This window comes from Streptomyces sp. RB17 (assembly GCF_009604455.1).
Classification (GTDB): domain Bacteria; phylum Actinomycetota; class Actinomycetes; order Streptomycetales; family Streptomycetaceae; genus Streptomyces.
Map to the genome: position 1 here is coordinate 114,208 of NZ_WEGL01000009.1, position 113,320 is coordinate 227,527.

Genomic DNA, 113,320 nt, shown 5'->3' on the forward strand with positions numbered 1-113,320 from the left:
CCCGCCCGACATCGACAGCCCCACGGTCACCGCACCCGCGAACGACACGGCCATCCCGGCCAGCAGTCGCGGCGGCATCGGATCGCCGAGCAGACGGGCGCCGAGCAGGGCGATCAGCAGCGGGCCGACGTTCACGACGAGCGCGGCGGTACCGGCGTCCACCTGCTGCTCGCCCCAGTTCAGAGCCACCATGTAGAACCCGAACCACAGCAGCCCGGACAGCAGGATCCCGCGCCAGGCGGCCCTGGGCGGCAGCCCTTCCCGGCGTACGGCCCAGACGACCCCCAGGGCGAGGGCCCCCGACGCCAGCCGCCCCAGGGCCAGCGCGCCCGGCGAGTACTCCTGCCCCGCACTCCGGATCGCCACGAAGGCGGACGCCCAGAGGACGACGGTGACGACGGCTGCGCCGGCGGGCAGCAGGCGATGGCGTGGGACGGCGTTCATCATGCTCCCGAGGTTAGGTAGGGGACTGTGTCTTGGCCGGCGGCTGTCGGACAGGGCGCCCGGGGGCTGGGCGGGGCCTGGGTCGCTTACCGGCGCCGGCAAAGGTGCCTCGAAGGTGCCGGGCACTGCAGCCCCCCGAGGGGCGCGGGGAACTGTGCGAGCAACCACGAACGACCCGCACCCGGCAGACGACAGAACCCACCGCCCCGGTAGTCGCACTCAGCGCAGGGCACCGGAAGGAATACCGAGCAAGGCCGACAACCGCCGCTCCCCCGCGGGGGTCACTTTCACGGCCCGCGCGGAGCCGATCCGCACACACCACCCCACCTCCAGCGCATGCCGGCACAGCGCGGCCCCCGCCGCCCCCGCGAGATGGGGCCGCCGCTCGGTCCAGTCCAGGCACGCCCGGGCCAGCGGCCGCCGGCCGGAAACCTCGAGCGGAATCCCCGCCGAAGCGAACCACTCCAGCCCCGCGTCCGTCAGCGCGAACCCCGTGTCCTGCCGCAACAACCCTTGGAGGGTCAGCGCATCCGTGACCGCGATCCCCAGCCGCCCCGCGAGATGGTCGTAACAGGTACGGCCCCGGGCCATGGCCGACCCGGCACTCGACTCCCGCAGGGTGCGAGGAGAACGCCGCACAGCCGCCGGAGGCACGTGCGCGGCCAGGTCCTCGACCAGCTGCGCCACGTGTGCGTCGGCCAGCCGCACATACCGGTGCCGCCCCTGCCGTTCCTCCGCGAGCAGGCCCGCGGCCACCAGCTTGCCCAGGTGCTCGCTGAGCGTCGACGCGGCGACCCCGGCGTGCCGGGCCAGCTCACCGGCCGTCCAGGCCCGACCGTCGAGCAGCGCCAGCAGACACGCGGCACGGGTCTCGTCGGCGATCAGGGAGGCGAGCGCGGCGAGACCGGCCGCCTGTGGATCCTTCGCGGTCATACCGCCCAGCATGCGGTACGGACACTTCGGCCCCCACCGAATTATCGCTGCATGCCCGGCTGCACCTGCTGCCGTACCTGCTCGTACTGCTGCGCCAGCCCGTCCAGCAGCGCCGTGAGCCCGGTCTCGAAGGCACGCTCGTCGATCTTCTCCTGCTGCTCGGCGAGCAGATGGGCCTGGCCGAGGTGGGGATAGTCGGCGGGGTCGTACGCGCTCGCGTCGTCCACGAAGCCCCCGGCGAACGAACCGAGCGCGGAACCCATGATGAAGTACCGCATGAGCGCGCCGATGGAGGTCGCCTGGGCCGGTGGCCAGCCGGCGTCGACCATCGCGCCGTAGACCGCGTCGGCCAGTCGCAGGGCGGCCGGACGGCGTCCAGGGCCCCTGGCCAGCACCGGGACGATGTTCGGGTGCTCGCGCAGGGCGGCGCGGTAGGAGACGGCCCAGTCGTGCAGCGCGGTGCGCCAGTCCCGGCCGTCCTCGAACATCGACAGGTCCACCAGAGCGCTCACCGAGTCGGCGACCGCCTCCAGGATCTCGTCCTTGGTGCGGAAGTGGTTGTAGAGCGAGGGCCCGCTCACCCCCAGCTCGGCGGCGAGCCGGCGGGTGGAGACGGTCGCCAGGCCCTCCCGGTCCACGAGTTCCCGGGCCGTCTCGACGATCCGTTCGGTGCTGAGGAGGGGCTTGCGCGGTCGGGCCATGGCGCACATAGTAGGGCTGCGGACGTAAACTAGCAGTGCTAATTTAAATGTACGGCTTTCAAGATCCGTTCGATGGATCCTTTCTGTATGGGGTGATCGCGTGGTGAACCTGGAGCTGAGCGAGGAGCAGGCCGCCGTACGGCAGCTCGCCCGGGACTTCGTGGAGCGCGAGATCGCCCCGCACGTCGTGGCGTGGGACCGGGCCGAGGAGGTCGACCGGGGCATCGTGAAGAAGCTCGGCGAGGTCGGCTTCCTGGGGCTGACCGTCGACGAGGAGTACGGCGGCTGTGGCGGCGACCATCTCGCGTACTGCCTGGTCACCGAGGAGCTGGGGCGCGGCGACTCCTCCGTGCGCGGGATCGTCTCCGTGTCCCTCGGGCTCGTCGCCAAGACGATCGCCGCCTGGGGTGACGAGGGGCAGAAGCGGCGCTGGCTGCCGGGACTGACCGCGGGCGAGTACGTCGGCTGCTTCGGCCTCACCGAGCCCGGCACCGGCTCCGACGCGGGCAACCTCACCACCCGCGCCGTACGAGACGGCGACGACTACGTCATCAACGGCGCCAAGACGTTCATCACCAACGGGACGTGGGCGGACGTCGTCCTGCTCTTCGCCCGCTCCACCGACGCCCCCGGCCACAAGGGCGTCTCCGCCTTCCTCGTGCCCACCGACACCCCCGGCCTGACCCGCCGCACCATCCACGGCAAGCTCGGCCTGCGCGGCCAGGCCACCGCCGAGCTGGTCCTCGAGGACGTGCGGGTGCCCGCCTCGGCGATGCTCGGCGAGGCGGGCAAGGGCTTCTCCGTGGCCATGTCCGCCCTGGCCAAGGGGCGGATGTCGGTGGCCGCGGGCTGCGTCGGCATCGCCCAGGCCGCGCTGGACGCGGCGGTGCGGTACGCCGGCGAGCGCGAGCAGTTCGGCAAGCCGATCGCCCACCACCAACTGGTGCAGGAGCTGATCAGCGACATCGCCGTCGACGTGGACGCCGCCCGGCTGCTCACCTGGCGCGTCGCCGATCTGATCGACCGCGGGCAGCCGTTCGCCGTCGAGTCCTCCAAGGCCAAGCTGTTCGCCTCCGAGGCCGCCGTCCGCGCCGCCAACAACGCCCTCCAGGTCTTCGGGGGTTACGGCTACATCGACGAGTACCCGGCCGGCAAACTCCTGCGCGACGCCCGCGTGATGACCCTCTACGAGGGCACCAGCCAGATCCAGAAGCTGCTCATCGGCCGTTCCCTGACCGGGGTTTCGGCGTTCTGAGCATCTGAGTACGCGCCTGAGTACTTCGGCGGATGTGGCGAGGGCCACGTCCGCCGATGCTCTTCTCCATGAGTGACACACCGGTCAAGCACCAGAGCACGGTCGCGTTCTACGGGCAGGCCGTCGCCTCCTTCTCCATCGCCATGGCGGCCACGGCCGTCGGTATCTACCAGCTGGACACCAATGCCTGGGTCCGGGCCTTCCTGGCCATCGCCGTCCTCTACCTCGTCACCTCCGCCTTCACCCTCGCCAAGGTGATCAGGGACCGGCAGGAGGCCGGGCAGCTCATCAGCCGCGTCGACCAGGCGCGCCTGGAGAAGCTCCTCGCCGAGCACGACCCCTTCGAGAAGATCTGAGCAGGCACACTAAGCGCTCGCTCACCGTCGGCGGTATGGTGGTGCTCCTGTCACCGAGAGGGGCGAGCGAGCGATGAGTACGGCGGAGGAGACGACCGGCGGCGAAGTGGAGCCGTGGGAAGAGGTCACCCCGGACGCGGCGCGGCGGCTGCTCGTCGCCGCCGTGGAGGCCTTCGCCGAGCGCGGCTACCACGCGACGACCACCCGCGACATCGCGGGCCGCGCCGGCATGAGTCCGGCCGCCCTCTACATCCACTACAAGACCAAGGAAGAGCTGCTCCACCGGATCAGCCGGATCGGCCACGACAAGGCCCTCGACATCCTGCGCACGGCGGCGCGGCGCGAGGGGACGGCGAAGGAGCGGCTGGCCGACGCGGTCGGCTCCTTCGTCCGCTGGCACGCGGGGCGGCGCACCACCGCCCGGGTCGTGCAGTACGAACTCGACGCCCTCGGCCCCGAGGCCCGCGCCGAGATCGTCGCGCTGCGCCGCCAGGTCGACGCCGAGGTGCGCGGGATCATCGAGGACGGCGTGGCCTCGGGCGAGTTCGACGTGCTGGACGTGCAGGGCACCACGCTCGCCGTGCTGTCGCTGTGCATCGACGTGGCCCGCTGGTTCAACGTGGACGGCCCGTTCACCCCCGAGGAGGTCGGCGCGCTCTACGCCGACCTCGTGCTCCGGATGGTGGGGGCGAAGTAGGCCGTCGGTACGGCCTACAGGTAGTACCGGGACACCGACTCCGCGACGCACACCGGCTTGTCGCCGCCCTCGCGCTCCACGGTGAAGGCGACGGTCACCTGTACACCGCCCGGGACGTCCTCGACGCCGCTGATCTTCGCGGTGGCACGCAGCCGGGACCCGACGGGGACGGGGGAGGGGAAGCGGACCTTGTTGGTGCCGTAGTTCACGCCCATCTTCACGCCCTCGACCCGGATCAGCTGCGGGCCGAAGAGCGGGAGCAGGGAGAGCGTGAGATAGCCGTGGGCGATGGTCGTCCCGAAGGGGCCCGCGGCGGCCTTCTCCGGGTCCACGTGGATCCACTGGTGGTCGCCGGTGGCCTCGGCGAACAGGTCGATGCGCTTCTGGTCCACCTCCAGCCAGTCGGTGTGCCCCAGCTGCTCGCCGACGGCTGCCTTCAGCTCGTCGGGGGAGGTGAAGGTCCTCGGTTCTGCCATGTTCCCGGCCTCTCGCTCGCGTCTCGGTCGCGTATCGCCCGCGCCTCTAAGCAACTGCTTAGCATGGTCGGGTGAGGGGCGCCTGTCAACGGATCGCGACGGGCACCGGGCGACTACGCTCTGAGGAGTGCCCCAGATCCCCGAGAAGATCCACGAGCTGACCGTCGGCCAGTTGTCCGCGCGCAGTGGCGCCGCCGTCTCCGCCCTGCACTTCTACGAGTCCAAGGGCCTGATCAGCAGCCGCCGCACGCCCGGCAACCAGCGCCGGTACAGCCGCGACACCCTGCGCCGGGTCGCCTTCGTCCGCGCCGCTCAACGGGTCGGCATCCCGCTGGCCACGATCCGGGACGCCCTGGCCGAGCTCCCCGAGGAACGCACGCCGACGCGGGACGACTGGGCGCGGCTGTCGGAGAAGTGGCGGTCGGAGCTGGACGAACGCATCAAGCAGCTGAACCGGTTGCGGGATCACCTCACCGACTGCATCGGGTGCGGGTGTCTTTCGCTGGAGAACTGTGTGCTGTCCAACCCGGATGATGTGTTCGGTGAGCGGCTGATCGGGTCTCGGCTGTTCGCAGAGGGGCGGTCGGGCTCGGCCACTGGGGAGGGGTGATCTGTCGTCCGCCGGGCGCGGGTCGGATGTGGCTGGCCGCGCGGTTCCCCGCGCCCCTGGGGAACCGCACTGCCGTTGGCTACCGCCCCGCCCCAGCCGACGGCACGTCACTCGTACTCGGTGCCGCCCTTACGTGTCAGGTACGCCGGGCTGACCGCCTTCGCGATGGCCCGGCCCCCCGTCACCGTGCTGTACCGCTCCACCGCCGTCCGTATCACCACGCCCTCCCGCAGATGCGGCCCTCGCCCGGACACCGTCTCGCAGCGTGGACATGGACTCCCCGTGTTCATGGGCTCGGTTTCATCGGCTCCGCTGTCCGGACGGGAATCGGGTGGAGCCGGCGGATTCGGGGCTGGTGACGTCGGCCCCTTCGGCCGGCCGCGCCGCCGCGCACGGAGTCCCGAACGGGGGCCGAACTCCTAAGTCCACACAGGCACTTGGGGCCGCGCTCGCGGACATCGACACCGTGTTCAACGGGTTCGCCTGCCCCAGCGAGACCGGCTGCGAGCGCTGTTTCGCCCCGGAGGAGACGGCGTATCTGCGCACGCCGTGCACCCGTCTCCCGCCCGACCTGCTGAACCGGTTCGTCCGCAAGGTGCCGGACCACTTCGAGGACCACGCCACCGTGATGCGGCGCCTGCTGCCCCAGTGCGCGCACGCGATGGCGGACGGCACCCTGGACGACGTCGGCTGGGCGCCGCACGGGATGGGCCGGGCGGACTGGCGGTCCTGGCCGGCCGAGCAGGCCTCGGCCGTCGAGGCGTTCGTGCTCGCCTGGTGGCAGGACGTGCTCGCCTCGCCCGCGCCGCCGTACAGCGCCGAGCGCGTCTTCGAGACCTGTGCCTCGATCCTGCGCACGACGACCCCGCTGCTCGACCGGTGGGGGCCCGGCCCGTCGGCCGACGCCCACCTCGTCGGCTGCGCCCGCTCCTGGCAGTACGACCTGGTCAACGACGACTGGCCGTTCACCTGGTGGAGCCGGAGGACCGGGCCGCCGGTGTCGCCGAACTCCGGTCCTGGCTCGCCCGGCACGCCCCGGAGCGGCTGCGGGCCCAGGGCGAGGCGGATCTGGCGGTCCGTGCCCGGCTGATCGGCCTGCCCTACGACGAGCGCCGGAACGACCCGTACTGGACCAGCCCCTCCGCCACCAACTGAGCGTTTCCTTCCGCCCGTCGGCCGTCCGGCAGGACCAGGGTGTCCTCCAGCCCGATCCGGGTGGCCAGGCCCAGGCGTCCCGCCAGCCGCAGGACCGGCCAGGTTCCGCCCTCCTCGCCGTGCAGGAGCACCGGGCGGCCGTGGGCGGAGCCCAGCTCGGTGAGCAGCGTCCGCGCCGAGGCCTCGGCGGTCGCCGGGTCCGGGTCGGTCACTTCCGCCAGTACGCGCAGTACCCTGGGCCCGAGAGCAGAGGCCGCGAACCGGGCCGCGCCGTCGGTGCCGGACCAGATGCCCGCCTCGACGCCCACGCCCCGCGCGATGAGCTGCTCGGCGACCGCTTCGGCGCCCGGCTCATGCCAGTTGACCGAGGCGAGGTCGGGCAGCACGGACCAGCTGCGCACCCGGGCGAGCCGCGCTGCCGGATCGGGCTCCGCCCAGGCGCCGGTCGTCACCCCGACCGGCACCGCGACCCGCGCCCGGATCGCCTCCAGCGTCGGCGCGAGCACGCGCGGGGAGAGGCTGTCGTGCCCGCACGGTGTCTTGGGGTGGACATGGATCTCCGTGGCGCCCGCGGCGACTGCCTTCGCCGCGGAGTGGGCGATGTCCTCGGGCGACATCGGCACGTTTGCGCTGTCCGCTGGGGATCGGCGGCCGTTCAGGCAGACTTGGACCATGTCCCGATGGTGCCAGGCGCTCCGTGGGCAAGCCGCAGCAGAGTGGTGCCGCTCCGTGCCGTCCGGCGTCCGCGGCGTCGTCGTGGTTGCTCGCGCCCACGCGGCGGAGCCGCATGTCGATACAGCCCCGCGCCCCTAGGGGTGCAGCCGGCCGCGCTGCACAGCGCGCGAGCCCCCCGCAGGGGTGCGGCATCCCCCAACGCACCCCCCGGACAAGCCCCCCGTTGGAAAAGCACAGCGGCACCGCTCAGGCCGACATCAGCAGTGCGCCCCGGCGGGCGAACTCCAGTGCCTGTGGGGTGAGAACGGGACGCGGCACCAGGATGCCGCAGTCCGTGCAGACCGGGCCGGACGACGGCTCGTGGTCCAGGCCGTACCGCCAGACCAGGCGGTGCCCGCCGCACACCGGGCAGGTCCAGCCCGGTTCCCGGTTCAGTGCGGTGATCAGCCGGCGCAGCACCTCGGCCAGCGGCTCGTCGGGGTGGATCCGCGGGTTGTCGCACCAGGCGACCCCGAAGCCGCCCCAGGTCAGCCGGTGCCAGTCGTCCACGCTGCCCGGCCGGCGCAGCCCGTCGTGCTTCTCCTTCCTGCGCCGCTCGGTGAAGTCGGTCTCATAGGCGAGCCAGACGGAGCGCGCCTCCTCCAGTTCCTCCAGTGCGGCCACGAGCCGCGCCGGGTCGGGGGAGCGGTCCTCGGGGCCGAAGCCCGCCCGGGAGCACAGATGCTCCCAGGTCGCCCGATGCCCGTAAGGGGCGAACTTCTCAAGGCACTTGCGCAGTGAGTAGCGCCGCAGTGCCAGATCGCAGTCCGGGTCGCGTACCTGTCTCGCCAGACTCCGAAAACCGGCCATCGCCCTGCACCTCCGTCACACCTGCACCTGTACTTCGGTCACTTCGGCGTCGTCGCACGGACGTCGCCGAATAGACGTATCGACAGGCGATTCGGCTCCATCTCTTCGCGTGCTGCTTTCTGCGCTCTGCTTGCGGACTGCAGAAAGTGACGCATGTTCATCTTTAAAGCTGGGGATACCGGCGGTAACGTTCGGCCACCCCTGTCGCTAGGAGCTGCCATGCCACGGCGAACCCCACGGACCACCCTTGACAGACTGAGAACGTCCCGCCGCTTCTCCGGGTTCCTGAAGACGGCGTCGATATGCGTTCTCGTCGCCGGACTTCTCTCCCCCCTCACCCAGGCCGCGGCTGCCACGGATGCCGCCGCCTCGAACGACTACTGCGGCGGCCAGTGCTCGGACATCCTGCCGCCCGGCGAGAACGGCAACGCCACGCTCGCCCAGATCCTGCTCAACCAGGCCTTCGGCACCCAGCCCGCGCACGCCGAGGACCAGCTCGGCCCGTACGCCAACCTGGCCGGCGGCTACAAGGGCCTGACGGACGCCACGATCAACACCTTCTTCAACGACGCCTCCTTCGGCGTCCCGTCCGACCAGGTCGCCTCCAGCGAGAAGCCGGGCGGGCGCAGTGACGTGACGATCGTCCGGGACAAGAAGACCGGTGTGCCGCACATCACCGGCACCACCCGCTTCGGCACCGAGTACGGCGCCGGCTACGCGGCGGCCGAGGACCGGCTGTGGCTGATGGACGTCTTCCGGCACGTCGGCCGCGGCCAGCTGACCTCCTTCGCCGGCGGCGCGGCCGCCAACCAGGGCCTGGAGCAGGAGTTCTACCGCAACGCGCCCTACACCGAGGCCGACCTGCAGGCGCAGATCGACAACGCGGTCGCGAAGAACGGCGCCCGCGGCCAGCAGGCCCTCGCCGACGTCAAGGCCTACCTCGACGGCGTCAACGCCTACATCGACGCCTCCGACAGCGGCCGTTACTTCCCCGGCGAGTACGACCTGACCGGCCACAAGGACCCGGTCACCAACGCCGGCACCATCGAGCACTTCAAGGTCACCGACCTCGTGGCCCTGGCGTCCGTGATCGGCTCCCTGTTCGGCGCCGGCGGTGGCGGCGAGGTCAACAACGCCCTGTCGCTGCTCGCCGCCCAGTCCAAGTACGGCGTCGAGGAGGGAACCAAGGTCTGGGAGTCCTTCCGTGAGCGCAACGACCCCGAGGCCGTCCTGACCGTCCACGACGGCGAGAGCTTCCCCTACGGCGGCAAGCCCGCCGACCCCAAGGGCGAGGCGCTGCCCGACGCCGGCTCGGTCACCCAGGAACCGCTGGTCTACGACCGTACGGGCAACGCGACCACCGCGGCCGCCAGGAGCACGTCCGCCACCGCCGCCAAGGCCACACTCGGCTCGGCCAGGCGCGGCATGTCCAACGCCCTCGTCGTGAGCGGCAAGTACACCGCGAGCGGCCACCCGATCGCCGTCTTCGGACCGCAGACCGGCTACTTCGCCCCGCAGCTGCTCATGCTCCAGGAGATCCAGGGCCCGGGCATCAGCGCCCGCGGTGCCTCCTTCGCGGGCCTGAGCATGTACGTCGAACTCGGCCGCGGCCAGGACTACTCCTGGAGCGCGACCACCTCCGGCCAGGACATCATCGACACCTACGCCGTCGAGCTGTGCCAGGACGACTACCACTACCTGTACCACGGCACCTGTACGGCCATGGACAAGGTCGAGCAGAAGAACTCCTGGTCACCGACCACGGCCGACAGTACGCCGGCGGGGTCGTACACCATGCGGGTGTGGCGGACGAGGTACGGCCCGGTGGAGTACCGCGCGACCGTCGGCGGCAAGAAGGTCGCCTACACCACGCTGCGGTCGTCGTATCTGCACGAGGCCGACTCGATCATCGGCTTCCAGATGCTGAACGACCCCGACTACGTCAAGGGGCCCAAGGACTTCCAGAGCGCGGCCCAGCACATCAACTACACCTTCAACTGGTTCTACGCCGACTCCCAGCACACCGCCTACTACAACAGCGGCGACAACCCGGTCCGTGCGTCCGGCGTCGACGCCGAGTTCCCGGTCTGGGCGCAGCCGGCGTACGAGTGGCAGAACTGGGACCCGGCCACCAACACGGCCGACTACACCCCGGCCTCCGCCCACCCCAACTCCATCGACCAGGACTACTACGTCTCCTGGAACAACAAGCAGGCCGAGGACTACTCGGCCGCCGGCTGGGGCGACGGTTCCGTGCACCGCGGCAACCTGCTGGACGACCGGGTGAAGAAGCTGGTCGCGGCCGGCGGGGTGACCCGCACCAAGCTGGTGCAGGCCATGGCGGACGCGGCCCTCGCCGACCTGCGGGCCGAGGACGTGCTGCCGAAGCTGCTCAAGGTGATCAACTCCTCGACGGTGACCGACTCCACGGCCGCCGCGGCGTTGAGCAAGCTGCAGGCGTGGGTGAGCGCCGGCGCCAGGCGCACGGAGACGTCGGCCGGTTCGAAGACCTACGCCGACGCCGACGCGATCCGCATCCTGGACGCCTGGTGGCCGCTGCTGGTCAAGGCGGAGTTCGAACCGGGCCTCGGCAGCGATCTGTACAGCGCGATCACCAACGACATCCCCGTGGACGAGGCCCCGTCCGCCGGCCACGGCCCGACCGGCTCACACGCCGGAAGCTCCTTCCAGTACGGCTGGTGGAGTTATGTCGACAAGGACATACGGGCGGTGCTCGGGGAGAACGTGCGGGGCGGGCTCGCCGAGAAGTACTGCGGCGGCGGCAGCCTCGGTGCCTGCCGGGACGCCCTGATCAGCACCCTCGACCAGGCGGCCGGGATGACCGCCGCCCAGGTCTACCCGGGCGACGACCAGTGCTCGGCCGGCGACCAGTGGTGCGCCGACTCGATCGTCCAGCGCACCCTGGGCGGCATCAGGCACGGCAAGATCAGCTGGCAGAACCGGCCGACGTTCCAGCAGGTGGTGGAGTACACGTCACACCGGTGAACCGATCGGGATGACGTGGGCGGCGGGTCACGTGATGCGGCCCGCCGCCAGCACCAGCCGGGCCAGTTCGGGGTGGACGATGTCGCTGTGCGCCCCGGCCGGCGGGCCGCCGTGGCAGACGACCGCGGCCGCGTCGACGTTCACGCACCCCGACGCGGGCAGCGGTCCGGCGAGGGCCGTAGCGAGGTCCAGCCGGGCGGTGCCCGGCACCGCCTGCACCCCGTCGTGCCCCATCGCGCCCCACTCCGGCCCCAGCACGGCGGCGATCTCGCTGCCCGCACACGAGCGGTCGTCCCCGGACAGCCGGGAGGCCAGCGGATAGAACGTGCCGAGCGCCGCGTCGAAGTGCGAGTGACAGCACACCAGCGGGCCGTCGATCCGTCGCTGCCGGCCCTTGAGCGCCCCTGCCCTGCCCGGGTCCTGCGGCAGCCGGTCCGCGAACGCGTAGTGCGAGAAGGCACCTTGGAGGAGGGTCACGGACTTCACCGTGCCCACCCCGTCCGGCAGCCCGCGCAGCGCGAACGACACCAGCCGCCCGCCGAAGCTGTGCCCGACCAGATGCACCCGCACCCCGGCCGCGGCCCGCGCCAACTGCCCGATCACCGGCCCGAGCCCGTGCTCGCCGACCGTCCCGGCCCGCCGCTTCATCGTGTAGTACGTCGCCTGCCGCAGCAGCTCCTTCGCCCCCTCCCAGGGGTTCGGGATGCTGAACCCGGCCGGTGCGCCGGGCGACCGTACGGCGGCCAGCGCCTCGGCGAACTCGTCGCAGGCGGTCGCCGGTTGCTCGGTGAACACCGTGGGCTCGCCTTCCTCGTCGGTGTCGGCCGCGCCCAGCCGCCGCCCGTCGTCCACCAGCAGCCGCACCAGCCGCCCGAACTCGGCCAGTCCCCGGTCCCCGCCGGGCCGTTCGTCCAGCATCCGGGCCAGCTGGTCGATCACGGATGCCCGCCCCGGAAAGGTCTCCAGCAGGGCACGCCGGGTGTCCTTGTCCAGCGCCGGCCCCGGTGCCGTCTGACCCGCCACGGCCGCCACCGACTTCGGGAAGTCCGGGATCGGCTCGTCGCTGAACCGCATCGACGGCCAGATCACGCCCACGTACCCGAGCCGGGCCCGTGGCGCGAGCGCCGGGACCGGTGCGAAGAAGCTCCGGTACAGCGCGGTCGCGCCCGAGCGGTCGTTGTTCCAGCCGTGCGCGAAGACGAGCAGGTCACGGACGCCGCGCTCCGTGACCTGCGCCATCAGGTGGTCGCGTTCGGGGCCGTCCACGTCCCCGTCCGCGTCGAAGGTCAGCTCCCAGTAGGGAGACACGCTCATCCCGGGATCCGCCATGCCAGGCTCCCTCGTCCCGCCTGCAACGATGCGTCACGATGTGCTGCGCACGCATCGTCCTGCTCCGGGGCGAGGTTGGCCATACACGGCGCCTCACCGGTAGAGGAGATATTCCTGGCGCACCCGCCGGAACGCGGCCAGCTCCTCCTGCCAGGCGCCGACCACCTCGTCCGTGCCGGCTCCGGCGTCGATCATCGTGCGTACCCGGGTGGAGCCGGTGAGCTTGTCGATCCAGTCGTCCGACCGCCACGCGAAGCCGTCCCAGACCTTCCTGACGGTCACCAGCAGCGCGATCCCGGTGCGGACCGGGTCGTAGGCGGCCCGGTCGTGCACATGGATCTGCACCCCGCCGACGGTCTTGCCCTGGAACTTGGAGAAGGTGGGCGCGAAGTACGCCTCCCTGAACCGCACGCCGGGCAGCGCCAGTTCGTTCACGGCCGCGGCCCAGCGGCCGTCGACGCCCTCGGCGCCGAGCAGCTCGAACGGCCTGGTCGTGCCCCGCCCCTCCGAGACGTTGGTGCCCTCGAACATGCAGGTGCCGGAGTAGACGAGAGCGGTGTCCGGGGTCGGCATGTTCGGGCTCGGCGGCACCCAGGGCAGCCCCGAGGCGTCGTAGAACCGGGTCCGCTTCCAGCCGGTCATCAGCACGGTGTCCAGCGCGACCGGCCTGCTCAGGAACTCCCCGTTGAACAGCCGTGCCAGCTCCGCGACGGTCATGCCGTGCGCCTGCGCGACCGGCTGCCGGCCGACGAACGTGGCGAACTCCTTGTGCAGGACCGGCCCCTGGGCCTCCCGGCCGGTCACCGGGTTGGGCCGGTCGAGGACGACGAACCGCTTGCCCGCGAGCTGGGCCGCCTCCATACAGTCGTACAGCGTCCAGATGTACGTGTAGAAGCGGGCGCCGACGTCCTGGATGTCGAAGACGACCGTGTCGACGCCGGCGGCGGTGAAGATGTCGGCGAGCGGCTGTCCGCTCTTCAGGTACGTGTCGTACACGGGCAGCCCGGTCGCCGGGTCGTCGTAGCGGCCCTCGGAGCCGCCGGCCTGTGCGGTGCCCCGGAAGCCGTGCTCCGGGCCGAAGACGGCCGTCAGGTTCACCCGGGGGTCGGCGTGCATGACGTCGACGATGTGCTGGACGTCGCGGGTGACGCCGGTCGGATTGGTGACGATGCCGACGCGCCGGCCCTTCAGCAGGGCGTAGCCGTCGGCCGCGAGTCTCTCGAAGCCGGTGCGCAGCTCTTCGCGGTGTGCGGGGGCGGCCGGCAGGGCCGCCATCGAGGCCGATGCGAGCAAGTTCCGTCGAGACAGATGCATGACCAGAGGTTGGTGCAGTGGCCCTTCCTTCACACATACCGACCGGTTAGTCTGTCTCGGCCAGAGCCGATGCGCGCCGCGCTGAGTCGTGTCGAAGGAGACCGATGGTGGAAGCCGTGCAGGATGCGGGAGTGGTCGTCACCGGGGCCGGCGGGGGGATCGGGGCCGCGCTGGCCCGGCGGTTCGCCGCCGAGGGGGCCCGGGTCGTCGTGAACGACCTGGACGGCGCGCGGGCCAAGGCGGTGGCCGACGAGATCGGCGGGATCGCCGTGCCGGGCGACGCCTCCGCGATCGTCGGCGACGCCCGCGACGCGCTCGGCGGCACCGTCGACGTCTACTGCGCGAACGCCGGTGTCGCCTTCGAGGACGGCGGCGCGGGCGGGCCGCTCGACGAGCGGTCCTGGGCGGCCGCCTGGGACGTCAATGTGATGGCGCACGTCCGCGCCGCCCACGAGCTGCTGCCGTCCTGGCTGGAGCGGGGCGCCGGGCGGTTCGTGTCCACCGTGTCGGCCGCCGGGCTGCTCACCATGATCGGCGCGCCCTCCTACAGCGTCACCAAGCACGGCGCCTACGCCTTCGCCGAGTGGCTGTCGCTGACGTACCGCCACCGGGGCCTGAAGGTGCACGCGATCTGTCCGCAGGGCGTGCGCACGGACATGCTGGCCGCGACCGGCAGCGCCGGGGACCTGGTGCTGCAGCCGACCGCGATCGAACCGGAGGCCGTCGCCGACGCCCTGTTCCGGGGCATCGCCGAGGACCGCTTCCTGATCCTGCCGCACCCCGAGGTCGCCGAGTACTACCAGGCGCGGGCCGGCGATCCGGACCGCTGGCTGAGCGGCATGAACCACCTCCAGCGCAGGTGGGAGGAGGCCCGGTGAGCACCTCGCGGTACGCGGCCCGCCCCTGGCTGGCGCTGCTCGACGAAGCGCAGCGCGGCCCGATCGATCCCGCCGACTCGCTGGTGCACGCCCTGCGGGCGGCCGTGGCCGAGGCGCCGGAGCGGACCTTCCTCGCCTACTTCGACGCCCGGCTGAGCTACCGCGAGGTGGACGAGCTGAGCGACTCCGTCGCCGCCCACCTCGCCGCGCGCGGCCTGGAGCGCGGCGACCGGGTGGCGGTGCTGCTGCAGAACTCCCCGCACTTCGTGGTCGCCGTCCTCGGCGCCTGGAAGGCCGGCGCGACCGTCGTCCCGGTGAATCCGATGTACAAGTCGGCCGAGATGGGCCACATCCTGCGGGACGGCGAGGTGACCGCGCTGGTCTGCTCCGACCGGGCGTGGGCGGCGTACCTCAGGGAGACCGCCGCCGACTCGCCGGTGCGGGTCGTGCTCACCGCGAGCGAGCTGGACTTCCAGACCCGCAACGACGCGCGCGTGCTCGGGTTCGAGCGGCTGCCCCAGGCGCCGGACGCCGACGACCTCGTGGCCGTCGCCCGGCAGGGCGGCACAGCGCCCGAGGGCCGTGCGCCGCGCCCGGACGACATCGCGCTGATCAGCTACACCTCCGGCACCAGCGGCACCCCCAAGGGCGCCACCAACACCCACGGCAACATCATGCACAACGCCGAGCGGCAGCGGACCGGGCTCGCGCTGCCCGAGGCGCCCGTCTACTACGCGCTCGCGCCGCTGTTCCACATCACGGGCATGGTCTGCCAGTTCGGCGCCTGCCTGAACAGCGCCGGCACCCTGGTGCTCGCCTACCGCTTCGATCCCGGACTCGTCCTGGAGGCCTTCATCGAGCACCACCCGCACTACACGGTCGGCCCGTCCACCGCCTACATGGCGCTCGCCGCCCACCCGGACGCCACACCGGAGCACTTCGCCTCCTTCGTGAACCTGTCCTCCGGCGGCGCGCCCGTGCCCCCGGCCCTGGTGGAGAAGTTCCGCGAGCGCTTCGGGCCGTACATACGCGTCGGCTACGGACTCACCGAGTGCACCGCCCCCTGCGCCTCGGTGCCGCCCGGCCTGGAGGCGCCCGTGGACCCCGTCTCCGGGACGCTGTCGGTGGGCCTGCCCGGCGCCGACACGGTCGTCAGGATCGTGGACGAGCGGGGCGAGGAGGTGCCCTTCGGGGACCAGGGCGAGATCGTCGTCCGCGGGCCCCAGGTGGTCCCCGGCTACTGGCGGCGTCCGGACGCCACCGCCGAGTCCTTCCCGGACGGCGAGCTGCGCACCGGCGACATCGGCTTCATGGACGCCCAGGGCTGGCTCTATGTCGTCGACCGCAAGAAGGACATGATCAACGCGTCCGGCTTCAAGGTGTGGCCCCGCGAGGTCGAGGACGTGCTGTACACCCACCCGGCGGTGCGCGAGGCGGCCGTCGTCGGCGTCCCCGACGGCTACCGTGGCGAGACCGTGAAGGCGTACATCAGCCTGCGTCCGGGCGCGGAGACGGACCCGGATGAACTCGCGGTGTACTGCAAGGAGAGACTGGCCGCCTACAAATACCCGCGTCAGGTGGAGATCCTGCCGGACTTGCCCAAGACGGCGAGTGGGAAGATCCTCCGGCGGGAACTGCGTTCCCGCGCGCACGACGACAGCAGCGCCGGTCAGTAGGCGACGAGAGAGGCAGGTGGCGGCAGTGCCCAGGACGACGGACGGAGACGGGACGCCCGTTCCGCAGCGGCTGCTGGCCGCCGCCACCCGGCTCTTCGCCGAGCAGGGTTACGACCGCACGTCCGTGCAGGAGATCGTGGAGGCGGCCGGCGTCACCAAGGGGGCGCTGTACCACTACTTCGGCTCCAAGGACGACCTCCTGCACGAGGTGTACGCGCGCGTGCTGCGCATCCAGCAGGAGCGGCTGGACCACTTCGCGGGAATGGACGCGCCGGTGGAGGAACGGCTCAGAGCCGCGGCGGCGGACGTGGTCGTCACCACGATCGACAACCTCGACGACGCGATGATCTTCTTCCGGTCCATGCACCACCTCAGCCCGGAGAAGAACAAGCAGGTACGGGCCGAGCGCCGGCGCTACCACGAACGGTTCCGCGCGCTGATCGAGGAGGGCCAGAAGGCGGGCGTGTTCTCCACGGCGACCCCGGCCGACCTGGTCGTGGACTACCACTTCGGCTCCGTCCACCACCTGTCCACCTGGTACCGCCCGGACGGCCCCCTCACCCCTCAGCAGGTCGCCGACCACCTCGCCGACCTGCTGCTGCGGGCGCTGCGTCCTTGAGGCGACCGTCCATGAAGCGATCGTCCGCGAGGCGATCGTCCGCCAGGTGACGGACGAGGGCGGCGGCCGCCGGATTCCGGGGCCGCTCGCCGCGTCCCGCGAGGACGATCCTGCGGCCGGGCTCCGGCTGCCGTATCCGCACGCACGGCAGCCCGGCCCGCTCGCCGATGGCCCGGGGCACGAACGCCACCCCGATCCCCGCCCGGACCAGGTCCACGAGCAGCCCGATCTGGGTGACGTCACAGGTGATACGGCGGTCCAGCCCACAGTGGGCGGCCAGACGCCGCACGGCCGTCTCCAGCCCGGTGCCCGCGCGGAAGTCGACGAAGGCCTCCTCGGCGAGGTCCCTGATGAGTGTGCGGCCCGCCTCGGCCAGCGGATGCCCCGGCGCGGTGATCAGCACCAGCTCCTCGTGCCACGTGGCGTACACATGCAGGCCCTCGGGCAGGTCCCGGGCGTCCGGGGCGAGATAGGCGAGGTCCAGTTCGCCCGCGCGCAGCGCCTCGGTCAGCTCGGCGACCGTCGCGTCCCGCACGGACACCTGGACACCGGGGAACTCGCGGTGGAAGGCGGCCAGTTCGGCGGGCAGGTCGACGCAGGTCAGCGTCTGGATCGTGCCCACGGACACCCGGCCGACGGCCAGTGCCGCCACGGCCGCGACCGCGTCCCGGGCCGCCTCGGCGCCGGCGAGCAGGGCGCGGGCCTGGGGGAGGAGGGCGCGGCCGGCCTCGGTGAGCACCACCCGGCGGCCCGTACGGTCGAACAGGTCGGCGCCCAGCTCCCGTTCGAGATTCTTGATCGAGGTGCTCAGCGCCGACTGCACGATGAGCTCGGCGCGTGCGGCGGCCGTGAAGCCGCCCTCGTTCACCACCGCCATGAAGTGGCGCAGCTGACGCATCTCCATCCATCTATGATAGAGATGCCGCCCAGCGAAACCATCTGTTGGACCGGTGGGCGGCCTGCGGGCCAGGCTGGACCCATGACCCGCAGACCGACTCTCCTGCACCGGTTCCTCGCGTTCCTCCGGGCACTCGCCCGCGAGGACCACCACTACTCGGGCGGCTACTAGAAGCACCTCAGAGGTACTTCTTCAACTCCCGCCGTGCCAGCGACCGCTGGTGCACCTCGTCCGGGCCGTCGGCCAGCATCAGGGTGCGGGCGCTCGCGTACAGCTCGGCCAGCGGGAAGTCCTGGCTCACCCCGCCCGCGCCGTGCAGCTGGATCGCGCGGTCCAGGATGCCGACCACCGCGCGCGGCGTGGCGATCTTGATGGCCTGGATCTCGGTGTGGGCGCCCTTGTTGCCCACGGTGTCCATCAGCCAGGCCGTCTTCAGCACCAGCAGCCGCAGCTGCTCCACCGTCACCCGGGCGTCGGCGATCCAGTTCTGGACCACACCCTGCTGGGCCAGCGCCTTGCCGAACGCCGTACGGGACACGGCCCGCCGGCACATCAGCTCGATGGCCCGCTCGGCCATGCCGATCAGCCGCATGCAGTGGTGGATCCGGCCGGGGCCGAGCCGCGCCTGGGCGATGGCGAAGCCGCCGCCCTCCTCGCCGATGAGGTTCGTGACCGGCACGCGCGCGTGGTCGAAGATCACCTCGGCGTGGCCGCCGTGCGAGTGGTCCTCGTAGCCGAAGACCTGCATCGCGCGCTTGACGGTCACGCCCGGGGTGTCGCGCGGGACCAGGACCATGGACTGCTGGCGGCGGATGTCGGCGCCGTCCGGGTCCGTCTTGCCCATCACGATGAAGATCGTGCAGTCCGGGTTCATCGCGCCGGAGATGTACCACTTGCGTCCGGTGATGACGTACTCGTCGCCGTCCCGCTGGATGTGCGTGGTGATGTTGGTGGCGTCCGAGGAGGCCACCTCCGGCTCGGTCATCGCGAACGCCGAGCGGATCTCACCGGCCAGCAGCGGCTCCAGCCACTGCTTCTTCTGCCGCTCGTCGCCGAACTGCGCCAGCACCTCCATGTTCCCGGTGTCGGGCGCGGCGCAGTTGGTCGCGGTGGGCGCCAGATGCGGGGAGCGGCCGGTGATCTCGGCGAGCGGCGCGTACTGGAGGTTGGTGAGTCCCGCGCCGTACTCGGCGTCGGGCAGGAAGAGGTTCCACAGGCCCTGCCTGCGGGCCTCGGCCTTCAGCTCCTCGACCACGGCCGGGGTGTCCCACGGCGAGGCGAGCGCGGCCCGCTGCTCCTCGGCGACCGCCTCGGCGGGGTACACGTACTCGTCCATGAAGGCGAGGAGCCTGGCGCGCAGTTCCTCGGTGCGCGCGTCGAACGCGAAGTCCATGTCCGGGTCAGCCTTCCTGGAGAGTGGTCAGTCCGTGGTCGATGAAGACGGGCACGAGGTCGCCGATTCGGTCGAAGCCGCGCCCGACCGTCTGGCCCAGCGTGTACCGGTAGTGGATGCCCTCCAGGATCACGGCGAGCTTGAACCAGGCGAACGCCGTGTACCAGGAGACGCCGGAGACGTCGCGTCCCGAGCGCTCGGCGTACCGCTCGATCAGCTCCCGCGGGGAGGGGTGTCCCGGCGCCTCGGCCGTGGTGGAGACCGGGGACTCGGCCATGCCCAGCGGTTGGCTGTACATCACCAGCAGGCCCAGGTCGGTGAGCGGGTCGCCGAGCGTGGACATCTCCCAGTCGAGGATCGCCATGATCGTGTCGTCGTCGCCGATCAGGACGTTGTCGAGCCGGTAGTCGCCGTGGACGACGGCCGGGGCGGAGGAGGCGGGCAGGGAGCGGCCGAGGGCGGCGTGCAGTTCGTCGATGCCGGCCAGTTCGCGGTTGCGGGAGGCGTCCAGCTGCTTGCCCCAGCGGCGCAGCTGCCGGTCCAGGAAGCCCTCGGGGCGCCCGAAGTCCGCAAGGCCCACCTCGGCCGGGTCGACCGCGTGCAGTTCGACCAGCGTGTCCACCAGGGACAGCACCGCGTTCCGGGTGCGCTCAGCACCCAGAGGGGCCAGCTGCTGGGCCGTGCGGTAGGGGGTGCCCTCGACGAACTCCATGACGTAGAACGGCGCCCCGAGCACCTCGTCGTCCTCGCACAGCAGCACCGGGCGCGGAACCGGCACCCGGGTCGGGTGCAGGGCGCTGATCACGCGGTGCTCGCGCTTCATGTCGTGCGCGGTGGCCAGGACATGGCCGAGCGGGGGCCGGCGTACGACCCACTTCGAGGTGCCGTCGGAGAGCGCGTAGGTGAGGTTCGACCGTCCGCCCTCGATCAGCCGGCCGGTGAGGGGGCCGGTCACCAGTCCGGGGCGCTCGCGGTCGAGGTGGGCGCGCAGCCGGTCCAGGTCGAGTCCGGGCGGGTGGTCGGCGCTCATTCATCACTCCTACGAACGGGTGAACAGGACCCGACTCATGATGCCGACCGGTCGGTATGTAGTCCAGTGGGCGGAGCGATCAGGAGGTCGAACGTGACCGGAGCCACGATATGCCGACGGCCCCCCGGCGCGCTGCCCGGGGAGCCGTCGGCCCTGTCGCGGCCCGCCGTCAGTGGTCGTCCCAGTGGCCGTCGTGCTCGGCGTGCCGGTGGCCGTCGTGCAGATAGTCGATGTGATCGCCGTGCGGCACCTGGGCGTGTCCGCACTCGTCGTAGTGCACGTGCTCATGGCGCTCGTGGACGGTGTGCCCGGCCGGTTCGCACTCGTCCCAGTGACCCTGGTGCTCGCGGTGCAGATGCCCGTCGTGCGCGTAGTCCAGGTGGTCGCCGTGCGGCACCGCGTTGTGCCCGCAGCCCGGACCGTGGCGGTGCGTGCCGTGTTCGGTGTGTTCCTGGTGAAGGGTGGTCATGGTGCTCACCTTCGGGGATACGGGTGCCGGTGACGGACAGGCTATGCGTGAAGCGGCGCATATCGGCGCATACGGCTTGCGTGGCGGACGAGTACCCCGGAGGGTCGAGGGCATGAAGGCCATCAGCTACCGCCGGTACGGCGGACCCGAGGTGCTGGAGTACGGCGAGGTGCGCGACCCGAAGGTCGGCCCGGACCAGGTGCTGGTCGAGGTCCGGGCCGCGGCCGTCAATCCGGTCGACTGGAAGTGCCGCGAGGGTTATCTCGACGCGCTGCTGGACGCCGTCTTCCCGGTGATCCCGGGCTGGGACGTCAGCGGCGTGGTCGTCCGGCCCGGCGCCGCGGTCACGGAGTTCGCGGTGGGCGACGAGGTCATCGGCTACTGCCGCGAGGACTTCCTCTCCCGTGGCACCTTCGCCGAGTACGTCGCCGCACCCGTGCGCACCCTGGCGCGCAAGCCGCGCAACCTGTCCTTCGAGGAGGCCGCCGGACTGCCGCTGGCCGGGCTCACCGCCTACCAGGTGCTGGTCAAGGCGCTGGAGATCCAGCGCGGGGAGAGCGTGCTGGTGCACGCGGCGGCCGGCGGGGTCGGCTCCTTCGCCGTACAGATCGCGGCCCACCTGGGCGCTCGGGTCATCGGTACGGCGAGCGAGCGCAACCACGACCATGTGCGCGGCCTCGGCGGCGAGCCGGTGACCTACGGCGAGGGCCTGGCCGCACGGGTGCGCGCGCTCGTCCCGGACGGCGTGGACGCGGTCTTCGACACCGTCGGCGGCGACACCCTGAAGACCTCGGCCAACCTGCTCGCCCCGGAGGGGCGGCTGGCGTCGATCGCCGACCCGGAGGTGACGGGCTACGGCGGCCGCTACTGCTTCGTCCGCCCGGACGCCGAGGATCTGGCCACGCTCTCCCGGCTGGCCGAGCAGGGCGTCGTCTCGGTCCACGTCCAGGAGACGTTCCCGCTGGAGCGGGCGGCGGACGCGCAGCGGGCGAACCAGGAGGGCCGCACCCGCGGGAAGATCGTGGTCACGGTGGGCCGGCGGGAGGAGGAGGGCGCCGTCTGGACCAGGGGCGAGGAGGGCACCCTGTACAGCACCAGCCAGGAAGGCACCCTCTAGACCACACCAGCCAGGAAGGCAGCCTCTAGACCACCAGCGCGGTCGCGCACACCGCCAGCGCCACCGCGCACAGGGCGGCCGTCGTCGCGTGCCGGGGAGCGAGCGCCCGCGGGCGGGGACCGGTCGCGAGGGCCCGGATCCGGCGGTGGGCCACTGCCAGAAAGCCCAGGAAGAGCCCACAGCACAGGGCGCAGACGGTCACTCCGGTGGCCGAGGTGCCGCCGTGCAGGGCGGTCTTGACGGCGAGCACGGCGGCCACGGCGGCCGAGAGGGTCGTACGACGCCAGGCCAGCCGGGTGCGCTCCGGTTGCAGCCCCGGATCGCGCCCGGCCTCGCTCACCCCGCCCATCCGGCCAGCACCACCACGACCATCGCCACGGCCACCACCGCGACGACCAGGCTCAGCAGCGCCGGAAACCGGGACGCGGGCAGATCCTCACCGCGCCGCATCGCCCGCTCGCAGCGCACCCAGTGGTTCACCGCGCGCAGGGAGCACAGCACGCCGGCGCCGAGCAGGGCGAGCGCGAGGCCGACCCGCCACGCCCAGCGCAGGTCCGGCAGGAACTGGTCCACCGCGAATCCGCCGCCGATCAGCGCGAGCGCCGTGCGCAGCCAGGCGAGAAAGGTGCGCTCGTTGGCCAGCGAGAACCGGTAGTCGGGCGTGCCGCCCTCGTCCCGCACCAGCTCCGGCGCGAACCACAGCCGGATGTTCGTCACGAATTCGCTCACGCGGCCGACCCTACCGGGCGGTCACCGGCCCGCCCGGAACGCCTCCAGCCTCTCGTACGCCGCCAGCCCGTCCGGCACCCACTCCCAGTCGCCGAGCCGCCGGCCGACCTCCTCCTCCGGCAGGAAGTCGTGCCACTGGACCTCCTCCGCCTGCGGCCGCACGGGCAGCTCGCAGCGCACCTCGTACACCGCCGACCACCAGCTGTGCCCCGCCCCGTCGTCGTACAAGAATTTGAACAGATACTCCGGCCGGGGCAGCCCCGTCACCCCCAGCTCCTCCTCGGCCTCCCGCAGCGCGGCCTCGTCGTAGGACTCGCCCGCTCCGACGACGCCGCCGACGAACATGTCGTACAGCGCGGGGAAGACCAGCTTGGTGGCCGTGCGCCGGTGGACGAAGAGCCGGCCGGCCGCGTCCCGGGCCTGGACGAACACGCACCGGTGGCGCAGTCCGCGGGCGTACGCCTCGCCGCGCGGGGCCCGGGCGATGACCCGGTCGTGCTCGTCGACGATGTCGAGGATCTCGTCAGCAGGGTTCATGCCCTCATCCAAGCAGGCGGTGTCAGCGCCGCTGGAGGTCCCGGGCCGAGGCTTCTGTCTCGGCCGCGCCGCACGGCATCGCCGGGTGCAGCCCCAGCAGCACGATGCCCGCGACGACCGCGGCGAGCCCGGCCGCCTCCCAGGCCAGCGCCCCGGTGTCGGTGCGCAGCCGGTCACCGAGGAAGCCGACCCCGCACAGGATCCCGGCGAGCGGCTCGGCCGCGGTCAGCGCGGGCAGCGACATGCGCAGCGGGGCCGTCTCGAAGGCGCTCTGCACCAGCACGAGTCCGGTGACCCCGCACACCAGCACACCGTACGGCTGCCAGCCGGTGAACAGCTCGGGGAAGCCGCCCTCGGAGAAGCGGGTGCCGCTCACCCGGGTCAGTGCGTCCTGGACGCCGTACAGCAGCCCGGCGGCGGTGGCCAGCAGCACCGGGCCCCAGCTCAGCCGGGAGCGCTTGCCGTACGTCGTGAGCACCAGGGCCGCGCCGACCATCGCGCCGATGATCAGCCAGTGCCGCAGCGGATCGGAGACGGCGCTGCCCGCCCGCGGCTCGCCCGCCATGATGAACGCGCTCACCCCGCCCGCGAGCAGCAGCAGCCCCGCCCAGCCCTGGCGGCCCAGGGACTGCCTGGTCTGGTAGCGGGAGAGGGCGAGCGCGAACAGCAGGTTCGTCGCGAGCAGCGGTTCGACCAGGGAGATCTCGCCCTTGCCGAGCGCGATCGCGCCGAGCACCATGCCGGCCACCATCAGAGCGAGCCCGCCCAGCCAGCGCGGCACCCGCATCAGGTCGAGCAGCAGCCGGAAGGACAGGAAGTCGCTCAGTGGTGCCTTCTGCGCCGCGTTCTGCTGGAGCACGAATCCGAAGCCCAGACAGCAGGCAGCACTCACGGCGAGAAGGAGAACCAGAACGGACACGCTGCGTACCTCGATCATCCGGCCGGACCACGGGTGCGTAGTGGCCGACTGTAGCGTCCCCGGGACGGCATTGACCCGGAAGTGCGCGGAACAGGGCAGTTGACCCGCCATGGTCCGGGGCCGGCCGGTCCGGCGCCATGGCGTACGCCACAACGGGCCGTCGGGTACCTCCGCCCGGGCCCCGGCCCACCTGCGCGAAGTTCCCCAACTTTCCTCTGAGTCACGGTGGTTGAACCCGTAACAGGCTCGTTCCGCTTGACGCAAACCGTGGCTGAGGGTTTGCTGTGAGTGATCGGTCGATGGCGGCCCGAGAAACAGGAAGTCCCGCCGTGCCCTCTCTCCCACCCCTGCTCGGCGCTCGCCGGGCCCCCACGGACCAGTCCGGCGACACCGCCCCGGACGACTCCGGTGACTTCGACGCCGCCCTCGACGACGCAGAACTGCGCACCGCGCGTGCCGCGTTCACCCAGGGCCGGCGGCAGGCGGCCCGCTCCCTGCTCCGGCACACCGGCGACGACTGGGACCGCCGCGGCCACCGCCTCACCGTGCTCGCCCGGGAGCCGTACGCCGTCGCCCGGGCCCGCGACTGGCTGCACGCCGAACCCGGCTCCGCCGACGCCGCGACGCTGTACGCCCTCGCCCAGGTCCGGCGCGCCCTGCGCGGCAAGGAGGACCCCGACCGGGCCCGCGAGGCCTGCGCCACCGCCGCCGCGCTCGCCCCGGCCGACCCCACCCCCTGGCTCGGCCTGCTCCGGCTGGCCCGCACCCTCGGCCCGGAGCGCGAGGTGCTCGGCACCTTCGCCGAGCTGCGCCGCCGCCACCCCGAGCACCACCACGCCCACCACCTGGTGCTCGCCCGCATGGCCGAACGGCCCGCCGGCGGCCGGGCGGCCGAGGACCACGAGGTGTACGACCTCGCCGAACGGGCCGCCGCCGAGGCCCCGGCCGACTCCCCGCTCGCCGTCCTGCCGGTCGTCGCCTACGCCGAGCGCCACCGCGTCCTCGCCCCGGCCGACCCCGCCGACTCCCGGCACTGGTCCGGCCCCCGGGCCCGCCGCATCCTGGGCGCCTGCTTCGACTGGTGGCTGGAGTGGGAGCACGACGAACACCCCCGCCGCCACATCGACCTCAACCACCTCGCCTTCGCGCTGTCCTGCGCCGGCCGCCCGGCGGAGGCCGCGGCCCTGTTCCGGCGCATCGGCCGGCACGCCACCCGGGCGCCCTGGTCCTACGCCCACCGCGACCCCCGGGAGGCCTTCCGGACGGCCCGGGCCCGCGCACTCGGCCACTGAACGGCACGCCTCTCGCAGACGTACGTAACAAGTGATTACAGAACCCTGACCAGTGGCCCGATTCCCTGGCCCCCCGGGGCCCCGAGTGCTCGAATGAATGCGTGAACTCTGAACAGTCCGAGGAGCGGGACGGCGCACCCATAGGCCGCCGCGTCTTCCTCGGCACCCTCGGCCTGGGCGCGCTCGGCCTCGTCGCCGCGCCCACGCTGCAACGCGGCCTGGAGGGCGCCCTCGGCGCCGTCGCCGGCAAGGACCCCACGGGCCTGACCGGCCTGCTGCCCAACGGCGGCGGATTCCGCTACTACTCCGTCGCCGCGTCGGTGCCGCACCTGAACGCCGGCGACTACCACCTGAAGATCGGCGGCCTGGTCGACCGCCCGCACACCTACTCCCTGGCCGATCTGCGCGCCCTGCCGCAGACCCGGCTGGTCAAGGACGTCCAGTGCGTCACCGGCTGGCGGGTCCCCGGCACCCCCTTCGAGGGCGTACGCCTCTCCGACCTCCTCGACACGGCCGGGGTCCGCCCCGGTGCGAAGGCGATCCACTTCACCTGCTTCGACGGCGCCTACACCGAGAGCCTCACCCTCGACCAGGCCCGCCGCCCGGACGTCCTGGTGGCCCTGCGCATGCAGGACAAGGACATCTCCCACGACCACGGCGGCCCGGTCCGCCTCTATGTCGCCCCCATGTACTTCTACAAGTCGGCCAAGTGGCTCGCCGGGATCACGGTCACCGACCGGGTCGAGCCGGGCTACTGGGAGAACCTCGGCTACGACGTCGACGCCTGGGTCGGCCGGTCGAACGGACGGACCGATGAGCCTACGAGCTGACACCCCGGCCCCGCCCGGCGCCCGCATCCGCCGCTTCGGCCCGGTCCAACGCTGGGTCCACCGCACGACGGCCGCGCTGATGGGGATCTGCGTGGTCACGGCCGCCATCCTCTACATCCCCCAGCTGGCGGTGGCGGTCGGCCGCCGGGAACTGGTCGTCCGCGTCCATGAGTGCGCCGGGCTCGCTCTTCCCGTCCCGGTCCTGCTGGGGCTCGCCTCCCGCGCCTTCCGCACCGACCTGCGCTTCCTCAACCGCTTCGGCCCGCACGACCGCACCTGGCTGCGCGCGGCGCTCGCGCGCGACAAACGCCACTCCTCGCGCCCGGCGGGCAAGTTCAACGCCGGCCAGAAGGTCTACGCCGCCTGGATCGCCGGCGCCACCCTGGTCATGCTCGGCACCGGCCTGCTGATGTGGTTCACCCACCTCGCCCCGCTGGTGTGGCGCACCTCTGCGACCTTCGTCCACGACTGGCTCGCCCTGACCATCGGCGTGGTCCTGGCCGGCCACATCGGCATGGCCCTGGGTGATCCGGAGGCGAGAAGGGGCCTGCGCACGGGGACGGTGAGCAGGGAGTGGGCGAAACGGGAACACCCCTTGTGGCGCGGTTAGTTCTCGAAGTCCAGCAACACCTTGCAGGACCGGCTCCGGTCAGCAGCCAGGACGAACGCGTCCTCGGCCTCCCGCACCGGAACCACCGCACCGACCAGCCCGTCGAACTCCCCCCGCCCGGCCAGCAGGTTCAGCGCGTCGTCGAACCCGGCGCCGAACCGGAACGCCCCACGCAGCTCGATCTCCCGGCTCACCAGCAGGTTCCCGGCGAACGGCGACCGACCCGGCGGGAGCATCCCGAGCTCGACGACCACGCCCCCGCGCCGTACGCGCCGCAGGCATGTGTCGAGCCCGGCCGCGACCCCCGACGCCTCGACGGCCACGTCGACCTCCTGCGGCCACCCGGCATCACCCGGATCGTCGGCCCGTACCAGCGTGTCCGCTCCGGCCACGGCCGCGTACCCGAGTGCCTCCGGCACCGGATCCGTCACCGTCACCCGTGCCGCACCGGCCGCCTTCGCCGCCGCGACCACCAGGCACCCGATCGGCCCGGCCCCGGTCACCAGCACATGCCGCCCGGACACGTCCCCGGCCCGCCGCACCGCGTGCAGTGCCACCGACAGCGGCTCGGCGAGCGCGGCCCGCCGCAGCCCGAGCCCGTCCGGCAGCGCCCGCACCTGCCCGGCCGGTACGGCGATCCGCTCGGCGAAGCCGCCCTGGACATGCGGAAAACGGGCCGCGCTGCCCAGATACCGGGTGTCCCGGCACACGTTCGCCCGCCCGTCGGCGCACTCCGGGCAGCGCCCGCACGGCGTGGCGGGGTGCACGGCGACGGCCGTACCCGGCGCGGGACCCGTGGCCCCGGCGCCGTAGGACACCACCGTGCCCACCACCTCGTGCCCGAGCACCATCGGCTCCCGGAGCCGGAAGTCCCCGACCCCGCCGTGCCGCCAGTAGTGCAGATCGGAGCCGCACACCCCGCCGTAACGCACCGCCACCACGGCCTCGCCGGGACCGGGCCTCGGCACGGGCAGCTCCCGCACCCGCAGCTCACCCGCGCCGTGGATCACACATCCCAGCATCGCCGCAGCCCCTTTCAGAGCACGCTCGTCATGCCGCCGTCGATGTACAGCATCTGGCCGTTGACGAAGTCCGAGGCGGGCGAGGCCAGGAAGAGCAGGCCGCCCACCAGATCCTCGGTACGGCCCCAGCGGGCCGCCGGGGTGCGCCTGCGGACCCAGGCGCTGAACTCCTCGTCCTCCACCAGCGGCCGGGTCAGCTCCGTCTCGATGTAGCCGGGGCCGAGGCCGTTGACCTGGACGCCGTACGGCCCCCAGTCGGCGCACATGCCCTTGGTGAGCATTTTCAGCGCGCCCTTGGTCGCCGCGTACGGCGCGATGCCGGGCCGTACCACCTCGCTCTGCAGCGAGCAGATGTTGATGACCTTGCCGTGGCCGCGTTCCGTCATCCGCCGGGCGGCCTCGCGGCCGACGAGGAACGCGCTGGTGAGGTTGGTGTCCAGGATCCGGTGCCAGTCGGCGTCGGTGAACTGGAGCAGCGGGGCGCGCAGTTGCATGCCCGCGTTGTTGACGAGGATGTCGAGCGGGCCCACCCGCTCCTCGACCTCCGCGATCCCGGCGGCCACGGCCGGTCCGTCGGTCACGTCGAACACCGCCGTGTGGATCCGGTCCCCGGGCAGTCCGGAGGCCGCCTCGGCCAGCCGGTCCCGGTCGCGTCCGTTGAGGACCACCGTGCAGCCGGCCTCGGCCAGGCCCCGGGCCAGCGCGAGGCCGATGCCCCGGCTGGACCCGGTGACCAGGGCCGTACGGCCGCTGATGTCGAAGAGCGGGTGACTCACGCCCGTACCCCTACACGATCAGTGAGAGCAGCAGGACCAGTCCGCCGGCGACCACCGAGAGGATCGTCTCCATGAGCGACCAGGTCTTCACGGTCTGCCCGACGCTCAGCCCGAAGTACTCCTTCACCAGCCAGAAGCCGGCGTCGTTGACGAAGCTGAAGAACAGCGAGCCGGCGCCGATGGCGAGGACGAGGAGGGCGGTGTGGGTGGTCGACGTGCTGGCCGCGAGCGGCGCGATCAGACCGGCCGCGGAGACCGTCGCCACCGTCGCCGAACCGGTCGCCAGCCGGATCACCACCGCGATCAGCCAGGCCAGCAGCACCGCCGGGATCGACCAGCTCTTGGAGATGTCCAGGATCATCTGGCCGACACCGCTGTCGATCAGGGTCTGCTTGAAGCCGCCGCCCGCGCCGACGATCAGCAGGATGCCCGCGATGGGCATCAGGCCCTTCTCGACGGTCTGCTGCAGTCGCTCCTTGCTGAACCCGGCGGGCCGGCCCAGCGTGAAGAAGCCGACGATCACCGCGGCGAGCAGCGCGATCATCGGGGAGCCGATGATGTCGAAGACCCGCTGGTTCACGTTCGTGGGGTCGTCGACGACGATGTCCACCAGCGCCTTGGCCAGCATCAGCACCACCGGCAGCAGCACGGTGGAGAGCGTCGCCCCGAAGCCCGGACGGCGCTCCAGCTCCTCCGACGGACGCTGCGGCAGCATCCGGTCGGGGGCCGGCACGTCCACCCAGCGGGCCGCGACCTTCGAGAACAGCGGACCCGCGACGATCACCGACGGTATGGCGACCAGGATGCCGAGTGCCAGGGTCACACCCAGGTTGGCGTGCAGCGCGTCGATCGCGACCAGCGGGCCGGGGTGCGGCGGGATCAGGCCGTGCATCACGGACAGACCGGCGAGCGCCGGGATGCCGATGCGCATCAGGGAGTAGTTGCCGCGCTTGGCGACCATGAGCACGACCGGGATCAGCAGCACGATCCCGACCTCGAAGAACAGCGGCAGACCGATCACGGAGGCGATCAGCACCATCGCCCAGGGCATCGCGCGCCCGCCGGCCTTGGCGAGGATCGTGTCGACGATCTGGTCGGCGCCGCCGGAGTCGGCGAGGAGCTTGCCCAGGATCGCCCCGAGCGCGATCAGGACGCCCACGCCGGCCACCGTGGTGCCGAGCCCGGTGGTGAAGCTGGTGATGGCCTTGTCGAGCGGCGCTCCCGCGACCGCCCCGAGCGCCAGTGACCCGATGGTCAGCGCCAGGAAGGCATGGAGCTTGAACTTGGTGATGAGCAGGACGATCACGGCGATGCCCACCAGGACGGCGATGCCCAGCTGGGCGTGTCCGGCGGAGGTGATCGGCGGAGGCGCGTCCGCTGCCAGCATCTCGACGCTGAGTCTGGTCACGGGTTTCCCTTGCGTTACGGGGGGACGGGGGTGGGTGCTACGCGGTGGTGTCGGGAAGCGCCTCGAGTGCCTTCGCGGCACGCTCGGCGATGTCCTGGGGGCTGCCGGTGACGTCCACGGCGACTCCCGCCTCGTCCGGCTCCAGGGGCTGCAGCGTGGCGAACTGGGAGTCCAGCAGCGCGGTCGGCATGAAGTGCCCCTGCCGCTGCCTCATCCGGTCCTCGATCAGCTTCCGGTCGCCGGTGAGGTGCACGAACACCACTCCGGGAGCGGCGGCCCTGAGCCGGTCGCGGTACGACCGCTTCAGCGCCGAGCTGCTGACCACCCCGCCCAGTCCGGCCCGCCCGTGCGCCCAGTGGCCGATGGCGTCCAGCCAGGGCCACCGGTCGTTGTCGTCGAGCGGGACACCGGCCGTCATCTTGTCGATGTTGGCCTGCGGGTGGAAGTCGTCGCCCTCGGCGTACGGGACGCCCAGCCGCGCGGCGAGCAAGGGACCGATCGTGGTCTTGCCCGTCCCCGCGACGCCCATCACGACGACGACCTGGGGGGTTCGCATCACTGCCTCGCTGTCTTCCTCGACATCCGACGCCACAGCGGCGTCGCCACACTGAAACCTATTAGGTACGACGAATTCAAGAGTGTGTGATGTATAAGTCTGACTTTTTTCGTCGGTGATCCACGCCGTACGCTGAGTGCATGACCACTCCGGGCCGGGGGCTGCACGGCCATGTACTGGACACCCTCGGCCCCGCGATCACTGCGGGCGAGTACCCGCCGGGCAGCGTGCTGCGCACCGACGAGCTGGCACAGCGGTTCGACGTGTCGCGTTCCGTGATGCGGGAAGCGGTCCGCGTGCTCGAATCCATGCACCTGGTCGAGTCCCGCCGCAGAGTGGGTGTGACGGTCCGCCCCAAGTCCGAGTGGAACGTCTACGACCCGCAGGTCATCCGCTGGCGCCTCGCGGGCGCCGACCGCCCGTACCAGCTGCGCTCGCTGACCGTGCTGCGCTCCGCGATCGAACCGGTCGCGGCCGGTCTCGCCGCCCGGCACGCCACGGCGCAGCAGTGCGCCGAACTCACCGAGTGCGCGCTCGGCATGGTGGCCAACTCACGCGGCCACAAGCTGGAGGAGTACCTGGTCCACGACATCGCCTTCCACCGGGTCGTCCTGAACGCCTCGGGCAACGAGATGTTCGCCCGGCTCGGCGACGTCGTCGCGGAGGTCCTGGCCGGCCGCACCCATCACGAGGTCATGTTCGAGGATCCCGACCCGGCGGCGGTCACCCTGCACGTGCAGCTGGCCGAGGCGGTCCGCGAGGGCGACGCGACCCGCGCCGAGGAGCTGACCAGGGAGATCACCGTGGGCGCCCTGCAGGAACTGGACATCCTGGCGCCCTAGTCCGGGTCGGTTCCGCAAGCCTCGGTCCAGGAAGTCTCAGTCCAGGAAGTCTCAGTCCAGGAAGTCCCCGTCCACGTACACCCACGCCCCGTCGACCCGCTCGAACCGGCTCCGCTCGTGCAGCGAGCCGCCGCGGTAGGAGGCGCGGAAGGTCACCGTGCCCGTGCTGTGGAAGGCCGACCCGTCGGTGGTGTCCAGGATCTCCAGCCCCGTCCACCTCATCCGCGGATCGAGGTCCAGCCGTTCGGGCCGGGTCCGCGGATGCCAGGTGCGCAGCAGATACCCCGCGTCCCCCGTCACGAACGCGCTGTACCGCGACCGCATCAGCAGCTCGGCGGTCGGCGCGGCGGCCGGCCCCGCGTGGAAACGGCCGCAGCAGGCGTCGTAGGGCTGGGGGAGTCCGCAGGGGCAGGCGCGCGAGGTCATGGCCGACATTGTGCCCGGGCCGGGGGAGGCGCCCGTCTGGGGCCGGATGCAAAGTGGAAGAGCTGGACCACGCGCCCCTTGGGGCGCGGGGACCTGCGCGACCAGCCACGACGGCGCCGCACACGACGGACGGCCCATCGCGGCACGACCCGCGGAGCGAGGTGGCGGACCATGACCCGACCCAGGACCAGCCGTCCTCCGGCCGTCAAGGAGTGGCGGCTGAACCTGTACCTCTCCGAGCACGACCCGGACACCACCGCCCGGATCGTCCTGGACACCGGCGACAACGTCCTGGAGAGCCACGCGGAGGCCCGCCGGAACCCCTACGACCCCGATGTACCGGAGATAGGCGACGAACTCGCCGCCGGACGTGCGCTCATCGCCATGGGCCGCAGGCTGTTGCGCGCCGCGGACGGGGACATCAAGGCGGTCGGAGCGGACGATACCGAGGAGGACCTGTCACCCCTGTGGCTGGACCGCGAGTGACGCCCCCTCACCTCCCCTTCCGCAGGAAGCGGCGCAGCCGGGCCAGCGTCCAGGTGTTGATGACGTCGTCCTTGGTCAGCCAGCCCCGCTGCGCCGTACCGACGCCGTAGCGCAGCTGCGCGAGGTGCGGGACGGAGTGCGCGTCGGTGTTCACGGCGAACCGCACGCCGTGCTCCCTGGCCCGCAGGATGTCCTCGTCGCACAGGTCGAGACGGTCCGGCTGGGCGTTGACCTCCAGCGCGGTGCCGGTGCGCGCGCAGGCCGCGAACACCTCGTCCCAGTCGGCGTCGACGCCCGGCCGCTTGCCGATCAGCCGGGTCGTCGGGTGCCCGATGATGTTGACGTACGGGTGCTCGCAGGCCCGCACCAGCCGCCGGGTCATCGCCCTGCGGCCCAGGTCGAAGTGCGAGTGCAGCGAGGCCACGCACAGGTCGAAGCCCGCCAGGAACTCCTCCGGCCAGTCCACCCCGCCGTCCGGGTCGATGTTGAGCTCCGTGCCGTGCAGCAGCCGCATCCTGTGGTGGGTGCCGTCCAGCTCCCGCACCCGCTCCCGCTGGGCGAGGATCTTCTCGTCGGTCATGCGCTGCATGTACAGGTTGGGCGCGTGGTCCGTGACGGCGTAGTACTTGTAGCCGCGCTCGGCGGCCACCGCCGCCATCTCCTCCAGCGGCGCCAGACCGTCGGTGAGGTCGGTGTGGGTGTGCAGATCGCCCCGGATGTCCTTCTCGGTCACCACCTCCGGCAGCTCGCCGTGCAGGGCTGCCTCGATCTCCCCGCGGTCCTCCCGCAGCGTCGGTGTGATCCACGGCAGCCCGAGCCGGGCGTACACCTCCTCCTCGGTGCGGGAGGCCAGCGAGTCCCCGCTCCCGGCGTCGAACAGGCCGTACTCGGACAGCTTCAGCCCCTGGTGCACGGCGATGGTGCGGGTACGGATGTTGTGCGCCTTCGAACCGGTGAAGTACTGCATCCCGGCACCCCAGGACTCCGGCGGCAGCACCCGCAGATCGACCTGGAGCCCCTTGCCCGTGCGGACCGACGTCTTCTTCGAGCCCCGCGCGATGACCTCCGCGGTGGCCGGCAGCTCGCACAGCGCCGCCATGAACGGCTCCGACTTCTTCGCCGCGACGATGACGTCCAGATCCCCGACCGTCTCCCGCATCCGGCGCAGCGAGCCGGCGTACGCACACCGCTTGCACCCGGTCACCTCGGACAGCTCCGCGACGATCTCCTCCGCGGTGTCCAGGGCCAGTGACAGCGGCACCCGGGCGCCCGCCCGCTGCAGCAGCTCGATGCCGTGCCGGATGTTGTCCTGCGTCTTCTCGCCGAAGCCCTTCAGATCGGCCAGCGCGTCCGCCTCGATCGCCGCGGCCAGCTCGCTGACCGAGGAGATGTGCAGGTCCTCGTACAGCCGTAGCGCCTTCTTCGGGCCCAGGGTGGGGATCGTGATCAGCTCCCGCACCCCGGCGGGGATCTTCGCCCGGCGCTCCTCGACCACCGCCATCTTCCCCGTGCGCAGATACTCGGCCACCTTGTCGGCGATCGACTTCCCCACGTTCGGGATCTCCTTCAGCCCGTCCGCGTCGAGCTTGGAGACGTCGGCCGGATACCCGCCGATGGCACGCGCCGCCTTCTCGTAGGCGCGCGCCTTGAAGGCGTCGCCTCCCGTGATCGCGATGAGGTCCGCGTACTCCCGCAGGAGCGCCTCGACCTCGTCATTGGGCCGGGCCACCCCTCCAGTCTAGGAAACCTCCCCGAGCACCGGCAGCGGCGGCAGCCGCGCCCCGTACACCCACTCCTGGAACAGCACGGCCGGCGGCTCCTGCGCGAACCGGGCCACGTGCTCGGTGAACGCCGCCGTCGTCACCGTCCCGTTCCGGTGCAGCCACACCCAGGCGCGCAGCATGCGGAAGAACGCGTCGTCGCCGAGCGCGCAGCGCACCGCGTGCAGGGTCAGACCGCCCCGCTCGTAGAGCCGGTCGTCGAACATCGCCTTGCGGCCCGGATCGGCCAGCTTCAGGTCCTGCGGCAGCGCGGCCAGCAACCGGTGGGCGGCGGCGGCCAGTTGCTGGGCGGTGCGGCCGCCCGAGCGCTCGGACCACAGCCATTCCGCGTACTTGGCGAAGCCCTCGTTCAGCCAGATGTGCCGCCAGTCGGCGATGGTGACGCAGTTGCCGAACCACTGGTGCGCCAGCTCGTGCGCCACCAGCCGTTCCGAACCCCGGGCTCCGTCCACGTGGTTGGCGCCGAACAGCGACAACCCCTGTGCCTCGACCGGCACATCGAGCTCCTCCTCGGTCACCGCGACCGCGTACTCCTCGAACGGGTACGGCCCGAACAGCTCCTGGAACAGCTCCATCATCGCCGGCTGCCGCGCGAAGTCCCGGGAGAACTCCGGCAGCAGACGCGCCGGGATGTGCCCGTGCTGCGGCACGCCCCCCGGGCCTGGGTCGCCCAGCAGCACCGTCTGGAACCTGCCGATGGCCAGACCGACGAGATAGCTGGACGTGGGCGCGGACTGCTCGTACACCCAGGTCGTCGTCGAGGCCTTCGTGGTGCGGGTCAGCAGACGCCCGCCCGTGACCACCGCGTACGCGGACGGTGTGGTCACCGAGATCAGGTACGACGCCTTGTCGGCGGGCCGGTCGTTGCACGGGTACCAGGACGGCGCCCCGACCGGCTGGCTCGCCACCAGCGCCCCGTCCGCCAGCTCCTCCCAGCCGAGCCCGCCCCACGGGCTGGCCACCGGCCTGGGGTTGCCGGACCACTGGACCTCCACGGTGAACGCGGCGCCGGCCCGCACGGGCTTGGCCGGGCGGATCCGCAGCCGTCCGCCGCGGTGCGTGAAGTGCGGCTGCCGGCCGTCCACCCGCACCCGGCCGATCCTGAAGTCGGCCAGATTGAGCTGGAACTCCGTGAGCGGCGCGCGGCCCGCTATGGCGTAGATCCGGGCCGTGCCGGACAGCCGGTTCGGGCCGGGGCGGTAGTCCAGCGTGAGTTCATAGCGGTGCACCCGGTAGCGGGGATCACCGTTGTCCGGGAAGTACGGGTCCCGTCCGGCCGACTGCTGAACTGCCACTGCTGTGTCCGCTCCCTGCGCTGTGCCACCACTGGGTGCCGGGGCCGCACCCGGATGGCCCGCGCTCAGGGACGCCATGCCTCGATCGGATTGCCGAGCCAGCGGGTGTCGTCCGGGACGGACTCCGCGGCCATGACGAGCGACGCGGGCCCCAATGTCGTACGGGCCCCGACCGTGCTGCCGGGCAGCACGATCCCGCCAGGGCCCAGCGTGGCGCCCTCACGGAGGACCACAGTATCCGTCCGCAAGATCCGGTCGTGGAAGAGGTGTGTCTGCAGCACACAGCCACGATTGACGGTCGCCGCGTCCTGGAGGGTCACCAGGTCGGTCTCCGGCAGCCAGTAGCTCTCCACCCACACGCCCCGGCCGATGTGCGCGCCCAGCCCGCGCAGCCACGCCGTCATCACCGGCGTCCCCGGCACGGCCCCGGCCAGCCACGGCACCGCCAGCACCTCGACGAACGTGTCCGCCAGCTCGTTGCGCCACACGAACGAACTCCACAGCGGATGCTCCCCGGCCCGGTGCCGCCCCACGAGCAGCCACTTCGCGAGGACGGAGACGACCGCCGCGACCATGCCCGCCCCGAGCAGCACCGGCCCCGACAGGGCCCACGCCCACGGACCCAGCGCACACAGCGCCGCCACCGTCACCGCGGCCAGCGCCGCCGAACACAGCACCGGCACGATCCGGCACAGCTCCACGAGACCGCGCGCCCACAGCAGCCGGGCCGGCGGCTCGTAGGTACGGCTCTGATCCCCGCCGCCCGCACTGCGCGGCAGCTTCACCGGCGGCAGCCCCAGATACGAGGTGCCCTTCTTCGCCTTCTTCGGCGTCGCCGACAGCACGCCGACCAGGCCGCCGTCCGGCACGCTCCGGCCCGGCCCGGTCATCCCGGAGTTCCCCAGGAAGGCCCGCCGCCCGATCTCCGCACGCCCGATCCGCACCCAGCCGCCACCCAGCTCGTACGGCGCCGTCAGCGTGTCGTCCGCCAGGAACGCCCCGTCGCCGACCGTGGTCAGGCTCGGCAGCGCGAGCACCGTCGACACCTCGGCGCGGCGCCCGATGCGCATCCCGAGCAGCCGCAGCCACACCGGCGTGACCAGCCCCGCGTACAACGGGAACAGCGTCTGCCGGGACCGGTCCATCAGCTGCGTCACGGTCCACGCCTGCCAGCCGACCCGGCTGTGCGTCGGATGCGTGCCCTCGCGCAGACCCAGGCCGAGCACGCGCACGGCGACCAGGATCAGCAGCGCGTACGCCAGCCCGTAGGCGAGCGTGGCCGGGACCAGCCCGAGCGCGGCTGCGCGCAGCGCCCGGGGGAGCGAGCTTCCGGGCGCCACGAACACACGGGCGACCAGCAGCGCGGCCACACCCGCGAGCAGCGGCAGGGAACTCAGCGCGAGGCCGGTGATGCCGTACATCACCCGCCAGTACGTGCCCCGCTGCGGCCGCTCCTTCGGCCAGTTGCGCTTGGCCTTGCCGAGCTTGACCGCGGGCGCGCCCGCCCAGCGCTGGCCGGTCGGGATCTGCCCGCCGACCGCCGAACCGGGAGCCACCTCGGCCCGCTTGCCGATGCGGGCGCCCGGGAAGAGGATGCTGCGGGTGCCGACGGTGGCGTGCGCACCGACCTTGACCGGGCCGATCACCAGACGGTCGCCGTCCAGCCAGTGCCCGGACAGGTCCACCTCGGACTCGACGGCCGCGCCCCGGCCCAGCCTGAGCATGCCGGTGACCGGCGGCAGCGAGTGCAGGTCCACCTCGGGCCCGACCTTCGCGCCCAGCGCCCGCGCGTACCGCTCCAGCCAGGATCCGGTCAGCGAGGTGGCCCCGCTGAACTCGGCCAGCCGCTCGGCCGTCCACAGCCGCAGATGCACGCTTCCGCCGCGCGGATACCGGCCGGGCTCGACGCCCCGCAGCAGCAGCCGCGCCCCGCCCGCCGCGAGCGCGATCCGGCCGGGCGGGGTGAACAACAGCAGCGCCCCGGCCGCCGGCAGCCACCAGGGGGCGGTCGGCAGCCAGGAGTAGCCGGGCAGCAGGTTCCCGACGGCGGCCAGGACCACCGTCCAGCGCAGCCCGAGCAGGGTGACCAGCGGAAGCAGCAGCAGAAGCTGGACGGCCTGGGCGCGCACCGGGACCGGCGCGATGGTGCGGGCCCTGCCGTCGTCCTGCGCCGAGGCCTCCAGCCGCCGGGCCAGCTTGCGCAGGACGGGCTGCTGGTAGATGTCGAGGACGGCCGCGCTCGGGTAGCGGGTGCGCAGCCGGGTGGTGAGCTGGGCGGCGGCCAGCGAGCCGCCGCCGATCGCGAAGAAGTCGTCGGACGCGCTGGTCACCGGGACGTCCAGCACCTGGGCCCACTGCTCGGCGAGCCAGGCCTCGGTGCCGTACAGCTCGGCCTTGGGGGTCTTGACGCCCTCCAGGGGCCAGGGCAGCGCGCCCCGGTCCACCTTGCCGGACGTCCGGGTCGGCAGCTCCGCGACGGGCGCGAGCAGCGGCACCAGTGCGGCGGGCAGCTCGGCGCGCAGCTTCTCGACGGCCGCCGCCTGGTCCCAGCCGTCCTGGGTGACCACGTAACCGACGAGGAGCTGATTCCCGCCGCGGGCGGTGCGTACGGCGGCCGCGGCCCCGGCGACGCCGGGCAGGGCCTGCAGTGCGGCATCCACCTCACCGAGTTCGATCCGCCGCCCGCCGAGCTTGATCTGCTCGTCGGCCCGGCCCAGGAAGACCAGCCCCTCGGGCTCGGCCCTGACCAGGTCACCACTGCGATAGGCCCGCTCCCAGCCCAGCGAGTGCAGCGGCGCGTACTTCTCGGCGTCCTTCTCGGGATCGAGATACCGGGCGAGCCCGACCCCGCCGATCACGAGCTGCCCGCAGCCGCCCATGGGCACGGGCTCCTCGCTGTCGTCGACGACGGCCAGCTCCCACCCGTCGAGGGGAAGCCCGATCCGGATGGGCTCCTCACCGGTCATCGGCGCCGCGCAGGCCACGACGGTCGCCTCGGTCGGCCCGTAGGTGTTCCACACCTCGCGCCCCTCGGTGACCAGCCGCTGCGCCAGCTCGGGCGGGCAGGCCTCGCCGCCGAAGATCAGCAGCCGTACGTCGTTCAGCGTCTCCGGCTCCCACAGCGCGGCCAGCGTGGGCACGGTCGAGACGACGGTGATCTCCTGCTCGACCAGCCAGGGCCCGAGATCGGCACCGCTCCTGACCTGCGACCGGGGCACGGGCACCAGACAGGCGCCGTACCGCCAGGCCAGCCACATCTCCTCGCAGGAGGCGTCGAAGGCGACGGAGAGCCCCGCCATGACCCGGTCGCCGGGCCCGATCGGCTCCTCCGCGAGGAACAGGGCGGCCTCGGCGTCCACGAACGCGGCGGCGCTGCGATGCGTGACGGCGACGCCCTTGGGCTTCCCGGTGGACCCGGAGGTGAAGATGATCCAGGCGTCGTGCTCGACGCCGGGCCGCGCGGCGGCGGTGCCGGAGGTGTCCGTGCCGGTGCCGGAGCCGCCCTGGACCGCGATGCCGTGTCCGGCGCCGACGACGGCCCGTACCTCCGCCTCCCCGAACACCAGCTCCGCCCGCTCGTCGGGGTCCTCGGCGTCGACCGGGACATACGCGGCACCGGCGGCGAGGACGGCGAGGATCGCGACGTACAGCTCGTTGGTCCCCGACGGAACCCGCACCCCCACCCGGTCCCCGAGCCCGACCCCCGCACCGGCGAGCCGCTGCCGCAGCCGCTCCACCTCGCCGGCCAGCGCACGGTAGGTGAGGCACGTCGTACCGTCGTCCAGCGCCGGCTCGTCCGGATGGGACCGCACGGTCGCGTCGAAGACGTCGACCAGCGTGCGCGGCGACGCCGCGGACCTGGCGGAGAAGCGCGCCCGGTCGCCGAACTGCGTGCGGATCTCTTCGTCGAGCAGGCCGAGAGCGCTGCTCTCGTCTATGGCTGCCATCGGGTCCTCACGTCGGTCCGGCTCAGTGACAAGCCGGAAATATTAGTACGACGTTAGTCTCCATCCCCTTCGCCCGGTCGCCCGAGAGGGCCGTTCGGGTGAGGGCCGTACCGCGGCTGTGGGCCTCTGACCTGCCGACCTTCACGCCGGGCGAGACATGCCTCACACACCGTCAAGGAGGGGGCGTTCCGGGGGTAGTTGGGCTTCGCTCGCGGGGAAACTCACGAGGAAAAGCGAAGGGCCCCTGGTGAACAGGGGCCCGCACTGGTGTCCGAGGGGGGACTTGAACCCCCACGCCCGATAAAGGGCACTAGCACCTCAAGCTAGCGCGTCTGCCATTCCGCCACCCGGACAAGGTGTCTGTCGTCCTCGGGAAGGCCTTTCGGCGTGGTTTCCCTCGCGGCGACGAAGGAAACATTACCAGGCTTCCGGGGGTGGCTGATCACCCCCCGCCGCCGGAGCCCGTCGCGCGTGAACGGTGTGTGACGGGCCGGGACCGGTCTTGGGCCGCGGCCGGGTCAGAGGGAGGATGAGGGGGACCATCAGCAGCGACAGCGCGGGAGGAAGCACGTGAGCCAGACGGACACGGCCAGGAGCGTCACCGGCGAGGACGAGGTCGTGGACCTCTGCCGCGAGCTGATCCGGTTCGACACCAGCAACTACGGCGACCACTCGGGTCCGGGCGAGCGCAAGGCGGCGGAGTGGGTCGCCGAGAAGCTCGCCGAGGTCGGTCTCGAGCCGAGGATCTTCGAGTCGCACCCGGGCCGCGCCTCGACGGTGGCCCGCATCGAGGGGGAGGACCCGTCCCGGCCCGCGCTGCTGATCCACGGCCACCTGGACGTCGTACCGGCCAACGCCGCCGACTGGACCCACGACCCGTTCTCCGGCGAGATCGCCGACGGGTGCGTGTGGGGGCGCGGGGCCGTCGACATGAAGGACATGGACGCCATGACCCTCGCGGTCGTGCGCGACCGGCTCCGGAGCGGGCGGCGGCCCCCGCGGGACATCGTGGTCGCCTTCCTCGCCGACGAGGAGGCGGGCGGCACGTACGGCGCCCGCCACCTGGTCGACCACCACCCCGAGCTGTTCGAGGGCGTCACCGAGGCGATCAGCGAGGTCGGCGGCTTCTCGTTCACCGTGAACGAGCAGCGCCGGCTCTATCTGATCCAGACGGCCGAGAAGGGCATGCACTGGATGAAGCTGACCGTGGCCGGCACCGCCGGGCACGGCTCGATGATCCACCGCGACAACGCCATCACCGAGCTGTCCGAGGCCGTGGCCCGGGTCGGCCGGCACAGGTTCCCGGTGCGGGTCACCAAGACCACCCGGGCGTTCCTCGACGAACTGGGCGACGCGCTCGGCACCGAGCTGGACCCGGAGGACATGGAGTCCACGCTCGTCCGGCTCGGCGGCATCGCCAAGTTCATCGGTGCCACCCTCAGCAACACCGCCAACCCCACCCAGCTCAACGCCGGCTACAAGGTGAACGTCATCCCGGGCGAGGCCACCGCGCACATCGACGGCCGCTTCCTGCCGGGATACGAGGAGGAGTTCCTCGGCGACCTCGACCGGCTGCTCGGACCGCACGTCCGCCGCGAGGACGTGCACACGGACAAGGCGGTCGAGACCGGCTTCGACGGGGCGCTGGTGGAGGCCATGCAGTCCGCGCTGGTCGCCGAGGACCCCACCGCCAAGGCGATCCCCTACATGCTCTCCGGCGGCACCGACGCCAAGTCCTTCGACGACCTCGGCATCCGCGGCTTCGGCTTCGCCCCGCTGAAGCTGCCGCCGGAGCTGGACTTCGCCGGCATGTTCCACGGCGTGGACGAGCGGGTGCCGGTCGACGGCCTGCGGTTCGGCGTGCGGGTGCTGGACCGGTTCATCGACGCGTCGTGACGTCCTGGGCCGAGACGGCCGACATATTCGGGCGCCCGTACGGGATCGACTGGAACGGGTGAATGCGACGATCGGTTCGTAGCTTCATTAGTTCCTCCTCGTTACAGGTGATGTGACTCCGCACCTTGGGGTCGCTTTGCCAACAAGGAGGAACTAATGATCAAGAAGGTCGTCGCTGCTGCGGCTGCCACCGGTGGGCTGGTTCTCGCGGGCGCGGGCCTCGCCGTCGCAGACTCCGGAGCCCAGGGTGCTGCCGTGCACTCCCCGGGCATCGTCTCCGGCAACGTCATTCAGGTCCCCGTGCACGTCCCGGTGAACGTCTGCGGCAACACGGTCAACGTGATCGGGCTCCTGAACCCCGCCTTCGGCAACACCTGCGTCAACAAGTGACGACGACCTCCTGAGGGGGGCGTCTTTTCCAAGCCGTCGGCCCCGGAGCGCGCGCCACGCGCTCCGGGGCCGACTGGCCTTTCCGCGAGGCACAGCAGGATCGAAGGCAGGGGAAGATCAGAATGCGACAGGGCACCCGTAAGGGCCTGATGACCATGGCGGCGGCCACGGGTGTGATCGCCGCCGCGAGCGGCTACGCCCACGCCGACGCCGGCGCGTCCGGCGCCGCCACCGGCTCGCCCGGCGTACTGTCCGGCAACCTGGTGCAGGCGCCGGTGCACGTTCCGGTGAACGTGTGCGGCAACACCGTGAACGTCGTCGGGCTGCTCAACCCGGCGGTGGGCAACAGCTGCACCAACCACGGCGGCACGTCCGGCGGCCACGGCGGCTCCCACGCGGGCGGGCACACCGCCGGCTCGCCCGGCGTCGGCTCCGGCAACACCGTCCAGGTGCCGATCGACGTCCCGGTGAACGTCTGCGGCAACAGCGTGAACGTCATCGGGGCGGGCAACGCCGCCAAGGACAACGACTGCGCCAACGGAGGCGGCGATCACCACGGCCGGCCGCCGGGGGGCGGGCACGGCAACCCGCCCGGAAACCCGGGACAGCCGGGCCGGCCTGGACACCCCGGGCACCCGGGCCATCCCGGCCACCCCGGTCAGCCGGGGCACCCGGGCAGTCCGACGACCCCGCCCGGTAAGGGCGGTCACACGCCCCAGGGCCCGCACGGGTCGACTCAGGTCACGCAGCACGGCGGCCGCTCCGACCAGCCCTTGACCAACGCGCAGCTCGCGCACACCGGCAGCGACCTGCCGGTGGGCCTCGCGCTGCCGGTCGGCGCGGGCGCGCTGCTCGCGGGCGCGGTGCTCTACCGCAAGGCACGGGCCGCGGCGTAGCGGGCAGCGTCGAGTACGCCGAGTACGGAACCGGCCGTGCGGCGCGGTGAGCCGTGCGGCGCGGGAAGCGGAGCGGGCCCTGCCAGGTCGGTGGGGCCCGCTCCGTTCAGGCGGCCGGCCTCACCACGTGGCACGCACCTGGCGGATGATCCGTCGGCGCAACCGCACCCTGCGGCTGCCGTCGCGCAGCAGGCTCAGGCGGTCCAACTCCCAGTGTCCGTACTCGGCATGGTCCGTCAGTAGACGTGTGGCCTCCTTGCGGGACACCCCGCGAGGCACGTACACGTCGACAAATTCGTATTCCGGCATCGCATCTATTGTGCGGGCTGGGGCTCGGTACGGATAGCGTCTGCACTATGTCTGATGCTGCGCAGCCCACCGCTGCCGAGGTACGCGCCGCCGCCGAGGCGATCAAGACCGCGCTCGACCGTCATCTGGCCGCGGTCGAACGCAGGTCGGGTGAGGACGACCCGGCCGTCTTGGAGGCGTTCAACCAGCTGGCCGCGGCCGCCGAGGCGTACGACGAGCTGCTCTACGACCGCTACGACGAGGTCACGCCCTTCGAGATCCCCAGCGCGGAGGAGTCCCTGCCGCCGTACGCGGGCCCCGAGGAACCGAACGCGATCAGCGTGCTGATCCGCCGCGACTACGCCGTGGTGGAACCCCAGCGGCTGCTGGCGCAGGCCCAGCGGGTCGAGGCGGCGGAGTACGAGGCCGCGGGCGGCCTGGCCGAGGACGCCGAGGGTACGGTTCCGGGCGCGCTGGGCATCCTCTTCGGCGAGTTCGAACCGGACGAGATCGCCTCGCGGCACAAGGAGTTCGGTCTGGAGGAGGGCGACTCCACGCTCTGGGTCACCGCGGCGGACGAGACCCCCGAGGCGGGGGAGTGGCTGGACGCGCCGTTCGAGCACATCGACGCGCAAGGGGTCGTGTGCCGGTTCGATGTGAGCGCGGTGTTCGACGACGAGGACGACGAGGAAACGGACGAGGACGAAGACCTTGAGTTCGTCGAGGACGAGGTCCAGGGCGTCGAGAGATGACGGTGGCCGGCGGTGCCGTGGGGCCTGAGGCCGGTACGGCACCGCCGGACTCCGCCGCTGTGGCTGTTCGCCGGCGGCGGACAGACATCCAGAAGATCTGGCGGACAGACATCCAGTAGATCTATGCGGGCACCTGCGTGCGCAGCAGCGTCTGCAGGCGGGTCGTGCGAGGCTTGGCCGGGGTCTCCGCCACCGCTTTCGGCAGCGCCTGTTCCACGCCGTGGACCACGGACAGATGCCGCTCCGCCCGGCCGAAGGCCGTGTACACCCAGGGCCTGCTGAGCGCCTGCGCGGCGTCGCCGGGCAGCACGACGACCGCCGCCGGCCAGCGCGCGCCCACCGCCTGGTGTGCGGTCAGCGCCCAGCCGTGCCGTACGGCGCCCTCCACCCGCTCGCGCGGTACGACCACCGGGGCGCCCGCGCACGACAGGTGCAGTCCGTCCGCGTCGGCCTTCACCACCACGCCCGGCACCGAACGGCCCGGGGCGGGGGAGTAGACGATCCGGTCGCCGGGGTCGAAGCCGCCGAACCGGCCCGGGCCGGGGTTGAGGCGCTCCTTCAGCGCGGAGTTGAGGGCGCGGGTCCCCGCGGCGCCGCCGTGCCCGGGGGTGATCACCACGGTCTGGTCGGCCGGGACGCCGATGGCCCGCGGCACCGAGTCGGCGACCAGCTGGACGGTCCGGTGCACGGCCTCGCCCGCGTCCCGCACCGGGACGATGACGATCTCCTTGCCCGGAGCGGCCACCTGGTTCAGCTCGCCGATGCCGATGCCGGAGACCAGCTCGCCGATCGGACCGGCGTCGGGCCGACGGGAGGAGAGCTGCGGGCAGACGCGGGCGGCGAGCAGGTCGGCGAAGACCCGCCCCGGTCCGGCCGACCACAGCACAGCCGGGTCGCCGCTGAGCACCAGCCGGGCCCCGTCGGGCAGCGACTCCACCAGCATCGCGGCGCTCTCCACGTCGAGCTGCGGCGCGTCCAGCACGATCAGCAGATCGAGTTCCAGTGCCCCGTCCGCGTCCCGGCCCGGCCCCTCGGCGCCGGAGAGCAGACCGGCGACCGTGCCCACGCCGTGCTCCGCCGGGCCCGGGCCCGGCAGGGCGGCGAGGCGGTGGCGTCCGTCGGGAGTGTGGCAGACGGCGAAGGCGCGCAGGCCCGCGGCGCGGGCGGCACCGAGCAGCGCGGCCGGTTCGGCACGGGCCGCCTCCCCGCCGGTGTGCAGCACCAGGCCGTGCCCGGCGACCGCGCGGGCCAGCTCGGCCGAACCGCCGGAGGCGGCGTCGACCGCCGCCTGCCAGGCCTGTTCGGTGTCCTTGGACAGCGAGTTGACCAGCCGCGCCAGGCCGTCGGCGAGGCTCTCCTCGGCCAGTGCGTACCGCTCCAGGCCGACGAGCACCCGGACCGGCCGCTCCTCCTCGTCCTCGCCCTCCGCCGCCACCTCGGGCGCGGCGGCGCCCGGTTCCTCCGGGGCGTCCTGGAACGCCAGGACCTCGCCCTCCGTGAGCGTGCTCTGCACCGCCGCGTCCGGGTCCGGCACGCCCTGCTTGCCCAGCGCCGCGGTGAGCGTGGGCAGTTCCAGCGCGGTGTGCCCCGCCAGGGCCGCCTGCTCCAGCAGCCAGGCGGTGATCGCGCGAGCCCGCCGCTCGTCGCCCGGGCCGCAGGCGGCGCCGAGCAGGCCGCGCGCGAAGCCGTCGGCCTGTTCGGGCCGTACGCCGCCGGTCCGCAGCAGCTGCCAGGGGTCCTCGCGGAGCGCCGCGTCGGCGCCCTCGCCGAGCGCCGCGGCCACCTGGGGAGCCAGGGCCTCGGGCGCGCCGCCCTCGGTCAGCACCCGGCGCACGCCCTCCACCGCCTCCGGTGCCGGGGTGCTGGGTGTGACAGCGGCCGGGGCGGGCGCGGGCTGGGACCGGCGTACGGGCTCCGGGGCCGGGCGGCGCGGGGCCGGCGCGGGCTCGGCGAACACCGGACCCACCGGCTTCTCGCCGCTCTCCACCGCCCGCACCGCCGCGAGCAGATCGGCCGCCCTGCCGCTGAGCTTGGTGCCGCTCTCGATCGGGCCCCTCTTCTCCGCCTTGCGCCGCTCGATCCGCTCCCGCTCCACCTGCTGCGCAGCCAACTCGGCCTCGGCCTCGGACAACTGCGCCGCGTCACCGGCACCCCCGTCGCCGGTGCCGCCGTCTGCTCCGCCGTCGCCGTCCGTGGCCGCGCCGGTGCCGCCGTCGGCTCCACCCGTGCCGGTTCCGGCTTCGCCTGCGCCCCTGCCTTCGTCTGCGCCGCCCGCGCCTTCGGCTCCGCCGTCGCCGTCCGTTGCCGCGCCGGTCTCGCTCGCCGGCTCGCCGCTCGCCGGCCCGCCCGCGCCGGTGCCGCTTTCGGCTCCGCCCGCGCCGGTGCCGCCGTCGGCTCCACCCGTGCCGGTTCCGGCTTCGCCTGCGCCCCTGCCTTCGTCTGCGCCGCCCGCGCCTTCGGGTCCGTCCCCGCCGTCCACGCGCGCCTCCCCCGTGCCGGCCTCGCCTCGCGCCCCGCTCGCGTCGCCCTCGGCGCCGTTCGACTCGGTGCCGTGCGCAGGGCGGGGCGCCGCAGAGGCGGATTCCCCGCCCTGGGTCTCGGATGTGTCCGGCGTCCCCGGCCCGGTTTCCTCCGTGGTCTCCGGCTCCGTGCTCACAGCGTGCTCCAGTCGTGATCGGGATAGCGGTGCACGGGCGCCGACACATCGTCCAGCGCCCGGCAGATCTCGTCAGGAAGACTAAGGGCCTCCACTGACAATGCCGCCGTGAGCTGCTGCGCGTTGCGTGCGCCGACGATCGGCGCGGCCACGCCGGGCCGGTCCCGGACCCAGGCGAGGGCCACCTGGAGCGGGGTGACGGCGAGCCCGTCGGCGGCCGTCGTCACCGCGTCCACGATGCGCGTCGCCGTGTCGTCCAGGTACGGCTCGACGAACGGCGCCAGATGCTCGGAGGCGCCGCGCGAGTCCGCGGGAGTGGAGTGACGGTACTTGCCGGTCAGCACGCCCCGGCCGAGTGGGGAGGAGGGCAGCAGACCGACGCCGAGATCCAGCGCGGCGGGCAGCACCTCCCGCTCCACGCCCCGCTGCAGCAGTGAGTACTCCATCTGCGTGCTGGCCAGTCGCGTGCGGATGCCCGGCGCCGCGAGCTGCCAGGTGGCGGCCTTGGCGAGCTGCCAGCCGCAGAAGTTGGAGACGCCCGCGTACCGCGCGCGGCCGCTGCTGACCGCTATGTCCAGGGCCTGGAGGGTCTCCTCCAGCGGGGTGCCGGGGTCGTAGGCGTGGACGTGCCACACGTCGACGTAGTCCGTGCCCAGGCGGGCCAGGGAGGCGTCGAGGGCGGCGAGCAGATGGCCCCGCGAGCCGTCGAAGCGGCGGTCGGGGTCGGGAACGCTGCCCGCCTTGGTGGAGATCACCAGGTCCCGGCGCGGCACCAGGCCGTCCATCAGCTGCCCGAGCAGATACTCCGCCTCGCCGTTGCCGTACACGTCCGCGGTGTCGACGAGGGTTCCGCCGGCTTCCCAGAACGCCTTCAGCATGTCCGCGGCGTCATGCTCGTCGGTGTCCCGGCCCCAGGTGAGGGTGCCGAGTCCGATCCGGGACACACGCAGGCCGGTACGGCCGAGATGCCTCTGCTCCATGCGGGCGAGATTACTGGCCGGAACCGGTGCGGTGGGTTGCCTGTGGACAACCGGGTTGAGCCATGGGCCGATGTTTTCGGGTGCCCTGTGCCTCCTCCGACCCCCACCCCCGCGCTAAGGTCGCCCCACAGGCACGTTACTCATGGGTAAGGGGATTCGGCCATGCAACTCGGGATCAACCTCGGCTACTGGGGTGCCGGAATGGACGGGGACAATCTGGCCGTGGCCCAGGAGGCCGACCGGCTGGGCTTCTCCGTGTGCTGGGCCGCCGAGGCCTACGGCTCCGACGCGGCGACGGTGCTGTCCTGGGTCGCCGCCCAGACCGAACGCATCGACGTCGGCTCGGCCATCTTCCAGATCCCGGCCCGCCAGCCCGCGATGACCGCGATGACGGCCGCGACGCTCGACTCGCTGTCCGGCGGCCGCTTCCGGCTGGGGCTCGGCGTGTCCGGCCCGCAGGTCTCCGAGGGCTGGTACGGCGTCAAGTTCGACAAGCCGCTCGCCCGCACCCGCGAGTACGTCGAGATCGTACGCAAGGCGATGACCCGGGAGCGGCTGACGTACGAGGGCGAGCACTGGACGCTGCCGCTGCCCGGCGGCCCGGGCAAGCCGATCAAGCTGACCGTGCACCCGCAGCGCGAGCACATCCCGCTGTACATCGCCGCGATCGGCCCGAAGAACCTGGAGCAGACCGGTGAGATCGCCGACGGCGCGCTGCTGATCTTCCCCGCCGCCGAGCACCTGGAGGAGACCACCCTGACGTATCTGCGCGCGGGGCGTGAGAAGGCGGGCAGGACCCTCGACGGGTTCGACGTGTGCCCGACGCTGCCGATCGCGGTCGGCGAGGACAAGGACGTCGCCCGGCTCGCCGACACCTTCCGGCCGTACACCGCGCTGTACGTCGGCGGCATGGGCAGCGCCAAGCAGAACTTCTACAACCAGCTCGCCCGGCGCATGGGATACGAGAAGGAAGCCGCCGAGATCCAGCAGAAGTACCTGTCCGGCGACAAGCAGGGCGCCGCGGCCGCGGTCCCGCAGGACCTCATCGACAAGACGACTCTGCTGGGTTCCGTCGACCGCATCGCCGACCGGATGAAGGCCTACGCCGCCGCCGGCGTCACCACGCTCAGCCTGTCGCCTGCCGGATTCACCCTGGAGGAGCGGATCGCCTCCCTGCGGGCCGGCCGCGAGGCCCTGGAGCGCGCCGGGCTGGCCTAGGCCCTGTCGTCAAACTCCCTCCTGCCCCGCGACGCCATGCACGCACTCTCGCCGCACCGGACCCAGGCCCAAGTACATCCAGTACGAGGGCCAGGGTCCGGCACGCCGAGAGCACGCACCTGACGCCGCAGGGCCCGCCCTTCGGGCGGACGGCTGGAGTTTGACGACAGGGCCTAGGGAGATTTCAGCGGCCGTGGTGGGGGCTCGGGGGTCTTCCCCGCCACGGCCGTCACCGGGAACAACGCGCCGGGCGCCGCGCGGTTACGACCCCGGCGTTCCTTCTTTCGGCCGAGTCGCCCGACACCCGTGTTGCGGCTCCCCTCCGCCCGCATTTGACTCGTTCTTTGCGGAAACCTGCGGAATTGCCCACAAGGTGCCGCGGAGTCTTCGCGGAGAGGTGGCGTCCATGCTGTCGGCCAAGAGTCTGTTCCAGGAGATCCTCGACAACGACGAGTCGTTCCGGCTCTTCTGCTCCGTCGCCGCCAGCGGGGAGTCCCAGGGCGGCTGGGAGAACGGGCGCATCGCCGCGCTGGTCCCGCCCGGCGAACGCGCCCTGGCCCCGAAGATCGCCCGGCACGGCGCCGACGAGGACAAACACGGGCGCATCTTCACCGCCCTGATGAAGAAGCGCGGGCTCACCCCCGTCGCCGTACCGCCCGACACCGACTACACCAAGCTGCTGGAGCGGCACGGCATCGGCCTCGCCCACGACAAGCTCCGGCGCGACGAGCCGCTCACCGAGCGGGACGTCATCGTCTACCTCGCCCACAGCCGCGTCACCGAACAGCGCGCCGCCGAGCAGATGGACCTGCTGCTCAGGCACTTCGCCGACCATCCCGAGGTGGGCAGGGCCGTCCGCATGATCTGCGCCGACGAGGACAACCACCTCGCCTACACCCATGAGGAACTGCTGCGGTTCGCCGCCGCCGGGCACGGCCGGCTGATCCAGCGCACCCTGCGCGCGTGCGCCCTCGCCGAGATCCGCGTCCACCGGGACGTCAGCCTCGCCGTGATGGCCCGCATGGGCCGCATCCTGGGCTGGTCCCGGACCAGGTACGCCCTGCTCGCCGCCTGCATCCACGCGGTCTACGCCTACGAGCGGCTCGCCGGCTGGCGCCGCATGGTCACCCTCCGCATGCCCGAGCGCCGCGACCCCCTCGGCGGCCCCGCCGCCCCCGCCCACGAGTTCGCCTGAGCCGCGGACATCAGCGGCTCCCGAGCATCACAGCCAGCCGCGATGCTTGAACAGGCGGTACAGCAGCACCTCCAGGGCGGCCATCGCGAGGATCACCGCCGGATACGACCACAGCCAGTGCAGCTCCGGCATGTGGTCGAAGTTCATGCCGTAGATCCCCGCGATCATCGTGGGGACCGCGGCCATTGCCGCCCACGCGGAGATCTTCCGCATGTCGTCGTTCTGCCGCACGCTCATCTGCGCCAGATGCGCCGACAGGACGTCCGACACCAGCCGGTCCAGGGCCTCCACGGACTCGTTCACGCGTGTCAGGTGGTCGCATACGTCCCGGAAGAACGGGCGCGCCTTGTCGTGCACGAACGGCACCGAGCCGCCGAGCGGTCCGGTGCCGGCCAGCCGGGTCAGCGGCAGCGCGAGCGGGCCGGTGGCCCGGCGGAACTCCAGGATCTGCCGTTTGAAGCCGTAGATCCGGGACGCGGTGCCCCGCGAGCCGCCGCCCTCCGGCAGGAACACCTCCGTCTCCAGTTCCTCCAGATCCGTCTGCAGCTCCGTCGCCACATCCAGATAGTGGTCGACGACGGCGTCGGAGATCGCGTACAGCACGGCGGTAGGGCCCTTGTCGAGCATGTCCGGCTCCTCCTCCAGGCGGCGCCGTACGGCGGCCAGCGGCGAGCCCTCGCCATGACGGACGGTGACCACGAAGCAGTTGCCGACGAAGACCATGATCTCGCCCGCCGAGACGGTGTCGCTCTCCGTCTCGTACACGACCGGTTTCAGCACCATGAACAGCGAGTCGTCGTACACCTCCAGCTTGGGCCGCTGATGCGCGTTCAGGGCGTCCTCGACGGCCAGCGGATGCAGCCCGAACTCCTGGGTGACCAGGTCGAACTCCCGCTCCGACGGCTCGTACAGGCCGATCCACACGAACCCGCCCTCGGCCCGCGCCTCGGAGAGCGCGTCGGACAGGTCCTCCGGCCCCTCGGTGCGGTGTCCGTGCCGGTAGATGGCGCAGTCGACGATCACGGAGCGCATTCTCCCTTCGCCCGGTCACCGGTGCATGTGCTGATACGCCTACCCTGGGCCGCATGCCCACGCTGATCCTCGTCAGGCACGGACGCTCCACCGCCAACACCTCCGGCGTGCTCGCCGGCTGGACGCCAGGCGTCGCCCTGGACGAGCGCGGCGCCGCCCAGGCCGCCGCGCTGCCCGCCCGGCTCGCCGCGCTGCCGATCGCCGAGGTCGTCACCAGCCCCCTGCAGCGCTGCCAGGAGACCGTACGGCCGCTGCTCGAGGCGCGCCCCGGCCTGCGCGTCCACACCGACGAGCGGATCGGGGAATGCCACTACGGCGACTGGTCCGGCCGCAAGCTCGCCGAGCTCAAGGACGAGCCGCTGATGGAGGTCGTCCAGGCCCACCCGTCGGCCGCCGCCTTCCCCGGCGGCGAGTCCATGCGCGCCATGCAGACGCGCGCCGCCGAGGCCGTACGCGAGTGGAACGCGCGCGTGGAGCGCGAGCACGGCGCCGACGCCGTCTACCTCATGTGCTCCCACGGTGACATCATCAAATCCCTGGTCGCCGACGCCCTCGGACTCCACCTCGACCTCTTCCAGCGGATCTCCGTGGAGCCGTGTTCCGTCACCGCGATCCGCTACACCCGGCTGCGGCCGTTCCTCGTTCGCCTCGGCGACACCGGGGATTTCGCCTCGCTCGCCCCGCGCGAGGAACCTGGTGACGGCGACGCACCGGTCGGGGGTGGTGCGGGCGCACCGTGATCGTCGGCCGCAGTAGGGTGAAGCGATCCACACAGTCGCGTATCCGCGGGCGGCCCGCACCGCGGAAACTCCCGAACCCACTCTCCGCACTCACTCTCAATGGAGACAGGACGTGTCCCGTCAGGTGTTCCTCTACGACCCGCCGGACCGCTTCGTGGCCGGCACGGTCGGACTGCCCGGACGCCGTACGTTCTTCCTCCAGGCCATCGCAGGCTCCCGGGTGACCAGCGTGGCTCTGGAGAAGACGCAGGTGGCCGCACTTGCCGAGCGGATGGACGAACTGCTCGACGAGGTCGTACGGCGCAGCGGCGGCAGCGCCGCCGTCCCCGCCATGGCGCCCACCGAGATCACCGACACCGCCCCGCTGGAGACCCCCATCGAGGAGGAGTTCCGCGTCGGCACCATGGCACTGGCCTGGGACGGCGAGGAACAGCGCATGATCGTCGAGGCGCAGGCCCTGGTGGAGCTGGAGGCCGACACCGAGGAGGACCTCGCCGAGGCCGAGGAGCGGCTGCTCCAGGACGAGGAGAACGGGCCCCCGATGCTGCGGGTCCGGCTGACCGGCGCGCAGGCCCGGGCCTTCGCCAAGCGCGCCCTCGACGTCGTCAACGCCGGGCGGCCGCCGTGCCCGCTGTGCAGCCTCCCGCTCGATCCGGAAGGACACGTATGTCCGCGCCAGAACGGATACCGCCGCGGAGCGTGACGCCCGTCGACGCCGCGGCCGATCCGGCCGCCGCCGAGCTGCTCGCGCGGGGTGAGCTGACCGTGCGCGGCCGGATCCGCGAGGCGTCCAACGCCGCGTTGTTCTGCACCATCGCCCTGGACGGCCGGGAAGCCTCCTGCATCTACAAGCCGGTGGCCGGGGAGCGTCCGCTGTGGGACTTCCCGGACGGCACGCTGGCCGGCCGCGAGGTGGCCGCCTACGAGGTCTCCGAGGCCACCGGCTGGGGGCTGGTCCCGCCGACCGTCCTGCGCGACGGGCCGTACGGCGAGGGCATGTGCCAGCTGTGGATCGACGTCCAGGCCGAGGCGGAGCTGCTCGCCCTGGTCGACGCCGAGGAACCGGAGCCGGGCTGGAAGGCGATCGGCCTGGCCGAGGTCGGCGAGGGCCGCACCGCGCTCCTCGTGCACGCCGACGACGAGCGCCTGCGCCGGCTCGCCGTCCTCGACGCGGTGATCAACAACGCCGACCGCAAAGGCGGCCATCTGCTGCCCACCACCGACGGCCGGCTCTACGGCATCGACCACGGCGTCACCTTCAACGTCGAGGACAAGCTGCGCACGCTGCTGTGGGGCTGGGCCGGGGAGCCGCTGACCACCGAGGCCGTCGACGCCCTCCAGGGACTGCGGCAGGCCCTGGGCGGGCCGCTGGGGGAACGGCTGACCGGACTGATCACCGCGGCCGAGATCGACGCCACACGCGCGCGTGTCGAGGCGCTGCTCAGCACGGGGGTGCACCCGGAGCCGAACGGCGAGTGGCCCGCCATCCCCTGGCCGCCGGTGTGAGCACGATCAGCACATCGGGCGGCGATGCACAAGACCACACATCCGGCCATCGGGCGCGATCCCGTTCGTATACGCGGCGGGCAGCCGGTTAGGCTCATGTACATGCATGCCTGGCCCGCTTCCGAGGTCCCCGCCCTGCCTGGTCAGGGCCGCGACCTGAGGATCCACGACACCGCGACCGGCGGCCTCGTCACCCTCGACCCCGGTCCCGTCGCCCGTATCTACGTCTGCGGCATCACCCCGTACGACGCCACCCACCTGGGGCACGCGGCGACGTACAACGCGTTCGACCTCGTGCAGCGCGTGTGGCTCGACACCAAGCGGCAGGTCCACTACGTCCAGAACGTCACCGACGTCGACGATCCGCTGCTGGAGCGCGCGGAGCGGGACGGCGTCGACTGGGTCGCCCTCGCCGAGAAGGAGACGGCCCTCTTCCGCGAGGACATGACCGCCCTCAGGATGCTCCCGCCGCAGCACTACATAGGTGCCGTGGAGGCGATACCCGGCATCGTCCCGCTCGTGGAGCGGCTGCGCGAACTCGGGGCGGCCTACGAGCTGGAGGGCGACATCTACTTCTCCGTCGAGTCCGACCCGAACTTCGGCAAGGTCTCGAACCTCGACGCGGCCGCCATGCGGCTGCTGTCCGCCGAGCGCGGCGGCGACCCGGACCGTCCGGGCAAGAAGAACCCGCTGGACCCGATGCTGTGGATGGCGGCCCGCGAGGGCGAGCCCAGCTGGGACGGCGGCTCCCTCGGCCGGGGCCGGCCCGGCTGGCACATCGAGTGCGTGGCCATCGCCCTCGACCACCTCGGCATGGGCTTCGACGTCCAGGGCGGCGGCTCCGACCTCGCCTTCCCGCACCACGAGATGGGCGCCTCGCACGCCCAGGTGCTCACCGGCGCGTTCCCCATGGCCAAGGCCTACGTCCACGCCGGCATGGTCGCCCTGCACGGCGAGAAGATGTCCAAGTCCAAGGGCAACCTGGTCTTCGTCTCCCAGCTCCGCCGGGACGGCGTCGACCCCGCCGCCATCCGCCTGGCCCTCCTCTCCCACCACTACCGCGCCGACTGGGAGTGGACCGACCAGGTCCTCCAGGACGCCGTCACCCGCCTCGCCCAGTGGCGCGCGGCCGTCTCCCGCCCCGACGGCCCGTCCGCCGACACCCTGGTCGAGGAGATCCGCGCGGCCCTGTCCAACGACCTGGACGCCCCGGCCGCCCTGGCCGCGGTGGACCGCTGGGCGGCGCGGCAGGAGCAGGAGGGCGGCTCGGACACGGGCGCCCCGGGCGTCGTCACCCGTGCGGTGGACGCGCTGCTGGGAGTAGCCCTCTAAGCGCCGTGAGCGGGGCGGCCCGTCAGGGGCGCGGGGAACCGCGCGACAAGCCACGACCGGCCCAGGGACGCCGGACGGCATGTCGCGGCACCCCAGAGCACATCGGCGACAAAAGAAGGGGCGCTTCCCGACACGGGAACCGCCCCTTCGTCGTACCTCAGCTTCCGAACCTTCAGTCCTCCGAGTCGTCCTCGTCGTCCTTGCCCCCACCGCCACCGGCCGGAGGCCTCTGCTTACCGCCCGGAGGGCCCCCGTCCCGGCGCCGCAGATACCGCTCGAACTCGCGGGCGATCGCCTCACCCGACGCCTCCGGCAGCTCCGCGGTGTCCCGGGCCTCCTCCAGCGTCTGGACGTACTCGGCGACCTCGCTGTCCTCGGCGGCCAGCTGGTCCACGCCCACCTGCCAGGCGCGCGCGTCCTCGGGCAGCTCACCCTGCGGGATGCGCAGGTCCAGCAGGTCCTCCAGCCGGTTGAGCAGCGCCAGCGTGGCCTTCGGGTTGGGCGGCTGGGAGACGTAGTGCGGTACGGCCGCCCACAGCGACACCGCCGGGACGCCGGCGTGCGTGCACGCCTCCTGCAGGACGCCGACGATGCCCGTCGGGCCCTCGTACTTGGTCTCCTCCAGGTCCATCCGCTGGGCCAGCTCCGCGTCGGACGTCACCCCGCTGACCGGCACGGGACGCGTGTGCGGGGTGTCACCGAGCAGGGCGCCCAGGATGACCACCAGCTCCACGCCCAGCTCGTGTGCGAAGCCGAGCAGCTCGTTGCAGAACGAGCGCCAGCGCATGGACGGTTCGATGCCGCGGACCAGCACCAGGTCGCGCGGCTTCTCGCCGCCGACCCGCACCACCGACAACCTGGTCGTCGGCCAGGTGATCTTGCGCACACCGGCGTCCATGAACACCGTGGGGCGGTTCACCTGGAAGTCGTAGTAGTCCTCGGCGTCGAGCGCCGCGAAGACCTCGCCCTTCCACTCGCGTTCCAGATGCGCGACCGCCGTGGAGGCGGCGTCGCCGGCATCGTTCCAGCCCTCGAACGCGGCCACCATGACTGGGTCGATCAGCTCGGGAACCCCCTCCAGCTCGATCACCCAGTGCCTCCTTCCGACGTGCCCTCGCTTGACTCACCAACCTTACGGCGTCCGGCGGGGGCGCCCGCAGCCCCCTTGCGTGGGCCAGTGACCGGATCACTGCCCCGTTCGCCACCGCGGAACACCCCCCGTCAACCCGGAGCCCGGACGGATCCGCCCAGGTGTTCCCCCGCTTTTCGAGGGTGCTACGCAGCGGTTTCACAGGGTGCTGCGAAGCCACTGCTCCACGCTCGCGATGTGCACGGTCGCCCAGGAGCGGGCCGCCTCCGCGTCCCGGTCGCGCAGCGCGGCCAGGATCGCCCGGTGCTCGCGCAGGGTGCGGCCGACGGCGTCCTCCTGGGTGAGGCCCCGCCAGATCCGGGCCCGTGTGGTCGGGCCGGACAGGCCGTCCAGCAGCGAGCACAGCACCGAGTTGCCGGCGCCGCGCACGATGCCGCGATGGAACTCCAGGTCGGCGGCGACCAGTTCCTCCACCGACGGTTCGGCGCCGAGGGCGTCCAACTGGGCGGACAGCGCGTCCAGTTGCTGTTCGCCGATCCGGAAGGCCGCCATCGCGGTCGCGGCCGGCTCCAGGATCCGGCGCACCGCGAGGAACTCCAGGACGGTGTCGTCGCGGTGGAAGTCCACGACGAAGCTCAGCGCCTCCAGCAGCAGTTGCGGGTCGAGGCTGGTGACGTACGTGCCGTCGCCCTGTCGCACGTCCAGGATCCGGATCAGCGACAGCGCCCGCACCGCCTCCCGCAGGGAGTTCCGCGACAGCCCCAGCTCGGCGGCCAGCTCGCTCTCCTTGGGCAACCGGTCCCCGGGCCGCAGGGCACCTGAGACGATCATGCCCTTGATCTTCTCGATCGCCTCGTCGGTGACTGCCATCCCCGGCCTCCTGTCGCCCGCCCCAACACCTCAGACATCGGATGTCTCAGGCACATTATGCGGGCGGTGCGTCGAACCACTCCCTGCCGTCCGCCCAGTGCCGCACCCAGCCTGCGAAGCCGGGCTCCGCCGTGGTGTGCCCGAACTCCGTGCCGAACGGGGCCGCGCCCTCACCGGTGATCAGCCATATGTGACCGCGGTGCGGGCCGCTCACGATCAGGTGCCAGTCCATCCCGCATCCGTCCGTGCCCAGCACGATCGAGCCGTCCCGGACGACGCGCTCGATGACAGCTTCCGGATTCTCGTACCCCCCGTCGTCGCCGCCCTCCCACAGCCACATCCGGGTGAGGGGGAACGGCTCGCTCAGGCGCTGCCTGCCGCCGCCCTCGGCCAGTCCCACGAGTCCGTACTCGGGAGGCCCCTGGTACGACCCGTCCGTCACCTCCGCCACGAACGTCCGGTACGGCTCCGGCAGCACCACCTGGTGCTCCGCCTCGAAGGCGCGCACCGCCTCCCAGCCCAGCGCCGACTCACCGTCGTCGACGCCGAAGGCCTGGCGCAGGGCGGCGACCACCCCCGGCTCGGCAAGATCGTTGTTCATGCCCCCATGGATACCAGTCGGCACTGACAACGCCCCCGGCCAGGCGAGAGGGGCGGCCCCATCGGCGTGGGGCCGCCCCTCTCGGTCGTCCGGACCCGGTGCGGCGGTCCGGCGCTGCGGTGGCGGCCGGTCCCGGTCAGGGGAGCGGACCGGCCGCCACCGAGGCCTACTTCTTGTCGAGCAGGGTCTGGACCCTGGCCCGGACGTCGTCCGTGGCGAGGCCCCGGATCGTCAGGGTCGTACGGCGGCGCAGCACGTCGTCCGCCGTCTCGGCCCACTCGTGGTCGCGGGCCCAGACGACCTGCGCCCAGATCTCGGGCGCGTCGGGGTGGACGCGCTCGGCCAGCTCCGGGTTCTCGTTCGCCAGGCGGGCGATGTCGAAGGCCAGGGAGCCGTAGTGGGTGGCCAGGTGCCTGGCGGTGTCGGCGGCCATGCGCGGACCCGGGGCCGGGCGGTCCACCAGCAGGCGGTGGGCGACGGCGCGCGGGTTGGCGACACCGGGCAGCGGAAGCTTCTTCGGCAGCGAGGAGATCGGTTCGAAGTCGTCGCCGAGCGGGTGCCCCGGCAGCGCCTCCAGCTTCTTCATCACCGTACGGCCGATGTGCCGGAAGGTCGTCCACTTGCCGCCGGCCACGGACAGCATGCCGCCCTTGCCCTCGGTGACCACGGTCTCCCGCTTGGCCTTCGCGGTGTCGCCGGGACCGCCCGGCAGCACGCGCAGGCCCGCGAAGGCGTAGGTGATCAGATCCCGCTGCAGCTGCTGGTCCCGGACAGAGAACGCGGCCTCGTCCAGGATCTGCGCTATGTCCTTGTCGTTGACGGACACGTCCGCCGGGTCGCCCTCGTACTCCTCGTCGGTGGTGCCGAGCAGCAGCATGTCCTCCCACGGGAGGGCGAAGGTGATGCGGTACTTGTCGATCGGGGTGGCGAGCGCGGCCTTCCAGGGGGAGGTGCGCTTGAGGACCAGGTGCGCGCCCTTGGACAGGCGGATGGACGGCGCCGCGTTCGGGTCCTCCATCCGGCGCAGGTGGTCGACCCAGGGGCCGGTCGCGTTCAGCACCAGGCGGGCAGTGACGCCGAACTCATCGCCGGACGTACGGTCCTTGAGGTCGGCGCCGGTGACCCGGCCGTTCGTGAAGCGCAGGCCGGTGACCTCGGCGTGGTTGAGGACGACCGCGCCCGACTCGACGGCCGCGCGGACCGTCATCAGCGCCATGCGCGCGTCGTTCATCTGGTCGTCGCCGTACACGGCGACGGCCTTGAGGTTCTCGGTGCGCAGCTCGGGCACGTCCTGCGCCGCCTTGGCGGGGGAGAGCAGGTGGCCGACACCGTCGCCGAACGCGGAGAGCGCGGAGTAGGCGAAGACGCCCGCGCCGAGCTTCGCCGCGCCGTGCGGCCCGCCCTTGTACACGGGGAGGTAGAAGGTGAGCGGGTTCGCCAGGTGGGGGGCCACCTGGCGGGAGACCGCACGGCGCTCGAAGTGGTTCTCCGCCACCAGCTTCACCGCGCCGGTCTGCAGGTAGCGCAGACCGCCGTGGAGCAGCTTGGAGGAGGCGGAGGAGGTGGCGCCGGCGAAGTCGCCGGCGTCGACCAGAGCCACCCTCAGGCCGGACTGCGCAGCGTGCCAGGCGGTGGAGATGCCCAGGATGCCGCCGCCGATCACCAGAAGGTCGTACGACGCCTTGGAGAGCTGCTCCCTGGTCTCGGCCCGGCTCGGGTTGGAGCCGGAGGCCGGGTGCGTCCCCAGGGCAGGCACGGAACTCAGGGTGGACTGACTGGTCATGTGCGGTACTTACTCCTCGTCAGAGATGTCTGAGCCTGTCTTGGGCGCTCAGCTCTCGTCCTCGATCCAGCCCATGGTCCGGTCGACGGCCTTGAGCCAGTTCTTGTACTCACGGTCGCGGGTGTCCGCGTCCATCTGGGGGGTCCACTCGGCGGCCCGGCGCCAGTTGGCGCGCAGTTCGTCCGTGCTGGACCAGAAGCCGACGGCCAGGCCGGCGGCGTAGGCGGCGCCGAGGCAGGTGGTCTCGGCGACCATCGGGCGCACCACCGGTGCGTCCAGGACGTCGGCGAGGGTCTGCATCAGCAGGTTGTTGGAGGTCATGCCGCCGTCGACCTTGAGGGTCACCAGCTCGTCGCCGGAGTCCTTGACCATGGCGTCGGCGATCTCGCGGGTCTGCCAGGCGGTCGCCTCCAGGACCGCGCGGGCGAGGTGCGCCTTGGTGACGTACCGGGTCAGGCCGGCGATCACACCGCGGGCGTCGGAGCGCCAGTGCGGGGCGAACAGGCCGGAGAAGGCCGGCACGAAGTAGGCGCCGCCGTTGTCCTCGACCGAGAGCGCGAGGGTCTCGATCTCGGCCGCGGTGGAGATCAGGCCCATCTGGTCGCGCATCCACTGCACCAGCGAGCCGGTGACAGCGATGGAGCCCTCGAGGGCGTAGACCGTCGGCTGGTCGCCGATCTTGTAACCGACGGTGGTCAGCAGACCGGCATAGGAGTTGATGATCTTGTCACCGGTGTTCATCACCATGAAGGTGCCGGTGCCGTAGGTGGACTTGGTCTCGCCCTCGGAGAAGCAGGTCTGGCCGAACAGGGCCGCCTGCTGGTCGCCGAGCGCGGAGGCGACCGCGATGCCGCCGAGCAGGTCGCCCAGCTTGCCGCCCGTGACCTCGCCGTAGACCTCGGCGGAGGAGCGGATCTCCGGCAGGATCTGCAGCGGCACGCCGATGGACTCGGCGATCTTCTCGTCCCACTGCATGGTGTGCAGGTTCATCAGCATGGTGCGGGAGGCGTTGGTGACGTCGGTGACGTGCTTGCCGCCGTTGACACCGCCGGTCAGGTTCCAGATGACCCAGGTGTCCATGGTGCCGAAGAGGATGTCACCGGCCTCGGCGCGCTCCTTCAGGCCGTCGACGTTGTCGAGCAGCCAGCGGGCCTTGGGCCCGGAGAAGTACGAGGCCAGCGGCAGGCCGGTCTCGCGGCGGAAGCGGTCCTGGCCGACGTTGCGGCCGAGCTCCTTGCACAGGGCGTCGGTGCGGGTGTCCTGCCAGACAAGGGCGTTGTGGACGGGCTCACCGGTGTTCTTGTCCCACAGCACGGTGGTCTCGCGCTGGTTGGTGATGCCGATGGCCTTGATGTCGTCACGGGTGATGCCGGCCTTGGCGATGGCCCCGGCGACGACTTCCTGGACGTTGGTCCAGATCTCGTTGGCGTTGTGCTCGACCCAGCCCGGCTTCGGGAAGATCTGCTCGTGCTCCTTCTGGTCGACGGAGACGATACGGCCGTCCCGGTCGAAGACGATGCAGCGGCTGGAGGTCGTGCCCTGGTCGATCGCGGCGATGAACGGGCCGGCGGTGTGGGCGTCGGTCACTGTGTGCTCCAAAAGATCCGTCGTGATGAGGCGGTGCGTACGGCGCTGTGCTTCGAGGTGATGTCTAAGCGAAGGCGACGTTGTATATGCCTGCGGCGATCGCGCCGCCGATCAGCGGACCGACCACGGGGATCCAGGCGTACGCCCAGTCGGAACCGCCCTTGTTGGGCAGCGGCAGCAGGGCGTGCACGATGCGCGGGCCCAGGTCACGGGCCGGGTTGATCGCGTAGCCCGTCGGGCCGCCGAGGGAGAGACCGATCGACACCACCACGAACGCGGTGATCAGACCGCCGAGGACGCCGAGGCCGTTGCCCTTGTCGTTCAGCCCCTGGGTGAGGACCGCGAGGATCAGCACGACCGTGCCGATGATCTCCGTGGCGAGGTTCTGCGCCGCGTTCCGGATCTCCGGACCGGTGGAGAAGATGCCGAGGACCGGGCCGGCGCCCTTCTCCTGGGCCTCGACCGCCTTGGCCGCGGTGGCCTGTGCGCCCGGGCCGCCGACGATCTCCTTGTCGGTCAGGTGGGCGTGGAACTGGCCGTAGTAGGCGACCCACACGAGCGTCGCGCCGATCATCGCGCCGAGCAGCTGGCCGGCGAAGTAGACCGGGACGTTGCTCCAGTCGCTGTTCTTGATGGCGAGAGCCACCGTGACGGCGGGGTTGAGGTGAGCACCGGACAGCGGTCCGGAGATGTACACGGCCGTCATGACGGCGAAGCCCCACCCGAAGGCGATGGCGAGCCAACCGGCGTTACGGGCCTTGGAGGCCTTCAGCGTGACGGCCGCGCAGACGCCGCCGCCGAGCAGGATGAGTATGGCGGTACCGATGGTCTCGCCGATGAAGATGTCGGAGCTGGACACCCGCGACTCCTTTGTCCTTCGTCCAGGGTGAGCCGAACCCCGGGTCCCGCCGGGGTTCTGGCGCCCTCGGGGGTGAGAGCGATGCCGGCCCTTGGCGTTGTCACACTCTAGCGCGTATTGCCGGTAGGTGTTCGACAATGCCGACCGATGGACGGGAGTCTTGCTTCGGCCTCACGCATGCGTCAAGGGTTCTGTTGTCGAAAACAGGATCGTTATTGATCGTCGCCGGTTATCACTCTTCGCACGCTGACGTGGACATTAGCCCTTTATGTCGGTTTTAGGGTAGGGCGAGAACCGGAACGCCGCCCGGCGTTCCGGTCGCTCCCCGGGGCCTCCCGGGCCTGCCCTTGAGAGAGCGCGACGCGCTCAGAACCGTCCCGCGCCCAGATCCCTGGACACCGCGCGGGCGCAGTCGCGCACCGCCGCGATCAGCTCGGAACGCAGCTCCCCGTCCCGGCGCAGCCGTTCCACGGCCCCGGTGATGCCGACCGCGCCCACGGGCATGCGGCGCCGGTCGTGGATGGGCGCGGCGACCGACGCCACGCCTTCCCAGGTCTCCTCGACGTCGGCGGCGTACCCACGCGCGCGTGTCATGTCGAGAAGGTGCTCGAAGTCCTCCATGTCGCACACCGTGCGGTCGGTGAAGGGCTTCCGGTCGGCCTCCAGCGCCTCGCTGTGCGCCACCGGGTCGTAGGCGGAGAGCACCTTGCCGAGCGCCGTGGAGTGCAGCGGCTGCATGGCGCCGATCTCCAGCACCTGCCGGCTGTCGTCCGGCCGGAAGACGTGGTGCACGATCAGCACGCCCTGCTGGTGCAGGACCCCCAGATACACGCTCTCCCCGCTGGAACGGGCCAGGTCGTCGGTCCACACCAGGGCCCTGGCCCGCAACTCGTGCACGTCCAGGTAGGTGGTGCCCAGGCGCAGCAGCTCCGCGCCCAGCTGGTAGCGCCCGGAGGCGTCGTCCTGCTCCACGAAGCCCTCCTGCTGGAGGGTGCGCAGAATGCCGTGGGCGGTGCCCTTGGCGAGGCCCAGCGACGAGGCGATGTCCGACAGGCCGAGCCGCCGCTCGCCACCCGCGAGCAAGCGCAGCATCGCGGCCGCCCGTTCGAGCGACTGGATGTTCCGTGCCATCGCCGTCCTGCCTCCGTCCCCTTCGACTGCCGCCTGGTATTCAACACCGTTCGGCAATGTCGAACACTACCGGTCCACGACGACCTCCCGCTAACGGTCGGTCGGCACTTGTTACATCACACGTGACCTGCGCGTGGCGCACCCGCCACCCGGCGTCCGCGTCGTGGACGCCGGTGCCCATCCAAGCCGACTCCCGGTTACTCTGGCGCCGTGCGGCAGCCCCGCCTCCCATGGGACACCGCATAGCCGACAGCCGTCGCACCTAGGGAGCCCCTTCATGGCCTCGTTGCCACCGTCCCCTTCCGCCGACAGCCGGACCCGTGCGTCCGCGCTCCGAGAGGCGCTCGCCACGCGCGTGGTGGTCGCCGACGGAGCCATGGGCACCATGCTCCAGGCCCAGGACCCCACGCTCGACGACTTCCAGCAGCTCGAGGGCTGCAACGAGATCCTCAACCTCACCCGCCCCGACATCGTCCGCTCCGTCCACGAGGCGTACTTCGCCGTGGGCGTCGACTGCGTCGAGACCAACACCTTCGGGGCCAACCACTCCGCCCTCGGCGAGTACGACATCGCAGAGCGCGTCCACGAGCTGTCCGAGGCCGGCGCCCGGGTGGCCCGCGAGGTCGCCGACGAGTTCACCGCCGAGGACGGCCGCCCACGCTGGGTCCTCGGCTCCATGGGCCCCGGCACCAAGCTGCCCACCCTCGGTCACGCCCCGTACACCACGCTGCGCGACGCCTACCAGCGCAACGCCGAGGGCCTGGTCACCGGCGGCGCCGACGCGCTGCTCGTCGAGACCACCCAGGACCTGCTGCAGACCAAGGCCGCCGTCCTCGGCGCCCGCCGGGGCCTGGACGCCCTCGGCCTGGACCTGCCGGTGATCGTGTCGGTGACCGTCGAGACCACCGGCACCATGCTGCTGGGCTCCGAGATCGGCGCCGCGCTCACCGCGCTGGAGCCGCTCGGCATCGACATGATCGGCCTGAACTGCGCCACCGGCCCGGCCGAGATGAGCGAGCACCTGCGCTACCTCGCGCGCAACGCCCGCATCCCGCTGTCCTGCATGCCCAACGCGGGCCTGCCCGTCCTCGGCAAGGACGGCGCCCACTACCCGCTGACGGCGCCCGAGCTGGCCGACGCCCAGGAGACCTTCGTCCGCGAGTACGGCCTCTCCCTCGTCGGCGGCTGCTGCGGCACCACCCCCGAGCACCTGCGCCAGGTCGTCGAGCGTGTCCAGGGCCTCACCCCGCCCGCCCGCGACCCGCGCCCGGAGCCCGGCGCCGCCTCCCTCTACCAGTCGGTCCCCTTCCGGCAGGACACCTCCTACCTGGCCATCGGCGAGCGCACCAACGCCAACGGCTCCAAGAAGTTCCGCGAGGCCATGCTGGAAGGCCGCTGGGACGACTGCGTGGAGATGGCCCGGGAGCAGATCCGCGAGGGCGCGCACCTGCTCGACCTGTGCGTGGACTACGTCGGCCGCGACGGCGTCGCCGACATGGAGGAACTCGCCGGCCGCTTCGCCACCGCCTCCACCCTGCCGATCGTGCTGGACTCCACCGAGGTCGACGTCATCCGGGCCGGCCTGGAGAAGCTCGGCGGCCGCGCGGTGATCAACTCCGTGAACTACGAGGACGGCGCAGGCCCGGACTCCCGGTTCGCCAAGGTCACCAGGCTCGCCCAGGAGCACGGCGCCGCACTGATCGCGCTCACCATCGACGAGGAGGGCCAGGCCCGCACTCCCGAGAAGAAGGTCGAGATCGCCGAACGGCTCATCGACGACCTCACCGGGAACTGGGGCATCCGTGAGGAGGACATCCTCATCGACACCCTGACCTTCACCATCTGCACCGGTCAGGAGGAGTCCCGGGGTGACGGCCTCGCCACCATCGAGGCGATCCGCGAGCTGAAGAAGCGCCACCCGGCCGTCCAGACCACCCTCGGCCTGTCGAACATCTCCTTCGGCCTGAACCCGGCCGCCCGCATCCTGCTGAACTCCGTCTTCCTGGACGAGTGCGTGAAGGCGGGCCTGGACTCGGCGATCGTGCACGCCTCGAAGATCCTGCCGATCGCCCGGTTCAGCGAGGAAGAGGTCACCACCGCGCTCGACCTCATCCACGACCGTCGCAGCGAGGGCTACGACCCCCTGCAGAAGCTGATGCAGCTCTTCGAGGGCGCCACCGCCAAGTCCCTGAAGGCCGGCAAGGCCGAGGAACTGGCCGCTCTCCCGCTGGAGGAGCGTCTCAAGCGGCGCATCATCGACGGCGAACGCAACGGGCTGGAAGCGGACCTGGAGCTCGCGTTGGCCGAGCGGCCGGCCCTGGACATCGTCAACGAGACCCTGCTGGACGGCATGAAGGTCGTCGGCGAGCTGTTCGGCTCCGGCCAGATGCAGCTGCCGTTCGTCCTGCAGTCCGCCGAGGTCATGAAGGCCGCCGTCGCCTACCTCGAACCGCACATGGAGAAGTCCGACGCCGAGGGCAAGGGCACCATCGTGCTGGCCACCGTGCGCGGCGACGTCCACGACATCGGCAAGAACCTCGTCGACATCATCCTGTCCAACAACGGCTACAACGTCGTCAACCTCGGCATCAAGCAGCCGGTCTCCGCGATCCTGGAGGCCGCCGAGGAGCACCGGGCCGACGTCATCGGCATGTCCGGGCTGCTGGTGAAGTCCACGGTGATCATGAAGGAGAACCTGGAGGAGCTCAACCAGCGCGGCCTCGCCGCCCGCTTCCCGGTCATCCTCGGCGGCGCCGCCCTCACCCGCGCCTACGTCGAACAGGACCTGCACGAGATCTACGAGGGCGAGGTCCGCTACGCCCGCGACGCCTTCGAGGGCCTGCGCCTGATGGACGCCCTCATCGGCGTCAAGCGCGGGGTGCCGGGCGCCAAGCTGCCCGAACTGCGCCAGCGCCGGGTCCGGGCCACCGCCTCCGCCGAGGTCGAGGAACGCCCCGAGGAGGGGCACGTCCGCTCCGACGTCGCCACCGACAACCCCGTGCCCACCCCGCCGTTCTGGGACACCCGGATCGTCAAGGGCATCCAGCTCAAGGAGTACGCGAGCTGGCTCGACGAGGGCGCCCTGTTCAAGGGCCAGTGGGGCCTGAAGCAGGCCCGCACCGGCGAGGGGCCGTCGTACGAGGAACTCGTGGAGAGCGAGGGCCGCCCCCGGTTGCGCGGCCTGCTGGACCGGCTGCAGACGGAGAACCTGCTGGAAGCGGCCGTCGTCTACGGCTACTTCCCCTGCGTCTCCAAGGACGACGACCTGATCATCCTGGACGAGCAGGGCAACGAACGCACCCGGTTCACCTTCCCGCGCCAGCGCCGCGGCCGCCGGCTGTGCCTGGCCGACTTCTTCCGCCCGGAGGAGTCCGGCGAGACCGACGTCGTCGGCTTCCAGGTCGTCACCGTCGGCTCGCGCATCGGCGAGGAGACCGCGAAGCTCTTCGAGGCCAACTCCTACCGCGACTACCTCGAACTGCACGGCCTGTCCGTCCAGTTGGCGGAGGCGCTCGCCGAGTACTGGCACGCACGCGTGCGCGCCGAGCTCGGCTTCGGGGGCGAGGACCCGGCCGACATCGAGGACATGTTCGCCCTGAAGTACCGGGGCGCCCGCTTCTCCCTGGGCTACGGCGCCTGCCCCGACCTGGAGGACCGCGCCAAGATCGCGGACCTGCTCCGGCCGGAGCGGATCGGCGTCCACCTGTCCGAGGAGTTCCAGCTGCACCCCGAGCAGTCCACGGACGCGATCGTGATCCACCATCCGGAGGCGAAGTACTTCAACGCCCGCTGAGCCCTCCGGGGGTTCGGCCGACGTCGCCATCCGAGGTGCCGGGGCAGGTCGTGCGCGAGCGCGGGTGCGTGGGGGCGGGTCGCGCCCACGCGGCGGAGCCGCACATCGATCCAGTCCCGCGCCCCTTCGGGGCGCTGCCCACAGCGGCACCCCCGGGCGCTGCGAGCGGCCCCTCGCAGCGGCACAGCAACGGCCCTCTGGCCTGCGCCGAGGGTGATTTTCGGCATACCCCCGGGCACGAGTGATAAACGAGGCGTTTCCGCTGCCGGAGACGTACACTGGTCGGTCCACCAGGCCGGTTCCCTGTCCGGGAACCGGCCTGATCGTCCCTCAAGGAGGTGCGCCCGGATGACCAGCACGGTCCCCGCGCTCGGAACCCTTACGGCCGAAGGCTCCGCCCTGCAGGCGGTGCTCCTCGACATGGACGGCACCCTGGTGGACACCGAGGGATTCTGGTGGGACGTCGAGGTCGAGGTCTTCGCCGCCCTCGGCCACCCCCTGGACGAGTCCTGGCGGCACGTCGTGGTCGGCGGACCCATGACCCGCAGCGCCGGCTTCCTCATCGAGGCCACCGGCGCCGACATCACCCTGGCCGAACTCACCCTGCTGCTCAACGAGGGGTTCGAGGACCGTATCGACCGGACCCTGCCGCTGATGCCGGGCGCCGCCCGCCTGCTCGCCGAACTCCACGAGCACGGCATCCCCACCGCCCTGGTCTCCGCCTCCCACCGGCGCATCATCGACCGCGTGCTGAGCGTCCTCGGCACCCACCACTTCGCCCTGTCCGTCGCCGGCGACGAGGTCACGCGCACCAAGCCCTTCCCCGACCCCTACCTGCTCGCCGCCGCGGGCCTCGACGCCCGGCCGGACAGATGCGCGGTGGTCGAGGACACCGCCACCGGTGTCGCCGCCGCCGAGGCCGCCGGCTGCCGCGTCGTCGCCGTACCCTCCGTCGCCCCCATCAGTCCGGCCGCCGGACGCACCGTGGTGACCTCTCTGGAAGAGGTCGACCTGGCATTTCTGCGCGGGCTGATGACGGACATGTTCTAACTGTTCACCCAGCGTGAAATGTCCATTGGCCCGGCTGGACAAATTTCCGGGGAAGTACACCCGAGTGGAATTCACAGCCGGCCGCGCGGCCGAATTCCCACTGACTCCCGGCACAGTTGGAAGTGTGACGTTCCCCACCCTGCCCGCCCTCGACAACACGGGCCGAGTGTGCTGAACGACCCTGTGCGGCCCGGAATCCCGGGTCCTTGTGTCCCGATTGATGGGATGCTGCACTAATCCTGCCGCTGTCGGGTTTTCGGTGTGTCCGCACCTGGTTCCACTGCGTGATGGGGGGTCAACTCACGGGGCCGTGAACCCTCCTGCGGGCGCGGACTAATCTCGTCGCGAGAACATCGCCGCAACCCCCGTGATCCGCCGCACCACCCATGCATGCCGGATACACGGACCCGAACAGTTCTGGAGAAACTCCCGCATGAACCGCAAGACTTTGGTGCTGCCGGCAGTGGCCGGCCTGCTCACCCCGGTTCTCGCCGCGTGCGGCGGATCCGGCAGCGGGAGCAAGAGCGGCGACGCCATCGTCGTCGGCACCACGGACCGGTTCACCACCACCAGCGACGCCCCGGCGCCCCTGGACCCCGCCTACGCCTACGACGTCGGCACCTGGAACATCCTGCGCCAGACCGTGCAGACCCTGATGGCCCAGCCCAAGGGAGAGGGCAACCCCGTCCCGGACGCCGCCGAGAGCTGCTCCTTCACCGACAGCGGCAGCGAGCGCTACGCCTGCAAGCTGCGCGACGGCCTGAAGTTCGCCAGCGGCGACAAGGTGACCGCCCAGGACGTCAAGTACTCCATCGAGCGCGCCCTGCGCATCAAGTCCAGCAGCGGTGTCGCCTCCCTGCTGAACACCATCGACACCATCGAGACGCAGGGCGACCACGAGGTCATCTTCCACCTCAAGACCGCCGACGCCACCTTCCCGTTCAAGCTGTCCACTCCGGTCGCGGGCATCATCAACCCGAAGGACTACCAGAAGGACAAGCTGCGCGACGGCTTCGAGGTCGACGGCTCGGGCCCCTACACGGTCCAGGCCGACGTCAGCGGCAACGCGATGACCTCCGCCACCTTCACCAAGAACCCCAACTACAAGGGCTCCGTGAAGGTGAACAACGACAAGGTCGAACTGCGCTCCTTCAGTGACGCCGCCGCGATGGGCGCCGCCATCGACAAGGGTGACATCGACGTCATGACCCGCACCATGTCGCCCGAACAGATCCAGAAGCTGGACGCCGGCGGCGACGCCAAGGCCGACCTCGTCGACATGCCGGGCCTCGAGATCCGCTACCTCGCCTTCGACACCAACGCGCCCAGCGTCAAGTCCAAGGCCGTACGCCAGGCCATGGCCCAGCTCATCGACCGCGCGGAACTGGTCTCCAAGGTCTACGGCACCCAGGCCGAGCCGCTGTACTCGCTCGTCCCGGCCACGGTCACCGGCCACTCCAACTCGTTCTTCAACAAGTACGGCAACCCCAGCGTCGCCAAGGCCAAGGACCTGCTGACCAAGGCCGGCATCACCGCCCCGGTCAAGCTGACCCTGCACTACACCACCGACCACTACGGCTCCGCCACGAAGAAGGAGTTCCAGGTCCTGCAGAAGCAGCTCAACGACAGCGGCCTGTTCGACGTGTCCATCCAGGGCCACTCCTGGGACGTCTTCCGGCCCGCCGAGCAGAAGGGCCAGTACGACGTCTACGGCATGGGCTGGTTCCCCGACTTTCCGGACGCCGACAACTTCCTCGCGCCCTTCCTCGACAAGGACAACTTCCTCGGCTCGCCGTACTCCAACAGCACCATCCAGCGCACCCTGATCCCGGAGTCCCGCCGCGAGGCCGACCGGCTCAACGCCGCCAAGAGCCTGACGGCCATCCAGGACATCGTCGCCGAGGACGTCCCGGTCCTGCCGCTGTGGCAGGGCAAGCAGTACGTCTCCGCACGGGACGACATCACGGGCGTCGCCTACGCCCTCAACTCCTCCTCGACGCTCCAGCTGTGGGAGCTCGGCCGCGGTGTGAGCGGCTGACGGCTCTCGCGTCCGGGGCCGGCGACGGCTGCCCCGGACACCCCGGGGCCAGGACGGCGGCCCCGGGAGTGACGAACCGACGACAAGGCACATTTCAAGTGAACATGCGCAACCAGTGGCCAGTCCTGCCCGTCGTGGCGGGGCTGGCCTCCGGCCTGTTGACCGGCTGCGGCTCGGGGTCCGGTGATTCCGGGGGTACCGGCGCCTCCGTGGTGATGGGGATGTCCGACGACGTCCTCGCCACGGACCCGGCCTCCGGCTACGACCCCGGCTCCTGGCTGTTGTTCGACAACGTCTTCCAGTCGCTGCTCAGCTTCCCCAAGGGCCAGACCGAACCCCAGCCGGAACTCGCGAAGGAATGCACCTTCACCGACTCCCGCGCCACGGTCTACCGGTGCACGCTCAAGAACGGCCTGAAGTTCAGCAACGGTGACCCGCTCACCTCGAAGGACGTGAAGTTCTCGTTCGACCGCACGCTGAAGATCAACGACCCCGCGGGGCCCGCGGTCATGTTCCCGATGCTCGGCAGCATCGACACCCCGGACGCGAAGACGGTCGTCTTCCACCTGAAGTCCTCCGACGCCACCTTCCCCAGCAAGATCGCCTCCGGCGCAGGCTCCATCGTGGACCACGCCCAGTACGACGCGAACGGCCTGCGCAGCGACCACAAGGCCGTCGGCTCCGGCCCCTACAAGCTGGACTCCTTCGACAAGGACCAGGCGGTCTTCTCCGTCAACGCCAACTACAAGGGCACCGCCGAGGTCAAGAACTCCGGCGTCACCCTGAAGTTCTTCCACGGCGACCGCGCCGCCCTGAAGAAGGCGCTCCTCGACGGCAACGTCGACATCGCCTACCGAGGACTGTCCGCCTCCGACATCGCCGGCCTCGACCAGCAGGACGGCAACAAGGGCGTCGAGGTCATCGAAGGCAGCAGCGCCGAAGTCCAGCACCTGGTCTTCAACATGAACGACCCGGTCGCCGGAAAGCTCGGCGTCCGCAAGGCCATGGCCTACCTCGTCGACCGCGACGCCCTCATCCAGAACGTCTACCAGGGCACCGCCACCCCGCTGTACTCGATCATCCCGGCGGGCATCGTCGGCCACAACACGGCCTTCTTCGACACCTACGGCGCCCGCCCCTCCCGGGCCAAGGCCGCTGCCGCACTGCGCGCCGACGGCATCACCGGCAAGGTCAAGCTCACCCTGTGGTCCACGCCGTCGCGATACGGCCCCGCCACCGACGAAGAGCTGAAGGCCATCGCCGGACAGCTCAACGCCAGCGGACTGTTCGACGCCGACGTCAAGTCGGTCGCCTTCGACCAGTACGAGAAGGACATCGCGGCCGGCAAGTACGGCATCTACGTCAAGGGCTGGGTCCCGGACTACCCGGACGCCGACAACTTCACCGCACCCTTCTTCGGCAAGGGCAACGTGCTGGACAACAACTACAGCAACCGCACCATCACGGGCACCCTCATCCCCGACACCGCCGCGCAGAGCGACCGGGCCGCCACCGACAAGGACTTCGGCCGGCTGCAGACCATCGTCGCCACCGAACTGCCCGTCCTGCCCGTGTGGCAGGCCAAGCAGTACGCGGTCGTCCGCGACGGCGTCTACGGCCTGGAGTACTGCCTGGACGCCTCCACCGTGTTCCGGTTCTGGGAACTCAGCAAGAGCTGAGGCCTGTTGACACCGAGGGCGCCCATCTCCACGGGGGAGGGGCGCCCTTCGGTGTCGCAGCGGACGTACGCGCGCTCGACGTAAGCGCGCTCACTGCGCGCCGGGACGCACCAGCCCGCTCTCGTACGCGTACACCGCCGCCTGCACCCGGTCTCTGAGACCCAGCTTGGTCAGCACATGCCCCACATGCGTCTTCACGGTGGTCTCGCTGACGAACAGGTCGGCGGCGATCTCCGCATTGGACAGACCGCGCGCCACCAGCTTCAGCACCTCCACCTCACGGTCGGTGAGGGTGTTCAGCGTGTCCGGCACCGGCTCCTCACCGGAGGGAAGATGCGTGGCGTACTTGTCCAGCAGCCGGCGCGTGATGCTCGGCGCCAGCATCGCCTCGCCCGCCGCCACCACACGGATCGCCTGCACCAGTTCGTTGGCGGGCGCGTCCTTCAGCAGAAAACCGCTCGCCCCGGCACGCAGCGCCTCCACCACGTACTCGTCCAGATCGAACGTGGTCAGCACCAGCACCTTCGCCGGACCGGACCGGTCGGGACCGGTGATCTGCCGGGTCGCCTCCACCCCGTCCATCCGCGGCATACGGATGTCCATCAGCACCACGTCCGGCTGCAGGGCCCGCACCTGATCGAGGGCCTGCAGGCCGTCACCGGCCTCGCCCACGACCGCGATGTCCTGCTCGGCCTCCAGGATCATCCGGAAACCCGTACGCAGCAGGGGCTGGTCGTCGACCAGTAGGACACGGATGGCCACGAGACACTCCTTCGCTAGTCCGGGCCCATTCTGCCCTGCGACACACTCCCGGACTCGCGCGCCCTCACCGGCAGCGGATACGGCGGGGGAGTGCCGCCGAACTCCGGACAGTGCGCCTGGTGGTCGCACCAACCGCACAGCTTCGTCGGACGCGGCCGCCACTCCCCGGTCTCCGTGGCCTGCCTGATGGCCTCCCACAGCGCGTGCAGCTTGCGCTCCACCCGCTCCAGATCGGCGAGGTCCGGGTCGTACGTCAGCACATCCCCGCTGCCCAGATACACCAGCTGCAGCCGGCGCGGGACCACCCGCTTCAACCGCCACACCACCAGGGCGTAGAACTTCATCTGGAACAGCGCGCCCTCGGAGTACTCCGGCCGCGGCGCCTTCCCCGTCTTGTAGTCGACGATCCGCACCTCACCGGTCGGCGCCACATCCACCCGGTCGATGATCCCGCGCAGCCGCAGCCCCGACTCCAGCTCGGCCTCCACGAACAGCTCCCGCTCGGCCGGCTCCAGCCGCGTCGGATCCTCCAGCGTGAACCACCGCTCGACGAGTTGCTCCGCCTCCTGCAGCCATCCGGCCAGCCGCTCCCCGTCCGGATCGTCGGCGAACAGCTCCGAGACCTCCGGCCTGCTCTCCCGCAGCCGCTCCCACTGCCCCGGGACCAGCGCCTTCGCCCTCGGTGCGGTCCGCTCCGCCGCGGGCGCGTCGAACAGCCGCTCCAGCACCGCGTGCACCAGCGTGCCCCGGGTCGCCGCCGCGCTCGGCTTCTCCGGCAGCCGGTCGATCACCCGGAACCGGTACAGCAGCGGGCACTGCATGAAATCGCCTGCCCGGGACGGGGACAGCGAGGTGGGCGGTATGGCGACCCGCTCGGCACCGGTCCCGGGCACGGCCGGCAGGGCCGGGTCCTGCTCCGGGACCTCCACGGCCGCCGAGGGCCCCGGCACCGGAGCCGTCATCGGCGTCGGCCGCGGCGTCTCGGCCGGATCCGTCTGCTCGGCGCTGCCCGACAAGGCTCCCGCGTCCTCGATGCTGCTGTCCATGTCCACAGACCTTACGGCCCACCACTGACAGTCACCCATCCGCCGACCGCGTTCGGCCGCCCGACCACGGGGCAAACACAAGGGGTGCCGGGGCGAAACACGTCACCACGGCCGCATACCATCGACAACAGACCTTCCGTCCGGCAGGTACGGAAGACGCTTCGAACGAGGGGACACCGTGGACGTGAGCGGCGGGAGCGGGCAGCCGCGGTCCGGCAACGACAAGCCGGCCGAGCACCCCGCAGGTCCAACGGCCCCGACGACCGACCGCACCGACCATGCGGCCCCGGACCCGCAGCCCCGCACGCCCACCACGGACCACGCCCGGCCCGAGGCCGACGACAAGGGGGACGCGCCCGCTCGCCCGGCCGCCCCACGACCTGCCCGGAACCCCACGGACCCGAACGACACCGGCACCACCACGCCCCCGGACGGCACGAGCAGCGCCGCGGACGCCTCGGACGCCTCCGCGCTTCCGCAGGGCACGGACAACGCCGCCGACGGCTCGGACGCCTCCGCGCTTGCGGAGGGCACCGACACCACCACCGACGGGGCTACGGACGCCACCGCGCCTCCGGCCGGAACGCACTCCGCCGACGGCTCGGGCACAGAGGGGACCGGCGGCGGCCCGATCGACACCGACGGGACCGGCAGCAGCGGCTCGGAGACCCCCTCTCGCGACACGACCGCGCCGCCCCCCGCCCCCCACGCCTCCGCCGGACCCGAAAACGCCCCCGCCCCCAGCCCCGACACCCCCGTCCGGCCCGAAGACGCCCCCGCCGGCACCCCCGGCACGCGGCGCGACGAGCGCCCCGAGCACCGGTCCCTCGCCCACTCCGGAATCGCCAAGGGCGAGCCGCCCCAGCCACGGCCCAAAGAGCCCGGGGGCGGCATCCTCATGGGCCGGCCGTTCGGCGTGCCGGTGTACGTCGCGCCGAGCTGGTTCCTCGTCGCCGCGCTGATCACCTGGGTCTTCGGCGGCCAGCTCGACCGCGTGCTGCCCGAGCTGGGCGCCGCCCGCTACCTGGTCTCCCTGTTCTTCGCCGTCGCCTTCTACGCCTCCGTGCTCGTCCACGAACTGGCCCACACGGTCGCCGCGATCCGCTTCAAGCTCCCGGTCCGCCGCATCCAGCTGCAGTTCTTCGGCGGCGTCTCCGAGATCGAGAAGGAGGCCGAGACCCCGGGCCGGGAATTCGTCCTGGCCTTCGTCGGCCCCCTGCTCTCCCTCGTCCTCGCCGGCCTGTTCTACCTCGCCATGAAACCCGTCGAGCCCGGCACCGTACCCGGTGTCCTGCTCGCCGGCCTGATGATCTCCAACCTCATCGTGGCGATCTTCAACCTCCTCCCCGGCCTGCCCCTCGACGGCGGCCGCATGCTCCGCGCCGTCGTCTGGGCCATCACCGGCAAACCCATGACCGGCACCGTCGCCGCCGCCTGGGTCGGCCGCGCCCTCGCCGTCGCCGTCCTCATCGGCCTGCCGCTGCTCAACCAGTCCGGCGCCCTCGGCGGCAACAGCGCGGACACGGGCGGCATGGACACCGTCACCGACGCCCTGCTCGCCGCCATCCTCGCCGCGATCATCTGGACCGGCGCCGGCAACAGCCTGCGTATGGCCCGCCTGCGCGAACACCTCCCCGAACTGCGCGCCCGCACCCTCACCCGGCGCGCCGTACCCGTCGAGACCGACACCCCGCTCTCCGAAGCCCTGCGGCGCGCCAACGCCGCCGGCGCCCGCGCCCTCGTCGTCGTCGACGCCCACGGCAACCCGCTCTCCCTGGTCCGCGAGTCCGCCATCGTCGGCGTACCCGAACACCGTCGCCCCTGGGTCGCCGTCAGCGGCCTCGCCCAGGAGCTCACCGACGGCATGCGCGTCTCCGCCGAGCTCGCCGGAGAAGAACTCCTGGACGTCCTGCGCGCCACCCCCGCCACCGAATACCTGGTCGTCGAGGAGACCGGCGAGATCTACGGCGTCCTGTCGGCAGCAGACGTGGAGCGGGCCTTCGTCAAAGCGATGGCACGGCCGGCCGCATAACGCCCTGTGCCGGAGCGCGCCCCCCTACCGCCGGCCCCCACCCCCCTCGTCGGCCAAACCCCCGGACGGGACCCGGTAGGCTGGTCACATGTCCGAACCGACCGGTGCCGCCCGCAGGCGCGGGCCCTTCAAGGTCGGGGACCAGGTACAGCTGACCGACCCCAAGGGCCGCCACTACACGTTCACGCTCGAAGCCGGGAAGAATTTCCACACCCACAAGGGCTCCTTCCCGCACGACGAACTGATCGGCGCTCCCGAGGGCAGCGTTGTCCGCACCACCGGCAACGTCGCCTACCTCGCGCTGCGCCCCCTGCTCCCCGACTACGTCCTGTCCATGCCCCGCGGGGCAGCCGTCGTCTACCCGAAGGACGCGGGGCAGATCCTCGCCTTCGCCGACATCTTCCCCGGCGCACGCGTCGTCGAGGCGGGGGTCGGCTCCGGCTCGCTCAGCAGCTTCCTGCTGCGCGCCATCGGTGACCAGGGCATGCTGCACTCCTACGAGCGCCGTGAGGACTTCGCCGAGATCGCGCGAGCGAACGTGGAACGCTACTTCGGCGGCCCCCACCCCGCCTGGCAGCTCACCGTCGGCGACCTCCAGGACAACCTGTCCGACACCGACGTCGACCGCGTCATCCTCGACATGCTCGCCCCCTGGGAATGCCTGGAGGCCGTCTCCAAGGCACTCGTCCCCGGCGGCATCCTCTGCTGCTACGTGGCCACCACCACCCAGCTCGCCCGGACCGTGGAGTCCATCCGCGAGATCGGCTGCTTCAACGAGCCGACCGCCTGGGAGACCATGATCCGCAACTGGCACATCGAGGGCCTCGCCGTCCGCCCCGACCACCGCATGATCGGCCACACCGGCTTCCTGCTCACCGCCCGCCGCCTCGCCGACGGCGTCGAGCCGCCCATGCGCCGCCGCCGCCCCGCCAAGGGCGCCTACGGCGAGGACTACGCCGGCCCCAACGCCGACGGCGGCCCCGGCCGCTGACCCGCCCCGCACACACAGCACAACGCAACGGCGCCGTGCCGCAGTTCCCGCACACCGACGGGAACTCCGGCACGGCGCCCGCGCGTTGACGGGGAACCAGGGTTCCCCAGCCTCCACGGCTCGCCTGCCCGCCACCCGCGCAGCCCCCCCTGCGGGAATCCCCGACCCCGCCGTTCCCCCGCACTGTGACGTGTGGCACCATGCTGGCCACCCCCACCGGCACAGCCCTCACAGGAGACACTCCTCGTGCAGCAATCCGCCGTTCCGGAGCTCGCCCACACCCAGACCCGGCCCATCCACTGGGTCGCGACCGCCACCGCCGTCGCCGGCGTCGTGGCCCTCTCCTCCGTCGTACAGCCCGGATCGGCCACGGCCGCCCAGTCCGCCACCGGCACACCCGCCAAGTCCGCCCCCGCGGCCGCCGCACCGCCCAGCACCACCGGCGTGGACTTCCCCCTGCAGTGCGGACCCGTCAAAGCCGTGGTCGCCAAAAAAGTCACCGGAGACCTCGACGGCGACGGCAGACCGGAAACCGTCGCCGTGGTGCACTGCGACTCCGCCATGGGCACACCACCCGACGCCGTCTACGTCCTCACCCGCTCCACCGACAGCGACCGGCCCCGCGTGGTCGCCACCCTCGTCGACCCCAAGGACCGGCTCACCGTCACCGACTTCTCGATACACGCGGGAACCGTCGGCGCCACCCTCCTCGGCTACTCCTCCGACGCCGTCCCCAACTGCTGCCCCGACCTGAAAACCCCGGCCAAGTGGCACTGGAACGGCAACGCGTTCGTCCGCACCACCCCCGCCGACGCCCACAGCGTCTGACCCACATTGCCCGGCCCGGACCCACTCACACCGCGCCGGGCCCGTGCACCTCGACCCCGTCCGAAACCCGGCGCACATGGATGCACTCGCCGGGACACTCCCTGGCCGAGTCCACCACATCCGTCAGCAACGGCAGCGGCACCGGCACACTCGCCCCAGGAACCTGGAGCAGCTCGTCGTCCGCCCCCTTCACATAGGCCAGCCCGTCGATGTCCAGCTCGAACACCTCAGGGGCGTACTGGGCGCAGATCCCGTCACCGGTACACAGATCCTGGTCGATCCAGACCTCCAGCGCTTCCCCGCCCGGGGCCTCCTGCTGCACGGTCACCTCTCCTGCCGTCGAATGCGCCGGGCGGAGCCGGCACCTCCAGGGCCAGCCGGGTCCGCACCAGCGGCTGTTGAACACCCCCGACCCTACCTCCGCCCGCATTCCGGCCACGTTCCACCGGCACCGGGTTTCCACCCCCGCCCGCTCGGGTAGCAGCGCCGACCAGGACAGGGACATCACCCGCCACGGCACCCACCACTTCAAGCCGGGCCGACCGTGACACCCTCCGCCCGAACCGTCGCTCTGCGTGATGACCGCGCGAGCGCTCCGCGGGCTGCCCACCAGCGGGCCCACCCACCCGGACCGGACAACTCCGGCCACTCCTGAAGGGTTTTGACCACGCGATGCCCGGAACAAGCTGCTTCCCTATCACGTTGAGTGGGTATCCCCTCCGTGCGAGGGAGAGCGCAACGGGTGACCGACGACACACCTTGACAGTCACTGTGATCTAGGGGTTTCAATCGACACCCACCCAGGTAGGGTCTGGAAGCGTCCAGCTCCCCTTGGAGGAGGTGAGGACCGTGGCAGCCCACGACGACGACATGAACCGCGGCATCCGCCCGGGACGAGGGTCCGACGACCCCGCCGGGCAGATCGCCTACCTTGAGCAGGAGATCGCCGTCCTGCGACGCAAGCTCGCCGACTCTCCGCGACACACGAGGATTCTCGAAGAGCGGATCGTCGAGCTGCAGACCAACCTGGCCGGCGTGTCCGCCCAGAACGAACGGCTGGCCAACACCCTCCGCGAGGCCCGCGACCAGATCGTGGCCCTCAAGGAAGAGGTCGACCGGCTCGCCCAGCCGCCCGCCGGCTTCGGCGTCTTCCTGCAGGCCAACGAGGACGGCACCGCCGACATCTTCACCGGCGGCCGCAAACTCCGGGTGAACGTCAGCCCCAGCGTCGACCTCGACGACCTCCGGCGCGGCCAGGAAGTCATGCTCAACGAAGCGCTCAACGTGGTCGAAGCCATGGAGTACGAGCGCGTCGGCGACATCGTCACCCTCAAGGAAATCCTCGAGGACGGCGAGCGCGCCCTCGTACTGGGCCACACCGACGAGGAACGGGTGGTACGGCTCGCCGAGCCGCTGCTGGACGTCACCATCCGCGCCGGCGACGCCCTCCTGCTCGAACCCCGCTCCGGCTACGTCTACGAGGTCGTCCCCAAGAGCGAGGTCGAAGAACTCGTCCTCGAAGAGGTCCCCGACATCGGCTACGAGCAGATCGGCGGACTCGGCAACCAGATCGAGGCCATCCGCGACGCGGTCGAGCTGCCGTACCTCTACCCGGACCTGTTCAAGGAGCACGAGCTGCGCCCGCCCAAGGGCGTCCTGCTCTACGGCCCCCCCGGCTGCGGCAAGACACTGATCGCCAAGGCCGTCGCGAACTCGCTCGCCAAAAAGGTCGCCGAGGTCACCGGCCAGGCCGCCGGCAAGAGCTTCTTCCTCAACATCAAGGGCCCCGAGCTGCTCAACAAGTACGTCGGCGAGACCGAGCGGCAGATCCGCCTCGTCTTCCAGCGTGCCCGCGAGAAGGCCAGCGAGGGCACCCCCGTCATCGTCTTCTTCGACGAGATGGAATCCCTCTTCCGCACCCGCGGCTCCGGCGTCAGCTCCGACGTGGAAAACACCATCGTCCCCCAGCTGCTCGCCGAGATCGACGGCGTGGAAGGCCTGGAGAACGTGGTCGTCATCGGCGCCTCCAACCGCGAGGACATGATCGACCCCGCCATCCTCCGCCCCGGCCGACTCGACGTGAAGATCAAGATCGAGCGCCCCGACGCCGAGGCAGCCAAGGACATCTTCGGCAAGTACCTCACCGAACGCCTCCCGCTGCACGCCGACGACCTCGGCGAGCACGGCGGCAGCAAGGAGACCACCGTCCAGAGCATGATCCAGACGGCGGTCGAGCAGATGTACGCCGAATCCGAGGAGAACCGCTTCCTGGAAGTCACCTACGCCAACGGAGACAAGGAAGTCCTCTACTTCAAGGACTTCAACTCCGGCGCCATGATCGAGAACATCGTCGGACGCGCCAAGAAAATGGCGATCAAGGACTTCCTCGAAAAGAACCAGAAGGGCCTCCGCGTCTCCCACCTCCTCCAGGCCTGCGTGGACGAGTTCAAGGAGAACGAGGACCTCCCCAACACCACCAACCCCGACGACTGGGCCCGCATCTCCGGAAAGAAGGGCGAACGGATCGTCTACATCCGTACCCTCATCACCGGAAAGCAGGGCGCAGACACCGGACGCTCCATCGACACGGTGGCGAACACCGGTCAGTACCTGTAAACAGCAGGGCGGCTGCGGGTGCCCTCACCGGGTACCCGCAGCCCTCGCGTTTTTCAGGCCACGACCGGAGCAGCCAATGACGCAAATGATCTCCCCACCAGCGCAAAGGCGTTCTAGGCTCGTTCCTACCGCCGAGTCGCGAAGTGCGGGGACGGGCACCGCACACGCACCGGAGCGCCAGCGGTACGTGAGCGGCGCCCACGACCGAGGGTGCCGCCGGGCAAGGAGGGCCGCATGACCGTACGGCGAGTAATGGGCATCGAGACGGAGTACGGAATCTCCGTCCCCGGCCACCCCAACGCCAATGCCATGCTCACCTCGTCCCAGATCGTCAACGCCTACGCGGCGGCGATGCACCGGGCCCGCCGGGCCCGCTGGGACTTCGAGGAAGAGAACCCGCTACGGGACGCACGAGGCTTCGACCTCGCCCGAGAAGCCGCCGACGCCAGCCAGCTCACCGACGAGGACATCGGCCTCGCCAACGTCATCCTCACCAACGGAGCGCGCCTCTACGTCGACCACGCCCACCCCGAATACAGCGCCCCCGAGGTCACCAACCCCCGCGACGCCGTCCTCTGGGACAAGGCCGGCGAACGCATCATGGCCGAAGCCGCCGAACGAGCCGCCCAGCTCCCCGGCGCCCAGCCCATCCACCTCTACAAGAACAACACCGACAACAAGGGCGCCAGCTACGGCACGCACGAGAACTACCTGATGAAGCGGGAAACCCCCTTCTCCGACATCGTGCGCCACCTGACCCCCTTCTTCGTCTCCCGCCAGGTCTTCGCCGGCGCCGGCCGCGTCGGCATCGGCCAGGACGGCCATGAACACGGCTTCCAGATCAGCCAGCGCGCCGACTACTTCGAAGTCGAGGTCGGCCTCGAGACGACGCTGAAGCGGCCCATCATCAACACGCGCGACGAACCCCACGCGGACGCGGAGAAATACCGCCGCCTCCACGTGATCATCGGCGACGCGAACCTCTCCGAGATCTCCACCTACCTCAAGCTGGGCACGACCTCCCTGGTCCTCTCCATGATCGAGGACGGCTTCATCGCCGTCGACCTGGCCGTCGACCAGCCCGTCCGCACCCTGCACCAGGTCTCCCACGACCCCTCACTGAAGCGCCTGGTCACCCTGCGCAGCGGCCGCACCCTGACCGCCGTCCAGCTCCAGATGGAGTACTACGAGCTGTCCCGCAAATACGTGGAGGAGCGCTACGGCGCCGACGCCGACGAACAGACGAAGGACGTCCTCACCCGCTGGGAGGACACCCTCACACGCCTGGAGAACGACCCCATGAGCCTCGCCGGCGAACTCGACTGGGTCGCCAAACGCGAACTCATGGAGGGCTACCGCCGCCGCGACAACCTCGACTGGGACGCTGCACGCCTCCACCTCGTCGACCTCCAGTACGCCGACGTACGCGCCGAGAAAGGCCTCTACAACCGCCTCGCCGCCCGCGGCCGCATGAAGCGGCTCCTGGACGAGACGGACGTCGAGCAGGCCATGAGGAAGCCACCGGAGGACACCCGGGCGTACTTCCGCGGACGCTGCCTGGAGCAGTACGCCGACGACGTCGCGGCGGCGAGCTGGGACTCGGTCATCTTCGACCTCCCCGGCCGGGACTCCCTCCAGCGCGTCCCAACCCTGGAACCGCTACGCGGAACGCGAAATCACGTCAAGGAACTGCTGGACCGCTGTCGCACCGCAGAAGACCTGGTCAGGGTCCTGTCCGGCGGCTGAGCGGGCCAGGGGGTACTCGGTGCGGCCCGGGCGGACAGGGTGGAAACCCCGCCGCCCGGGAATCATCGAGACGGCCCCCGTACGTTGGAGAAACTGCGGGGCCGATGTCGGACCCGGCTTGTAGGGTCTGATCATCACCGATCGGCAGGCGAACTGAGCGGGGTGAGGGTTATGGCAACCAAGGACACCGGCGGCGGCCAGCAGAAGGCCACGCGAGCGACCGAAGAGGTCGAGGAGCAGGCGCAGGACGCGCAGGCTTCGGAGGACCTCAAGGAGCGGCACGAGAAGCTGTCCGACGATGTGGACTCCGTGCTGGACGAAATCGATGACGTACTCGAGGAAAACGCCGAGGACTTCGTGCGCTCCTTCGTGCAAAAAGGCGGGGAGTAAAGGGGAATCGGCCGCTTTGCCTTCGAAGTGAAGGTTGCGGGGGGAATTGGTGGCTGAGGAACCGAACACGAAGCAATGCACGAAGTGCGGGCGGGAGCTGCCTCCTGCAGCGTTCGCACGGGACAGGAACCGGCGTGATGGCCTCCAGGCGTACTGCCGGGAGTGCGTGGCGGAATACAGCGCCGCGCACTACCGGCGACGTCAGGAGGCCATCGGGAAATCCGTCCGGGAGAAGGCGGATGTCCCGGACGGGCACAAGCTCTGCCGGATGTGCGGTGAAGTCAAGCCGCACAGCGAGTGGCATCGCAATGCGACCGCATCCGACGGCCTGTCGACGCGCTGCAAGGCGTGCCGATCAGTCGAAGGGCGAGCGCATCACCTGAAGCGCAACTACGGCCTCACCGAGGCCGAGCGTGACGCGATGATCGCCGCGCAGCGTGGGCTCTGTGCTATCTGCCTGGCCGCCCCACCCGCGCATGTGGATCACTGCCACAAGACGGGTAGGGTCCGTGGCGTACTGTGCTTCAACTGCAACTCGGCCATCGGTAAGTTGCGGGACGATCCCGAGGCCGCACGCCGAGCCGCCGCTTATCTGGAAGGAAACGCGTGGAAGCCAACACTCGTAGCACCGGGCGTCTACCAGCTGCCTTCCTGACGCCGGGGTCCTCCTCCTTCATGGACTTCCTGTCCGAGCACCAGCCCGAGATGCTGCCCGGCAACCGGCAGCTGCCGCCCACGCAGGGCGTGATCGAGGCGCCGCACGGCACCACCATCGTCGCCGCGACCTTCCCGGGGGGCGTGGTGCTGGCCGGTGACCGTCGGGCCACCATGGGCAACATCATCGCGCAGCGGGACATCGAGAAGGTGTTCCCGGCGGACGAGTACTCGGCGGTGGGTATCGCCGGCACCGCCGGTCTCGCCGTGGAGATGGTGAAGCTCTTCCAGCTGGAGCTGGAGCACTTCGAGAAGGTCGAGGGCGCGCAGCTGTCGCTGGAGGGCAAGGCGAACCGGCTGTCGACCATGATCCGGTCGAATCTGGGCATGGCCATGCAGGGGCTGGCCGTCGTGCCGCTGTTCGCGGGGTACGACCTGGACCGGGAGAGGGGCCGTATCTTCTCCTACGACGTCACGGGTGGCCGGAGCGAGGAGCACAACTTCGCGGCCACCGGCTCGGGCTCGATCTTCGCGCGTGGTGCGATGAAGAAGCTGTTCCGTGACGACCTGTCCGAGGAGCAGGCGACCACGCTGGTGGTGCAGGCCCTCTATGACGCGGCGGACGACGACTCGGCGACCGGTGGTCCCGATGTCGCGCGCCGGATCTACCCGATCATCACCGTGATCACCGAGGACGGCTTCCGCCGGGTGACGGGGGAGGAGTCCTCCGAGATCGCTCGTGCGGTGCTGCAGAAGCGCCTGGAGGAGCCGGACGGCCCGAAGGCCGCCTTGCTCTGAGTGTGGGCCCGGTTCTTGTCAAGGTGATCCAGTGACCATCACAGAAAGGGACGGATAACCGGTGTCGACGCCGTTCTATGTCTCACCCCAGCAGGCCATGGCCGACCGGGCGGAGTACGCCCGGAAGGGCATCGCCCGTGGCCGCAGCCTGGTGGTCATGCAGTTCGCCGACGGCATTGTGTTCGTCGGTGAGAACCCGTCCCGTGCGCTGCACAAGTTCAGCGAGATCTATGACCGGATCGGTTTTGCGGCCGCCGGTAAGTACAACGAGTACGAGAATCTGCGCATCGGTGGTGTCCGTTATGCCGACCTGCGTGGTTACACCTATGACCGTGATGATGTGACCGCCCGTGGTCTGGCGAACGTCTATGCCCAGACGCTCGGCACGATCTTCTCCTCGGCCGCCGAGAAGCCGTACGAGGTGGAGCTGGTCGTGGCGGAGGTGGGGGAGACCCCGGAGGGTGACCAGATCTATCGGTTGCCGCATGACGGGTCGATCGTGGACGAGCACGGCTCGGTCGCGGTGGGCGGCAACGCGGAGCAGATCAGCAGCTTCCTGGACCAGCGTCACCGGGACGGCATGACGCTGGCGGAGGCCCTGAAGCTGGCCGTGCAGGCCCTGTCCCGTGACACCAACGGCAGTGAGCGGGAGATTCCCGCGGAGCGCCTCGAGGTGGCGGTGCTGGACCGTACGCGTCCGCAGAAGCGGAAGTTCAGGCGCATCGTCGGGCGTCAGCTGTCGCGTCTGCTGGCGGCGGCCGGCGCGGCCGGCGAGGCGGAGAGTTCCGAGGAGGAGAGCTCCGAGGAGGAGTGACCCCGCGCCCCGACCCCGATCGCGTGCTTCCGTGTGCCCCGGCCGTGTCTCTGGTCGGGGCACACGGCGTTCCCGCGGCTGTGGGGTCTAGGCGGCGCGTGGCGGGGCCGTGGAGCCTCGTACGACCAGTTGGACGGGGATGTCCCCGTCCTCCGGTTCTCGGCCTTGCAGGACGGCGAGCAGGGCTTGCATGCCGCGTTCGCCGAAGAGTTCGGCGTCCAGTCGTACGGTGGTCAGTTCGGGGTCGATGGCGGTGGCGAGGCCGAGGTCGTCGACGCCGGTGACGGAGACGTCGTCGGGGACGCGCAGGCCGAGGCGGCGCAGGGCTTTGTAGGCGCCGGCGGCGAGTTTGTCGTCGTCGCAGACGATGGCGGTGGGCCGGGCTCCGGGTGCGGTGAGTGCGGTCTCGGTGGCGGCCAGGGCTCCTTCGATGGAGATCGGCGCCCGGGCTGTGCGTACTTCCGTGCCCCGTACGGCTGTCATGCGTGCGGCGAGTTCACGCGCGCGTACCTCGAAGGTCCAGGAGGGCACGTCGGCGGCGAGGTGCAGGATGCGGCGGTGGCCGAGGTCCAGGAGGTGTTCGGTGACCTGGCGGATGCCGTCGGTGATGTCGAGGTTGACGGTGGCGGCGCCGAGGCTGCCGCGGGGGTCGCTGTCGAGCATGACGAGGGGCAGTTGGTCGCCGCGGATGGCGGTGAGGGCGTCGGCGGCCATGGAGGAGGCGATGACGCCGTCGAGGGCGGCCTGTGCGGAGGCGAAGGGGTCGCGGGCGGGGCCGATGCCTTCGGGGGAGGGGTAGAGGACGACTCCGAAGCCGTTCTCGGCGGCGACGCGTGCGGCTCCTGTGTAGACGCCGGCGAAGAATTCCGTGGTCAGGGCGGGTACGACGAGCAGGACGGTGCGGGTGCGGCCGAGGCGGAGGTTGCGGGCGGCGAGGTTGGGGCGGTAGCCGAGTTCGCGGGCGGCGTGGCGGACTCGTTCGGCGGTGGCCTGTGAGACGCGGCCGCGCCATTTGTCGCCCAGGACGAGGGAGACGGCGGCCTGGGAGACTCCGGCTGCCTGGGCGACGTCCCGGCTGGTCGGGCGCGTGCTGCTGCGTGCCACTGTGGGCTGCCCCTCTTCTTCTGGTCGTTCGCCTCCGGGCGCGGCGGCCTTCGGGCGCAGTGCGGTCGTCTGGACGTCCGAACTGGGCACATGGTACGTATGAGGAGGGACGTTATACGTAAAACTTGAGGCTGGAGGCGGCACATGGCCGCGGGTTATCTGGAGATACTCCGGGCGAGGCATGCGCTGCGGCTGCTCACCGGGACCCTGGTGGGCCGGCTGCCGAACGCGACGGCCGCGATCGCCCTGGTGCTGTTCGTCCGCGCCGAGGGCGGCACCTACAGCCTCGCCGGTGCCCTCGCCGCCGTCTACGGCGTCGCCAACGCCGTGGGTCAGCCGGTGCTGGGCCGGCTCGTGGATCTGCACGGCCAGCCGCGTGTCCAGTTGCCGGCGGCGGTCCTGGCGGCCCTGTCCATGACGGTCTTCGCGTTCTGCGGCACCGATCCGCTGCCGCTGGCGTACCTGGCGGTGGCGGCGGCAGGCCTGTTCACGCCGCCGCTGGAGGGGGGCCTGCGTGCGCTGTGGCCGTCGGTGCTGCGCCGCGAGGAGCAGGTGCACACGGCGTACGCCATGGACGCGATCGCGCAGGAGATCATGTTCACGGTGGGGCCGCTGCTGGTGACGTTGTGCGTGTCCCTGTGGGACGAGCGTGCCGCGCTGCTCGTGCTGAACCTGCTGGGTGTGCTGGGCGCACTCTCCGTGGTGGTGTCGCCGCCCTCGCGCGCGTGGCGGTCGGCGCCGCGTGAGGCGCACTGGCTCGGTGCGCTGCGTTCGCCGGGGTTGCTGGCCCTGCTGGGTTCGTTCCTGTTCGTGGGGATCGCGCTGGGCTCGATCACGGTCGCGTCGGTGTCGTACGCCGACGGTCACGGCGGTGACGCGGTGTACGGCTGGATGATGGCGGGGCTGGGTCTGGGTGCGCTGGCCGGTGGCACGGTGTACGGGGCCCGGCGCTGGGGTGGCTCGCCCGAGCGGCGACTGAGGGTGCTCGTGGCCCTTCTGGCGGTGTGTTACCTGCCGTTGATGCTGGCGCCGGGTGCGCCGGCCATGGTGGGGCTCACGGTGGTCTCCGGGGTGTTTCTCGCGCCGTGTATCGCCTGTGCGTTCATCATCGTGGACCGGCATGCGCCGAGGGGGACGGTCACCGAGGCGTTCTCGTGGCTTGTCACGACGTTCACCGTGGGTGCCTCGGTGGGCACGGGGGTGGCGGGGCCGGTGGTCCAGGCCGGTGGCACGGTGTGGGGGTTCGCGGTTCCGGGGGCGGCGGGGGCGGTGTCGTTGCTGGTGCTGCTCGCCACGGGGCGGGTCCTCGCAGCTCCCGCGCGGGGCGGGGTCGTTGCGTCTTCATCGGAAAATGATCCAAATCGTGCTGTCGAACCCCGTTTCAGCTCGGGGGATCGGGCGTAATGTTCAGTCATGGACCGCCGCATTTTCGGGCTGGAGAACGAGTACGGCGTCACGTGCACGTTCAGGGGACAGCGCCGCCTGTCTCCTGACGAGGTGGCGCGGTACCTCTTCCGCCGTGTCGTGTCATGGGGCCGCAGCAGCAATGTCTTTCTGCGAAACGGCGCCCGGCTCTATCTCGACGTGGGCTCACATCCGGAATACGCGACCCCCGAATGTGACAACGTGATCGAACTGGTCACCCACGACAAGGCCGGCGAGCGCATTCTCGAAGGACTCCTGGTGGACGCGGAACGACGCCTGCACGAGGAGGGAATCGCGGGCGACGTCTACCTGTTCAAGAACAACACCGACTCGGCGGGCAACTCCTACGGTTGCCACGAGAACTATCTGGTGGCGCGGCACGGGGAGTTCTCGCGGCTCGCGGACATCCTGATCCCGTTCCTGGTGACCCGGCAGCTGCTGTGCGGCGCGGGCAAGGTGCTGCAGACGCCGCGGGGTGCCGTGTACTGCGTGAGTCAGCGTGCGGAGCACATCTGGGAGGGTGTGTCCTCGGCGACGACCCGGTCGAGGCCCATCATCAACACCCGTGACGAGCCGCACGCGGACGCGGAGCGTTACCGCCGGCTGCATGTCATCGTCGGTGACTCGAACATGTCCGAGACGACGATGCTGCTGAAGGTCGGTGCCACTGACCTGGTGCTGCGCATGATCGAGGCGGGCACGGTGATGCGTGACCTGACGCTGGAGAACCCGATCCGGGCGATCCGTGAGGTCAGCCATGACATCACGGGCCGGCGCAAGGTGCGTCTGGCCAGCGGCCGGGAGGCCTCCGCGCTGGAGGTGCAGCGGGAGTACTTCGACAAGGCCGTGGACTTCTGCGACCGCCGGGGGATCCGTACCGGCACGGTCGCCCAGGTCCTGGAGCTGTGGGGCCGTGCGCTGGACGCGATCGAGGCCGAGGAACTGGACCGGATCGGCACCGAGATCGACTGGGTGATGAAGTACAAGCTCATCGAGCGGTACCGGGCCAAGAACAACATGACCATGTCGCATCCGCGGGTCGCGCAGATAGACCTCGCCTACCACGACATCCATCGTCGTCGTGGCCTGTACTACCTGCTGGAGAAGAAGGGTCAGGCGGCCCGGGTCTGCAACGACTTGAAGATCTTCGAGGGCAAGTCGGTTCCGCCGCAGACGACTCGGGCGCGGCTGCGCGGCGACTTCATCCGGCGGGCACAGGAACAGCGCAGGGACTTCACGGTCGACTGGGTGCATCTGAAGCTCAATGACCAGGCGCAGCGCACCGTGTTGTGCAAGGACCCGTTCCGTTCGGTGGACGACCGGGTGGAGAAGCTGATCGCCGGAATGTAGCGGAAAAGCGGGTGAGTCAAGCGTTTCGGGCGCGAAATGCCGGAACGCCACACGGGCGTCGTACGTTTCTCGTGCGGCGCCCTTCTCACGCCGTAGAGTTGCGCGCACGCCATCCGCAAGATCGACCGATTACGAGGCTGTTCCGTGCGCCGACGTTCACTTCTCCTCGCCGCCGTTCCCGCAGGGCTGGTCACACTGGCCGGGTGTGGTGACGGCAAGTCCTCCTCCGGCAAGGTCAGTGCCTCGCCGTCGCCGTCGCCGTCGGTGTCCACGGTGCCTCCGCCGAAACTCGTGGAGGGGCCGTTGCCGGCGATCACGGCGGGCACGAAGTTCGGTGAGAAGCCGACCGTGGCGAAGGGTCCGGGTGAGCCGTCGAAGAACCTGGCGGTGAAGACGGTGATCGCGGGCAGTGGTCGTACGATCGCGGAGAACGACTTCATCCAGGCGAACTACCTGGGTCAGATCTGGGACACGGCCAAGGTCTTCGACAACTCCTACGACCGCAAGCGTCCGCTGGTGATGCAGCTGGCCCAGGGCAGCATCATCGACGGCTGGCGGTATGGGCTGGCGGGCCGGAAGACAGGCAGCCGGGTGTTGATGGCGGTGCCGCCGACCTGGGGTTATGGCACCTCGGGCAATGCTCAGGCGGGTATCAAGGGCACGGACACGCTGGTGTTCGTGATCGACCTGATCGATTCGTTCAACTCCAAGAGCTCGGCCAAGGGCCGGGCCGTCCCGCAGAGCGACGCCGCGCTGCCGAAGGTGGCCACGAACACCGACGGCGATGTCCCGAAGGTCACCGTCCCGAAGGCGGACCCGCCGAAGAAGCTCGTGTCGACGTATGTCCTGGAGGGTGACGGTCCCGAGCTGAAGGCCGACCAGACGGTGCTGTGCCAGTTCCAGGGGCTGGTCTGGGACAGCGGAAAAACCTTCCAGCGGACGTACGGCTCGGGCCGGCTGAGCCAGTTCGGGCTGCAGCAGATGCAACAGGCGGTCAAGGGTCTGGCGCAGGGTCTGACCGGCAAGAAGGTGGGCAGCCGGGTGCTGATCGTCGTGCCGCCGGAGCTGGGTTACGGCAACACTCCGCCGAGCGGCGGTGTCATCAAGAAGGGGTCGACGCTGGTGTTCACGGTGGACATCCTCGCGGCGATGTAACCGACGTCGCCCGAGGCGGGCCGGTGTCCATGGCGGGCCGCGGGGTGCGGAGATGAAAGACTGTCCGCGTTTCGTGTCGTACACAAGCAGGAGCTTTTGACGTGAGCATCGAGAAGCCCGAGATCGACTTTCCTGATGGCCCGCCCCCGGCGGACCTCGAGATCAAGGACATCTGGGAGGGCGACGGGCCGGTCGCGCAGGCGGGGCAGAACGTCACCGTGCACTACGTGGGCGTCGCCTTCAGCACCGGCGAGGAGTTCGACGCCAGCTGGAACCGTGGCACTCCGTTCCGCTTCCCGCTGGGTGCCGGTCGTGTCATCAAGGGCTGGGACCAGGGTGTGCAGGGCATGAAGGTCGGTGGCCGTCGCCGGCTGACCATCCCCGCCCACCTCGCCTACGGCAACCAGAGCCCGACCCCGGCGATCAAGCCGGGCGAGACGCTGATCTTCGTGGTGGACCTGCTGGGTGTCTGACCGCCGCGCGGTCCCCTGCTGATCCACACATGATCCACACCTGATCGACCGGCCGTATCCGACCGGTTCCGATCACCTGGGGCCCATGCCTGCTCGGGCATGGGCCCTCGGCTTTTGCCTCCGCACCCGGGAGCGGTACGGTCATCGGTCGGAAGCACCATAGGAAAGGCGAAGGGCGTCGATGGCCATTGCCAAGGCCGAGCGGCTGATGAACCTCGCGCTGTGTCTGCTCGGCACACGGCGGCCTCTCAGCAAGCGCGAGCTGAGGGAGTCCATCGAGGCCTACCTCGAAGCGGGCAGCGACGACTCCTTCAACCGGATGTTCGAGCGGGACAAGGACGATCTGCGCGAGCTGGGCCTGGTCATCGCGACCGTGGAGAACCTCGACGGCGAGGTCGGTTACCTCGCCCGCCGGGACAGCAACCGGCTGCCGCCCATCACCCTGGACGCCGAGGAGGCCGCGGCGCTCGGTCTCGCGGCGAAGGTGTGGCAGCAGGCCCGCCTCGCCGGAGCGGCCAGCGGTGCCCTGCAGAAGCTGCGGGCCGCAGGGCTTCCCGAGGACGTCGACCCGTACGAGGCGCACGGCGCCCTGGAGCCCCGTATCCCGGTGCACGAGGCCGCGTTCGAGCCGCTGATGCTGGCCTGCCGGGACCGCCGCCCGGTCGTCTTCGACTACCGCAAGGCCTCCGCCGCCCGTCCCGAGCCCCGGCATGTGGAGCCGTGGGCGCTGGAGTGCTGGCGCGGGCACTGGTACCTGGCCGGCTTCGACCGGGACCGCGGTGCCGAGCGCGTCTTCCGGCTCTCGCGGATCACCGGCCGGGTCCGCTCGCGGGGTACGGGCTTCACCGCTCCCGTGCCCGACGTCGTCACCGTGCGCGAGACCGTGGCGAGCTGGGCGGGCGAGATCGCCGACCGTACGGCGCTGATCCGGCTGCGCTCCGGGGCCGGTTACCCCCTTCGGGCGAAGGCCACCGAGGTGCGGGAACTCGGCGGCGGATGGGACGAGTTGGAGATTCCGTACGGGCACGGCCTGGACGCCTGGCTGGTGGAGTTCGGGCCGGACGTGGTGGTCCTGGAGCCGGCCGAGCTGCGCGCGGACGTGGTGGACCGGCTGCGTGCCGTGGCCAAGGGCTGAGGGGGAGCAGGACTGTGGCAGGCAAACCGGTCAGGCCCGTGAACGCCATCGACCAGACCCGGCGGATGCTCTCCCTGGTGACGTATCTCAGGGAGCGGCCCGGCGCCCGGATCGCGGATGTCGCGCGTGCCTTCGGCATCACCGAGGACGAGCTGGTCGCCGACCTCGATCTGCTGCCGATGTGCGGCACCAGCTTCCGTGGCGGCGATCTGCTGGACATCGACACCGACGGCGAGCGGATCTGGTGGCACAACCCGGCCGCGCTCGGCGAGGAGGCGGCCGAGCCGCTGCGGCTGGCCGCGGACGAGGCCACCGCGCTGCTGGTGGCCGCCCGTGCGGTCTCGACCCTGCCGGGCCTGCGCGAGGGCGACCGGCAGGCCCTGCTGCGGGCCACCGCGAAGGTGGAGGCGGCCGCCGGTGAGGCCGCCGGCGCCAGCGCCCGGCTGTCGGTGACCTTCGAGTCCGAGGGGGGCGTCTTCGCCGATGTCGACCGGGCGATCTCCGAGCGCCGCCGGCTGTGGATCCGCTACTACTCCCCGGCCCGAGACGAGGTCACCGAGCGCGAGATCGACCCGATCCGCCTGGTCAGTGTCGGCCACACCTATGTGGAGGCGTGGTGCCGCCGCTCCGAGGCCCGGCGCACCTTCCGGCTCGACCGGGTCGCGGAGATCCGGATCCTGGACGAGCCGTCGGCGCCGCCCGAGATAGAGCTCCGCGACCTCTCCGAGGCCCTGGTGCAGCCGGCCGCCGAGGACCCCGAGGTCGTGGTCGAGGTGGGCCCGGGCGGCCGCTGGGTGGCCGAGTACTACCCGCACGACAGCGCCGATGAGCTTCCCGACGGAGGGCTGCGTATCACTCTGCGGACCCCCGAGCCGGCCTCTCTGCGGCGGCTGGCCCTGCGGCTCGGCCGCGACGGCCGGATCGTGTCCCCGCCCGAGCTGGCCGAGAGCGCCCGGAGCGCAGCCGCGGAGGCACTGGCGGCGTACGACACAGCGCCGTCGCAGTGAGCCGTCGGGGGCGCCGGGCGGCGCCCCGAAGGGTCGCGGAGAACTGCGTGACCAGCCATGGCGCGGGCGCGGACGACAACCGCGCATCGACGGCCGGCGAACGACCACGACAAGGAGCGAAGCCTGTGAGCGAGCCTGCGGGTGAGATGACGGTGGCGGCCGCCTTCGCCGGGATGAAGAGAGTGGTCCCGGTCGTGTTCAAGGCGGGCTGCCCGGACTGCCGGCGCCGCTTCGAGCTCGCCGCGAGCGCGCTGCGCCTCGCCATCGGGGCCACCAGCCGGACGACGTTCTACTCCTTCACCTGCCCCGAGTGCGGGGCCGCCGTCCGCAAGCCCGCCGGAGAGCGCATCGTCGAGCTGCTCACCGGCGGCGGGGTGCGCACGCTGCGGCTGCACAGCACCGTCTAGTCTCGACGTCATGTTCTGGCCGATGTGCGCGGTAGCGCTGGGTTTCCTGGGTCTCGCGGTGCTGGGGGTGCTCGCCGTTCGGGTCTTCCTGGAGGCGCGGCGTCTGGGGCAGCAGGTGACGGACTCCGCGCGGCGGATCAACAGGGCGGCCGAGGACCTGGAGCGGGCGGCGGCCGGTGCGGCCCGCGCCGTGGATGCGCTGTGAGCCCGCCCGGGCGATGCCGGTGAGACCTGCGGGGCAAGCGCTTTGCGTCACTTCGCCCTGTCATGCTGCCCATCGGGACAGGTACGCTGCTTGTCACGGTGCGGAGAACGAGGCCTGCGCCGTGGACCGGGCGTACGCACGGGGATTGCCTCACGTTTACCCCTGAGCGTTACGATCGCTGCCAGCACGACCTTCGGACACATGTCCGACCGGTCGGACAGCACCCACCCCCAGCCGCCTCGGTGAGAAGGTAAAACTTATGTTCGGAAGGCTCGGAGCCCCCGAGATCATTCTCATCCTCGTCGTCATCGTCCTGCTGTTCGGCGCGAAGAAGCTTCCGGACATGGCCCGCTCGCTCGGCAAGTCCGCGCGCATCCTCAAGAGCGAGGCCAAGGCGATGAAGGAGGAGTCCAGCACCTCCGCCCAGGCGCCGGCCTCCGACGAGCAGCCTTCGGCCCAGCGCACCATCCAGGCGGCCCCCGGCGACGTGGCCAGCTCCCGGCCGGTCAACGAGCCGACGGACACCACCCAGCGCTGACGCAGGGCCGGAAATCCCCGGCCTCCCGCACGAGATGAGGACGTGGGTTGGTCAAGTCTGCCCGCAAGAAGGAGAAGGATCCCGAGGGGCGGATGCCCCTTGCGGATCATCTTCGTGAGCTCCGCAACCGGCTCGCGAAGGCGCTGCTGGCCATCGTCATCGTGACGATCGTCGCCGCCTTCTTCTACAACGACATCATCAACTTCCTGACCAAGCCGATCCTCGACTCGGTCGGTTGCGCAGAGACCTTCGAACAGCTGGCGAAGACCAAGAACAATCACCAGTGTGCGGAGATCACCATCAACGGGCTGCTCGCCCCGTTCACGCTGGCCCTCCAGGTCTCGCTGATGGCGGGCGTCGTGGCGGCGTCGCCGATCTGGCTCTACCAGTTGTGGGCGTTCGTCGCGCCGGGCCTGCACCGGCACGAGAAGAAGTACGCCTACGCCTTCGTCTTCACCGGTGCCCCGCTGTTCTTCGCCGGTGCCTTCTTCGCGTACAAGGTGCTGCCCACCACCGCGAAGGTGCTGATCGACTTCACGCCGAACGGCAACATCAAGAACCTGCTGCCGCTGGACGACCTGCTCCAGCTGGTCACGCGCATGGTGATCGTCTTCGGTCTCTCCTTCGAGCTGCCGCTGCTGCTGATCATGCTCAATCTCACCGGGATACTGACCGGCCAGCGCATGCTCGGCTGGTGGCGCGGCATGATCCTCGGCATCACGGTCTTCGCCGCCGTGGCCACGCCCAGCACCGACCCGCTCTCCATGCTGGCCCTCGCCGGACCGATCTGGGTGCTGTACTTCGGCGCGGTGCTGTTCTCACTGGCGAACGACAAGCGCAAGCGCCGCCGCGAGGCGGAGGGTCCCGCCGACGACGAGGCCTCGGATCTGGACCTCACCCCCGAGGACATCGGTGCGATCGAGCCCGTCGCCGCCAGCCGTGCCCTGCCCGAGCAGACCGGCCCGGACCGGGTCAACGGCTACGACGACGTGACCTGAGCGGCGCCTCGCCGAGCGGCGCACGACACCGAGCAGCGCGCGATGCCCCCGTCCCGCGGACGGGGGCATCCGCCGTTGTCGCTCGGACCACGTTCCGCATAAAGATCGTCCTGTTGTCAGTGGGGCCCGGTACGCTCGAAAGCACGATGACAGAGGACCTCTCTCCGGCCGAGCGGTACGCGGCAGCCCGCAGGCGGGCAGCCGAGCAGGCCACCGCGCTCGCGTCCTTCCGCGAGATGTACGACTTCGGCCTCGACCCCTTCCAGATCGAGGCCTGCCAGGCACTCGAGGCGGGGAAGGGCGTGCTGGTGGCCGCGCCCACCGGCTCGGGCAAGACGATCGTGGGCGAGTTCGCCGTCCACCTCGCCCTCCAGCAGGGCAAGAAGTGCTTCTACACGACACCCATCAAGGCGCTGTCGAACCAGAAGTACGCCGACCTGTGCCGCCGTTACGGCACCGGCAAGGTCGGCCTCCTCACCGGCGACAACAGCGTGAACTCCGAGGCGCCGGTGGTCGTGATGACCACCGAGGTCCTGCGGAACATGCTCTACGCCGGCTCCCAGACCCTCCTCGGCCTCGGCCATGTGGTCATGGACGAGGTCCACTACCTCTCCGACCGCTTCCGCGGCGCCGTCTGGGAAGAGGTGATCATCCACCTGCCCGAGTCGGTGACCCTGGTGTCACTGTCCGCGACCGTGTCCAACGCCGAGGAGTTCGGTGACTGGCTGGACACAGTCCGTGGCGACACCGAGGTGATCGTCTCCGAGCACCGGCCGGTGCCGCTGTTCCAGCACGTCCTGGCCGGGCGGAGGATGTACGACCTGTTCGAGGAGGGGGAGGGCCACAAGAAGGCCGTCAACCCCGACCTCACCCGCCTCGCCCGCATGGAGGCGACCAGGCCGTCGTACCAGGACCGCAGACGCGGCCGCGCGATGCGCGAGGCCGACCGGGAGCGGGAGCGCAGACAGCGCTCGCGCGTGTGGACACCGGGCCGGCCCGAGGTCATCGAGCGCCTCGACTCCGAGGGCCTGCTCCCGGCCATCACGTTCATCTTCAGCCGCGCCGCCTGCGAGGCAGCCGTCCAGCAGTGCCTGTACGCGGGCCTGAGGCTGAACGACGAGGAAGCACGGGACCGGGTCCGCGCCCTGGTCGAGGAGCGCACCGCGCACATCGCGCCGGAGGATCTGCATGTCCTCGGCTACTACGAGTGGCTGGAGGGCCTGGAGCGCGGCATCGCCGCCCACCACGCGGGCATGCTGCCGACCTTCAAGGAGGTCGTCGAGGAACTGTTCGTGCGCGGCCTGGTCAAGGCGGTGTTCGCGACCGAGACCCTCGCGCTCGGCATCAACATGCCCGCCCGCTCGGTGGTGCTGGAGAAGCTCGTCAAGTGGAACGGCGAGCAGCACGCCGACATCACCCCGGGCGAGTACACGCAGCTGACCGGCCGCGCCGGCCGCCGGGGCATCGACATCGAGGGCCACGCGGTCGTGCTGTGGCAGCGCGGCATGAGCCCCGAGCACCTGGCCGGTCTCGCGGGCACGCGCACGTATCCGCTGCGCTCCAGCTTCAAGCCGTCGTACAACATGGCGGTCAACCTGGTCGACCAGTTCGGCCGGCACCGCTCGCGCGAGCTGCTGGAGACCTCCTTCGCACAGTTCCAGGCCGACAAGTCGGTCGTCGGGATCTCCCGCCAGGTGCAGCGCAACGAGGAGGGCCTGGCCGGCTACAGGGCCTCCATGACCTGCCACCTCGGCGACTTCGAGGAGTACGCGCGGCTGCGCCGCGAGCTGAAGGACCGGGAGACCGAGCTGGCCCGGCAGGGCGCCGACCAGCGGCGCGCCGAGGCCGCCGGCTCCCTGGAGCGGCTCAGGCCGGGCGACGTCATCGACGTCCCCACGGGCAAGTACGCCGGCCTGGCCCTGGTGCTGGACCCCGGCCTGCCCGCGGGCCGCTCCAACGGCCACCGCGGCTTCGACCACCACGACGGTCCGCGCCCGCTGGTGCTGACCGCCGAACGGCAGGTCAAGCGGCTGGCGTCGATGGACTTCCCGGTGCCGGTCGAGCCGCTGGACCGGATGCGGATCCCGAAGTCCTTCAACCCGCGCTCCCCGCAGTCCCGCAGGGACCTCGCCTCCGCGCTGCGCACCAAGGCCGGGCACATCCCGCCGGAGCGGGCCCGCAAGAAGCGCTCACAGGCCGCCGACGACCGCGAGATCGCCCGACTGCGCACCGCGATCCGCGCGCATCCCTGCCACGGGTGCAACGACCGCGAGGACCACGCCCGTTGGGCCGAGCGCTACCACCGGCTGCTGCGCGACACCTCGCAGTTGGAGCGCCGCATCGAGGGGCGTACGAACACCATCGCCCGGACCTTCGACCGGATCGTGGCCCTGCTGACCGAGCTGGACTACCTGCGTGGCGACGAGGTCACCGAGCACGGCAAGCGCCTGGCCCGGCTGTACGGCGAACTGGACCTGCTGGCCAGTGAATGCCTGCGCGAGCGGGTCTGGGAGGGGCTCAGCCCGGCCGAACTCGCCGCCTGCGTCTCGGCGCTGGTGTACGAGGCACGGGTCGGCGACGACGCGCTGGCGCCCAAGCTGCCCTCGGGCAAGGCGAAGGCCGCGCTCGGTGAGATGGTCCGGATCTGGGGCCGGCTGGACGCTCTGGAGGAGGACTTCCGGATCAACCAGACCGAGGGCGTCGGACAGCGTGAGCCGGACCTCGGCTTCGCCTGGGCCGCGTACATGTGGGCCTCGGGCAAGGGGCTCGACGAGGTGCTGCTCGAGGCGGACATGCCGGCGGGCGACTTCGTGCGGTGGTGCAAGCAGGTGATCGACGTCCTGGGGCAGCTCTCGGCGGCGGCTCCCGCGGAGGGCTCGACCGTGGCGAAGACCGCGCGCAAGGCCGTGGAGCAGTTGCTGCGGGGGGTTGTCGCCTACTCGTCGGTGGGGTGACCTGCGCCCGCCGGGTGCCGAAGGGGGGCCGTTTCGGCCCCCCTTTCACTTATCACGGTGAGTCACTTTCGCACGCCCGTGCATCGTGACCGAACGTGTTCGAATTGAAGCTGAGCGTGCAAATGGAGCCGAGGGTACTCCTGCCGCACAGGGGATTTCAGGTGCTTGCCGAATATGACACGGCGATGATCCGGTCGGACTAAGCTCGCCCGCGGCGCACCGAGTTGAGATGAATTCGTGCGTCTGTTCCCAAACATGCGATAGATCCCCACAGTTCCATGAACCTTCCCCCCGAAACCTCCCCCGACACCCAGCCGACTCATCCCAGAAGGCATCCATGGTGAGTGTTCAGAAGCCGCCCGGTGGCCGTGAACGTCCTTACGCGCGAGTGCTGTTGCCGCCGGCCATAGTGATGGTCGCCGCGACCGGTGCGGCCGTCGCCCTGGGGCCGGCGTCGGCCCGGATCGCCGTCGGCGTGGTCGGGGCCGTGGCCCTGCTGCTGGTCCTCGTCACCGGCGCGGAGGCCGCCCGCCGCGGCCGCAGGCTCCGCGAGGAACAGGCCGAGCACGCCCGTCACACCGCGTATCTGGAGCACCGGCTCGCCGCCCACGACGATCTGATCGGGCGGTTCGCGAGCGACATCATCCCCCACGGCCATCTGCGGCTGCGGGCCGGAGAACCGCTGCGGGACGTGATGGTCAACGGCTACGACATCGACCCCGAACTGCGCAGCCTGCCCGACTCCTACCGGGAGATGTACCGCGCCGCGATGCGCGGAGCCGAGCGCGAGATCACCATGCGCGACGCCACCGAGGGCTCCTTCGTGAGCATCGCCCGCCGCGTCCAGGCCATCGTCCACCAGCAGTCCAACGAACTGCGGGAGATGGAGGAGGACCACGGCCGCAACCCCGAGGTCTTCGACGACCTGCTGCGCATCGACCACGGCACCTCGCTGATCGGCCGTCTCGCCGACACCATCTCCGTCCTCGGCGGCGGCCGCCCCGGCCGCCAGTGGCCGCTGCCGGTCTCCCTCTACAGCACGCTGCGCGGTGCCATGTCGCGCATCCTGGAGTACCGCCGCATCCAGCTGAACTCCATCGTCAACATCAACATCAAGGGCACCTCCGTCGAGCCGGTCATCCACGCCGCCGCCGAGCTCTTCGACAACGCCACCCGCTACTCGCCGCCCACGGCCAAGGTGCACGTCACCGCCACCGAGGTGCAGGCCGGCATCGCCATCGAGATCGAGGACGCCGGCGTCAGCCTCACCGAGGAGTCCCGCGCCCGCATCGAGAAGATGATCGAGGACGCCAAGAACCTCGACGACGCGCACAACCTCGGCGAGAACCCGCGCCTCGGCCTCGCCGTCGTCGGCCGCCTGTGCAAGATGTTCGACATGGAGGTCTCGCTGCGGGCCTCCGCCTACGGCGGCTGCCGCGCGATCCTCGTCGTGCCGCGCGTGATGACGACCACCGAGCCCGGTGTCGGCGCCGCCCACGGCATCGGCGCCACCGGCACGCCGATTCCCGCGCTCGGCGCGGTCGAAGGCCCCAAGCGCCCGCCGAAGCGGCGCCGCCCCACCAGCCCCAAGATCCCGGCCGGGATCTCCATGGAGGACGACGTCCCGGTGGTCACCGAGTGGACGGCGGGCGGCCTGCCGCAGCGCCGCAGCCGGATGAAGACCCCGATCAGCCAGCGCTTCGCCGAGCAGGCCGAGGTCGAGCAGGCCGAGCGTGAGGGCAGGCCGAGCATCTGGTCGCAGCCCCAGCCCGAGCCGGAGCCCGAGATGGACCCCGTGCGCAAGAAGCTCATGGAGCGGCCGATCGGCCAGGGGATCGAGGACTTCTGGAACGGCCTGCGCAAGGGCATGCCCGAAGGCGCCACCGGTCCCGAACTGACCGACTTCACGAGGCACCCGGAAAAGTACGTGCACCTGCTCAACGACTATGCGGACGAGCCCGTCGAGGGCACCACCGAGGCCGACGACGAGGGGGACCTCAAGTGATCCAGCAGCGAGGCAACATCGACTGGATGCTCAAGCAGCTCAACGACGGCGTGCCGGGCATCGAGATGATCGTGGTCCTCTCCGCGGACGGACTGCGCATCGCCCGTTACGGCGGCGACCCCGACGCCTGCGACCGGGTGGCCGCCGCCTGCGCGGGCGTACAGAGCCTGGCCGGCGCCATCATCAAGGAGCTCCCCGGCGCCGGCGACATGCAGGTCGTCGTCTTCGAGATCGACGGCGGCTACTTCTACCTCATGAACGCCGGCGACAACGCCTACCTCGCCGTGCTCGCCGACGTCACCTGCGAGCCGGGCCGGATGAGCGGCATGATGCGTGACCTCGTCGTCCGGATCGGCGCCCATCTCACGAGTCCGCCCCGGCGGAACGGGCAGAGCGTATGACTCCTCCACAACGTAAACGGCGCGAGCCGAAGCCCCCGCCGCCCCCACGGCCGAAGCCGGCGGCGCCCCAGCCGGCGGACGGCGAGGCCGAGCCCAAGATCCCCGAACGGCTGTACACCGTCGCCGGATCCGAGGACGGCGCACGCGCCGAACTCGACCTCGTGACGTTGATCGTGGCGCGCGACGCGCCCCAGATGGCCGCCTCACCGGAGCAGGCCGCCGTCCTGCGGCTGTGTGCCAACCCCCTGTCCGTGGCCGAGCTCTCGGCCTATCTGAACCTGCCGTTCAGCGCGATGACCGTCCTGATCACCGAGCTGATCACGGCCGAACTGGTGCAGGTGCGCGCCCCGGTCGTCCGCCGGGCGCTCCCCGACCGGTCAATCCTCGAAGCGGTGATGCATGGACTTCAACGGCTCTGACACCATCCCCGGACCACGCACCGAGGATCATCTGCCGCACACGGCCGAGACCGCGGTGAAGATCGTGATCGTGGGCGGCTTCGGTGTCGGCAAGACGACCATGGTCGGTTCCGTCAGCGACATCAGGCCGCTGACCACCGAGGAGACCATGACCCAGGCCGGCATCGGCGTGGACGACAACTACGGCTCCGAGTCCAAGACGGCCACCACCGTGGCCATGGACTTCGGCCGCATCAGCATCACCGACAAGCTGGTGCTCTACCTCTTCGGCACCCCCGGCCAGGAGCGCTTCTGGTTCCTGTGGAACGGGCTGTTCGAGGGCGCGCTCGGCGCGGTCGTCCTCATCGACACCCGGCGTCTGGAGGTCAGCTTCGACGTCATGGGCCGGCTGGAGGAGCGCGGCGTGCCCTTCGTCGTCGCCGTCAACTCCTTCCCGGACGCGCCCCGTTACCCGGTCGACGAACTGCGCACCGCGCTCGACCTGACCCCTGACATCCCGATCATCGACTGCGACGTACGACGCCGGGCCTCCAGCAAGGACGTGCTGATGACGCTGATGCGCTTCCTGCACTCGATCGCCCTGTCCCGCGTCCTCACCTGATTCCGCCGCCGACCGACCCCCACCCTTTCGTTCCGGAGCGACACCGTGACGTCTGAATCCTCGTCCCTGACCGACACAGACCCCACCCCCGGACCGCCGCCGGGCTGCCCCGCGCACCGCCTGGGCCCCGGTGGACTGCACCGGCTCTACGGCCCCGACGCGGAGGACCTGGGCAGCCTCTACGAGCGGCTGCGGGAGCAGCACGGCGTCGTGGCACCCGTGCTGCTGCACGACGACGTACCGATGTGGGTGGTCCTCGGGCACGCCGAGAACCAGCACCTGGTGCGCAGCCCCTCCGTGTACACCCGCGACAGCCGGATCTGGACCCCGCTGGTGGAGGGCATGGTCAAGCCCGACCACCCGCTGATGCCGCACATCGCCTGGCAGCCGATCTGCTCGCACGCCGAGGGCGACGAGCACCAGCGGCTGCGCGCGGCGGTCACCGCGGCCATGGCCACCATCGACCACCGCACGCTGCGCCGTCACATCGGCCGGCACACCCAGGGCCTGGTCAACAGCTTCTGCGAAAGCGGCCGGGCCGACCTGGTCTCCCAGTTCGCCGAGCATCTGCCGATGGCCGTCATGTGCGAGATCCTCGGCATGCCCGAGGAGTACAACGACCGCATGGTGCAGGCCGCCCGGGACGCCCTCAAGGGCACCGAGACGGCCATCCAGAGCCATGCCTACGTCATGGACGCGCTGAGCCGGCTCACCATTCGGCGCCGCGCCCGGCCCGAGGAGGACTTCACCAGTCGCCTCATCACCCACCCGGCCGGTCTCGGTGACGACGAGGTCCGCGAACATCTGCGGCTCGTCCTGTTCGCGGCCTACGAGGCCACCGCGAACCTCCTCGCCAACGCGCTGCGCATGGTCCTCACCGAGCCGGGCTTCCGCGCCCAGCTCAGCGGCGGCCAGATGACCGTGCCGGAGGCGATCGAGCAGTCCCTGTGGGACGAGCCGCCGTTCAGCACCGTCTTCGGCTACTACGCCAAGCAGGACACCGAGCTGGGCGGGCAGCGCATCCGCAAGGGCGACGGCCTGCTCTTCGCGCCCGCGCCGGGCAACCTCGACCCGCGCATCCGCCCCGACCTGTCCGCGAGCATGCAGGGCAACCGCTCCCACCTCGCCTTCGGCGGCGGCCCGCACGAGTGCCCCGGCCAGGACATCGGCCGCGCCATCGCCGACGTCGGCGTCGATGCGCTGCTGATCCGGCTGTCCGACATCCAGCTCGACTGCCCGGAGGAGGAGTTGCGCTGGCGTGCGTCCATCGCCTCCCGGCACCTGGTGGCCCTGCCCGTGCGCTTCGAGCCGAAGCCACAGCAGGACGTCAACGTCCCGCCCAGCCCCGTGCCCGTGCCCCCGCAGCGCACCTGGCCGGCCCCCGCGCCGCAATCCGGCCGGCCTGCGGCCGTCCCACCCCGCCCCGACATTCCCCGTCCCGCCGTGCCCGAGCCCTACCCCATGGCTCCGGAGCCGGCGGCGCGCACCCGGGGCATCTGGCGGCGGCTGCTCAACTGGTGGCGGGGCGAGTGACCGGCGTATCGCCGGGTCGGACAGAGTCCGCGTCCCTTCGCGGCCCGGCCCAGCTGCCGTAGGACTCCCAGGCCTGGAGCACGCGCTCGCTCAGGAACGTGTGCTCCGCGCCGGTGACCGGATCGGTGAACTCCAGCCGGCGTGCGAGCAGTTGCAGTGGGCGCCGGAAGTCGCCGGCCGGCACCGGGGCGGTCACCTCCGGATACAGCGGGTCGCCGAGGATGGGCACGCCGAGCGCGTTCAGGTGCACCCGCAGCTGATGGGTCTGCCCGGTCGCCGGGACCAGCCGGTACCGGGCCAGCCCGCCCCGGTGCGCGCTGAGCTCCACGTACGTCTCGGCGTTCGGCTCGCCCTCGGCCTCCCGGGCCGCGTGCACCCCGCGCTCCTTCACGATCCGGCTGCGCACGGTCCGGGGCAGGGCCAGCGAGGGGTCGTACGGCGCGATCGCCTCGTACTCCTTGCGCACCCGCCGGTCCCGGAACAGCGTCTGATACGCCCCGCGCTCCTCGGGCCGCACGGTGAACAGCACCAGCCCCGCCGTCAGCCGGTCCAGGCGGTGCGCGGCGGTCAGCGTCGGGACGTCCAGCTCGCGCCGCAGCCGGGCCAGCGCGGTCTCGGCCACATGGCTGCCGCGCGGGGTCGTGGCGAGGAAGTGCGGCTTGTCGGCGACGACGATGTGCGCGTCGCGATGGATGACGTCCACCGGGAACGGCACCGGCACCTCGGCGGGCAGCTCGCGGTGGAACCACACGAACATCCCCGGCTCGTACGGCGCGTCCGGCGCCACCGCGCGTCCGTCGGCGCCGACGATCAGCCCGGAGTCGAACATCGACTCGACCATCCCGGGTGTGGCCCCCGTCAGCCGCTCCACCAGATGCTCGCGCACGGTGGCCCATGTCCCGCCGTGCGGCAGCCGCACCCGTACGGGGTCGACCCCGTCGCGCTGGGGGAGCGGGGCGGGCGGGGGTGGCGTACGGCGTCTCATCGGGGTCAAGGGTACGAGGCGGAAATCGGTGGGTCGCCGGCCGCGCGGGCGGCAGGATGTCGATCATGCCGTATCTCACCAGCCCGGTCGTGCCGGCCGGCACCCTCGCCCGTGTCCCTCAGCCCAGCCTCCCCACCGACGACGGTCTGCTGCTGCGCCCCTGGCAGGTGACGGACGCGCCCGCGGTGCACGCCGCATTCCAGGACCCGTTGATGCACCAGTGGCACATCCGGGGCGCCGACTCCGAGGAGGAGGTCGCCGGCTGGATCACCCAGTGGCGCAGCGGCTGGAAGGACGAGCGAGAGGGCCAGTGGGCCGTCGTGGACGCGGACACCGGCGCACTGCTGGGCCGGGTCGCGCTGCGGCAGATCCTGCTCGGCGAGGGCTGCGCCGAGGTCGCGTACTGGACGGTGGCACGCGCGCGTGGTCGCGGTGTGGCGGTCCGGGCCACCACCACGCTGTCCCGCTGGGCGTTCGACGAGGTCGGCCTGCACCGGCTCGAACTCTCGCACGCCATCGCCAACGAGGCCTCCTGCCGCGTGGCCGTCAAGGCCGGCTTCGCCGCCGAGGGCACCAGGCGCAGCGCCCTGCTCCACCCCGACGGCTGGCACGACATGCACCTCCACGCGCGCGTGCGGGGCGACTGACCCGGCGCAGGACCGGCCGTTCATACGCGATACATCGTAAGTGTTGACCCTCACGAGTGGACGCGATATGTTCGTGTGCGGATATTCGGAAGCGAGGTGATCGTCGTGGCCATGAAGCGTCGCAAGCTCGGCAATCCGCTGGCGCTCGCGGTGATGGCGACCCTCTGGCAGAAGCCCATGCACCCGTACGAGATCGCCCAGACCCTGCGCCGCCAGGGCAAGGACACCAGCACGAAGATCAAGTACGGCTCGCTCTACACGGTCGTGCAGAACTTGGAGAAGCACGGCTTCGTCGAGGTGACCGACGTCGAGCGGGAGGGCAACCGCCCCGAGCGCACGGTGTACGGGCTGACCGGCACCGGGCGTGAGGAACTGACCGAGTGGCTGTCGGACCTCATCGCCGTCCCGGTGAAGGAGTACCCGATCTTCGAGACGGCCCTGTCGCTCATGGGTGCCCTGCACCCGGACGATGTGGCGCGGCTCCTTCAGGAGCGGCTCACCGCCCTGGAGATCCAGGTGGCGAGCGGCAGGGGAGCGCTGGAGAAGCTGTACGAGACGCTGCCGCGGCTCTTCCTCGTCGAGACCGAGTACCAGCTGCACATGACCGAGGCGCAGGCCGAGTGGGTCCGCGGCCTCCTGGCCGAGATCGAGGAGGGCACGCTGCCGAGGGTCGACGACTGGCGGCGCTTCCATGAGGCCGGGGAGCTGCCACCGGACATCGCCGCGACCACCTGAGAGAGAAACACGACCCCGGCGGGGCTGTTGCAGCAGCTTCGCCGGGGTCTCGAACCCCGAAACGGATCCGCCGTGCGGCGGCTCCGGGCCATCGAGGTGCGGCACACCCAGGATAGCCCGGCGCTCTTCACGTGGATCTTCCGTCCTTCGCACCCGCAGGAGAGCAGACGCCATGAACACCCGTGCGCCCGCAGTGGAGGCGCGCCGGCTCGTCAAGACCTATCCCGGTGACGTCACCGCCCTGAACGGCATGGACATCACCGTGGCACCGGGCACCGTCTTCGGACTCCTCGGCCCCAACGGCGCCGGCAAGTCCACCACCGTCAAGATCCTCACCACCCTCGCCCGCCCCGACTCCGGTACCGCGACGGTCGCCGGGCACGACGTGCTGCGCCACCCCGACCGGGTGCGCCGCGCGATCGGCGTGGTCGCCCAGCAGTCCGGCGCCGACCCGGTCGCGACCGGCCGGGAGAACCTGCAACTGCAGGGCCGCCTCTATGGATTGAGCGGTACGGCACTGAGCCGCCGGGTGGACGAGCTGCTGGAGCGGTTCACCCTCGCCGACGCCGCCCGCCGGCCGGTCAAGGGCTACTCGGGCGGCATGCGGCGCCGGCTGGACGTCGCCCTCGGGCTGGTGCACCGGCCCGAGGTGCTCTTCCTGGACGAGCCGACCACCGGCCTCGACCCGGAGGCGCGCACCGCGATGTGGGAGGAGATCGGCCGGCTGGCCGGCGAGGAGGGGCTGACGATCCTGCTCACCACCCACTACCTGGAGGAGGCCGACCGGCTCGCCGAGCGCATCGCGATCGTCGACCGCGGCCGGATCGTGGTCGAGGGCACCCCCGACGCCCTCAAGGGCGAACTGCGCGGCGACGCCGTCCACCTGGAGCTGGTCGAGCCGGTCGGGGAAGCCGGCCGCACACTGATCGTCGGCGCCCTGGCCGCGCTGCCCGGGGTGCACGAGGCGCTGTGCGAGGGCCGCCGGATCAGCGTCCGCACCGACGACGGAGCGGCCACGGTGCCCGCCCTGCTCGCCGCGCTGGACGGGGCCGGGGTCACCGTCTCCTCGGCCACCGTCGCCCGGCCCTCGCTGGACGACGTCTATCTGCGCCACGCGGGCCGCCGGTACGCGGAGGCGGAGGCCGAGACCGGCGCCGTGCTCGCCGGAGGTGTGCGATGAGCGAGGCGATCACCCAGACCTGGTACATGACGCATCGTCAACTGCGCGTGTTCGCGCGGCAGCCCGCCTACGCGGTCATCACCCTGATCCAGCCGGTGATCTGGCTGTTCCTGTTCGGCAACCTCTTCAAGAAGGTCGTCGAGCTGGGTGGTTTCGGCACCACCTCCTACCTGGACTACCTGGTGCCGGGCGTGGTCGTGATGAGCGCGCTCAGCTCCAACATGTGGGCCGGCATGGGCACATTGGAGGAGATCCAGCGCGGCACCCTCGACCGGTTCCTGACCACCCCGGTCAGCAGGGCCGCGCTGATGAACGGCAACGTCGTCAACAACGGCCTGGTCACGGCGTTCCAGTCGGTGGTCATCGTGCTGCTCGGCCTGCTCGGCGGCGCGGACTACCCCGGCGGCGTCGGCGGCATCACGATCCTCGTGCTGGCCGCCGTCCTGCTCGGCACCGTCTTCGGGGCACTGTCCAACGCGCTCGGCATGCTGGTGCGCGAGCGGGAGTCGATCATCGGCATCAACACCTTCCTGCTGCTGCCGCTGACCTTCCTGTCCAGCGCCTTCATGGCACCCTCGCAGATGCCCGGCTGGATGCGGCACATCGCCGACTTCAACCCGCTCAACTGGGCCATGGTGGCGGGCCGTTCCGCGATGTCCGGGCATCCCGACTGGGGCGACGTCCTCAGCCGCGGCGGCGCGCTGCTCGCGCTGGCGATCGCGGCGGTGTGGCTGTCGATCCGCACCTTCCGCTCCTACCAGCGGTCGGTGTGAACGCGAACGCGGTGTCCGGTGTGAAGATGTAGGGCATGCCGCCCTACGACCTCGCGAACCGGCTCGTCGTCGGTGTCGCCTCCAGCGCCCTGTTCGATCTGCGGGAGTCGGACGCGGTCTTCCGCGAACAGGGCGAGGAGGCCTACCGGGCCTACCAGGAAGAGCATGTGGACGACACGCTCCGGCCCGGGGTCGCGTTCGCGTTCATCCGCAGGCTGCTGTCGCTGAACGACCTCGGCGAGCCGGGAGACCCGCTCGTCGAGGTCATCATCCTCTCCCGCAACGACCCCGACACCGGCCTGCGCGTCATGCGGTCGATCGAGGCCCATGAACTGCCCGTGACCCGGGCCGTGTTCATGCAGGGAAGGTCGCCGTACACCTTCATGACCGCGCTCAACATGTCCCTGTTCCTGTCCGCGAACGGCGACGACGTGCGCGAGGCGGTCGCGGCCGGCCTGCCGGCCGGGCATGTGCTCGGATCGTCGTACGCCGACGACCCGGCCGACCCGGAGCTGCGGATCGCGTTCGACTTCGACGGGGTGCTCGCCGGCGATGCCGCCGAGCAGGTGTACCAGTCCGGCGGCCTGGCGGAGTTCCGCGCGCACGAGACCCGTAACGCGGCGACCCCGCACGACCCGGGACCGCTGCGGGACTTCCTCGCAGGGGTGAACCGGATACAGCGCCGGGAGGAGGAACGGCGCAGGACCGACCCGGACTACCCGAGCCGGGTCCACGTCTGCATCGTGACCGCGCGCGCCGCACCGGCGCACGAGAGGGCCGTGCGGAGCCTGAAGCAGTGGGGCGTGACGGTCAACGGCGCCTTCTTCCTCGGCGGCATCGAGAAGGGCGCGGTCATGAAGGTGCTCAAGCCCCACATCTTCTTCGACGACCAGGTGACACACCTGCAGAGCACGTCCCGGACCACACCGAGCGTGCACATCCCGTTCGGCAAGATCAACGAGAGCTGAGCGGGGGGCCGCGCTCAGGCGGCCGCCGCGCCGCTCTCCTGCTCGGCCTCGATACGGGCGTTCCACTCCCGCTTGGAGGCCTGCCAGCCGTCCTCGTCGTGCCCCTGGCGCCAGTAGCCGGAGATCGACAGGTCCTCGCGCGGGATGTCCAGCTCGACCCGCAGCAGCCGGCGCAGCTCCTTCACGAAGCCCGCCTCTCCGTGCACGAACGCGTGCACCCGGCCCTCGGGGAACTCGAGGGCGCGTACGGCCTCCAGCAGCGCCTCACCGACCGGGCGGTCCCCGCGGTGCAGCCAGACGACCTTCACTTCGGAGTCGATCTTCTGCTGCTCCTCCGGCCCGGACACCTCCACGAAGGCATGGGCGCGGGCGCCGGCGGGCAGCTCCTCCAGGGACCGTGCGATCGCGGGCAGCGCGCTCTCGTCACCGGCGAGCAGATGCCAGTCGGCCGCGGGGTCGGGGGCGTAGGCGCCGCCCGGGCCCATGAAGTGCACGATCTCGCCCGGCCGCACGCGGCATGCCCACGGGCCGGCCAGGCCCTCGTCGCCATGGACGACGAAGTCCAGGGTCAGCTCGCGGTGTTCGGGATTCCAGGCGCGCACGGTGTAGGTCCGGGTCACCGGCCACTGCTCGCGGGGGAGTTCCGCGCGGATCCGCTCCAGGTCGAAGGGTTCCGGGTAGGTCACGCCGCCGGGGCCGAAGAGCAGCTTCACATAGTGGTCGGTGCAGGTGTCCGCCGCGAAGTCGGCCAGGCCCGCGCCGCCGAGCACCACCCGCTGCATGTGCGGGGTCAGTCGCTCGGTGCGCACCACATGGGCGGTGCGGGTCCTGCGCGGCTTTCGTACCGGACGCTCTGCCATCACGGCCTCCTGCAAGATGGTTAGGTTTACCTAAGTTAGCATCTCGCCCTGCGGTCACACCTCACTCCCGGACATCGGCGGAGAGCCCTTTGCCGGAATATTCCGGTCGCGGTCACCCCACTCCCGCGGTGAGCGTCGTCAGCAGCCGCTGCAGGGAGCCGCCGAGCCCCCACCGCCTGGCGAGCTCCTCCAGCGCCACCGGGTCCCGCGGGGCCTGCGGCAGGGCCGTGTCGACGTCCGGCAGCGGTACGTCGTCCGCCACCCGCACCACCTTCGGCGCGACCGCGACATACGGGCCGGCCTCGGTGAGCCGCTTGCGCTGCGACGGCGTGAGCCTGGCCTCGGGGTCGTCGACCGCCGTCATGATCCCGGCCAGGTCGCCGAACTCGGCGAGCAGCTTGGCGGCCGTCTTCTCGCCGATCCCGGCCACGCCGGGCAGTCCGTCGCTCGGGTCGCCGCGCAGCAGCGCCAGATCCGCGTACCCCCGCCCGTCGACCCCATACTTCTCGCGCAGCACCGCCTCGTCGGTCAGCTGCAGGGTGCCGACGCCCTTCAGCGGATACAGCACCCGGATCCCGCGCGCGTCGTCCACCAGCTGGTACAGGTCGCGGTCGCCGGTGACGATGTCCACCGGGCCCGTGGCGCGCGCGGTGAACGTGCCGATCACGTCGTCCGCCTCGTAGCCCGCCACGCCGACCCGGGCGATGCCGAGCGCGTACAGCACGTCCTCGATGACCGGCACCTGCGGGGAGAGGGTGTCCGGCACCTCCTCCACGTCCGGTGCGTCCTCGTGCTCCTCGGCCACCCGGTGCGCCTTGTAGGTGGGGATGAGGTCCACCCGCCACTGCGGCCGCCAGTCGGCGTCCATACAGGCCACCAGGTGCTGCGGCCGGTGGTCCCTGACCAGCCGGTCGATGAAGTCCAGCAGTCCGCGCACGGCGTTCACCGGCGTGCCGTCCGGAGCCCTCACGGAGTCCGGGACGCCGAAGTAGGCGCGGAAGTACAGCGATGCGGTGTCGAGCAGCATGAGTCGTCCGGTCACGCTCGCATCATGCCGCACCGCACCGACAGTCACCCGGCCGACGACATCAGCCACCTCCAGCGCGGCTGCTCCGTGCGAAGCGTCGCGGCGGCCAGCAGGGTCACGGGCACGGCGGCCCAGGCCGGCCACAGCCACCACGCGGAGACCACCGCGGCCACGAGCTGCAGGAGCACGAACACGACGGTGACCCAGCCCGGGACGGGCACGACCACCTTGTTCTTGTCGCCCGGAGTGGCGAAGACCGCCGGCCCACCGATGAGCACCACCAGCGACAGCACGGCCGCCGGCCAGGAGTACCGGGCCAGGGCCCAGGGCGTGGCCACCCACGCGACGAGCTCCGTGGCGAAACGGAACACGGACGGGACTCTGTCGTCGGGTCGCTCCACCGTCGCCCCCTCAACCGCGGTAGGCGGGCATCGTAGACCCGGCTGTGAGGTGAACCACTTAAAAGTTTGACCATCTCGATCCCGGGGAGGCGCCGTCACTGTCCTGTCCCCGAGACGAGAGGTACGCGTGCACCCCAGGCTTGAGGCCGAGCATCTGTTCAAGGTGTTCGGCAGACGACCGGAACAAGCGGTGGAACGCCTGCGGCAGGGCGCAGACCGGAAGGAGCTGCGCGCCGACGGTACGACCGCCGCCGTGATCGACGCCTCCTTCCGGGTCGAGGCGGGTGAGATCTTCGTCGTCATGGGCCTGTCCGGCTCCGGCAAGTCCACCCTGCTGCGCATGCTCAACGGCCTGCTGGCGCCGACCGCGGGCAGCGTCCGCTTCGACGGCCAGGATCTGACCGCGCTCACCGCCCGCGGGCTGCGCGAGCTGCGCTCGAAGAAGATCAGCATGGTGTTCCAGCACTTCGCGCTGTTCCCGCACCGCAGCGTCCGCGACAACGCCGCCTACGGCCTGGAAGTGCAGGGCGTGCCCCGCGCCGAGCGCGAACGCCGCGCCGACGAGGCGCTCGCCCTGTGCGGCCTGGCCGGCTGGGAGGGCTCCTGGCCCGACGAGCTGTCCGGCGGCATGCAGCAGCGCGTCGGCCTCGCCCGCGCCCTCGCCACCGACGCCGACCTGCTCCTGATGGACGAGTCCTTCAGCGCCCTGGACCCGCTGATCCGCCGCGACATGCAGGACCAGCTCCTGGAACTGCAGAAGACCCTGAAGAAGACCATCGTCTTCATCACCCACGACCTCAACGAGGCCATGCGCCTCGGCGACCGCATCGCCGTCATGCGTGACGGCCGCATCGTGCAGACCGGCACCGCCGAGGACATCCTGCTGCGCCCCGCGAACGACTACGTCGCCTCCTTCATCCAGGACGTCGACCGCTCGCGCGTGCTGACGGCGGGCGCCCTCATGGACACCTCGGTCACGGGCGAGGCCCCGCTGTGCGGCTGCGAGACCGCGACCCGCGAGACCCCGTTCACGCAGCTGTGCGCGATCAGCGCCCGGCTGTCGCACCGGGTCTCCGTCGTGGACGAGGCGAACCGAGTCGTCGGTGTCGTTCCCCGGCAGCGGCTGGTCGGCTTCCTCGGCGACGAGACGGACGGTCCCGCGCCCTGCGACAACCCGGACGGGAAGGTGGTCGGCCGTGCCTAGGATCCACCTCGGCGACTGGGTCGACTCCGGCGTCAACTGGCTGGTCGACCACCTCTCCTGGCTCTTCGACGCCGTCAAGGCCGTCATGGAGGGCATGTACAACGGCATCGACGCCGTCCTCGGCGCGCCCCAGCCGCTGCTGATGGCCGGCATCCTCGCCGTCATCGCCTGGTGGCTGCGCGGCCTGCTCGCCGGCGTCCTCGCCTTCGCCGGATTCGCGCTGGTCGACTCGCTCGACCTGTGGGACCAGGCCATGTCCACGCTCGCCCTGGTCCTGGTGGCGACCCTGATCGCGCTGGCGATCTCCCTGCCGCTGGGCATCTGGGCGGCCCGCTCCAAGGCGGTCAGCGCGGCCGTACGACCCGCCCTGGACCTGCTCCAGACGATGCCGTCGATGGTCCTGCTGATTCCGGCCATGCTGTTCTTCGGCCTGGGCACCGCCGCCGGCGTGGTCGCCACCCTGATCTTCGCGCTCGCCCCCGGCGTCCGCATGACCGAGCTGGGCATCCGCCAGGTCGACGCCGAACTCGTGGAGGCCGCCGAGGCGTTCGGCACCGCCCCGCGCGACATCCTCTGGCGCGTTCAGCTGCCGCTCGCCCTGCCGACGATCATGGCCGGCGTCAACCAGGTCATCATGCTGGGCCTGTCCATGGTCGTCATCGCGGGCATGGTCGGCACCGGCGGCCTCGGCGGCGCCGTCAACGAGGCCATCGGCCAGCTCGACATCGGCTACGGCTTCGAGGCGGGCGTCGGCATCGTCGTCCTCGCCATCTACCTGGACCGCATCACCGGCGCCCTCGGCACCCAGCTGTCCCCGCTGGGCCGCAGGGCCGCCGCCAAGGCGCCCACGCGCGCGTGGGCGTACCGGCCGCGCCCGGCCGTCGCGGTCGTCGGCGTGGTCGTGCTCGCGCTCGTCGCGGGCGGCATGGGCATCTTCGGCTCGCCCACCGGTACCACCTCCGAGGCCTCCGGCACCGACGTCGGCAAGGGCAAGGAGATCCGGATCGGCTACATCCCCTGGGACGAGGGCGTCGCCTCGACCTTCCTCTGGAAGGAGCTCCTGGAGGAACGCGGCTTCAAGGTCACCACCACCCAGTACGCGGCCGGCCCCCTCTACACCGGCCTCGCCACCGGCCAGCTCGACTTCGAGACCGACTCCTGGCTGCCCACCACCCACGCCGAGTACTGGAAGAAGTACGGCAAGCAGCTCGACGACCTCGGGTCGTGGTACGGCCGGACCTCCCTGGAGCTGACCGTCCCCTCCTATGTGAAGGACGTCGACTCCCTGGCGGACCTGAAGGACCACGCCTCCGAGTTCGGCGGGAAGATCGTCGGCATCGAGCCCAGCGCGGGCGAGATGGGCCTGCTCAAGAGCAAGGTCCTCAAGGCGTACGGCCTCGACGGCACCTACCAGGTCATCGACGGCTCCACCCCGGCCATGCTCGCCGAGCTCAAGCGCGCCTACGCCAGGAAGCAACCGGTCGTCGTCACCCTGTGGTCCCCGCACTGGGCCTACAGCGACTACGGCCTGAAGAAGCTCAAGGACCCCAAGGGCGCCTGGGGCAGCGGTGACGGCGTGCACACCCTGGCCCGCAAGGGCTTCGCCCAGGACAACCCGCAGGTCGGCCGCTGGCTGAAGGACTTCTCCATGACCGAGAAGCAGCTCACGGGCCTGGAGGCGCAGATCCAGAAGGCCGGCAAGGGCAAGGAGCAGGACGCCGTACGCGCCTGGCTGCGGGGGAACCCCGGCCTGGTCGACAGGTGGGCCCCGGTCGCCGGGAAGGACGCCAAGAGCCGGGCCGCCGAGTGAGCCGAGAGCCTGGCGGCCGGGTGACCTGACGACTGACCCGGACCGCCACCCGAGGGGCGGGCACCGCCGGACGCCGCCGAGCGTCCGGCGCGGCCCGCCCTTCGCGGCCTCTCCGGTACGTCAGGCGCATCGCACCGGGGTACGGCAAGAATCCGGCCAACCACGCACCGTGATGAGCCGTGGCCCTCGCCCGGCCGCCCGGCCCTGCTGGCCGGCATGTTCGCCCCCGGCCCGGACTCCGCGCCGGACCGGTCCGAGGCCCCGTCACACTGGCGCGAACCGTGAGGGTGGCGGCTCGGCAGCATGTCGGGTATGTGACAGCCACGTGAAACGGTTTGCCGAACATGCGTAGGGTGCAGAGAAGTCATCAGAAGAGGTGTGCCCGGACCCGGGCACCCGGACAGCGGCACGACGAGCGGGGGAGGGAGCCGGAGCGATGGGCGACCACAAGGAACAGCAGCCCGTGCGGGTGGGCGCGGCCGTCCGGCGGCGTCGTCGTGCCCTGGAACTGACCCTCGCCGTCGTGGCCGAGCGCAGTGGTCTGTCGGTGCCCTTCCTCAGCCAGGTCGAGAACGACCGGGCCCGGCCCAGCCGCACCTCGCTGGAGAAACTGGCCGACGCCCTGCGCACCACGGCCGTCGAACTGCTCGCGGCCGCCGACCCGGCGGCCAGCGTGGACCTCGTCCGCGCCGACCCGGCCGCCGAGGGCGACCTGGAGCCCCGGACCCGCTCCCTGGTGCGTGGCCACCACCAGCTGCATGCCTCCGAGTTCACCGGCGACCACGACGCCGGCCGCGAGTTCCAGCACCGCAACGACGAGCTGATGTACGTCGCCGACGGGGCGGTGGAGATCGAGGCGGAGGGGCGCGCGTACCGGCTCGGCCGCGGCGACACCCTGTACCTGACGGGCGGCGTACGGCATCGGTGGCGGGCGACGGTGCCGGACACGCGGGTGATCGTGGTGGCGGTCGCCGAACACATCGAGGCCGTGCAGGACCGGTCCCGGTAGTGCGGGTCGTCTCCCTGGTCCCGTCCCTCACCGAGGCGGTGGCGGTGACCCTGCCCGGGGTGCTGGTCGGCGTCACCGACTGGTGCACCCACCCGCCGGAGCTGGATGTCACCCGCATCGGCGGAACGAAGAACCCCAAGGTCGACCACATCCTCGCCCTCGCCCCTGATCTGGTGATCGCCAACGAGGAGGAGAACCGCGCCCCGGATCTGGACGCTCTGCGCGCCGCAGGCCTCGATGTGCTGGTCACCGAGGTGCGCAGCGTGCCGCAGGCGTTCACCGAGCTGGAACGGGTGCTCAGCGCGTGCGGCGCGCCGGTGCGCCCGCACTGGCTGGCGGAGGCGGAGGCGGTCTGGACGGCGCTGCCCCGGCCGGAGAGCCGTACGGCGGCGGTCGTACCGATCTGGCGCCGGCCCTGGATGGTCCTGGGCCGGGACACCTTCGCCGGTGACGTCCTGGCCCGGCTCGGCGTGGACCACCTGTACGCCGGCCACCCCGACCGCTACCCCCGCGTCCCGCTCGACGAACTGCGGACGGCGGCCCCGGAGCTGGTGGTGCTGCCCGACGAGCCCTACCGCTTCACCGCCGACGACGGCCCGGAGGCCTTCCCCGGCCTGCCCTGCGCCCTGGTCAGCG

107 protein-coding genes, 1 tRNA gene and 1 pseudogene (3 of these 109 only partly in view) are annotated in these 113,320 nt (G+C 71.2%); 63 read left to right on the plus strand and 46 right to left on the minus strand.

Going from position 1 to position 113,320, the window contains the following annotated elements; translation table 11 throughout:
- The 3 genes from SRB17_RS34330 to SRB17_RS34340 all read right to left on the minus strand — a co-directional run.
- Window positions 1-447, minus strand: the 5' portion of a protein-coding gene (locus tag SRB17_RS34330) for a DMT family transporter (protein ID WP_416237115.1). Its footprint begins 486 nt before the window's first position; only the first 447 of its 933 coding nucleotides appear in the window; its start codon is at window positions 445-447; its stop codon lies beyond the left edge, outside the window.
- A 216-nt stretch (window positions 448-663) separates the two neighbouring features.
- Window positions 664-1,377 (minus strand): ArsR/SmtB family transcription factor, encoded by a 714-nt coding sequence (locus SRB17_RS34335; RefSeq protein ID WP_153544360.1) that lies wholly within the window; start codon window positions 1,375-1,377, stop codon window positions 664-666.
- Window positions 1,378-1,418: 41 nt separating this feature from the next.
- Window positions 1,419-2,078 (minus strand): TetR/AcrR family transcriptional regulator, encoded by a 660-nt coding sequence (locus tag SRB17_RS34340; protein ID WP_153544362.1) that lies wholly within the window; start codon window positions 2,076-2,078, stop codon window positions 1,419-1,421.
- A 103-nt stretch (window positions 2,079-2,181) separates the two neighbouring features.
- Here SRB17_RS34340 and SRB17_RS34345 point away from each other — a divergent pair, with 103 nt between their 5' ends.
- From SRB17_RS34345 to SRB17_RS34355, 3 genes are all read left to right on the plus strand, one after another.
- Window positions 2,182-3,333: an acyl-CoA dehydrogenase family protein gene (locus SRB17_RS34345; RefSeq protein WP_323376857.1), complete on the plus strand. Its 1,152-nt coding sequence runs from the start codon at window positions 2,182-2,184 to the stop codon at window positions 3,331-3,333.
- A gap of 68 nt (window positions 3,334-3,401) precedes the next feature.
- Window positions 3,402-3,689 carry a YiaA/YiaB family inner membrane protein gene (locus SRB17_RS34350; RefSeq protein ID WP_153544364.1) on the plus strand — a complete coding sequence of 96 codons (288 nt, stop codon included), beginning with the start codon at window positions 3,402-3,404 and terminating at the stop codon, window positions 3,687-3,689.
- Between the two features lie 73 nt (window positions 3,690-3,762).
- Entirely contained in the window at window positions 3,763-4,386 is a 624-nt protein-coding gene (locus SRB17_RS34355; protein ID WP_153544366.1) for a TetR/AcrR family transcriptional regulator, read from the plus strand.
- Between the two features lie 14 nt (window positions 4,387-4,400).
- Here SRB17_RS34355 and SRB17_RS34360 read toward each other — a convergent pair whose 3' ends face one another.
- Window positions 4,401-4,862: a MaoC family dehydratase gene (locus SRB17_RS34360; RefSeq protein WP_153544368.1), complete on the minus strand. Its 462-nt coding sequence runs from the start codon at window positions 4,860-4,862 to the stop codon at window positions 4,401-4,403.
- 127 nt (window positions 4,863-4,989) lie between these two features.
- On the opposite strand from SRB17_RS34360, the gene soxR reads away from it, so the two are divergent.
- The gene (gene soxR / locus SRB17_RS34365; protein ID WP_323376675.1) at window positions 4,990-5,472 is read left to right on the plus strand and encodes a redox-sensitive transcriptional activator SoxR; all 483 of its coding nucleotides are present in this window, start codon (window positions 4,990-4,992) and stop codon (window positions 5,470-5,472) included.
- 107 nt (window positions 5,473-5,579) lie between these two features.
- On the opposite strand, the pseudogene SRB17_RS34370 reads toward soxR, so the two are convergent.
- Window positions 5,580-5,732: pseudogene (locus SRB17_RS34370) on the minus strand (RNA ligase (ATP)); the annotation flags it as partial.
- Between the two features lie 95 nt (window positions 5,733-5,827).
- Between SRB17_RS34370 and SRB17_RS34375 the strand changes: the two are divergent.
- Window positions 5,828-6,562: a hypothetical protein gene (locus tag SRB17_RS34375; protein WP_153544370.1), complete on the plus strand. Its 735-nt coding sequence runs from the start codon at window positions 5,828-5,830 to the stop codon at window positions 6,560-6,562.
- 10 nt (window positions 6,563-6,572) lie between these two features.
- On the opposite strand, the gene SRB17_RS34380 is transcribed toward SRB17_RS34375, so the two are convergent.
- Entirely contained in the window at window positions 6,573-7,301 is a 729-nt protein-coding gene (locus tag SRB17_RS34380; RefSeq protein WP_153544372.1) for a 3-keto-5-aminohexanoate cleavage protein, read from the minus strand.
- Between the two features lie 247 nt (window positions 7,302-7,548).
- Window positions 7,549-8,151, minus strand: a complete 603-nt coding sequence (locus tag SRB17_RS34385; RefSeq protein WP_153544374.1) for a hypothetical protein — start codon at window positions 8,149-8,151, stop codon at window positions 7,549-7,551.
- A 219-nt stretch (window positions 8,152-8,370) separates the two neighbouring features.
- Here SRB17_RS34385 and SRB17_RS34390 point away from each other — a divergent pair, with 219 nt between their 5' ends.
- Entirely contained in the window at window positions 8,371-11,157 is a 2,787-nt protein-coding gene (locus SRB17_RS34390; protein WP_153544377.1) for a penicillin acylase family protein, read from the plus strand.
- Between the two features lie 27 nt (window positions 11,158-11,184).
- Here SRB17_RS34390 and SRB17_RS34395 read toward each other — a convergent pair whose 3' ends face one another.
- Window positions 11,185-12,486 (minus strand): serine-threonine protein kinase, encoded by a 1,302-nt coding sequence (locus SRB17_RS34395; protein ID WP_153544379.1) that lies wholly within the window; start codon window positions 12,484-12,486, stop codon window positions 11,185-11,187.
- A 93-nt stretch (window positions 12,487-12,579) separates the two neighbouring features.
- Window positions 12,580-13,800: an exo-beta-N-acetylmuramidase NamZ domain-containing protein gene (locus tag SRB17_RS34400; RefSeq protein ID WP_153544381.1), complete on the minus strand. Its 1,221-nt coding sequence runs from the start codon at window positions 13,798-13,800 to the stop codon at window positions 12,580-12,582.
- A 104-nt stretch (window positions 13,801-13,904) separates the two neighbouring features.
- On the opposite strand from SRB17_RS34400, the gene SRB17_RS34405 reads away from it, so the two are divergent.
- The 3 genes from SRB17_RS34405 to SRB17_RS34415 are packed head-to-tail and all read left to right on the plus strand — an operon-like array spanning window position 13,905 to window position 16,973.
- Window positions 13,905-14,678: an SDR family oxidoreductase gene (locus SRB17_RS34405; protein WP_153544383.1), complete on the plus strand. Its 774-nt coding sequence runs from the start codon at window positions 13,905-13,907 to the stop codon at window positions 14,676-14,678.
- Window positions 14,675-16,354: a class I adenylate-forming enzyme family protein gene (locus tag SRB17_RS34410; protein WP_323376678.1), complete on the plus strand. Its 1,680-nt coding sequence runs from the start codon at window positions 14,675-14,677 to the stop codon at window positions 16,352-16,354. Before SRB17_RS34405 ends, SRB17_RS34410 begins: the two co-directional genes overlap by 4 nt.
- Window positions 16,355-16,379: 25 nt before the next feature.
- Window positions 16,380-16,973, plus strand: a complete 594-nt coding sequence (locus SRB17_RS34415; protein ID WP_228618572.1) for a TetR/AcrR family transcriptional regulator — start codon at window positions 16,380-16,382, stop codon at window positions 16,971-16,973.
- Here the strand turns inward: SRB17_RS34415 and SRB17_RS34420 are convergent.
- The 4 genes from SRB17_RS34420 to SRB17_RS34435 form a co-directional block, all read right to left on the minus strand.
- Window positions 16,912-17,877: a LysR family transcriptional regulator gene (locus tag SRB17_RS34420; RefSeq protein WP_153544384.1), complete on the minus strand. Its 966-nt coding sequence runs from the start codon at window positions 17,875-17,877 to the stop codon at window positions 16,912-16,914. The two genes, SRB17_RS34415 and SRB17_RS34420, sit on opposite strands and share 62 nt — an antisense overlap.
- A 172-nt stretch (window positions 17,878-18,049) precedes the next feature.
- Entirely contained in the window at window positions 18,050-19,264 is a 1,215-nt protein-coding gene (locus SRB17_RS34425; RefSeq protein WP_153544386.1) for an acyl-CoA dehydrogenase, read from the minus strand.
- A gap of 7 nt (window positions 19,265-19,271) precedes the next feature.
- The gene (locus tag SRB17_RS34430) at window positions 19,272-20,294 is read right to left on the minus strand and encodes a phosphotransferase family protein (RefSeq protein WP_153544388.1); all 1,023 of its coding nucleotides are present in this window, start codon (window positions 20,292-20,294) and stop codon (window positions 19,272-19,274) included.
- 169 nt (window positions 20,295-20,463) lie between these two features.
- Window positions 20,464-20,763 carry a hypothetical protein gene (locus tag SRB17_RS34435; RefSeq protein WP_153544390.1) on the minus strand — a complete coding sequence of 100 codons (300 nt, stop codon included), beginning with the start codon at window positions 20,761-20,763 and terminating at the stop codon, window positions 20,464-20,466.
- 112 nt (window positions 20,764-20,875) lie between these two features.
- Here SRB17_RS34435 and SRB17_RS34440 point away from each other — a divergent pair, with 112 nt between their 5' ends.
- The gene (locus SRB17_RS34440) at window positions 20,876-21,880 is read left to right on the plus strand and encodes an NADP-dependent oxidoreductase (protein ID WP_153544392.1); all 1,005 of its coding nucleotides are present in this window, start codon (window positions 20,876-20,878) and stop codon (window positions 21,878-21,880) included.
- 25 nt (window positions 21,881-21,905) lie between these two features.
- Here SRB17_RS34440 and SRB17_RS34445 read toward each other — a convergent pair whose 3' ends face one another.
- From SRB17_RS34445 to SRB17_RS34460, 4 genes are read right to left on the minus strand one after another with little or no spacing between them, the layout of a single operon-like run.
- Window positions 21,906-22,229, minus strand: a complete 324-nt coding sequence (locus SRB17_RS34445; RefSeq protein ID WP_153544394.1) for a DUF202 domain-containing protein — start codon at window positions 22,227-22,229, stop codon at window positions 21,906-21,908.
- Window positions 22,217-22,609: a YidH family protein gene (locus tag SRB17_RS34450; protein WP_323376680.1), complete on the minus strand. Its 393-nt coding sequence runs from the start codon at window positions 22,607-22,609 to the stop codon at window positions 22,217-22,219. The genes SRB17_RS34445 and SRB17_RS34450 overlap by 13 nt, the downstream gene beginning before the upstream one ends.
- Before the next feature lie 21 nt (window positions 22,610-22,630).
- The gene (locus tag SRB17_RS34455) at window positions 22,631-23,146 is read right to left on the minus strand and encodes an NUDIX domain-containing protein (RefSeq protein WP_153544396.1); all 516 of its coding nucleotides are present in this window, start codon (window positions 23,144-23,146) and stop codon (window positions 22,631-22,633) included.
- A 22-nt stretch (window positions 23,147-23,168) separates the two neighbouring features.
- The gene (locus SRB17_RS34460; protein WP_323376682.1) at window positions 23,169-24,065 is read right to left on the minus strand and encodes a DMT family transporter; all 897 of its coding nucleotides are present in this window, start codon (window positions 24,063-24,065) and stop codon (window positions 23,169-23,171) included.
- A gap of 329 nt (window positions 24,066-24,394) precedes the next feature.
- On the opposite strand from SRB17_RS34460, the gene SRB17_RS34465 reads away from it, so the two are divergent.
- From SRB17_RS34465 to SRB17_RS34475, 3 genes are all read left to right on the plus strand, one after another.
- Entirely contained in the window at window positions 24,395-25,357 is a 963-nt protein-coding gene (locus tag SRB17_RS34465; protein ID WP_323376684.1) for a hypothetical protein, read from the plus strand.
- Between the two features lie 101 nt (window positions 25,358-25,458).
- Entirely contained in the window at window positions 25,459-26,187 is a 729-nt protein-coding gene (locus SRB17_RS34470; RefSeq protein ID WP_323376686.1) for a molybdopterin-dependent oxidoreductase, read from the plus strand.
- Window positions 26,171-26,797, plus strand: a complete 627-nt coding sequence (locus SRB17_RS34475) for a cytochrome b/b6 domain-containing protein (protein WP_153544402.1) — start codon at window positions 26,171-26,173, stop codon at window positions 26,795-26,797. The genes SRB17_RS34470 and SRB17_RS34475 overlap by 17 nt, the downstream gene beginning before the upstream one ends.
- Here SRB17_RS34475 and SRB17_RS34480 read toward each other — a convergent pair.
- From SRB17_RS34480 to SRB17_RS34495, 4 genes are read right to left on the minus strand one after another with little or no spacing between them, the layout of a single operon-like run.
- Window positions 26,794-27,819 (minus strand): L-idonate 5-dehydrogenase, encoded by a 1,026-nt coding sequence (locus SRB17_RS34480; protein ID WP_153544404.1) that lies wholly within the window; start codon window positions 27,817-27,819, stop codon window positions 26,794-26,796. The two genes, SRB17_RS34475 and SRB17_RS34480, sit on opposite strands and share 4 nt — an antisense overlap.
- 14 nt (window positions 27,820-27,833) lie before the next feature.
- Complete coding sequence (locus SRB17_RS34485; RefSeq protein ID WP_323376688.1) at window positions 27,834-28,595, minus strand: SDR family oxidoreductase; 762 nt, start codon at window positions 28,593-28,595, stop codon at window positions 27,834-27,836.
- Window positions 28,596-28,605: 10 nt separating this feature from the next.
- The gene (locus tag SRB17_RS34490) at window positions 28,606-30,003 is read right to left on the minus strand and encodes a gluconate:H+ symporter (protein ID WP_323376690.1); all 1,398 of its coding nucleotides are present in this window, start codon (window positions 30,001-30,003) and stop codon (window positions 28,606-28,608) included.
- 37 nt (window positions 30,004-30,040) lie between these two features.
- On the minus strand, window positions 30,041-30,559 hold the full coding sequence (locus SRB17_RS34495; protein WP_153544406.1) for a gluconokinase: 519 nt from the start codon (window positions 30,557-30,559) through the stop codon (window positions 30,041-30,043).
- A gap of 140 nt (window positions 30,560-30,699) precedes the next feature.
- Here SRB17_RS34495 and SRB17_RS34500 point away from each other — a divergent pair, with 140 nt between their 5' ends.
- Window positions 30,700-31,401: a FadR/GntR family transcriptional regulator gene (locus tag SRB17_RS34500; RefSeq protein WP_153544408.1), complete on the plus strand. Its 702-nt coding sequence runs from the start codon at window positions 30,700-30,702 to the stop codon at window positions 31,399-31,401.
- A gap of 51 nt (window positions 31,402-31,452) precedes the next feature.
- Here the strand turns inward: SRB17_RS34500 and SRB17_RS34505 are convergent, their stop codons facing one another.
- Window positions 31,453-31,827, minus strand: a complete 375-nt coding sequence (locus SRB17_RS34505; RefSeq protein WP_194294231.1) for a YchJ family protein — start codon at window positions 31,825-31,827, stop codon at window positions 31,453-31,455.
- 171 nt (window positions 31,828-31,998) lie between these two features.
- On the opposite strand from SRB17_RS34505, the gene SRB17_RS34510 reads away from it, so the two are divergent.
- Window positions 31,999-32,313 (plus strand): dsRBD fold-containing protein, encoded by a 315-nt coding sequence (locus SRB17_RS34510; RefSeq protein ID WP_153544411.1) that lies wholly within the window; start codon window positions 31,999-32,001, stop codon window positions 32,311-32,313.
- Between the two features lie 7 nt (window positions 32,314-32,320).
- On the opposite strand, the gene polX is transcribed toward SRB17_RS34510, so the two are convergent.
- The 4 genes from polX to SRB17_RS34530 form a co-directional block, all read right to left on the minus strand.
- On the minus strand, window positions 32,321-34,042 hold the full coding sequence (gene polX / locus SRB17_RS34515; protein WP_323376692.1) for a DNA polymerase/3'-5' exonuclease PolX: 1,722 nt from the start codon (window positions 34,040-34,042) through the stop codon (window positions 32,321-32,323).
- Window positions 34,043-34,051: 9 nt separating this feature from the next.
- Entirely contained in the window at window positions 34,052-35,389 is a 1,338-nt protein-coding gene (locus tag SRB17_RS34520; RefSeq protein WP_323376694.1) for a M1 family metallopeptidase, read from the minus strand.
- A gap of 65 nt (window positions 35,390-35,454) precedes the next feature.
- On the minus strand, window positions 35,455-39,336 hold the full coding sequence (locus SRB17_RS34525) for a Pls/PosA family non-ribosomal peptide synthetase (protein WP_153544415.1): 3,882 nt from the start codon (window positions 39,334-39,336) through the stop codon (window positions 35,455-35,457).
- A gap of 265 nt (window positions 39,337-39,601) precedes the next feature.
- Window positions 39,602-39,689 (minus strand) — tRNA-Leu (locus tag SRB17_RS34530).
- Window positions 39,690-39,906: 217 nt separating this feature from the next.
- Here SRB17_RS34530 and SRB17_RS34535 point away from each other — a divergent pair.
- The 3 genes from SRB17_RS34535 (at window position 39,907) to SRB17_RS48250 (ending at window position 42,518) form a co-directional block, all read left to right on the plus strand.
- On the plus strand, window positions 39,907-41,232 hold the full coding sequence (locus SRB17_RS34535) for a M20/M25/M40 family metallo-hydrolase (RefSeq protein ID WP_323376695.1): 1,326 nt from the start codon (window positions 39,907-39,909) through the stop codon (window positions 41,230-41,232).
- 156 nt (window positions 41,233-41,388) lie between these two features.
- Window positions 41,389-41,622 carry a chaplin ChpH gene (gene chpH, locus SRB17_RS34540; protein WP_153544417.1) on the plus strand — a complete coding sequence of 78 codons (234 nt, stop codon included), beginning with the start codon at window positions 41,389-41,391 and terminating at the stop codon, window positions 41,620-41,622.
- Between the two features lie 122 nt (window positions 41,623-41,744).
- The gene (locus SRB17_RS48250) at window positions 41,745-42,518 is read left to right on the plus strand and encodes a chaplin (RefSeq protein WP_153544419.1); all 774 of its coding nucleotides are present in this window, start codon (window positions 41,745-41,747) and stop codon (window positions 42,516-42,518) included.
- Window positions 42,519-42,638: 120 nt separating this feature from the next.
- Here the strand turns inward: SRB17_RS48250 and SRB17_RS34550 are convergent, their stop codons facing one another.
- Complete coding sequence (locus SRB17_RS34550) at window positions 42,639-42,827, minus strand: DUF5703 family protein (RefSeq protein ID WP_014671721.1); 189 nt, start codon at window positions 42,825-42,827, stop codon at window positions 42,639-42,641.
- A gap of 47 nt (window positions 42,828-42,874) precedes the next feature.
- Between SRB17_RS34550 and SRB17_RS34555 the strand changes: the two genes are divergently transcribed.
- Window positions 42,875-43,558, plus strand: coding sequence for a hypothetical protein (locus SRB17_RS34555; RefSeq protein WP_153544421.1), 684 nt, complete (start codon window positions 42,875-42,877; stop codon window positions 43,556-43,558).
- 121 nt (window positions 43,559-43,679) lie between these two features.
- On the opposite strand, the gene SRB17_RS34560 is transcribed toward SRB17_RS34555, so the two are convergent.
- Both SRB17_RS34560 and SRB17_RS34565 read right to left on the minus strand, forming a co-directional pair.
- A complete protein-coding gene (locus tag SRB17_RS34560) occupies window positions 43,680-46,214 on the minus strand; it encodes a helix-hairpin-helix domain-containing protein (protein ID WP_323376697.1) in 2,535 nt (844 codons plus the stop codon).
- Window positions 46,211-47,194: an aldo/keto reductase gene (locus SRB17_RS34565; protein ID WP_153544425.1), complete on the minus strand. Its 984-nt coding sequence runs from the start codon at window positions 47,192-47,194 to the stop codon at window positions 46,211-46,213. The genes SRB17_RS34560 and SRB17_RS34565 overlap by 4 nt, the downstream gene beginning before the upstream one ends.
- Window positions 47,195-47,356: 162 nt before the next feature.
- On the opposite strand from SRB17_RS34565, the gene SRB17_RS34570 reads away from it, so the two are divergent.
- Both SRB17_RS34570 and SRB17_RS34575 read left to right on the plus strand, forming a co-directional pair.
- Window positions 47,357-48,412 carry an LLM class F420-dependent oxidoreductase gene (locus SRB17_RS34570; RefSeq protein ID WP_153544427.1) on the plus strand — a complete coding sequence of 352 codons (1,056 nt, stop codon included), beginning with the start codon at window positions 47,357-47,359 and terminating at the stop codon, window positions 48,410-48,412.
- 406 nt (window positions 48,413-48,818) lie between these two features.
- Window positions 48,819-49,607, plus strand: coding sequence for a ferritin-like domain-containing protein (locus SRB17_RS34575; protein WP_153544429.1), 789 nt, complete (start codon window positions 48,819-48,821; stop codon window positions 49,605-49,607).
- A 27-nt stretch (window positions 49,608-49,634) separates the two neighbouring features.
- Here SRB17_RS34575 and corA read toward each other — a convergent pair whose 3' ends face one another.
- Window positions 49,635-50,630, minus strand: a complete 996-nt coding sequence (gene corA, locus SRB17_RS34580; RefSeq protein ID WP_323376699.1) for a magnesium/cobalt transporter CorA — start codon at window positions 50,628-50,630, stop codon at window positions 49,635-49,637.
- A 62-nt stretch (window positions 50,631-50,692) separates the two neighbouring features.
- Between corA and SRB17_RS34585 the strand changes: the two genes are divergently transcribed.
- From SRB17_RS34585 to mshC, 4 genes are all read left to right on the plus strand, one after another.
- The gene (locus SRB17_RS34585) at window positions 50,693-51,379 is read left to right on the plus strand and encodes a histidine phosphatase family protein (protein WP_153544433.1); all 687 of its coding nucleotides are present in this window, start codon (window positions 50,693-50,695) and stop codon (window positions 51,377-51,379) included.
- Window positions 51,380-51,491: 112 nt separating this feature from the next.
- The gene (locus SRB17_RS34590; protein ID WP_323376700.1) at window positions 51,492-52,082 is read left to right on the plus strand and encodes a DUF3090 domain-containing protein; all 591 of its coding nucleotides are present in this window, start codon (window positions 51,492-51,494) and stop codon (window positions 52,080-52,082) included.
- On the plus strand, window positions 52,046-52,885 hold the full coding sequence (locus SRB17_RS34595) for an SCO1664 family protein (RefSeq protein ID WP_194294232.1): 840 nt from the start codon (window positions 52,046-52,048) through the stop codon (window positions 52,883-52,885). Before SRB17_RS34590 ends, SRB17_RS34595 begins: the two co-directional genes overlap by 37 nt.
- Before the next feature lie 102 nt (window positions 52,886-52,987).
- A complete protein-coding gene (mshC, locus tag SRB17_RS34600) occupies window positions 52,988-54,217 on the plus strand; it encodes a cysteine--1-D-myo-inosityl 2-amino-2-deoxy-alpha-D-glucopyranoside ligase (protein WP_153544435.1) in 1,230 nt (409 codons plus the stop codon).
- Window positions 54,218-54,389: 172 nt separating this feature from the next.
- On the opposite strand, the gene SRB17_RS34605 is transcribed toward mshC, so the two are convergent.
- From SRB17_RS34605 to SRB17_RS34635, 7 genes are all read right to left on the minus strand, one after another.
- Complete coding sequence (locus tag SRB17_RS34605; protein ID WP_323376701.1) at window positions 54,390-55,307, minus strand: PAC2 family protein; 918 nt, start codon at window positions 55,305-55,307, stop codon at window positions 54,390-54,392.
- Between the two features lie 198 nt (window positions 55,308-55,505).
- Window positions 55,506-56,177: a FadR/GntR family transcriptional regulator gene (locus tag SRB17_RS34610; RefSeq protein ID WP_153544437.1), complete on the minus strand. Its 672-nt coding sequence runs from the start codon at window positions 56,175-56,177 to the stop codon at window positions 55,506-55,508.
- Between the two features lie 55 nt (window positions 56,178-56,232).
- On the minus strand, window positions 56,233-56,778 hold the full coding sequence (locus tag SRB17_RS34615) for an SMI1/KNR4 family protein (protein WP_153544439.1): 546 nt from the start codon (window positions 56,776-56,778) through the stop codon (window positions 56,233-56,235).
- 166 nt (window positions 56,779-56,944) lie between these two features.
- Window positions 56,945-58,561 carry a glycerol-3-phosphate dehydrogenase/oxidase gene (locus SRB17_RS34620; protein ID WP_153544441.1) on the minus strand — a complete coding sequence of 539 codons (1,617 nt, stop codon included), beginning with the start codon at window positions 58,559-58,561 and terminating at the stop codon, window positions 56,945-56,947.
- A gap of 48 nt (window positions 58,562-58,609) precedes the next feature.
- Window positions 58,610-60,148 (minus strand): glycerol kinase GlpK, encoded by a 1,539-nt coding sequence (gene glpK / locus SRB17_RS34625; protein WP_323376703.1) that lies wholly within the window; start codon window positions 60,146-60,148, stop codon window positions 58,610-58,612.
- A gap of 64 nt (window positions 60,149-60,212) precedes the next feature.
- Window positions 60,213-61,007, minus strand: a complete 795-nt coding sequence (locus tag SRB17_RS34630; protein ID WP_323376705.1) for an MIP/aquaporin family protein — start codon at window positions 61,005-61,007, stop codon at window positions 60,213-60,215.
- Between the two features lie 366 nt (window positions 61,008-61,373).
- Complete coding sequence (locus SRB17_RS34635; RefSeq protein WP_153544445.1) at window positions 61,374-62,138, minus strand: IclR family transcriptional regulator; 765 nt, start codon at window positions 62,136-62,138, stop codon at window positions 61,374-61,376.
- Window positions 62,139-62,415: 277 nt separating this feature from the next.
- Here SRB17_RS34635 and metH point away from each other — a divergent pair, with 277 nt between their 5' ends.
- The 4 genes from metH to SRB17_RS34655 all read left to right on the plus strand — a co-directional run bounded on the left by metH (window position 62,416) and on the right by SRB17_RS34655 (window position 70,698).
- Window positions 62,416-65,931, plus strand: a complete 3,516-nt coding sequence (gene metH / locus SRB17_RS34640) for a methionine synthase (RefSeq protein WP_153544447.1) — start codon at window positions 62,416-62,418, stop codon at window positions 65,929-65,931.
- Window positions 65,932-66,279: 348 nt separating this feature from the next.
- Entirely contained in the window at window positions 66,280-66,981 is a 702-nt protein-coding gene (locus SRB17_RS34645) for an HAD family hydrolase (protein ID WP_153544449.1), read from the plus strand.
- 433 nt (window positions 66,982-67,414) lie between these two features.
- A complete protein-coding gene (locus SRB17_RS34650; protein ID WP_153544451.1) occupies window positions 67,415-69,019 on the plus strand; it encodes an ABC transporter substrate-binding protein in 1,605 nt (534 codons plus the stop codon).
- A 98-nt stretch (window positions 69,020-69,117) separates the two neighbouring features.
- Window positions 69,118-70,698: an ABC transporter substrate-binding protein gene (locus SRB17_RS34655; protein WP_323376706.1), complete on the plus strand. Its 1,581-nt coding sequence runs from the start codon at window positions 69,118-69,120 to the stop codon at window positions 70,696-70,698.
- Window positions 70,699-70,788: 90 nt separating this feature from the next.
- Here the strand turns inward: SRB17_RS34655 and SRB17_RS34660 are convergent, their stop codons facing one another.
- On the minus strand, window positions 70,789-71,460 hold the full coding sequence (locus SRB17_RS34660) for a response regulator (protein WP_228618649.1): 672 nt from the start codon (window positions 71,458-71,460) through the stop codon (window positions 70,789-70,791).
- A 14-nt stretch (window positions 71,461-71,474) separates the two neighbouring features.
- A complete protein-coding gene (locus SRB17_RS34665; RefSeq protein ID WP_228396436.1) occupies window positions 71,475-72,506 on the minus strand; it encodes a PD-(D/E)XK nuclease family protein in 1,032 nt (343 codons plus the stop codon).
- A 178-nt stretch (window positions 72,507-72,684) separates the two neighbouring features.
- On the opposite strand from SRB17_RS34665, the gene SRB17_RS34670 reads away from it, so the two are divergent.
- The 3 genes from SRB17_RS34670 (at window position 72,685) to SRB17_RS34680 (ending at window position 76,357) form a co-directional block, all read left to right on the plus strand.
- Window positions 72,685-74,538: a site-2 protease family protein gene (locus SRB17_RS34670; RefSeq protein WP_323376708.1), complete on the plus strand. Its 1,854-nt coding sequence runs from the start codon at window positions 72,685-72,687 to the stop codon at window positions 74,536-74,538.
- An 88-nt stretch (window positions 74,539-74,626) separates the two neighbouring features.
- Window positions 74,627-75,529 carry a tRNA (adenine-N1)-methyltransferase gene (locus SRB17_RS34675; protein ID WP_153544457.1) on the plus strand — a complete coding sequence of 301 codons (903 nt, stop codon included), beginning with the start codon at window positions 74,627-74,629 and terminating at the stop codon, window positions 75,527-75,529.
- Window positions 75,530-75,775: 246 nt separating this feature from the next.
- Window positions 75,776-76,357, plus strand: a complete 582-nt coding sequence (locus tag SRB17_RS34680; RefSeq protein ID WP_228396437.1) for a hypothetical protein — start codon at window positions 75,776-75,778, stop codon at window positions 76,355-76,357.
- A 25-nt stretch (window positions 76,358-76,382) separates the two neighbouring features.
- On the opposite strand, the gene SRB17_RS34685 is transcribed toward SRB17_RS34680, so the two are convergent.
- A complete protein-coding gene (locus SRB17_RS34685; RefSeq protein ID WP_323376710.1) occupies window positions 76,383-76,685 on the minus strand; it encodes a ferredoxin in 303 nt (100 codons plus the stop codon).
- Between the two features lie 521 nt (window positions 76,686-77,206).
- Here SRB17_RS34685 and arc point away from each other — a divergent pair.
- The 6 genes from arc to prcA all read left to right on the plus strand — a co-directional run bounded on the left by arc (window position 77,207) and on the right by prcA (window position 83,375).
- Complete coding sequence (gene arc, locus SRB17_RS34695) at window positions 77,207-78,973, plus strand: proteasome ATPase (RefSeq protein ID WP_323376711.1); 1,767 nt, start codon at window positions 77,207-77,209, stop codon at window positions 78,971-78,973.
- Window positions 78,974-79,207: 234 nt separating this feature from the next.
- The gene (gene dop / locus SRB17_RS34700) at window positions 79,208-80,719 is read left to right on the plus strand and encodes a depupylase/deamidase Dop (RefSeq protein WP_416237116.1); all 1,512 of its coding nucleotides are present in this window, start codon (window positions 79,208-79,210) and stop codon (window positions 80,717-80,719) included.
- Between the two features lie 171 nt (window positions 80,720-80,890).
- Entirely contained in the window at window positions 80,891-81,109 is a 219-nt protein-coding gene (locus tag SRB17_RS34705) for a ubiquitin-like protein Pup (protein ID WP_153544461.1), read from the plus strand.
- Window positions 81,110-81,155: 46 nt separating this feature from the next.
- Window positions 81,156-81,764, plus strand: coding sequence for an endonuclease VII domain-containing protein (locus SRB17_RS34710; protein WP_153544463.1), 609 nt, complete (start codon window positions 81,156-81,158; stop codon window positions 81,762-81,764).
- Window positions 81,716-82,561, plus strand: a complete 846-nt coding sequence (gene prcB, locus SRB17_RS34715) for a proteasome subunit beta (protein ID WP_323376712.1) — start codon at window positions 81,716-81,718, stop codon at window positions 82,559-82,561. Before SRB17_RS34710 ends, prcB begins: the two co-directional genes overlap by 49 nt.
- A 61-nt stretch (window positions 82,562-82,622) precedes the next feature.
- Window positions 82,623-83,375: a proteasome subunit alpha gene (gene prcA / locus SRB17_RS34720; protein ID WP_323376713.1), complete on the plus strand. Its 753-nt coding sequence runs from the start codon at window positions 82,623-82,625 to the stop codon at window positions 83,373-83,375.
- Between the two features lie 87 nt (window positions 83,376-83,462).
- Here prcA and SRB17_RS34725 read toward each other — a convergent pair whose 3' ends face one another.
- A complete protein-coding gene (locus tag SRB17_RS34725; protein ID WP_323376715.1) occupies window positions 83,463-84,479 on the minus strand; it encodes a LacI family DNA-binding transcriptional regulator in 1,017 nt (338 codons plus the stop codon).
- 144 nt (window positions 84,480-84,623) lie between these two features.
- Between SRB17_RS34725 and SRB17_RS34730 the strand changes: the two genes are divergently transcribed.
- The 16 genes from SRB17_RS34730 (at window position 84,624) to SRB17_RS34805 (ending at window position 101,085) form a co-directional block, all read left to right on the plus strand.
- On the plus strand, window positions 84,624-85,883 hold the full coding sequence (locus SRB17_RS34730) for an MFS transporter (protein ID WP_153544467.1): 1,260 nt from the start codon (window positions 84,624-84,626) through the stop codon (window positions 85,881-85,883).
- A 9-nt stretch (window positions 85,884-85,892) separates the two neighbouring features.
- The gene (gene pafA, locus SRB17_RS34735) at window positions 85,893-87,254 is read left to right on the plus strand and encodes a Pup--protein ligase (protein WP_153544469.1); all 1,362 of its coding nucleotides are present in this window, start codon (window positions 85,893-85,895) and stop codon (window positions 87,252-87,254) included.
- A gap of 144 nt (window positions 87,255-87,398) precedes the next feature.
- Window positions 87,399-88,409, plus strand: coding sequence for an FKBP-type peptidyl-prolyl cis-trans isomerase (locus tag SRB17_RS34740; RefSeq protein WP_323376717.1), 1,011 nt, complete (start codon window positions 87,399-87,401; stop codon window positions 88,407-88,409).
- Between the two features lie 101 nt (window positions 88,410-88,510).
- Window positions 88,511-88,882, plus strand: coding sequence for an FKBP-type peptidyl-prolyl cis-trans isomerase (locus SRB17_RS34745; protein ID WP_323376719.1), 372 nt, complete (start codon window positions 88,511-88,513; stop codon window positions 88,880-88,882).
- A 181-nt stretch (window positions 88,883-89,063) separates the two neighbouring features.
- Window positions 89,064-90,017 (plus strand): helix-turn-helix transcriptional regulator, encoded by a 954-nt coding sequence (locus tag SRB17_RS34750; RefSeq protein ID WP_153544471.1) that lies wholly within the window; start codon window positions 89,064-89,066, stop codon window positions 90,015-90,017.
- Window positions 90,018-90,031: 14 nt separating this feature from the next.
- The gene (locus SRB17_RS34755) at window positions 90,032-91,024 is read left to right on the plus strand and encodes a WYL domain-containing protein (RefSeq protein ID WP_323376720.1); all 993 of its coding nucleotides are present in this window, start codon (window positions 90,032-90,034) and stop codon (window positions 91,022-91,024) included.
- A gap of 146 nt (window positions 91,025-91,170) precedes the next feature.
- Entirely contained in the window at window positions 91,171-91,431 is a 261-nt protein-coding gene (locus SRB17_RS34760) for a hypothetical protein (RefSeq protein ID WP_153544933.1), read from the plus strand.
- A 10-nt stretch (window positions 91,432-91,441) separates the two neighbouring features.
- A complete protein-coding gene (locus SRB17_RS34765; protein WP_153544473.1) occupies window positions 91,442-91,636 on the plus strand; it encodes a hypothetical protein in 195 nt (64 codons plus the stop codon).
- Between the two features lie 259 nt (window positions 91,637-91,895).
- Complete coding sequence (gene tatA, locus SRB17_RS34770) at window positions 91,896-92,174, plus strand: Sec-independent protein translocase subunit TatA (RefSeq protein WP_153544475.1); 279 nt, start codon at window positions 91,896-91,898, stop codon at window positions 92,172-92,174.
- Window positions 92,175-92,221: 47 nt separating this feature from the next.
- Window positions 92,222-93,172, plus strand: a complete 951-nt coding sequence (tatC, locus tag SRB17_RS34775) for a twin-arginine translocase subunit TatC (RefSeq protein ID WP_153544477.1) — start codon at window positions 92,222-92,224, stop codon at window positions 93,170-93,172.
- 146 nt (window positions 93,173-93,318) lie between these two features.
- Window positions 93,319-96,126, plus strand: coding sequence for a DEAD/DEAH box helicase (locus SRB17_RS34780; protein WP_153544479.1), 2,808 nt, complete (start codon window positions 93,319-93,321; stop codon window positions 96,124-96,126).
- A 337-nt stretch (window positions 96,127-96,463) separates the two neighbouring features.
- On the plus strand, window positions 96,464-98,131 hold the full coding sequence (locus SRB17_RS34785) for an ATP-binding protein (protein ID WP_153544481.1): 1,668 nt from the start codon (window positions 96,464-96,466) through the stop codon (window positions 98,129-98,131).
- Window positions 98,128-98,532, plus strand: a complete 405-nt coding sequence (locus SRB17_RS34790; protein WP_323376722.1) for a roadblock/LC7 domain-containing protein — start codon at window positions 98,128-98,130, stop codon at window positions 98,530-98,532. Before SRB17_RS34785 ends, SRB17_RS34790 begins: the two co-directional genes overlap by 4 nt.
- The gene (locus SRB17_RS34795; RefSeq protein ID WP_153544483.1) at window positions 98,529-98,951 is read left to right on the plus strand and encodes a DUF742 domain-containing protein; all 423 of its coding nucleotides are present in this window, start codon (window positions 98,529-98,531) and stop codon (window positions 98,949-98,951) included. Before SRB17_RS34790 ends, SRB17_RS34795 begins: the two co-directional genes overlap by 4 nt.
- A complete protein-coding gene (locus SRB17_RS34800; RefSeq protein ID WP_153544485.1) occupies window positions 98,932-99,552 on the plus strand; it encodes a GTP-binding protein in 621 nt (206 codons plus the stop codon). Before SRB17_RS34795 ends, SRB17_RS34800 begins: the two co-directional genes overlap by 20 nt.
- A gap of 45 nt (window positions 99,553-99,597) precedes the next feature.
- Complete coding sequence (locus SRB17_RS34805; protein WP_323376723.1) at window positions 99,598-101,085, plus strand: cytochrome P450; 1,488 nt, start codon at window positions 99,598-99,600, stop codon at window positions 101,083-101,085.
- Here the strand turns inward: SRB17_RS34805 and SRB17_RS34810 are convergent.
- On the minus strand, window positions 101,063-102,070 hold the full coding sequence (locus SRB17_RS34810) for an RluA family pseudouridine synthase (RefSeq protein ID WP_153544487.1): 1,008 nt from the start codon (window positions 102,068-102,070) through the stop codon (window positions 101,063-101,065). The genes SRB17_RS34805 and SRB17_RS34810 overlap by 23 nt on opposite strands.
- Window positions 102,071-102,135: 65 nt before the next feature.
- Here SRB17_RS34810 and SRB17_RS34815 point away from each other — a divergent pair, with 65 nt between their 5' ends.
- The 5 genes from SRB17_RS34815 to SRB17_RS34835 all read left to right on the plus strand — a co-directional run bounded on the left by SRB17_RS34815 (window position 102,136) and on the right by SRB17_RS34835 (window position 106,373).
- Window positions 102,136-102,717 carry a GNAT family N-acetyltransferase gene (locus tag SRB17_RS34815; protein WP_153544489.1) on the plus strand — a complete coding sequence of 194 codons (582 nt, stop codon included), beginning with the start codon at window positions 102,136-102,138 and terminating at the stop codon, window positions 102,715-102,717.
- A gap of 111 nt (window positions 102,718-102,828) precedes the next feature.
- Window positions 102,829-103,452: a PadR family transcriptional regulator gene (locus SRB17_RS34820; protein ID WP_153544491.1), complete on the plus strand. Its 624-nt coding sequence runs from the start codon at window positions 102,829-102,831 to the stop codon at window positions 103,450-103,452.
- Window positions 103,453-103,624: 172 nt separating this feature from the next.
- Window positions 103,625-104,632 (plus strand): ATP-binding cassette domain-containing protein, encoded by a 1,008-nt coding sequence (locus SRB17_RS34825; protein WP_153544493.1) that lies wholly within the window; start codon window positions 103,625-103,627, stop codon window positions 104,630-104,632.
- Entirely contained in the window at window positions 104,629-105,405 is a 777-nt protein-coding gene (locus SRB17_RS34830; protein ID WP_153544495.1) for an ABC transporter permease, read from the plus strand. Before SRB17_RS34825 ends, SRB17_RS34830 begins: the two co-directional genes overlap by 4 nt.
- 35 nt (window positions 105,406-105,440) lie before the next feature.
- Entirely contained in the window at window positions 105,441-106,373 is a 933-nt protein-coding gene (locus SRB17_RS34835; protein ID WP_153544497.1) for a 5'-nucleotidase, read from the plus strand.
- 14 nt (window positions 106,374-106,387) lie between these two features.
- Here SRB17_RS34835 and SRB17_RS34840 read toward each other — a convergent pair whose 3' ends face one another.
- From SRB17_RS34840 to SRB17_RS34850, 3 genes are all read right to left on the minus strand, one after another.
- Window positions 106,388-107,233, minus strand: a complete 846-nt coding sequence (locus tag SRB17_RS34840) for a siderophore-interacting protein (RefSeq protein WP_153544499.1) — start codon at window positions 107,231-107,233, stop codon at window positions 106,388-106,390.
- A 112-nt stretch (window positions 107,234-107,345) separates the two neighbouring features.
- Window positions 107,346-108,275 (minus strand): 5'-3' exonuclease, encoded by a 930-nt coding sequence (locus SRB17_RS34845; RefSeq protein WP_323376725.1) that lies wholly within the window; start codon window positions 108,273-108,275, stop codon window positions 107,346-107,348.
- A 29-nt stretch (window positions 108,276-108,304) separates the two neighbouring features.
- Window positions 108,305-108,661, minus strand: a complete 357-nt coding sequence (locus SRB17_RS34850) for a hypothetical protein (RefSeq protein WP_416237117.1) — start codon at window positions 108,659-108,661, stop codon at window positions 108,305-108,307.
- 127 nt (window positions 108,662-108,788) lie between these two features.
- Here SRB17_RS34850 and SRB17_RS34855 point away from each other — a divergent pair, with 127 nt between their 5' ends.
- The 4 genes from SRB17_RS34855 to SRB17_RS34870 all read left to right on the plus strand — a co-directional run.
- Window positions 108,789-109,865 (plus strand): glycine betaine/L-proline ABC transporter ATP-binding protein, encoded by a 1,077-nt coding sequence (locus tag SRB17_RS34855; RefSeq protein WP_323376729.1) that lies wholly within the window; start codon window positions 108,789-108,791, stop codon window positions 109,863-109,865.
- Entirely contained in the window at window positions 109,858-111,675 is a 1,818-nt protein-coding gene (locus SRB17_RS34860) for an ABC transporter permease/substrate binding protein (RefSeq protein ID WP_323376730.1), read from the plus strand. Before SRB17_RS34855 ends, SRB17_RS34860 begins: the two co-directional genes overlap by 8 nt.
- Before the next feature lie 436 nt (window positions 111,676-112,111).
- Window positions 112,112-112,684: a helix-turn-helix domain-containing protein gene (locus SRB17_RS34865; protein ID WP_153544503.1), complete on the plus strand. Its 573-nt coding sequence runs from the start codon at window positions 112,112-112,114 to the stop codon at window positions 112,682-112,684.
- A protein-coding gene (locus tag SRB17_RS34870) for a helical backbone metal receptor (RefSeq protein ID WP_323376732.1) crosses the window boundary here: on the plus strand, window positions 112,684-113,320 show its 5' portion. The gene runs 83 nt beyond the window's last position; the window shows 637 of its 720 coding nt (coding positions 1-637); it begins with the start codon at window positions 112,684-112,686; its stop codon lies off the right edge, out of view. Before SRB17_RS34865 ends, SRB17_RS34870 begins: the two co-directional genes overlap by 1 nt.
- Window positions 113,315-113,320, minus strand: partial view of a TDT family transporter gene (locus SRB17_RS34875; protein ID WP_153544505.1) — the final stretch only. 1,158 nt of this gene lie beyond the right edge of the window; 6 of the gene's 1,164 nt are visible here — the last part of the coding sequence; its start codon lies off the right edge, out of view — the gene reads right to left on this strand; the stop codon is at window positions 113,315-113,317. The two genes, SRB17_RS34870 and SRB17_RS34875, sit on opposite strands and share 89 nt — an antisense overlap.

What these genes read in the sequence shown, in the direction of transcription:
- SRB17_RS34335 (WP_153544360.1), bottom strand. Translation starts at nt 1,377, where the DNA reads ATGACCGCGAAGGATCCACAGGCGGCCGGTCTCGCCGCGCTCGCCTCC.
- SRB17_RS34340 (WP_153544362.1), bottom strand. Translation starts at nt 2,078, where the DNA reads ATGGCCCGACCGCGCAAGCCCCTCCTCAGCACCGAACGGATCGTCGAG.
- SRB17_RS34350 (WP_153544364.1), top strand. Translation starts at nt 3,402, where the DNA reads ATGAGTGACACACCGGTCAAGCACCAGAGCACGGTCGCGTTCTACGGG.
- SRB17_RS34355 (WP_153544366.1), top strand. Translation starts at nt 3,763, where the DNA reads ATGAGTACGGCGGAGGAGACGACCGGCGGCGAAGTGGAGCCGTGGGAA.
- SRB17_RS34360 (WP_153544368.1), bottom strand. Translation starts at nt 4,862, where the DNA reads ATGGCAGAACCGAGGACCTTCACCTCCCCCGACGAGCTGAAGGCAGCC.
- SRB17_RS34380 (WP_153544372.1), bottom strand. Translation starts at nt 7,301, where the DNA reads ATGGTCCAAGTCTGCCTGAACGGCCGCCGATCCCCAGCGGACAGCGCA.
- SRB17_RS34385 (WP_153544374.1), bottom strand. Translation starts at nt 8,151, where the DNA reads ATGGCCGGTTTTCGGAGTCTGGCGAGACAGGTACGCGACCCGGACTGC.
- SRB17_RS34390 (WP_153544377.1), top strand. Translation starts at nt 8,371, where the DNA reads ATGCCACGGCGAACCCCACGGACCACCCTTGACAGACTGAGAACGTCC.
- SRB17_RS34395 (WP_153544379.1), bottom strand. Translation starts at nt 12,486, where the DNA reads ATGGCGGATCCCGGGATGAGCGTGTCTCCCTACTGGGAGCTGACCTTC.
- SRB17_RS34400 (WP_153544381.1), bottom strand. Translation starts at nt 13,800, where the DNA reads ATGCATCTGTCTCGACGGAACTTGCTCGCATCGGCCTCGATGGCGGCC.
- SRB17_RS34405 (WP_153544383.1), top strand. Translation starts at nt 13,905, where the DNA reads ATGGTGGAAGCCGTGCAGGATGCGGGAGTGGTCGTCACCGGGGCCGGC.
- SRB17_RS34420 (WP_153544384.1), bottom strand. Translation starts at nt 17,877, where the DNA reads ATGGAGATGCGTCAGCTGCGCCACTTCATGGCGGTGGTGAACGAGGGC.
- SRB17_RS34425 (WP_153544386.1), bottom strand. Translation starts at nt 19,264, where the DNA reads ATGGACTTCGCGTTCGACGCGCGCACCGAGGAACTGCGCGCCAGGCTC.
- SRB17_RS34430 (WP_153544388.1), bottom strand. Translation starts at nt 20,294, where the DNA reads ATGAGCGCCGACCACCCGCCCGGACTCGACCTGGACCGGCTGCGCGCC.
- SRB17_RS34435 (WP_153544390.1), bottom strand. Translation starts at nt 20,763, where the DNA reads ATGACCACCCTTCACCAGGAACACACCGAACACGGCACGCACCGCCAC.
- SRB17_RS34440 (WP_153544392.1), top strand. Translation starts at nt 20,876, where the DNA reads ATGAAGGCCATCAGCTACCGCCGGTACGGCGGACCCGAGGTGCTGGAG.
- SRB17_RS34445 (WP_153544394.1), bottom strand. Translation starts at nt 22,229, where the DNA reads ATGGGCGGGGTGAGCGAGGCCGGGCGCGATCCGGGGCTGCAACCGGAG.
- SRB17_RS34455 (WP_153544396.1), bottom strand. Translation starts at nt 23,146, where the DNA reads ATGAACCCTGCTGACGAGATCCTCGACATCGTCGACGAGCACGACCGG.
- SRB17_RS34475 (WP_153544402.1), top strand. Translation starts at nt 26,171, where the DNA reads ATGAGCCTACGAGCTGACACCCCGGCCCCGCCCGGCGCCCGCATCCGC.
- SRB17_RS34480 (WP_153544404.1), bottom strand. Translation starts at nt 27,819, where the DNA reads ATGCTGGGATGTGTGATCCACGGCGCGGGTGAGCTGCGGGTGCGGGAG.
- SRB17_RS34495 (WP_153544406.1), bottom strand. Translation starts at nt 30,559, where the DNA reads ATGCGAACCCCCCAGGTCGTCGTCGTGATGGGCGTCGCGGGGACGGGC.
- SRB17_RS34500 (WP_153544408.1), top strand. Translation starts at nt 30,700, where the DNA reads ATGACCACTCCGGGCCGGGGGCTGCACGGCCATGTACTGGACACCCTC.
- SRB17_RS34505 (WP_194294231.1), bottom strand. Translation starts at nt 31,827, where the DNA reads ATGACCTCGCGCGCCTGCCCCTGCGGACTCCCCCAGCCCTACGACGCC.
- SRB17_RS34510 (WP_153544411.1), top strand. Translation starts at nt 31,999, where the DNA reads ATGACCCGACCCAGGACCAGCCGTCCTCCGGCCGTCAAGGAGTGGCGG.
- SRB17_RS34525 (WP_153544415.1), bottom strand. Translation starts at nt 39,336, where the DNA reads ATGGCAGCCATAGACGAGAGCAGCGCTCTCGGCCTGCTCGACGAAGAG.
- chpH (WP_153544417.1), top strand. Translation starts at nt 41,389, where the DNA reads ATGATCAAGAAGGTCGTCGCTGCTGCGGCTGCCACCGGTGGGCTGGTT.
- SRB17_RS48250 (WP_153544419.1), top strand. Translation starts at nt 41,745, where the DNA reads ATGCGACAGGGCACCCGTAAGGGCCTGATGACCATGGCGGCGGCCACG.
- SRB17_RS34550 (WP_014671721.1), bottom strand. Translation starts at nt 42,827, where the DNA reads ATGCCGGAATACGAATTTGTCGACGTGTACGTGCCTCGCGGGGTGTCC.
- SRB17_RS34555 (WP_153544421.1), top strand. Translation starts at nt 42,875, where the DNA reads ATGTCTGATGCTGCGCAGCCCACCGCTGCCGAGGTACGCGCCGCCGCC.
- SRB17_RS34565 (WP_153544425.1), bottom strand. Translation starts at nt 47,194, where the DNA reads ATGGAGCAGAGGCATCTCGGCCGTACCGGCCTGCGTGTGTCCCGGATC.
- SRB17_RS34570 (WP_153544427.1), top strand. Translation starts at nt 47,357, where the DNA reads ATGCAACTCGGGATCAACCTCGGCTACTGGGGTGCCGGAATGGACGGG.
- SRB17_RS34575 (WP_153544429.1), top strand. Translation starts at nt 48,819, where the DNA reads ATGCTGTCGGCCAAGAGTCTGTTCCAGGAGATCCTCGACAACGACGAG.
- SRB17_RS34585 (WP_153544433.1), top strand. Translation starts at nt 50,693, where the DNA reads ATGCCCACGCTGATCCTCGTCAGGCACGGACGCTCCACCGCCAACACC.
- SRB17_RS34595 (WP_194294232.1), top strand. Translation starts at nt 52,046, where the DNA reads ATGTCCGCGCCAGAACGGATACCGCCGCGGAGCGTGACGCCCGTCGAC.
- mshC (WP_153544435.1), top strand. Translation starts at nt 52,988, where the DNA reads ATGCATGCCTGGCCCGCTTCCGAGGTCCCCGCCCTGCCTGGTCAGGGC.
- SRB17_RS34610 (WP_153544437.1), bottom strand. Translation starts at nt 56,177, where the DNA reads ATGGCAGTCACCGACGAGGCGATCGAGAAGATCAAGGGCATGATCGTC.
- SRB17_RS34615 (WP_153544439.1), bottom strand. Translation starts at nt 56,778, where the DNA reads ATGAACAACGATCTTGCCGAGCCGGGGGTGGTCGCCGCCCTGCGCCAG.
- SRB17_RS34620 (WP_153544441.1), bottom strand. Translation starts at nt 58,561, where the DNA reads ATGACCAGTCAGTCCACCCTGAGTTCCGTGCCTGCCCTGGGGACGCAC.
- SRB17_RS34635 (WP_153544445.1), bottom strand. Translation starts at nt 62,138, where the DNA reads ATGGCACGGAACATCCAGTCGCTCGAACGGGCGGCCGCGATGCTGCGC.
- metH (WP_153544447.1), top strand. Translation starts at nt 62,416, where the DNA reads ATGGCCTCGTTGCCACCGTCCCCTTCCGCCGACAGCCGGACCCGTGCG.
- SRB17_RS34645 (WP_153544449.1), top strand. Translation starts at nt 66,280, where the DNA reads ATGACCAGCACGGTCCCCGCGCTCGGAACCCTTACGGCCGAAGGCTCC.
- SRB17_RS34650 (WP_153544451.1), top strand. Translation starts at nt 67,415, where the DNA reads ATGAACCGCAAGACTTTGGTGCTGCCGGCAGTGGCCGGCCTGCTCACC.
- SRB17_RS34665 (WP_228396436.1), bottom strand. Translation starts at nt 72,506, where the DNA reads ATGGACAGCAGCATCGAGGACGCGGGAGCCTTGTCGGGCAGCGCCGAG.
- SRB17_RS34675 (WP_153544457.1), top strand. Translation starts at nt 74,627, where the DNA reads ATGTCCGAACCGACCGGTGCCGCCCGCAGGCGCGGGCCCTTCAAGGTC.
- dop (WP_416237116.1), top strand. Translation starts at nt 79,208, where the DNA reads ATGACCGTACGGCGAGTAATGGGCATCGAGACGGAGTACGGAATCTCC.
- SRB17_RS34705 (WP_153544461.1), top strand. Translation starts at nt 80,891, where the DNA reads ATGGCAACCAAGGACACCGGCGGCGGCCAGCAGAAGGCCACGCGAGCG.
- SRB17_RS34730 (WP_153544467.1), top strand. Translation starts at nt 84,624, where the DNA reads ATGGCCGCGGGTTATCTGGAGATACTCCGGGCGAGGCATGCGCTGCGG.
- pafA (WP_153544469.1), top strand. Translation starts at nt 85,893, where the DNA reads ATGGACCGCCGCATTTTCGGGCTGGAGAACGAGTACGGCGTCACGTGC.
- SRB17_RS34750 (WP_153544471.1), top strand. Translation starts at nt 89,064, where the DNA reads ATGGCCATTGCCAAGGCCGAGCGGCTGATGAACCTCGCGCTGTGTCTG.
- SRB17_RS34760 (WP_153544933.1), top strand. Translation starts at nt 91,171, where the DNA reads ATGACGGTGGCGGCCGCCTTCGCCGGGATGAAGAGAGTGGTCCCGGTC.
- SRB17_RS34765 (WP_153544473.1), top strand. Translation starts at nt 91,442, where the DNA reads ATGTTCTGGCCGATGTGCGCGGTAGCGCTGGGTTTCCTGGGTCTCGCG.
- tatA (WP_153544475.1), top strand. Translation starts at nt 91,896, where the DNA reads ATGTTCGGAAGGCTCGGAGCCCCCGAGATCATTCTCATCCTCGTCGTC.
- SRB17_RS34780 (WP_153544479.1), top strand. Translation starts at nt 93,319, where the DNA reads ATGACAGAGGACCTCTCTCCGGCCGAGCGGTACGCGGCAGCCCGCAGG.
- SRB17_RS34785 (WP_153544481.1), top strand. Translation starts at nt 96,464, where the DNA reads ATGGTGAGTGTTCAGAAGCCGCCCGGTGGCCGTGAACGTCCTTACGCG.
- SRB17_RS34795 (WP_153544483.1), top strand. Translation starts at nt 98,529, where the DNA reads ATGACTCCTCCACAACGTAAACGGCGCGAGCCGAAGCCCCCGCCGCCC.
- SRB17_RS34800 (WP_153544485.1), top strand. Translation starts at nt 98,932, where the DNA reads ATGGACTTCAACGGCTCTGACACCATCCCCGGACCACGCACCGAGGAT.
- SRB17_RS34810 (WP_153544487.1), bottom strand. Translation starts at nt 102,070, where the DNA reads ATGAGACGCCGTACGCCACCCCCGCCCGCCCCGCTCCCCCAGCGCGAC.
- SRB17_RS34815 (WP_153544489.1), top strand. Translation starts at nt 102,136, where the DNA reads ATGCCGTATCTCACCAGCCCGGTCGTGCCGGCCGGCACCCTCGCCCGT.
- SRB17_RS34820 (WP_153544491.1), top strand. Translation starts at nt 102,829, where the DNA reads ATGAAGCGTCGCAAGCTCGGCAATCCGCTGGCGCTCGCGGTGATGGCG.
- SRB17_RS34825 (WP_153544493.1), top strand. Translation starts at nt 103,625, where the DNA reads ATGAACACCCGTGCGCCCGCAGTGGAGGCGCGCCGGCTCGTCAAGACC.
- SRB17_RS34830 (WP_153544495.1), top strand. Translation starts at nt 104,629, where the DNA reads ATGAGCGAGGCGATCACCCAGACCTGGTACATGACGCATCGTCAACTG.
- SRB17_RS34835 (WP_153544497.1), top strand. Translation starts at nt 105,441, where the DNA reads ATGCCGCCCTACGACCTCGCGAACCGGCTCGTCGTCGGTGTCGCCTCC.
- SRB17_RS34840 (WP_153544499.1), bottom strand. Translation starts at nt 107,233, where the DNA reads ATGGCAGAGCGTCCGGTACGAAAGCCGCGCAGGACCCGCACCGCCCAT.
- SRB17_RS34865 (WP_153544503.1), top strand. Translation starts at nt 112,112, where the DNA reads ATGGGCGACCACAAGGAACAGCAGCCCGTGCGGGTGGGCGCGGCCGTC.